Source organism: Xylanibacillus composti (genome assembly GCF_018403685.1).
Classification (GTDB): domain Bacteria; phylum Bacillota; class Bacilli; order Paenibacillales; family K13; genus Xylanibacillus; species Xylanibacillus composti.
Map to the genome: position 1 here is coordinate 115,344 of NZ_BOVK01000006.1, position 114,996 is coordinate 230,339.

The 114,996-nt window shown below is 53.6% G+C and carries 112 protein-coding genes, 1 pseudogene and 1 riboswitch (1 of these 114 cut by a window edge); of the genes and pseudogenes, 97 read left to right on the plus strand and 16 right to left on the minus strand.

Features of this window, described 5'->3' with window-relative positions:
- From XYCOK13_RS02375 to XYCOK13_RS02395, 5 genes are all read left to right on the plus strand, one after another.
- On the plus strand, positions 1–230 hold the 3' end of the coding sequence (locus XYCOK13_RS02375) for a glycoside hydrolase family 9 protein (RefSeq protein ID WP_373314311.1). Its footprint begins 2,680 nt before the window's first position; only the last 230 of its 2,910 coding nucleotides appear in the window; its start codon lies off the left edge, out of view; its stop codon occupies positions 228–230.
- A gap of 204 nt (positions 231–434) precedes the next feature.
- On the plus strand, positions 435–3,512 hold the full coding sequence (locus XYCOK13_RS02380) for a cellulose binding domain-containing protein (protein ID WP_373314302.1): 3,078 nt from the start codon (positions 435–437) through the stop codon (positions 3,510–3,512).
- Positions 3,513–3,709: 197 nt separating this feature from the next.
- Positions 3,710–5,467 carry a cellulase family glycosylhydrolase gene (locus XYCOK13_RS02385; protein WP_213410278.1) on the plus strand — a complete coding sequence of 586 codons (1,758 nt, stop codon included), beginning with the start codon at positions 3,710–3,712 and terminating at the stop codon, positions 5,465–5,467.
- A 98-nt stretch (positions 5,468–5,565) separates the two neighbouring features.
- Positions 5,566–7,599, plus strand: coding sequence for a cellulase family glycosylhydrolase (locus XYCOK13_RS21785; protein WP_244864944.1), 2,034 nt, complete (start codon positions 5,566–5,568; stop codon positions 7,597–7,599).
- A gap of 105 nt (positions 7,600–7,704) precedes the next feature.
- Positions 7,705–8,265 (plus strand): DUF309 domain-containing protein, encoded by a 561-nt coding sequence (locus XYCOK13_RS02395; protein ID WP_213410280.1) that lies wholly within the window; start codon positions 7,705–7,707, stop codon positions 8,263–8,265.
- Positions 8,266–8,385: 120 nt separating this feature from the next.
- Here the strand turns inward: XYCOK13_RS02395 and XYCOK13_RS02400 are convergent, their stop codons facing one another.
- Positions 8,386–8,952, minus strand: a complete 567-nt coding sequence (locus XYCOK13_RS02400) for a beta-class carbonic anhydrase (protein WP_213410281.1) — start codon at positions 8,950–8,952, stop codon at positions 8,386–8,388.
- A 27-nt stretch (positions 8,953–8,979) separates the two neighbouring features.
- On the minus strand, positions 8,980–9,336 hold the full coding sequence (locus XYCOK13_RS02405; RefSeq protein ID WP_213410282.1) for an iron-sulfur cluster biosynthesis family protein: 357 nt from the start codon (positions 9,334–9,336) through the stop codon (positions 8,980–8,982).
- A gap of 157 nt (positions 9,337–9,493) precedes the next feature.
- Here XYCOK13_RS02405 and XYCOK13_RS02410 point away from each other — a divergent pair, with 157 nt between their 5' ends.
- The 13 genes from XYCOK13_RS02410 (at position 9,494) to XYCOK13_RS02470 (ending at position 27,525) form a co-directional block, all read left to right on the plus strand.
- Entirely contained in the window at positions 9,494–11,014 is a 1,521-nt protein-coding gene (locus XYCOK13_RS02410; RefSeq protein ID WP_213410283.1) for a carboxypeptidase M32, read from the plus strand.
- A gap of 6 nt (positions 11,015–11,020) precedes the next feature.
- Positions 11,021–11,995 carry an aromatic acid exporter family protein gene (locus XYCOK13_RS02415; RefSeq protein WP_213410284.1) on the plus strand — a complete coding sequence of 325 codons (975 nt, stop codon included), beginning with the start codon at positions 11,021–11,023 and terminating at the stop codon, positions 11,993–11,995.
- A gap of 75 nt (positions 11,996–12,070) precedes the next feature.
- The gene (locus XYCOK13_RS02420; protein WP_213410285.1) at positions 12,071–12,649 is read left to right on the plus strand and encodes an outer spore coat protein CotE; all 579 of its coding nucleotides are present in this window, start codon (positions 12,071–12,073) and stop codon (positions 12,647–12,649) included.
- Between the two features lie 181 nt (positions 12,650–12,830).
- Positions 12,831–13,994 carry a putative amidoligase domain-containing protein gene (locus XYCOK13_RS02425; protein ID WP_213410286.1) on the plus strand — a complete coding sequence of 388 codons (1,164 nt, stop codon included), beginning with the start codon at positions 12,831–12,833 and terminating at the stop codon, positions 13,992–13,994.
- A gap of 49 nt (positions 13,995–14,043) precedes the next feature.
- On the plus strand, positions 14,044–16,752 hold the full coding sequence (gene mutS / locus XYCOK13_RS02430; protein WP_213410420.1) for a DNA mismatch repair protein MutS: 2,709 nt from the start codon (positions 14,044–14,046) through the stop codon (positions 16,750–16,752).
- 27 nt (positions 16,753–16,779) lie between these two features.
- Positions 16,780–18,231: a S41 family peptidase gene (locus tag XYCOK13_RS02435; protein ID WP_213410287.1), complete on the plus strand. Its 1,452-nt coding sequence runs from the start codon at positions 16,780–16,782 to the stop codon at positions 18,229–18,231.
- A complete protein-coding gene (mutL, locus tag XYCOK13_RS02440; RefSeq protein ID WP_213410288.1) occupies positions 18,228–20,294 on the plus strand; it encodes a DNA mismatch repair endonuclease MutL in 2,067 nt (688 codons plus the stop codon). The genes XYCOK13_RS02435 and mutL overlap by 4 nt, the downstream gene beginning before the upstream one ends.
- Positions 20,295–20,307: 13 nt before the next feature.
- A complete protein-coding gene (locus tag XYCOK13_RS02445) occupies positions 20,308–21,084 on the plus strand; it encodes a class I SAM-dependent methyltransferase (RefSeq protein WP_213410289.1) in 777 nt (258 codons plus the stop codon).
- Entirely contained in the window at positions 21,081–22,040 is a 960-nt protein-coding gene (gene miaA, locus XYCOK13_RS02450) for a tRNA (adenosine(37)-N6)-dimethylallyltransferase MiaA (RefSeq protein ID WP_213410291.1), read from the plus strand. The genes XYCOK13_RS02445 and miaA overlap by 4 nt, the downstream gene beginning before the upstream one ends.
- 14 nt (positions 22,041–22,054) lie before the next feature.
- Positions 22,055–22,297 carry an RNA chaperone Hfq gene (gene hfq, locus XYCOK13_RS02455; protein ID WP_213410292.1) on the plus strand — a complete coding sequence of 81 codons (243 nt, stop codon included), beginning with the start codon at positions 22,055–22,057 and terminating at the stop codon, positions 22,295–22,297.
- Between the two features lie 238 nt (positions 22,298–22,535).
- Positions 22,536–25,025: a transglycosylase domain-containing protein gene (locus tag XYCOK13_RS02460; RefSeq protein WP_213410293.1), complete on the plus strand. Its 2,490-nt coding sequence runs from the start codon at positions 22,536–22,538 to the stop codon at positions 25,023–25,025.
- The gene (locus tag XYCOK13_RS02465; RefSeq protein ID WP_244864945.1) at positions 25,022–25,669 is read left to right on the plus strand and encodes a peptidylprolyl isomerase; all 648 of its coding nucleotides are present in this window, start codon (positions 25,022–25,024) and stop codon (positions 25,667–25,669) included. Before XYCOK13_RS02460 ends, XYCOK13_RS02465 begins: the two co-directional genes overlap by 4 nt.
- Before the next feature lie 302 nt (positions 25,670–25,971).
- Positions 25,972–27,525: an ABC transporter substrate-binding protein gene (locus tag XYCOK13_RS02470; protein ID WP_213410294.1), complete on the plus strand. Its 1,554-nt coding sequence runs from the start codon at positions 25,972–25,974 to the stop codon at positions 27,523–27,525.
- A gap of 85 nt (positions 27,526–27,610) precedes the next feature.
- Here XYCOK13_RS02470 and XYCOK13_RS02475 read toward each other — a convergent pair whose 3' ends face one another.
- Positions 27,611–29,386 (minus strand): Rqc2 family fibronectin-binding protein, encoded by a 1,776-nt coding sequence (locus tag XYCOK13_RS02475; protein WP_213410295.1) that lies wholly within the window; start codon positions 29,384–29,386, stop codon positions 27,611–27,613.
- A gap of 225 nt (positions 29,387–29,611) precedes the next feature.
- On the opposite strand from XYCOK13_RS02475, the gene XYCOK13_RS02480 reads away from it, so the two are divergent.
- The 18 genes from XYCOK13_RS02480 (at position 29,612) to spoVM (ending at position 50,129) form a co-directional block, all read left to right on the plus strand.
- On the plus strand, positions 29,612–32,395 hold the full coding sequence (locus tag XYCOK13_RS02480) for a calcium-translocating P-type ATPase, SERCA-type (RefSeq protein ID WP_213410296.1): 2,784 nt from the start codon (positions 29,612–29,614) through the stop codon (positions 32,393–32,395).
- 189 nt (positions 32,396–32,584) lie between these two features.
- Complete coding sequence (gene dapF / locus XYCOK13_RS02485) at positions 32,585–33,424, plus strand: diaminopimelate epimerase (protein ID WP_213410297.1); 840 nt, start codon at positions 32,585–32,587, stop codon at positions 33,422–33,424.
- 131 nt (positions 33,425–33,555) lie between these two features.
- A complete protein-coding gene (locus tag XYCOK13_RS02490) occupies positions 33,556–35,523 on the plus strand; it encodes a bifunctional homocysteine S-methyltransferase/methylenetetrahydrofolate reductase (protein ID WP_213410298.1) in 1,968 nt (655 codons plus the stop codon).
- 29 nt (positions 35,524–35,552) lie between these two features.
- Positions 35,553–36,437 (plus strand): YicC/YloC family endoribonuclease, encoded by an 885-nt coding sequence (locus tag XYCOK13_RS02495; RefSeq protein ID WP_244864946.1) that lies wholly within the window; start codon positions 35,553–35,555, stop codon positions 36,435–36,437.
- 17 nt (positions 36,438–36,454) lie between these two features.
- Positions 36,455–36,715, plus strand: coding sequence for an extracellular matrix/biofilm regulator RemA (remA, locus tag XYCOK13_RS02500; RefSeq protein WP_213410301.1), 261 nt, complete (start codon positions 36,455–36,457; stop codon positions 36,713–36,715).
- Positions 36,716–36,729: 14 nt separating this feature from the next.
- Entirely contained in the window at positions 36,730–37,341 is a 612-nt protein-coding gene (gene gmk / locus XYCOK13_RS02505) for a guanylate kinase (RefSeq protein ID WP_213410303.1), read from the plus strand.
- Positions 37,342–37,557: a DNA-directed RNA polymerase subunit omega gene (gene rpoZ, locus XYCOK13_RS02510; protein ID WP_213410305.1), complete on the plus strand. Its 216-nt coding sequence runs from the start codon at positions 37,342–37,344 to the stop codon at positions 37,555–37,557. It abuts the gene before it with no gap.
- A gap of 136 nt (positions 37,558–37,693) precedes the next feature.
- Entirely contained in the window at positions 37,694–38,962 is a 1,269-nt protein-coding gene (coaBC, locus tag XYCOK13_RS02515; RefSeq protein WP_213410307.1) for a bifunctional phosphopantothenoylcysteine decarboxylase/phosphopantothenate--cysteine ligase CoaBC, read from the plus strand.
- Positions 38,959–41,487 carry a primosomal protein N' gene (gene priA, locus XYCOK13_RS02520; RefSeq protein WP_213410309.1) on the plus strand — a complete coding sequence of 843 codons (2,529 nt, stop codon included), beginning with the start codon at positions 38,959–38,961 and terminating at the stop codon, positions 41,485–41,487. Before coaBC ends, priA begins: the two co-directional genes overlap by 4 nt.
- Before the next feature lie 52 nt (positions 41,488–41,539).
- Positions 41,540–42,025, plus strand: coding sequence for a peptide deformylase (gene def, locus XYCOK13_RS02525; protein ID WP_213410310.1), 486 nt, complete (start codon positions 41,540–41,542; stop codon positions 42,023–42,025).
- Positions 42,012–42,980 carry a methionyl-tRNA formyltransferase gene (fmt, locus tag XYCOK13_RS02530; RefSeq protein WP_213410312.1) on the plus strand — a complete coding sequence of 323 codons (969 nt, stop codon included), beginning with the start codon at positions 42,012–42,014 and terminating at the stop codon, positions 42,978–42,980. The genes def and fmt overlap by 14 nt, the downstream gene beginning before the upstream one ends.
- The gene (rsmB, locus tag XYCOK13_RS02535) at positions 42,977–44,353 is read left to right on the plus strand and encodes a 16S rRNA (cytosine(967)-C(5))-methyltransferase RsmB (RefSeq protein ID WP_213410313.1); all 1,377 of its coding nucleotides are present in this window, start codon (positions 42,977–42,979) and stop codon (positions 44,351–44,353) included. The genes fmt and rsmB overlap by 4 nt, the downstream gene beginning before the upstream one ends.
- A gap of 49 nt (positions 44,354–44,402) precedes the next feature.
- Positions 44,403–45,449, plus strand: coding sequence for a dual-specificity RNA methyltransferase RlmN (gene rlmN, locus XYCOK13_RS02540; RefSeq protein WP_213410314.1), 1,047 nt, complete (start codon positions 44,403–44,405; stop codon positions 45,447–45,449).
- A gap of 6 nt (positions 45,450–45,455) precedes the next feature.
- Positions 45,456–46,211 (plus strand): Stp1/IreP family PP2C-type Ser/Thr phosphatase, encoded by a 756-nt coding sequence (locus XYCOK13_RS02545; protein WP_213410315.1) that lies wholly within the window; start codon positions 45,456–45,458, stop codon positions 46,209–46,211.
- Positions 46,208–48,343, plus strand: a complete 2,136-nt coding sequence (pknB, locus tag XYCOK13_RS02550; protein WP_213410317.1) for a Stk1 family PASTA domain-containing Ser/Thr kinase — start codon at positions 46,208–46,210, stop codon at positions 48,341–48,343. Before XYCOK13_RS02545 ends, pknB begins: the two co-directional genes overlap by 4 nt.
- Positions 48,343–49,233 carry a ribosome small subunit-dependent GTPase A gene (gene rsgA / locus XYCOK13_RS02555; protein ID WP_213410320.1) on the plus strand — a complete coding sequence of 297 codons (891 nt, stop codon included), beginning with the start codon at positions 48,343–48,345 and terminating at the stop codon, positions 49,231–49,233. Before pknB ends, rsgA begins: the two co-directional genes overlap by 1 nt.
- A gap of 3 nt (positions 49,234–49,236) precedes the next feature.
- Entirely contained in the window at positions 49,237–49,911 is a 675-nt protein-coding gene (rpe, locus tag XYCOK13_RS02560) for a ribulose-phosphate 3-epimerase (RefSeq protein ID WP_213410322.1), read from the plus strand.
- Positions 49,912–50,045: 134 nt separating this feature from the next.
- Positions 50,046–50,129 carry a stage V sporulation protein SpoVM gene (gene spoVM, locus XYCOK13_RS02565; RefSeq protein ID WP_213410422.1) on the plus strand — a complete coding sequence of 28 codons (84 nt, stop codon included), beginning with the start codon at positions 50,046–50,048 and terminating at the stop codon, positions 50,127–50,129.
- A 76-nt stretch (positions 50,130–50,205) separates the two neighbouring features.
- On the opposite strand, the gene rpmB is transcribed toward spoVM, so the two are convergent.
- Positions 50,206–50,394, minus strand: coding sequence for a 50S ribosomal protein L28 (rpmB, locus tag XYCOK13_RS02570; RefSeq protein WP_213410324.1), 189 nt, complete (start codon positions 50,392–50,394; stop codon positions 50,206–50,208).
- A gap of 304 nt (positions 50,395–50,698) precedes the next feature.
- On the opposite strand from rpmB, the gene XYCOK13_RS02575 reads away from it, so the two are divergent.
- The 13 genes from XYCOK13_RS02575 (at position 50,699) to XYCOK13_RS02635 (ending at position 62,805) form a co-directional block, all read left to right on the plus strand.
- Positions 50,699–51,058, plus strand: coding sequence for an Asp23/Gls24 family envelope stress response protein (locus XYCOK13_RS02575; RefSeq protein WP_213410326.1), 360 nt, complete (start codon positions 50,699–50,701; stop codon positions 51,056–51,058).
- Positions 51,059–51,070: 12 nt separating this feature from the next.
- A complete protein-coding gene (gene fakA, locus XYCOK13_RS02580) occupies positions 51,071–52,822 on the plus strand; it encodes a DAK2 domain-containing protein (protein WP_213410329.1) in 1,752 nt (583 codons plus the stop codon).
- Positions 52,823–52,841: 19 nt separating this feature from the next.
- A complete protein-coding gene (gene fakB, locus XYCOK13_RS02585; RefSeq protein ID WP_213410331.1) occupies positions 52,842–53,699 on the plus strand; it encodes a DegV family protein in 858 nt (285 codons plus the stop codon).
- Positions 53,696–55,771: an ATP-dependent DNA helicase RecG gene (recG, locus tag XYCOK13_RS02590; protein ID WP_213410333.1), complete on the plus strand. Its 2,076-nt coding sequence runs from the start codon at positions 53,696–53,698 to the stop codon at positions 55,769–55,771. The genes fakB and recG overlap by 4 nt, the downstream gene beginning before the upstream one ends.
- Before the next feature lie 76 nt (positions 55,772–55,847).
- On the plus strand, positions 55,848–56,135 hold the full coding sequence (locus tag XYCOK13_RS02595) for a stage VI sporulation protein F (RefSeq protein WP_213410335.1): 288 nt from the start codon (positions 55,848–55,850) through the stop codon (positions 56,133–56,135).
- 281 nt (positions 56,136–56,416) lie between these two features.
- The gene (locus XYCOK13_RS02600) at positions 56,417–57,382 is read left to right on the plus strand and encodes an AAA family ATPase (protein WP_308443005.1); all 966 of its coding nucleotides are present in this window, start codon (positions 56,417–56,419) and stop codon (positions 57,380–57,382) included.
- Positions 57,383–57,387: 5 nt separating this feature from the next.
- Complete coding sequence (locus XYCOK13_RS02605; RefSeq protein ID WP_213410337.1) at positions 57,388–58,461, plus strand: DUF58 domain-containing protein; 1,074 nt, start codon at positions 57,388–57,390, stop codon at positions 58,459–58,461.
- Positions 58,443–59,699 (plus strand): DUF4129 domain-containing protein, encoded by a 1,257-nt coding sequence (locus XYCOK13_RS02610; RefSeq protein ID WP_213410339.1) that lies wholly within the window; start codon positions 58,443–58,445, stop codon positions 59,697–59,699. The genes XYCOK13_RS02605 and XYCOK13_RS02610 overlap by 19 nt, the downstream gene beginning before the upstream one ends.
- Positions 59,700–59,850: 151 nt before the next feature.
- The gene (locus tag XYCOK13_RS02615) at positions 59,851–60,861 is read left to right on the plus strand and encodes a thymidylate synthase (protein WP_213410341.1); all 1,011 of its coding nucleotides are present in this window, start codon (positions 59,851–59,853) and stop codon (positions 60,859–60,861) included.
- A gap of 48 nt (positions 60,862–60,909) precedes the next feature.
- Positions 60,910–61,398 (plus strand): dihydrofolate reductase, encoded by a 489-nt coding sequence (locus XYCOK13_RS02620; protein WP_213410344.1) that lies wholly within the window; start codon positions 60,910–60,912, stop codon positions 61,396–61,398.
- Between the two features lie 11 nt (positions 61,399–61,409).
- Complete coding sequence (locus tag XYCOK13_RS02625) at positions 61,410–61,619, plus strand: hypothetical protein (protein ID WP_213410345.1); 210 nt, start codon at positions 61,410–61,412, stop codon at positions 61,617–61,619.
- A 42-nt stretch (positions 61,620–61,661) separates the two neighbouring features.
- Positions 61,662–62,120 (plus strand): hypothetical protein, encoded by a 459-nt coding sequence (locus XYCOK13_RS02630; protein WP_213410346.1) that lies wholly within the window; start codon positions 61,662–61,664, stop codon positions 62,118–62,120.
- Positions 62,121–62,154: 34 nt separating this feature from the next.
- Complete coding sequence (locus tag XYCOK13_RS02635) at positions 62,155–62,805, plus strand: thiamine diphosphokinase (RefSeq protein ID WP_213410347.1); 651 nt, start codon at positions 62,155–62,157, stop codon at positions 62,803–62,805.
- Here XYCOK13_RS02635 and XYCOK13_RS02640 read toward each other — a convergent pair.
- Complete coding sequence (locus tag XYCOK13_RS02640) at positions 62,802–63,536, minus strand: HAD family hydrolase (RefSeq protein WP_244864947.1); 735 nt, start codon at positions 63,534–63,536, stop codon at positions 62,802–62,804. The two genes, XYCOK13_RS02635 and XYCOK13_RS02640, sit on opposite strands and share 4 nt — an antisense overlap.
- A gap of 439 nt (positions 63,537–63,975) precedes the next feature.
- Between XYCOK13_RS02640 and XYCOK13_RS02645 the strand changes: the two genes are divergently transcribed.
- The 3 genes from XYCOK13_RS02645 to XYCOK13_RS02655 are packed head-to-tail and all read left to right on the plus strand — an operon-like array spanning position 63,976 to position 67,636.
- Positions 63,976–64,989 carry a 2-oxoacid:acceptor oxidoreductase family protein gene (locus tag XYCOK13_RS02645; protein ID WP_213410348.1) on the plus strand — a complete coding sequence of 338 codons (1,014 nt, stop codon included), beginning with the start codon at positions 63,976–63,978 and terminating at the stop codon, positions 64,987–64,989.
- A gap of 33 nt (positions 64,990–65,022) precedes the next feature.
- Positions 65,023–67,329, plus strand: coding sequence for a thiamine pyrophosphate-dependent enzyme (locus XYCOK13_RS02650; RefSeq protein WP_213410349.1), 2,307 nt, complete (start codon positions 65,023–65,025; stop codon positions 67,327–67,329).
- 13 nt (positions 67,330–67,342) lie between these two features.
- A complete protein-coding gene (locus XYCOK13_RS02655; RefSeq protein WP_213410350.1) occupies positions 67,343–67,636 on the plus strand; it encodes a hypothetical protein in 294 nt (97 codons plus the stop codon).
- A gap of 44 nt (positions 67,637–67,680) precedes the next feature.
- Here XYCOK13_RS02655 and XYCOK13_RS02660 read toward each other — a convergent pair whose 3' ends face one another.
- The gene (locus tag XYCOK13_RS02660; protein ID WP_213410351.1) at positions 67,681–68,172 is read right to left on the minus strand and encodes a hypothetical protein; all 492 of its coding nucleotides are present in this window, start codon (positions 68,170–68,172) and stop codon (positions 67,681–67,683) included.
- Between the two features lie 618 nt (positions 68,173–68,790).
- On the opposite strand from XYCOK13_RS02660, the gene XYCOK13_RS02665 reads away from it, so the two are divergent.
- From XYCOK13_RS02665 to XYCOK13_RS02675, 4 genes are all read left to right on the plus strand, one after another.
- A complete protein-coding gene (locus XYCOK13_RS02665; RefSeq protein WP_213410352.1) occupies positions 68,791–69,276 on the plus strand; it encodes a hypothetical protein in 486 nt (161 codons plus the stop codon).
- Positions 69,277–69,364: 88 nt separating this feature from the next.
- Positions 69,365–69,553 carry an aspartyl-phosphate phosphatase Spo0E family protein gene (locus XYCOK13_RS02670; protein ID WP_213410353.1) on the plus strand — a complete coding sequence of 63 codons (189 nt, stop codon included), beginning with the start codon at positions 69,365–69,367 and terminating at the stop codon, positions 69,551–69,553.
- Positions 69,554–69,615: 62 nt separating this feature from the next.
- On the plus strand, positions 69,616–69,747 hold the full coding sequence (locus XYCOK13_RS22110) for a hypothetical protein (RefSeq protein ID WP_280520866.1): 132 nt from the start codon (positions 69,616–69,618) through the stop codon (positions 69,745–69,747).
- A gap of 16 nt (positions 69,748–69,763) precedes the next feature.
- On the plus strand, positions 69,764–70,339 hold the full coding sequence (locus XYCOK13_RS02675) for a superoxide dismutase family protein (RefSeq protein WP_213410354.1): 576 nt from the start codon (positions 69,764–69,766) through the stop codon (positions 70,337–70,339).
- Positions 70,340–70,347: 8 nt separating this feature from the next.
- Here the strand turns inward: XYCOK13_RS02675 and XYCOK13_RS02680 are convergent, their stop codons facing one another.
- Positions 70,348–70,704 carry a PspC domain-containing protein gene (locus XYCOK13_RS02680; protein ID WP_213410355.1) on the minus strand — a complete coding sequence of 119 codons (357 nt, stop codon included), beginning with the start codon at positions 70,702–70,704 and terminating at the stop codon, positions 70,348–70,350.
- A gap of 230 nt (positions 70,705–70,934) precedes the next feature.
- On the opposite strand from XYCOK13_RS02680, the gene XYCOK13_RS02685 reads away from it, so the two are divergent.
- From XYCOK13_RS02685 to XYCOK13_RS02760, 16 genes are all read left to right on the plus strand, one after another.
- The gene (locus tag XYCOK13_RS02685) at positions 70,935–71,810 is read left to right on the plus strand and encodes an SDR family oxidoreductase (protein WP_213410356.1); all 876 of its coding nucleotides are present in this window, start codon (positions 70,935–70,937) and stop codon (positions 71,808–71,810) included.
- Entirely contained in the window at positions 71,803–72,087 is a 285-nt protein-coding gene (locus XYCOK13_RS02690; protein WP_213410357.1) for an alpha/beta-type small acid-soluble spore protein, read from the plus strand. The genes XYCOK13_RS02685 and XYCOK13_RS02690 overlap by 8 nt, the downstream gene beginning before the upstream one ends.
- 132 nt (positions 72,088–72,219) lie before the next feature.
- Entirely contained in the window at positions 72,220–72,636 is a 417-nt protein-coding gene (locus tag XYCOK13_RS02695; RefSeq protein ID WP_213410358.1) for a FixH family protein, read from the plus strand.
- A gap of 154 nt (positions 72,637–72,790) precedes the next feature.
- Positions 72,791–75,091: an FdhF/YdeP family oxidoreductase gene (locus tag XYCOK13_RS02700; protein ID WP_213410359.1), complete on the plus strand. Its 2,301-nt coding sequence runs from the start codon at positions 72,791–72,793 to the stop codon at positions 75,089–75,091.
- Entirely contained in the window at positions 75,084–75,935 is an 852-nt protein-coding gene (fdhD, locus tag XYCOK13_RS02705; protein WP_213410360.1) for a formate dehydrogenase accessory sulfurtransferase FdhD, read from the plus strand. Before XYCOK13_RS02700 ends, fdhD begins: the two co-directional genes overlap by 8 nt.
- A 43-nt stretch (positions 75,936–75,978) precedes the next feature.
- The gene (locus XYCOK13_RS02710; RefSeq protein ID WP_244864948.1) at positions 75,979–76,569 is read left to right on the plus strand and encodes a cob(I)yrinic acid a,c-diamide adenosyltransferase; all 591 of its coding nucleotides are present in this window, start codon (positions 75,979–75,981) and stop codon (positions 76,567–76,569) included.
- 16 nt (positions 76,570–76,585) lie between these two features.
- Positions 76,586–78,127, plus strand: a complete 1,542-nt coding sequence (locus XYCOK13_RS02715) for a cobyric acid synthase (protein WP_244864949.1) — start codon at positions 76,586–76,588, stop codon at positions 78,125–78,127.
- Between the two features lie 27 nt (positions 78,128–78,154).
- Complete coding sequence (gene cobT / locus XYCOK13_RS02720; protein WP_244864950.1) at positions 78,155–79,231, plus strand: nicotinate-nucleotide--dimethylbenzimidazole phosphoribosyltransferase; 1,077 nt, start codon at positions 78,155–78,157, stop codon at positions 79,229–79,231.
- Positions 79,232–79,284: 53 nt separating this feature from the next.
- Positions 79,285–79,478: riboswitch (cobalamin riboswitch) on the plus strand.
- A 194-nt stretch (positions 79,479–79,672) separates the two neighbouring features.
- Positions 79,673–80,689 (plus strand): ABC transporter substrate-binding protein, encoded by a 1,017-nt coding sequence (locus XYCOK13_RS02725; protein ID WP_213410361.1) that lies wholly within the window; start codon positions 79,673–79,675, stop codon positions 80,687–80,689.
- Positions 80,690–80,700: 11 nt separating this feature from the next.
- Positions 80,701–81,747, plus strand: a complete 1,047-nt coding sequence (locus XYCOK13_RS02730) for a FecCD family ABC transporter permease (RefSeq protein ID WP_244864951.1) — start codon at positions 80,701–80,703, stop codon at positions 81,745–81,747.
- A complete protein-coding gene (locus XYCOK13_RS02735; RefSeq protein ID WP_213410362.1) occupies positions 81,744–83,207 on the plus strand; it encodes an adenosylcobinamide amidohydrolase in 1,464 nt (487 codons plus the stop codon). Before XYCOK13_RS02730 ends, XYCOK13_RS02735 begins: the two co-directional genes overlap by 4 nt.
- A gap of 105 nt (positions 83,208–83,312) precedes the next feature.
- Positions 83,313–84,362 carry an adenosylcobinamide-phosphate synthase CbiB gene (gene cbiB / locus XYCOK13_RS02740; protein WP_244864952.1) on the plus strand — a complete coding sequence of 350 codons (1,050 nt, stop codon included), beginning with the start codon at positions 83,313–83,315 and terminating at the stop codon, positions 84,360–84,362.
- A 27-nt stretch (positions 84,363–84,389) separates the two neighbouring features.
- Positions 84,390–85,517: a threonine-phosphate decarboxylase CobD gene (cobD, locus tag XYCOK13_RS02745; RefSeq protein ID WP_213410364.1), complete on the plus strand. Its 1,128-nt coding sequence runs from the start codon at positions 84,390–84,392 to the stop codon at positions 85,515–85,517.
- Positions 85,514–86,062, plus strand: coding sequence for a bifunctional adenosylcobinamide kinase/adenosylcobinamide-phosphate guanylyltransferase (locus tag XYCOK13_RS02750; protein ID WP_213410365.1), 549 nt, complete (start codon positions 85,514–85,516; stop codon positions 86,060–86,062). Before cobD ends, XYCOK13_RS02750 begins: the two co-directional genes overlap by 4 nt.
- A complete protein-coding gene (locus tag XYCOK13_RS02755; protein WP_213410366.1) occupies positions 86,059–86,826 on the plus strand; it encodes an adenosylcobinamide-GDP ribazoletransferase in 768 nt (255 codons plus the stop codon). Before XYCOK13_RS02750 ends, XYCOK13_RS02755 begins: the two co-directional genes overlap by 4 nt.
- A gap of 29 nt (positions 86,827–86,855) precedes the next feature.
- Positions 86,856–87,353, plus strand: a complete 498-nt coding sequence (locus XYCOK13_RS02760) for a bifunctional adenosylcobinamide kinase/adenosylcobinamide-phosphate guanylyltransferase (protein ID WP_213410367.1) — start codon at positions 86,856–86,858, stop codon at positions 87,351–87,353.
- Here XYCOK13_RS02760 and XYCOK13_RS02765 read toward each other — a convergent pair.
- The gene (locus tag XYCOK13_RS02765; RefSeq protein ID WP_213410368.1) at positions 87,306–88,154 is read right to left on the minus strand and encodes a cobalamin-binding protein; all 849 of its coding nucleotides are present in this window, start codon (positions 88,152–88,154) and stop codon (positions 87,306–87,308) included. The genes XYCOK13_RS02760 and XYCOK13_RS02765 overlap by 48 nt on opposite strands.
- Before the next feature lie 196 nt (positions 88,155–88,350).
- Between XYCOK13_RS02765 and XYCOK13_RS02770 the strand changes: the two genes are divergently transcribed.
- The 6 genes from XYCOK13_RS02770 (at position 88,351) to XYCOK13_RS02795 (ending at position 94,372) form a co-directional block, all read left to right on the plus strand.
- On the plus strand, positions 88,351–89,085 hold the full coding sequence (locus tag XYCOK13_RS02770; protein ID WP_213410369.1) for a phosphonate ABC transporter ATP-binding protein: 735 nt from the start codon (positions 88,351–88,353) through the stop codon (positions 89,083–89,085).
- A 39-nt stretch (positions 89,086–89,124) separates the two neighbouring features.
- Positions 89,125–89,871 (plus strand): glycerophosphodiester phosphodiesterase, encoded by a 747-nt coding sequence (locus XYCOK13_RS02775; RefSeq protein WP_244864953.1) that lies wholly within the window; start codon positions 89,125–89,127, stop codon positions 89,869–89,871.
- Positions 89,872–89,890: 19 nt separating this feature from the next.
- Positions 89,891–90,880 (plus strand): ABC transporter ATP-binding protein, encoded by a 990-nt coding sequence (locus XYCOK13_RS02780; protein WP_213410370.1) that lies wholly within the window; start codon positions 89,891–89,893, stop codon positions 90,878–90,880.
- Positions 90,877–91,971 (plus strand): ABC transporter permease, encoded by a 1,095-nt coding sequence (locus tag XYCOK13_RS02785; protein ID WP_213410371.1) that lies wholly within the window; start codon positions 90,877–90,879, stop codon positions 91,969–91,971. The genes XYCOK13_RS02780 and XYCOK13_RS02785 overlap by 4 nt, the downstream gene beginning before the upstream one ends.
- Positions 91,972–92,042: 71 nt before the next feature.
- Positions 92,043–92,678, plus strand: a complete 636-nt coding sequence (locus tag XYCOK13_RS02790) for an HD domain-containing protein (RefSeq protein ID WP_213410372.1) — start codon at positions 92,043–92,045, stop codon at positions 92,676–92,678.
- A gap of 77 nt (positions 92,679–92,755) precedes the next feature.
- Positions 92,756–94,372, plus strand: coding sequence for a L,D-transpeptidase (locus XYCOK13_RS02795; protein ID WP_213410373.1), 1,617 nt, complete (start codon positions 92,756–92,758; stop codon positions 94,370–94,372).
- An 8-nt stretch (positions 94,373–94,380) separates the two neighbouring features.
- Here XYCOK13_RS02795 and XYCOK13_RS02800 read toward each other — a convergent pair whose 3' ends face one another.
- Both XYCOK13_RS02800 and XYCOK13_RS02805 read right to left on the minus strand, forming a co-directional pair.
- A complete protein-coding gene (locus XYCOK13_RS02800) occupies positions 94,381–95,139 on the minus strand; it encodes a ThiF family adenylyltransferase (RefSeq protein ID WP_244864954.1) in 759 nt (252 codons plus the stop codon).
- Entirely contained in the window at positions 95,139–95,747 is a 609-nt protein-coding gene (locus tag XYCOK13_RS02805; protein ID WP_213410375.1) for an N-acyl amino acid synthase FeeM domain-containing protein, read from the minus strand. The genes XYCOK13_RS02800 and XYCOK13_RS02805 overlap by 1 nt, the downstream gene beginning before the upstream one ends.
- A gap of 172 nt (positions 95,748–95,919) precedes the next feature.
- On the opposite strand from XYCOK13_RS02805, the gene XYCOK13_RS02810 reads away from it, so the two are divergent.
- From XYCOK13_RS02810 to XYCOK13_RS02830, 5 genes and pseudogenes are all read left to right on the plus strand, one after another.
- Complete coding sequence (locus tag XYCOK13_RS02810; RefSeq protein ID WP_213410376.1) at positions 95,920–97,125, plus strand: HD-GYP domain-containing protein; 1,206 nt, start codon at positions 95,920–95,922, stop codon at positions 97,123–97,125.
- 140 nt (positions 97,126–97,265) lie between these two features.
- Positions 97,266–97,499 (plus strand): annotated as a pseudogene (locus tag XYCOK13_RS22285) (PIG-L family deacetylase); the annotation flags it as partial.
- Entirely contained in the window at positions 97,468–97,638 is a 171-nt protein-coding gene (locus tag XYCOK13_RS02820) for a hypothetical protein (RefSeq protein ID WP_213410378.1), read from the plus strand. The pseudogene XYCOK13_RS22285 and the gene XYCOK13_RS02820, both read left to right, overlap by 32 nt.
- A 114-nt stretch (positions 97,639–97,752) precedes the next feature.
- Entirely contained in the window at positions 97,753–98,706 is a 954-nt protein-coding gene (locus XYCOK13_RS02825) for a DMT family transporter (protein WP_213410379.1), read from the plus strand.
- 44 nt (positions 98,707–98,750) lie between these two features.
- Positions 98,751–99,143 (plus strand): hypothetical protein, encoded by a 393-nt coding sequence (locus XYCOK13_RS02830; RefSeq protein WP_213410380.1) that lies wholly within the window; start codon positions 98,751–98,753, stop codon positions 99,141–99,143.
- A gap of 142 nt (positions 99,144–99,285) precedes the next feature.
- Here the strand turns inward: XYCOK13_RS02830 and XYCOK13_RS02835 are convergent, their stop codons facing one another.
- On the minus strand, positions 99,286–99,486 hold the full coding sequence (locus XYCOK13_RS02835; protein ID WP_213410381.1) for a hypothetical protein: 201 nt from the start codon (positions 99,484–99,486) through the stop codon (positions 99,286–99,288).
- Between the two features lie 167 nt (positions 99,487–99,653).
- Here XYCOK13_RS02835 and XYCOK13_RS02840 point away from each other — a divergent pair, with 167 nt between their 5' ends.
- Complete coding sequence (locus XYCOK13_RS02840) at positions 99,654–100,046, plus strand: hypothetical protein (protein WP_213410382.1); 393 nt, start codon at positions 99,654–99,656, stop codon at positions 100,044–100,046.
- 54 nt (positions 100,047–100,100) lie between these two features.
- Here the strand turns inward: XYCOK13_RS02840 and XYCOK13_RS02845 are convergent, their stop codons facing one another.
- On the minus strand, positions 100,101–100,388 hold the full coding sequence (locus XYCOK13_RS02845; protein ID WP_213410383.1) for a HesB/YadR/YfhF family protein: 288 nt from the start codon (positions 100,386–100,388) through the stop codon (positions 100,101–100,103).
- Between the two features lie 26 nt (positions 100,389–100,414).
- Positions 100,415–101,434 carry an alpha/beta hydrolase gene (locus XYCOK13_RS02850; protein WP_213410384.1) on the minus strand — a complete coding sequence of 340 codons (1,020 nt, stop codon included), beginning with the start codon at positions 101,432–101,434 and terminating at the stop codon, positions 100,415–100,417.
- A gap of 221 nt (positions 101,435–101,655) precedes the next feature.
- On the opposite strand from XYCOK13_RS02850, the gene XYCOK13_RS02855 reads away from it, so the two are divergent.
- The 7 genes from XYCOK13_RS02855 (at position 101,656) to XYCOK13_RS02885 (ending at position 107,873) form a co-directional block, all read left to right on the plus strand.
- The gene (locus tag XYCOK13_RS02855) at positions 101,656–101,973 is read left to right on the plus strand and encodes an MTH1187 family thiamine-binding protein (protein ID WP_213410385.1); all 318 of its coding nucleotides are present in this window, start codon (positions 101,656–101,658) and stop codon (positions 101,971–101,973) included.
- 122 nt (positions 101,974–102,095) lie between these two features.
- Complete coding sequence (locus XYCOK13_RS02860; RefSeq protein ID WP_213410386.1) at positions 102,096–102,605, plus strand: ADP-heptose synthase; 510 nt, start codon at positions 102,096–102,098, stop codon at positions 102,603–102,605.
- Positions 102,606–102,720: 115 nt separating this feature from the next.
- Positions 102,721–103,542, plus strand: a complete 822-nt coding sequence (locus tag XYCOK13_RS02865; protein WP_244864955.1) for an alpha/beta hydrolase family protein — start codon at positions 102,721–102,723, stop codon at positions 103,540–103,542.
- Positions 103,543–103,557: 15 nt separating this feature from the next.
- A complete protein-coding gene (locus tag XYCOK13_RS02870; protein ID WP_213410387.1) occupies positions 103,558–104,085 on the plus strand; it encodes a mismatch-specific DNA-glycosylase in 528 nt (175 codons plus the stop codon).
- A gap of 205 nt (positions 104,086–104,290) precedes the next feature.
- Positions 104,291–105,850, plus strand: coding sequence for an ABC-F family ATP-binding cassette domain-containing protein (locus XYCOK13_RS02875; RefSeq protein ID WP_213410388.1), 1,560 nt, complete (start codon positions 104,291–104,293; stop codon positions 105,848–105,850).
- The gene (locus XYCOK13_RS02880) at positions 105,847–107,469 is read left to right on the plus strand and encodes an ABC-F family ATP-binding cassette domain-containing protein (protein ID WP_213410389.1); all 1,623 of its coding nucleotides are present in this window, start codon (positions 105,847–105,849) and stop codon (positions 107,467–107,469) included. Before XYCOK13_RS02875 ends, XYCOK13_RS02880 begins: the two co-directional genes overlap by 4 nt.
- Before the next feature lie 11 nt (positions 107,470–107,480).
- A complete protein-coding gene (locus XYCOK13_RS02885) occupies positions 107,481–107,873 on the plus strand; it encodes a VOC family protein (protein ID WP_213410390.1) in 393 nt (130 codons plus the stop codon).
- A gap of 141 nt (positions 107,874–108,014) precedes the next feature.
- Here the strand turns inward: XYCOK13_RS02885 and XYCOK13_RS02890 are convergent, their stop codons facing one another.
- Entirely contained in the window at positions 108,015–108,308 is a 294-nt protein-coding gene (locus XYCOK13_RS02890) for a hypothetical protein (RefSeq protein ID WP_213410391.1), read from the minus strand.
- 164 nt (positions 108,309–108,472) lie between these two features.
- On the opposite strand from XYCOK13_RS02890, the gene XYCOK13_RS02895 reads away from it, so the two are divergent.
- Both XYCOK13_RS02895 and XYCOK13_RS02900 read left to right on the plus strand, forming a co-directional pair.
- Positions 108,473–109,753, plus strand: a complete 1,281-nt coding sequence (locus XYCOK13_RS02895; protein ID WP_213410392.1) for a M48 family metallopeptidase — start codon at positions 108,473–108,475, stop codon at positions 109,751–109,753.
- Positions 109,750–110,487: an alpha/beta hydrolase family protein gene (locus XYCOK13_RS02900; RefSeq protein WP_213410393.1), complete on the plus strand. Its 738-nt coding sequence runs from the start codon at positions 109,750–109,752 to the stop codon at positions 110,485–110,487. The genes XYCOK13_RS02895 and XYCOK13_RS02900 overlap by 4 nt, the downstream gene beginning before the upstream one ends.
- Before the next feature lie 49 nt (positions 110,488–110,536).
- Here XYCOK13_RS02900 and XYCOK13_RS02905 read toward each other — a convergent pair whose 3' ends face one another.
- Entirely contained in the window at positions 110,537–110,689 is a 153-nt protein-coding gene (locus XYCOK13_RS02905) for a hypothetical protein (protein WP_213410394.1), read from the minus strand.
- A 112-nt stretch (positions 110,690–110,801) separates the two neighbouring features.
- Here XYCOK13_RS02905 and XYCOK13_RS02910 point away from each other — a divergent pair, with 112 nt between their 5' ends.
- On the plus strand, positions 110,802–111,299 hold the full coding sequence (locus tag XYCOK13_RS02910; protein ID WP_373314310.1) for a metallophosphoesterase family protein: 498 nt from the start codon (positions 110,802–110,804) through the stop codon (positions 111,297–111,299).
- A gap of 76 nt (positions 111,300–111,375) precedes the next feature.
- Here the strand turns inward: XYCOK13_RS02910 and XYCOK13_RS02915 are convergent, their stop codons facing one another.
- On the minus strand, positions 111,376–111,504 hold the full coding sequence (locus XYCOK13_RS02915; protein ID WP_213410395.1) for a DUF4023 domain-containing protein: 129 nt from the start codon (positions 111,502–111,504) through the stop codon (positions 111,376–111,378).
- A gap of 134 nt (positions 111,505–111,638) precedes the next feature.
- On the opposite strand from XYCOK13_RS02915, the gene XYCOK13_RS02920 reads away from it, so the two are divergent.
- From XYCOK13_RS02920 to XYCOK13_RS02930, 3 genes are all read left to right on the plus strand, one after another.
- Entirely contained in the window at positions 111,639–112,559 is a 921-nt protein-coding gene (locus XYCOK13_RS02920) for a spore coat protein (RefSeq protein WP_213410396.1), read from the plus strand.
- A gap of 213 nt (positions 112,560–112,772) precedes the next feature.
- A complete protein-coding gene (locus tag XYCOK13_RS02925) occupies positions 112,773–113,279 on the plus strand; it encodes a hypothetical protein (RefSeq protein ID WP_213410397.1) in 507 nt (168 codons plus the stop codon).
- Complete coding sequence (locus tag XYCOK13_RS02930) at positions 113,233–114,948, plus strand: alpha/beta hydrolase family protein (RefSeq protein WP_213410398.1); 1,716 nt, start codon at positions 113,233–113,235, stop codon at positions 114,946–114,948. The genes XYCOK13_RS02925 and XYCOK13_RS02930 overlap by 47 nt, the downstream gene beginning before the upstream one ends.
- Positions 114,949–114,996 lie beyond the last annotated feature (48 nt).

A 114,996-nucleotide genomic window follows, 5' to 3' on the forward strand; every position in this document is an offset into this window, starting at 1 on the left:
AGACGACCTTTACCGACACCTATGTGGAACTGACCTTTACGGCAGGCGCCGGCTCTATCGCGCCAGGCGGACAGACCGGCGACATCCAGCTGCGGATGGCGAAGGCCAACTGGAGCAACTTTGACGAGACGAACGATTATTCCTACGATCCAACGAAAACTGCGTACGCAGATTGGGAGCGCGTCACGCTGTACTTGAACGACGCATTGGTTTGGGGCATAGAGCCATAAGGCTGGGGAAGAAGCGGGAAGGAACCGGGCGCATGCCGGGTTCCTCCCCATTATCATGCCAGAATGACTGGGGTTATGCGATTTCTATGGGGAATGGGGGGAAATGATACTCGTTTTGCAGCACAGTGACTCTGAATGGCAACCGGTTTTTCCTTAAGGTGAAAGGTCCGTAATCTTGTGGAAGAAGGGAGCTGACACAGGAAAATGAAAGCGATGAGAAGCAAATGGATGGCATATGTTCTAACGTTCGCCATCGCATGCAGCACGATGTGGACAGGCGGACAGCAGGAAGCGCAGGCAGCTCAGAGCGAGCCGTATGAATACAATCATGTCGTTACCGGGGCAGGCGGCGGTTTTATTCCCGGTATCATCTTCAATCCTAGTGAGAAGGACTTGATTTACGCTCGTACGGATATCGGCGGCGCTTACCGCTGGGATTCGGCAGCGAGCAGATGGATTCCACTAACCGATTTTGTAGGCTGGGATGACTGGAATAACAACGGGATCGATGCATTGGCGACAGATCCGGTTGATCCGGATCGCGTATACCTCGCTGCAGGCACTTACACGAATGAGTGGACTTCAGAGAATGGCGTCATCATGCGTTCGACGAATCGCGGGGATACGTGGGACGTGGTTCCGCTTCCTTTCAAGGTAGGGGGGAATATGCCAGGCCGTTCCATGGGAGAGCGCTTGATGGTAGATCCGAACGATAATCGGATTCTCTATTTCGGAGCCCGCAGCGGGCATGGCTTATGGCGAAGCACGGACTTTGGCGCTACATGGTCCAAGGTTGAGAGCTTTCCTAATCCAGGTACGTACGTGCAGGATCCGTCCAACAGCTATCAGGCTGATATTGTCGGGCTGGCCTGGATAACCTTCGACCCCGCGACAGGATCTCCGGGACAAGCTACCCAAACCATATATGTAGGGGTAGCCGATACGGAAGAAAGCATCTACCGAAGCACGGACGGCGGGGCCACTTGGCAAGCTGTTCCCGGACAGCCGAGCGGGTTCTTGCCGCATCACGGTGTGCTGTCATCCACCAGGCAGCTTTATATTACGTACAGTGATGGCGTCGGGCCTTATGACGGAACAAAAGGAGAAGTATGGAAGCTGGACACAGCAACAGGCATCTGGACAGATATTAGTCCGGTTCCGAGCAGCAGCGAGGACAACTACTACGGTTACGGAGGTCTGGCCGTTGACGCTCAGCAACCGGATACGCTTATGGTCGCCACGTTGAATTCCTGGTGGCCGGACGCTATCTTATTCCGAAGCACGGACGGGGGAGCAAGCTGGACGCGAATCTGGGATTGGGATGGCTATCCAGGCAGAACGATGCGGTACACGCAGGATGTCTCTGCTGCGCCCTGGCTTACCTTCGGGGTTTACCCGATCCCGCCGGAAATCACGCCTAAGCTGGGCTGGATGATTGGGGACTTGGAGATTGATCCTTTTGACTCCGATCGGATGATGTATGGTACCGGGGCAACGCTTTATGGAACCAATAACTTAACGGACTGGGATGACGGTCAGCAAATTCACATTACAGTAATGGCCGCGGGAATCGAGGAAATGTACGCCTTTGATCTTGTCAGTCCGCCGGCAGGCGCACATCTCGTCAGCGCATTCGCTGACGTATCCGGTTTCCGGCATGATGATCTGGAGGAGCCTCCTGCTACGATTCACACTTCGCCGACCTACGCATCCAGTACTAGCATTGACTTTGCTGAGCTTACGCCGAATTTTATGGTGCGAACAGGCAGTGCGAACAAGAGCGAGAATCCGAATGCCAAAGCGGTTGGTTTCAGTTACGACGGCGGAGGGAACTGGTTCGCCGGTTCATCCGAGCCTCCGGGATCGGACGGGGAGGTTGCCGTTTCTGCCGACGGAACATCGGTCGTTTGGGTAACAGGCGGCGGGGATGTTTATGTAACCAAGAACAATGGCGGCAGCTGGACACAAAGCTCGGGTATTCCGAAAGGCGCGCATGTAACCTCGGATCGGGTAAATCCGCAAGTGTTTTATGGTTATGCGGCAGGCAGTATTTATATCAGCAGAGATGGGGGAAGTTCATTTAGCGCCACAGCCGCCAGCGGACTTCCGGTGTCTGGATCCGCTGATCTTCGGGCCGTGCCCGGGCGGGAAGGAGACATCTGGTTTGCAGGCGGCGATGAAGCCGGGGGCCCGTATGGCTTGTGGCATTCTACGGATTTTGGCGAGAGCTTCGCGAAGCTGGCGAACGTAGAAGAAGCAGACGGGGTCGGCTTTGGCAAGCCAGCGCCCGGACAAGCTTATCCGGCATTGTACATCATAGCTCAAATAGATGGTGAGCGCGGATTTTTCCGTTCGGATGATGTCGGGGCATCCTGGGTGAGAATCAACGACGATCGGCATCAGTACGCACGTGTGACTACCATTTCGGGAGATCCCCGAATATATGGCAGGGTTTACGTAGGGACGAATGGCCGCGGCATCGTGTATGGCGATCCCGCACACGTAGAGGGACCGGGAGAAGGACCAGGAGAAGGGCCAGGAGAACAGGACTCCACGCTGAATATAACAGCGGCGACCTTCGATAAACGAGCCGGCAGTTCGTCTGCCATCGAGGTGAACATGCATCTCAACGGCAACTCATTGCTTGCAATTACGAAGAATGGCGCAGCGCTGATTGAAGGAGAGGCTTACGCGCTGTCCGGGAATACGGTGATTTTCGACCAAACCTATCTGGCTGGCTTGCCGAACGGGTCCCATTCGTTCGTATTTGAATTTAGCGCAGGTGCACATGCAGTATTCACCGTGAACGTTGTGGATACGACCCCTTCACAGCCTGCCGGAGATTTGGCAGTGCAATACCGGGTCGGGGACGCGAGCGCTTCGGACAATGTCATGAAGCCGTTGCTGCAGATCGAGAACAACGGTACTGCCCAGGTCCATTTAAGCGACCTGACCATCCGATACTACTTCGCAAACGACAAGCAGCAGAATGTCTTTTGCGATTGGGCGCAGCTCGGCTGCGCCAACATTCGAACAAATCTAGTGGAATTGCCCATTGCGGCTAATGACGCAACCCACTATCTGGAGATCGGCTTCAATGGCGGCAGTCTTGCACCAGGAGCAACGACCGGCGAGCTGCAGCTGCGCATCCACAATCAGGACTGGAGCAACATAGACGAATCGGATGACTATTCATACAACGCGCAGCAAACATCGTACGCTGACTGGGAACGAGCGACCCTTTATGAAGGCGGAAATTTAATTTGGGGAATAGAGCCTTAGGCTCTGCTCCCCCTCCCGTCTTATTCCAGTCACTCATCGTTGCAGGACGATGAACTGCTTGCGGGATTTTTGGAAAACGGTTTCCTTGTCCGGAAGGGAGGTGATCGCCAAGAAAAGAAGGGGAACCGGCAGGCATACAGGTAAACAGCATCAATCCATTCAGCAAACTTCTGTTATTCAGAAAGGAGACACAACTCATGAAGAAAATTTTGTCCATGTGTATCGCGTTCATTATGGCTTTGACCGTGTCGATTCAAGTATTACCCGCTTCAACGTCAGAGGCTGCACCGAAGGATCTGGTATCGCAAAACGGGCAATTGCAGGTAGTCAATGGCCAATTGCGAAATGCAGCGGGACAGCCGTTCCAGCTTGTCGGCATTAGCTCGCACGGCTTGCAATGGTTCGGACAGTACGTAAACGAAGACAGCATGAGATGGCTTCGTGACGATTGGGGAATTAATGTGTTCCGTGCTGCCATGTATACGGCAGAGGGCGGGTATATTACAAATCCTTCCGTGAAGGAAAAAGTGAAGGAAGCTGTTGAAGCAGCCATTGCCCTGGATCTTTATATCGTCATTGATTGGCACATTCTTCAGGATAACAATCCGAACCAATATAAAGAACAGGCCAAAGCATTCTTTGCGGAAATGTCTGCATTGTACGGACAATATCCGAACGTGATTTATGAAATTGCGAATGAGCCGAACGGCAACGTCACCTGGAACAATGATATTAAACCGTATGCGGAAGAAGTCATCCCTGTCATTCGGGCCAATGACCCGGACGGCATCGTAATCGTCGGGACCGGTACCTGGAGCCAGGATGTGCATCATGCCGCAGACAATCAGCTGTCCTTCAGCAATGTGATGTACGCGGCGCATTTCTATGCTGGCACGCACGGCCAATTTTTGCGTGACCGCATTGACTATGCGTTGAACAAAGGGGCCGGAATCTTCGTATCAGAATGGGGAACCAGCGATGCTACCGGCGGAGGCGGCGTCTACCTGACACAATCCCAGCAATGGATCGATTTTATGAACAGCCGCAATATTAGCTGGATTAACTGGTCGCTTGCCGACAAGAACGAATCGTCCGCGGCGCTGCGGCCCGGTGCAAGTCCGACTGGCGGTTGGACCAACGCGCAGTTGAGCACCTCCGGGCAATTCGTGCGCGAACAAATCCGCAACACGTTGGGAGTTGGCGGCGGAGGACCCGTCATTCCACCGGCTCCTACAGGGCTTACCGCTTCCGCGGGCAATGGCCAAGTGACACTTTCCTGGTCCGGCTCTGTCGGAGCCAGCGGCTACAACGTAAAACGCTCCACCTCGTCCGGGGGCGGGTATGCGACAATTGCCAGCAATGTGAACGGCACGTCCTTCACGGATCAAAACGTCACAAACGGAACGACGTATTATTATGTTGTAAGCGCTGTCAACAGCTCGGGACAGAGCGGCAATTCGGCGCAAGTGTCGGCCACGCCGCAAGCTAATAACAACGGCGGCGGTACGAGCGGCGATCTTGTTGTGCAATACCGCGTCGGCGACACAAGCGCAACCGACAACCAAATGAAGCCGCAGCTGAATATTAAAAATAATGGAAACAGCTCCGTCAACCTATCGAATCTGAAAATCCGTTATTACTTCACGAATGACAGCGGTAAAACGATCAACAGCTTCTGCGATTGGGCTGAGGTAGGATGCAGCAATATCTCGGTAAACTTTGTCCAAATCTCTGGAAATCAGTACTATGCGGAAATCGGATTCACGTCCGGGGCCGGCAGTTTGAGCGCCGGGGCCCAAAGCGGGCAAATGCAGCTTCGCTTCCATTATACGGACTGGTCGAACTTCAATGAAAGCAACGACTACTCCTATGGCGGCAACCAATCATCATGGGCCGATTGGGATCGGGTAACCCTGTATCAAAACGGCAGCCTGGTATGGGGAACAACCCCTTAATCACATAGCAGGTTGCAGCAAAGCGAGGGCATAAGGATGAGATATGCCCTCGCTATTTCCTAGCATCCGCTATCACACATAATGGGAGTGATTCATTGATGAAGCGTACATGGCACATATGCCTCGCCTTGGCTTTACTGCTGGGGATTCTGGGGGGCGCGGCACCCGCAGGTGCGGCAGTACCCGAGAAAGACTGGCTGCACGTTCAGGGCAATCAAATTGTAAATGCCAACGGCGATCCCGTATGGTTGACAGGCGCGAACTGGTTCGGCTTTAACGCTACGGAGCGCGTATTCCATGGCTTGTGGTCAGCTAACATTGAAGATATTACAAAAGCTATGGCACAAAGGGGCATCAATATTGTTCGTGTGCCGATCTCCACACAGCTGCTGCTGGAATGGCGAGATGGACAAGCGGCGCTGGCGAGCGGTGTCAACACATACGCCAATCCGGAGTTGGCGGGAAAGACAACCCTTGAAGTCTTTGACTACTGGTTGGAGCTTTGCGAGAAATACGGACTTAAGGTAATGCTAGACGTGCACAGCGCAGAGGCCGATAATTCGGGGCACCTTGAGCCAATGTGGTACAAGGGAGCCATCACGCCCGAGTTGTTTTATCAGGCTTGGGAATGGGTGGCAGAGCGATACAAGGATAATGACACCATGATCGCTTTCGACATTCAGAATGAGCCGCACGGCAATCAGTCGCAGAGCCCGAGAGCCAAGTGGGACGGAACTGCAGATGTTGACAATTGGAAGCATGCCTGCGAAACAGCCGGCAATCGTATTCTGGCGATTAATCCGAACGTGCTGATCCTGTGCGAAGGCATCGAGATATACCCGAAAGATGGCGCAAATTGGACATCGACGAATGAGAATGATTACTACTCAACCTGGTGGGGCGGCAACCTGCGGGGCGTTCGCGATTACCCGATCAATCTGGGCGCGCATCAAAACAAGCTTGTATACTCCCCGCATGATTATGGCCCGCTTGTCTTCGAGCAAGACTGGTTCAAGAAGGACTTTGACAAGCAGTCGTTGACAAACGATGTGTGGAGACCGAACTGGCTGTATATTCATGAAGAGAACATCGCGCCTCTCCTAATGGGCGAATGGGGCGGACGGTTGGGCCAAGATGCGCGGCAGGATAAATGGATGTTTGCTCTGCGCGATCTGATGATTGAGCACGGCATTCACCACACGTTCTGGTGCATAAACCCGAATTCCGGCGATACAGGAGGCTTGCTCCTTGACAACTGGACCTCCTGGGATGAGCAGAAATATGCCATGCTAAAACCGGCCTTGTGGCAAAGCGGAGGCAAATTTGTTGGTCTGGATCATCAAATTCCGTTAGGCGGCATTGGCAGCACTACAGGAATAAGCCTTGGCGAAATGTATGGGAACGGCACTCCGAACCCGCAGCCTCCGACCGCGCCTGGAGGGTTAAGCGCTGCGGCGGGCAACAGCCAAGTATCGCTTAGCTGGAGCGCTTCTGTCGGCGCAACGAGTTACACGGTGAAGCGCGCATCAACGAGCGGCGGTCCATACACCACTGTGGCAACCGTTAGCGGAACCAGCTACACAGATACAGGCCTGATAAACGGGACAACCTACTATTATGTAGTCAGCGCAGCAAATAGCGCAGGGACAAGTGCGAATTCTGCCCAAGTTAGCGCAACGCCGCAAGGAGGGGGAAATGTACAGAGCAATCTGGTTGTCCAATACCGTACCTCCGACACGAATGCCTTTGATAATCAAATCAGGCCGCAGTTCAATATTAAGAATCTGGGGACATCTGCAGTGGCCTTAAGCGACCTTAAACTTCGCTACTATTTCAGCAAGGAAGGCAATGCGCCGATGAATGCCTGGGTCGACTGGGCAGTGCTAGGCAGCAGCAATATCCAGACAGCCTTCACTGCAGACTATGTGGAAGTGAGCTTTACATCAGCTGCCGGCGCTATTGCGGCGGGCGGTCAGACGGGAGACATTCAGCTTAGAATGGCCAAAACAGACTGGTCTAACTTTGATGAGACGAATGATTATTCTTACAATGACGCCATGTCCTCCTATCAGGATTGGGATAAAGTGACCCTTTACTACAACAATACGCTTGTTTGGGGTATCGAACCGTAAAGGAGCGCTCCCTTCAAGTTTCTGCCTCCGGAGCTTCAACCCGCCGTTCATTTCCTATACAATAGAAGATATAGACAGAAGCTGTATAGCAGGAGGTACCTATCCTTGAATTATCCGAAAGCGTATGTCGACTATCTCGTTTATTTCCATGCGGCAAGAGATTACTTCGAGTGCCATGAAGTGATGGAAGAATATTGGAAGGAGCATCCGGATGATCCGTTGAAGGAAGTATGGCATGTCTGCATACAATTGGCGGTGACGGCTTATCACGAACGAAGGGGAAACTTCGCCGGAGCGCTGAAAATGCTGAAGCAGGCACGCAGTCGCATGCGTGCAACGGGGATGCCCTTGCTTTTGAACAAGGCTGGTCTTGACGCAGAGCGGTTGAATTCAATGACGGAGCATTGGCAGTGCAAGCTGGAGACTGCTTCTTCTGAAGGTTTGCAGGAGCAAAACGAAAGCAGGTTTGCCGACCCTGTCCTGCCAATCGTTGACCAATCGCTTCTTCAAGCAAGTCGAGCTGAAGCGGAACGCCGCGGTCTAATGTGGCTTGCGCCCAGCAGGATGGACGAAGCTTCTCTCATCCACAAGCACAAGCTGCGTGATCGCAGCGATGTGATGAAGGCTCGTCAGGAAGCCTGGCTGCGCAAACGCACATCTGACTGAACCATGCCGGCCGCGATTTTGTCGGCACTGATGAGCATTCACGCAGGGCATGAAGAAGGAGCTGTCCCGAAGTCATCGTATGACTTTGGAGGCAGCTCCTTCTTTCTTGTACTGCTCGCTTTAGTACTCGTAACCGTTAATGACAAGATCTAGCGCCCCGGTATGGGGATCGATGATAAGGCCGTGAACGGGTACATTCTTCGGGAGAAGCGGGTGGTTCCGGATAATCTCCACACTATTGACGACGCCATCCCGCACATTGTCGAAGCCAATAAGCCAGCGATTCAGGTGGATGCCGGCATGCTTCAGCGTAGTGACCGTATCCTCGGCTATGCCGCGGTCATACATCTTTTGCAGCATGGTTTCAGAATTCAAGCCCGTCATCCCGCAATCGTGGTGTCCGACGACGACAACCTCTTCCGCTTTTAGCGCGTACAGGGCAACCAGAATGCTGCGCATAATATTGCCGAAGGGCTGCAGGACGATTGCACCGGCATTCTTAATAATTTTCGCATCGCCGTTTTTCAAGTTCATCGCCTTCGGCAGCAGCTCGGTCAATCGCGTATCCATGCAAGTCAAGATAACCATCTTCTTCTCAGGAAACTTGGAAGTGGCGTACTTCTCATATTCTTTATTGACAACAAAATGTTCGTTGTGCGCCAGGATATTGTCCAAATTGCGGTTCATGTGCAACACCTCATTTACATTCTAATTTCATATGTTTTGCGCAGTGCCCGCAGACTGAAGCGTAAGATCGTTGCCGTAAATTTGCCCGCTGCTTTTCAAGACGAAGCCTTTCGTATCTTCCCGGAAGTCCAGCGTCATCTGTTCGTCGAAAAATACGGCATGACGCTTCAGCATAATAATAGGTTGAGGGCTCGCTGATTGAAGCAGGCTCGCTTCGATATAAGGCTCAGCCGGCAGCTGTTGACGCGGCAGCACCGTAAGCGCGGCAACACCGGAAACAGCGCAGCCGCACCCTTCCGAATCATAGTGAATCCAGAGGACATCCTCTTCACTCAGCGATTGACGCAGCGATTGGGCAGCCGCGTCTGTAAGAAACATTTCCATTTATACACCCCGCATTCTTGGAATGAAAAGTGATGAGACGAGTATGAGCGAATCTTGTGAGCGAGCGATCCTGCCTATTGTACCACAACTTTTTTCGTATTTCTCCCTGCATGTGTTAAAATTTTAATCATCCACTTTCGAAGGGAGCAGATGCTGCATGCATACAGATTGGAAGGAAGAGCTTGCATCATTTCGGCAATTGGTCCAAAAGATGAAATCGTATGAAGAGGCTTTGGGCGTCATGTACTGGGATCTGCGTACAGGAGCGCCGCGCCGGGCGGTGGAGGGCCGATCCGCTGTGATCGGCATGCTGAGCGGGGAGATGTTCAAGCTCCAGACTTCCCCGGAGATGGGCAGGGCATTGCAGCGATTGTCGGCTGAAGACGTACAGCAGCAGCTGGAGCAAGTCGATCGCAAAATGGTGGAGGAGTGCAAGAAGGAATATGAAAGAAGCACCAAAATTCCACAGGACCGCTATGAGGAATTCGTTGTGCTCACCTCACAAGCCGAATCGGTATGGGAGGATGCAAAGGAAGCATCCGATTTTGCCATGTTCCTGCCTTATCTGGAGAAAATCATTGCCTATACGAAAGAGTTTATTGAACGATGGGGGTATGAGGGCCATCCGTACAACGCCTTGCTGGATCAATATGAGCCGGGCATGACGACCGGACAGCTGGATAAGGTATTTGGCGAGCTGCGTTCACGCACCGTTCCTTTGCTGCAGAAGATCGCATCTTCTCCCCACCAACCGGACAGCTCCTTCCTCAAACGCTCTTATGATAAGGAAGAACAGCGCAAGTTTAGTCATTACATACTCGAGCAGATGGGATATGATTTCGCAGCCGGACGATTGGACGAGAGCGTTCACCCGTTCGCAACCGGGCTCAATCCGGGCGATGTGCGGATCACGACGAGCTTCCGCCCCGATGATATCAGCTTCTCCTTGTTTTCGACTATTCATGAAGGCGGACATGCTTTGTATGAACAAAACCTTTCTCAGGATTTGATGGGGACGGTATTGTGTACGGGAACTTCTATGGGAATTCATGAGTCGCAGTCGCGGTTCTGGGAAAACAAGGTAGGCCGCAGCCGGCCTTTTTGGCGACGGTACTTCAAGGAGCTGCAACAGGCATTTCCGGGCGCCTTCGACCAGGTGCAGCCGGATGATTTTTACCGGGCGATCAACGTTGTGCAGCCATCGCTCATCCGGATTGAGGCTGACGAGTTAACGTACAACCTGCATGTGATGATACGCTATGAACTGGAGAAAGCGCTGTTCGGCGGCGAGCTGCAAGCTGCGGAACTGCCAGAAGCCTGGAACGCCAAGTACGAGGAATATTTGGGCGTGAAAGCGAATCGCGATGCGGAAGGCGTGCTGCAGGACGTGCATTGGGCGGGCGGCGCTTTCGGCTATTTCCCGTCCTACTCCTTGGGCAATATGTACGCGGCTCAAATATACCATGCCATCCAGCAAAGCTTGCCAGACTTCGAGGGATTGATCGAACGGGGCGAGCTGCATCCGATCAAAGACTGGTTGAGCGAACGGATTTACCGGTTCGGCAAGCTGCTTACACCGGCGGAAGTGATCCAGCACGTGACAGGAGAACCGTTGAATCCCCAGTATCTGGCGGATTACCTTGAGGCCAAATACAAAGACATCTACCGGATTGACTGATGGCTTATGAAGTTCTTTTTTGGCATTCGTGTGTGGAAAACGGCAGTTGCTGCAGTAGCGGCTGTCTATTTGGCCGGCGGGATTGGCCTTTCCCACTCCTTATCGGCGGGATTGCTGGCCGTGCTTGGCGTGGAAGTAACGCGGAAGCGAGGGATCGTTAGCGCAACCCAGCGTTTTCTTGCCTCTATCGTCGGATTGCTGATCGGAGCATTTCTTTTTTACTTGTTTGGCTTTGAAAACTGGGTCATAGGCTTGTTCATCCTCGTCGCCTACCCGATTCTTGCGAAGGTCAAACTAAAGGATGGGATTATTACCAGCTCCGTTGTGGTGCTGCACGTTTTCACGGAAGGTCGGATTCACGTTGACATGTTGCTCAATGAAATTGCCCTGCTCGTGATCGGACTCGGGTGTGCTACGATCGTCAACATGGTGTACATGCCTGGTGCAGATGAAAAGCTCGGAGAGCTGCGAGCTCGAACAGAGAGGCAATTCTCCTCCATTTTTTTGGCGATTGCCGAGCATCTGCGCGATCCGCATATCCTGTGGGACGGCAAGGAATATTCCGATGCGGTTGACGCGGTGGAGCAGGGAATTTCGCTCGCCGCGCAGGCGGACGAGAACGCGCTGTTTCGCCATGAGCACTATTGGCAGGAATACTTCCACATGCGCCGCTCCCAGCTGGAATCCATTGGACGGATGATGGGGTTGGTCGCGCAAATCTATGATAAGCTGCCGCAGGCGGTGCTGACAGCGCAAGTCTTCGAAGAATTAAGCGAGGATGTCAAGGCGGATGCCTACACGGGAAGAGCGGAAGCGGATTTGAAGGAGCTGGAGGCCGCCTTTCAGGCGATGGACCTTCCTGCAACACGGGAGGAGTTCGAGCTTCGCTCGGCAATTTTGCAGCTTTGTGTGGAGCTTCGCACCTACCTCGAAACGGCCAAAAGGGAAAAAAAGCGGAGAGAACCTTTGAAATCGGCATGAAAGTTTTTGTCACTCTAGACCAATGTCCTGCATACATTTGTTAGTGAATGATTGCATGGAGGAGGTTTGGAAAAGATGTCGATGGTAGATAAAGACCTGCAATGCAGAGAAATCATCACAAAAGCAGTATGCGGCAAAGGTCGTAAGTTCTCCCATGTCACCCATACGGTAACGCCGCCTCATAAACCGACCAGCATACTTGGCGCATGGATCATCAATCACCAGTATGAAGCGGTTAAAGCAGAGGACGGCATTGAGGTTGTCGGTACTTACGATATAAACATTTGGTATTCCTACGACAGCAATTCCAAGACGGAGGTTGCCAAAGAAACGGTATCGTATGTAGAATTAGTGCCGCTCTCCTACGTTGATCCCAAGCATCGCGCCTCAACGGAAGAAGTAAGCGCAACGTCGACACAGGAACCGAATTGCGTGGAAGCAAGCATCACAGCAGGCGGTGACGGCGTCCTTATCCGCGTGGAACGCGAATACCAGGTGGAGCTGGTTGCGGAAACGAAAGTATGCGTCGTCGTTTGCCAGAACGGATGCAATGATTTCGGGGACAAAGAATTGGACTTCTTCGAAGCTCATGGCGACGAAGAATATGACGATCTGGACGCCGACCTGCTCGATGATGAGGACGAATTCGTTTAATTTCTCTATACTGTATGCGCGATGCAGCTGAAGGGAGGGGGCGTAAGCCCTCTTTTTTTGTAAATAATCTGTGTTGACGGGGCTTATCGATTTCTGACGCGGATGCTGTCAGGGCACAGCGTTTCCGGCAAAGGCAGGGGACGACGGTCAATTCAGACGCCAAAGGAAAGGGGATGGGCGTGTGGCGCAAAATTGGACAGAAAGCCTAATACGCAATGGGATACCTGTGGTTGCGCCGGACGGCACACAGCCCGCAAAGATTCTCCAGTACCGTCGATACGCCGTGCAGGTGCACCATTTCCGGATTGCGCAGGCGGTTTCCATTAAGCCGTCTGGTCCGGGACTTCAGCCTGTAAGCCAACGGATTGTACAGGAGGAAGATCCCGCGCTCTGGAACAAGCTGGAGCGCACAGCCTCGCGGGCGGTATATGCCGCCGGCTGGCAAGCAGGAGTTGTGAAGCTGGAGCTGAGAGGGAAGTCTGCTGTCGTGGTTGCTTGCGAGGAACTGTCGGGGAGCGGACGGTTGGCAGCGAGACCTATCCACCTGCCTCATAAGCAGCCTGTGTTGATTGGCATGGACCCTGAATTTGTCCTGCTGCGGGACAACGGGCGCATTGCGCTGGCTTCCCGGTATGTTGGCCGACGAGGATTGACGGGAAGCGACGGTATTCGCGTACGCGGCAGAGTCCTGCATCCGATCGTCGAGCTTCGTCCGCAGCCGGCATCCGATCCCGACCTGCTGTTTCGTCGTTTGAAAGGCGCGCTTGTGCGGGCTGCACGGCAAATAACGGACAAAGATTTGCGCTGGGCAGCGTCAGGTATGCCGGTGCGCGGAATAGCCTTGGGCGGCCATATTCATATAAGCGGCATTGCATTGACGGACGAGGTGGTTCGGGCGCTCGATCAATATGTAGCGCTGCCGTTCTTGATGGTGGAGGACAGCGCTTCGCTTCGTCGCAGGCCGAAATATGGATGCTTGGGCGATGTGCGCCGCCAGCCGCATGGAGGATTCGAATATCGTACTTTGCCAAGCTGGCTCGTTGCTCCGAAATACACTTATGCTGCAATCGTGCTGTGCAAGCTGGCGGCTGAGCATGCCGGGCGGCTGACAACCCGTTCCTTGTTCGATCGACGTCTGCAAGAAGCTTATTATGCGGGAAACAAGCAGGTGCTGCTGCCTGTAGTCAGACAATTGTATGAGGAATGGCAAAGCTTGCCCGCGTACGTCCCGTACAGCCGGAAGCTGAAGCCGTTCTGGGATCAAGCGTTGTCCGGCGAGTCTTGGTCCTGTGATCGCGATATGCGTCATGCATGGAAATTGTTCCGTTACCAATGCCAGACCTGAGTATGTTATAATAGAATGATAGATTTGGCAGAAGGGACCGGATATGCGTATGGCCAATTACACGCCGATGATTCAGCAATATTTGGCGATTAAGGCAGAAGTGCCTGATGCTTTTTTGTTTTTCCGTCTAGGCGATTTCTACGAATTATTCTTCGAAGATGCCATTCGCGCGTCGCGAGAATTGGAGATTACCCTAACAGGCCGGGATGGAGGCGCTGCCGAGAAAATTCCGATGTGCGGCGTACCTTACCATTCATCGGAAAGCTACATATCACGGCTTGTACAGAAGGGCTATAAGGTCGCAATCTGTGAGCAGGTAGAGGATCCTTCACAGGCCAAGGGGGTAGTGCGCAGGGAAATTGTGCGCATTGTTACGCCCGGCACGGCCATGGAAGGCAGAACCTTGTCGGAGACAGGCAACAACTTTATTTTGTCGTTATTTGCAGAAGAAGGAGGCTATGCTTTGGCAGCCTGTGATCTGACTACAGGGGAGGTGTATGTGACACATACACGAGCCGGCGCCTCGACCATTCTTGAAGAGGCGGGGGTATATGCGCCCTCGGAGGTGCTCGCGCCGCCCGGCATGGTGAAGCTTGTGGAGGATGAAGCGGCTCGCTGGCCGCGAACTGCCGTTGTCACTGCATGGGAAAGGTCTGCGGACGAGCAGGCGGTTCTGCAATTTGGCGCCGCGCGATTGGACGAGCTGCCGGATTCCTCACGGACAGCTGTTTCGCGGCTGCTTGGCTATTTGCTGGAAACGCAGAAGCGCTCGCTGTCTCATCTCACGAAGATCAAGGAATATGAAACGGAGCAGTTTATGGTCCTGGATCCGTTTACCCGACGCAATCTTGAACTGACCGAGACTGTGCGAGACCGCTCGCGAAAAGGCTCGCTGCTGTGGGTGCTCGACAAAACGGTCACGGCAATGGGCGGGCGTATGCTGCGCCGGTGGATTGACAAGCCGCTTGTGCAGAGGAGCAAAATCGAGGAGAGGCTGGAAGCTGTCGGCGTACTGAATCAGGATCTGATCCTGCGGGAGGAAATTCGCACGGCTTTGCGCGATGTCTATGATTTGGAGCGGCTGGTTGCCCGGATTTGCTTCGGTACGGCGAACGCCCGGGATTTGACGGCGCTTCGGGTTTCTCTGGAAAAGGTTCCGATTGCGCTGCAGCTGTGCCGGGAATCGCAATCGCAGACACTGCGTGCGCTTGTAGCCGATACCGATGCTTGCGAGGATATAGCTGCCTGGATCGCTTCTGCGATTCAGGACGAGCCGCCGGTTTCCGTAAGGGAGGGCGGCATGATCCGTGACGGGTACGACCCGCATTTGGACAAGCTGCGGGAGGCCAGTACGGGCGGGAAGCAGTGGCTGGCCGAGCTGGAACGGAAGGAGCGGGAGGCTACCGGGATCAAAACGCTCAAAATCGGATTCAACAAAGTGTTCGGCTACTATATCGAAGTAACTAGGGCCAATCTCTCCGCTCTGCCGGAAGGCAAATACGAGCGCAAACAGACGCTGGCGAATGCAGAACGATTTGTGACGCCCGAGCTCAAGGAGAAGGAAGCCTTGATTCTGGAAGCCGAGGAACGGATGGTCGGCCTGGAATATGAACTGTTCAGCGAATTGCGAACCCGCATTGCCGGAGAAAATCTCCGCATGCAAAAGCTGGCGGAAGTGATCGCAGCGCTTGACTGCCTCCAGTCGTTCGCGGAGGTGAGCGCGAAGCGCCAATATCGGAAGCCGCAGCTTACGGAAGGATTTGACCTGCAGATCAAGGAAGGGCGGCACCCTGTGGTGGAGGCTGTGATGCCGGGCCAATCCTTTATCCGCAACGACACACAGCTGCTTCAGGATCGCGGGACGATGCTGATTACAGGACCGAATATGGCCGGGAAGAGCACTTATATGCGGCAGGTGGCATTAATCGCCATAATGGCGCAAATTGGCTGCTTTGTTCCGGCGGAATCGGCGTCGATCCCCGTGATCGACCGGGTATTCACCCGCATCGGCGCAGCGGACGATTTGATCGGCGGCCAAAGCACCTTCATGGTCGAGATGATGGACATTCGCGTTATGACGGAACGGGCTACTCCGCGCAGCCTGGTCATTATCGATGAGCTGGGCAGAGGCACTTCGACAGGAGAAGGCATGGCAATAGCCCAGGCTGTCATTGAGTTTCTTCACAATCAAATCGGCTGCAAGACATTGGTGTCCACACATTTTCACGAGCTGGCTCATTTGGAAGAGAGCTTGTCCTCGCTGCGCAACTACAGCATGACGGTGAAGGAAAGCGGGGAACAGGTCACGTTCCTCCGCAAGCTAGCGGAAGGAGCCGCCTCTACCAGCTATGGCATCTATTGCGCTAGAGTGGCAGGGTTGCCCGGAGAAGTCATTGAGCGGGCGTATGCCTTGCTGAGCCGGTTCGAGCGCAGGGAGGCTGAGCTTGCACGGGAAACGGGGCCTGCTTTAGAGGCTGCCGACAGGCAAGAAGCAGCGGATAACAGACAGGTGAAGCAGCTGAGCCTGTTTGAACAAACGGACGATCCTTGGCCGCGGGAGGGCAAGCTGCAAGGGCCGACGGCTCGAGAACGAGCTGCCGAGAAGGGCCTGTCACCTGGTCGTACTAAGGAAGAGGATACTGTGCTGCCGAAAGAAAGAGCTGCATTGGAGCAAATTCGCAGAACGGAATTAATGAATATGACTCCGCTTGCGGCACTTAACTTTCTGCACGAATTGAAACAGAAGCTGAGCGAGTAATTACACCCACAAAAGGAGTCGATAACAATGAGCTGGAAGAAATCATTTCTGTTTATCCTGACCTTTTCCTTGCTGATGACCGCTGTTCCGGTTGCTGCCGCAGAGAATGACGACATTTATCTGGAGGTTAAGGAGCTTCTGTCGGCGCTTCACGTCAACGGCATGGATATGGACGAATTTAAATCGGATACAATCGACGGGTTGCTGGAAGAGCTTGACGACCCTTACACCGAATATTTCACCGCGGAAGAATGGAGATCGTTCCAGAGCGGGATTGAGCAGCAATATGTTGGCGTCGGCATTCGCATCGCACAGGATGACAAGGGCATCTATGTGGTAGAAGTGTTCGAGGATTCGCCTGCGAAGAAAGGCGGCATGTACCCTGGCGACTATATCATTCGGGTCAACCAGGAATCCATGATCGGCAAGAGTCTGGATGAACTGACGGCGAGAGTGATGGGATTGGAAAATACGGCAGTCATTGTGACCGTTTTGCGCGATGGCGAAGAAAAGGACCTCCGTATGATTCGCAAGCAAATCAGCGTTCCATCGGTAACAGGCGGATGGTTCGAACGGGAATCTGTCGGGTACATCAAAGTCAGCAGCTTCTCGCTGGATGCCAATCTGGAGTTTGCCAGACTGATGGAGCAATTCGAAGAACAGGGCATGCAGGCGCTTTTGCTTGATCTGCGGGACAATCCGGGCGGATATTTGAATACAGCGCAGCTGCTCGCCAAGCACTTTGTAAAAGAAGGAATCCTGATTCATACCCGCGACCGCAACCAGGAAGACATTCCTGTACGCATTGTTGGCGGCAAAAATATGGAGCTCCCTGTTTATGTCCTTGTAAATGAAGGCAGTGCAAGCGCTTCGGAAGTGCTTGCCGGCGCCTTGCAGGATTATGGCGTAGCGAAAGTTGTGGGAACACAGACTTTCGGCAAAGGAAGCGTTCAGCAATCGTTTCTGCTTTCGAATGGCGGCGTGTTGAAAATTACGGTAGAGGAATACTTTACTCCAAACAATCGCCAGGTTAATCATGTCGGCATAACTCCGGACTACGAAGTGCATGGCACTGCGAGCCAGGTGATGTTCGCCTTGCGTGCTGCAGGAGCAGAAGAACTCACTTTGAGAATCGCTCAGAGCGGTTGGTCGCTGAACGGCGTTTCCTTCCCTGAACGTTTGCGCGTAATCGAACGTGACGGAAAACTGTTTGTGCAGGTTCGTACCCTGGCCGCAATGGCAGGCGAAAGCATCTCCTGGGACGGCAAAGCCAAAGAGGTGGTATTCGGCGGAGGTGCGCGCTTTGCATCCGGCTCGGAGGCAGTAGTCATGGAGAACGGGATCAATTATGTGAATGTGGAAGCTTTCGGAAAGCAGTTTCCGGCATTTCGTTCTTGGAAGGAGCAGCAGGATTGGGTCATGCACTTCGCCGACCATGCAACCCCAAGCAATGTCGGAATAGAGGATGAGGCTGCGTGAGCAGAATTCGAGTTCTGGATGAGCATATCGCCAATCAGATCGCCGCTGGTGAAGTCATTGAGCGTCCCGCTTCGGTCATGAAAGAGCTGGTGGAGAATTCTGTGGATGCCGGCGCTACCCGCATTGACATTACGGTCAAGGAAGGCGGGCTCGAATTGATCCGCGTACAGGACAACGGCTCAGGCATTGCGGCAGAAGATTGCGAGACGGCCTTTCAGCGTCACGCCACAAGCAAGATCTCCAGCGGCCGGGATTTATTCCATATTCGCAGCTTGGGATTTCGCGGAGAGGCGTTGCCGAGCATTGCCGCAGTGGCCAAAGTCCGCTGCGTTACTTCGGCAGGCGGGGATGGCCTAGGCAGGCTGCTCGTCATGGAAGGCGGCCGGGTTCGTGAATATGCCGATATCGCAGCCGATCAGGGAACGGACATGACGGTCACGGACCTGTTCTATAATACGCCTGCCCGCTTGAAATATATGAAGACGGTGCAGACCGAGCTGGGGCATATATCCGACTATATATACCGCATGGCACTAGCTCATCCGGGCATCGCCTTTTCCTTGCGACACAATGACAACCTGATGCTGCAGACGAACGGAGACGGGGACATGCGTCAGACGGCTGCCGCCATCTACGGCGTTTCGATAGCGAAAGCGCTCGTTCCTGTGGAGGGGGAAAGTCCGGATTACCGCGTAACCGGATACACTGCCAAGCCGGAAGTTACCCGGGCCAACCGCTATGGCATGACGACTATAATCAATGGCCGGTATGTGCGGCATTTCGGTTTAAACCAAGCTGTTATGCGTGCCTATCACACGCTTTTGCCTATCAATCGCTTTCCCGTATTTATGCTGCGCATCGAGATGGATCCCTCGCTTGTGGATGTCAATGTGCATCCGGCCAAGCTTGAAGTGCGCTTCAGCAAGGAGACGGAGCTCCTTGCCTGGATCGAGCAGGAGGTCAGGCGGGCGCTGGGAGCCATGTCCCATATCCCGAAGGCGGTCAAGCGCGAAGGGAAGGGAACTGCGGCAGTGCAGGAGCAATTGGCATTCCCGGCCACAGAACGCCGGAAGTCTGGCAGCGAGCCGACTGCATGGTCTGCGGCGGCACCGTCTACAAACAGCGAACCAGCTCGATCGGATCAGGCGTCTTTGCCTGGCAGGTCCATGCTGGGAAGCTCGCGGCCCGCTAAAGAACAGCAACGTTCTGCCTATACTTCCGGGGCAAGCGGATCTAGCGGTGCAGTTCGCGAGCGGCAAACGGCGTTGCCGAACGGTCAGGGCGAGGAGATTGCACGACGCCTGTACGCGCCCCCTCAACTACCTTCTGCTCGTGGGCAGGAGGAGCGGTCTGACGCTGCATCGTTCCATACGCAGCATCCGGAGAAGGAGGCGGAAGCGCGGTCTGCCGAACAAGCACAGCCCGCGATCCAGACGGACAATGCGTCCGCATCCGAACAGGCGGCAGATTCTCTTCCCGGCCTGCCGAAGCTTTATCCGGTCGGCCAGGTATTGGGTACTTACATCGTTGCCCAAAACGAAGAGGGCATGTTTCTCATTGACCAACACGCTGCACATGAACGCATTCACTACGAGCTGTTTTATGAGAAGTTTGGCAATCCTGCCGAGGCAAGCCAAGAGCTGCTTGTCCCGATTACATTGGAGTTCACCCCATCGGAAGCGGCTGCGCTGAAGGACAGATTCTATTATCTTGAGCAGCTTGGCGTATACATGGAACCGTTTGGGGGCAATACCTTTAAGGTGACCTCTCACCCGCACTGGCTGCCGAAAGGGATGGAACAGCAAGTCATCGAAGAGCTTTGCGAGTGGCTGCTGCGCGAGAAAAAGGCGGTTGACCTGGCGAAGTTTCGGGAAGCTTCCTCCATTCTATGTGCCTGCAAAGCTTCGATCAAGGCGAACCAAGCTTTATCGATCCAGGAATGCGAGACGCTGCTTGACCGCTTGCGAGCCTGCAACATTCCCTATACTTGTCCGCACGGTCGCCCGATTGTCATTCGCTTTTCCCAGTATGAGCTCGAAAAAATGTTCAAACGCACAATGTAAGCAGGTGAAAATCATGCTGTGGTTTACGACATCCCATAAGGTTACCGAGCAGCTGGAAGCGGAGGCCATTCGACTAGCCGACTGCTACAAGGGGCAATATGCGCCACGCGGGGACTTATCTGTTGCCGGGTGGCTGGGGAAGCGCCAAACAGACGGCGCCTTTATATTGACCAACAACGGACTGCGCTATAGCAGCAAGGAAGGACAGCCCTTGTTCTTTCATCCTAATATGGCTTACGTCCGATTGCAGAGAGTTGTGCGAGGAGGGCATGATCCGCTGCTGAAAGCGGTGCAGGCTGAAAGCGGCGACCATATCGTAGATTGTACGGCCGGATTTGCCGCGGATGCGATCATGCTGGCTCATGCCGTCGGACCTCGCGGAAGCGTTACGGCACTGGAGAGTGCCCGGGAAATGTACATACTGGTTAAGGAAGGGCTGCGATCGTACACTTCGGACTGGCCCGAGCTGCAGGAAGCCATGTCCCGTATTCAACTTCAGCATGCGGACTATGCGCAATGGCTTCGGTCGCGTCCCGACGACAGCTGCGACATGATTTATTTCGATCCGATGTTTGAGCAACCGGTTGAAGCCAGTGCGTCCATCTCGCCGCTGCGCGCGCTTGCCAATCCTGCACCCCTGGACTTGTCATCGGTGCAGGAGGCTTGCCGGGTTGCGCGCAAACGCGTGGTGCTAAAGGACCGCAAAGGGAGCGGGGCATTCGATCGCTTAGGCTTTTCGCTGACAGGAACGTCCTCCAATCAAGTAGCATATGGGGTGATCACGCTATGAACAACGCCAGGCAAAAGCTGCTTGTGCTGGTCGGCCCGACAGCGGTGGGCAAAACGGCATTAAGTCTCGCCTTGGCTAAGCGGTTCCAATGCGAGATCATATCCGGCGATTCGATGCAGGTGTACCGCGGCATGGATATCGGGACAGCCAAGGCGACGCCCGAGGAGAGGAGCATGGTTCCTCATCATCTCATCGATATTTTGGACCCTGAGGAGGCATTCTCGGTTTCCGATTTTCAAGCGTTGACGCGGCAGACTATAGCCGGCGTGCAGGCCCGCGGCCGTCTCCCGTTCCTTGTGGGCGGCACAGGACTCTATGTCGAATCGGTATGCTACAACTACGAGTTCTCGGAAGCCGAATCTGATGAGGCGTTTCGCAGCGAGATGCAGCGCAAAGCAGAGCTGGAAGGGAACGAGTCGCTTCATCGGGAATTGGCAGCCATTGATCCCCAATCCGCGTCCAGACTTCATCCGAATGACGTGCGCCGGGTCATACGCGCGCTCGAGGTATACAAGCTTACCGGACGCACCATGAGCGACCAGCTTTCCAGGCAGCAGAAGGAGCCGATGTATGATTTATGTCTGATTGGGTTGACAATGGACCGTACGATCTTATATAAACGTATTGAAGAGCGTGTCGACCTGATGATGCGTGAAGGGCTGCTGGACGAAGTGGAGCGCTTGATCCGCAGAGGCTTGCCCAGAAGCTCCGTAGCGCTGCAAGCATTAGGCTACAAGGAGTTTCTCGATTATTTCGAAGGAAGCTGTACGCTGGAGGATGCGATTGCCCGGCTGAAGCAGGATACGAGAAGGTTCGCCAAGCGCCAGCTGTCCTGGTTTCGGCACATGAAGGATATTCATTGGTTTGACGTCACGGATGAGCAAAAAAAAGTACAGCAGATCGAGGAAATTAGTGGTATAATAGCGGAAAAGCTGAATTTACCAGGCAATGACTAAAGGGGGACCCTGTAGTGAATAAATCAATCAATATTCAGGATACGTTTTTGAACCAGCTGCGCAAAGAAAACATTCCGGTCACTGTCTACTTGACGAACGGCTTTCAAATTCGCGGTCAAATTCGTGCCTTTGATAATTTTACGATTGTCATTGACAGCGAAGGCAAGCAACAAATGGTCTACAAGCATGCCATCTCCACTTTTATGCCGCAGCGCAATGTTTCCTTAATGCCGCAAGAGCCCGATTCCGAATCCTAATCGGCAACCTTTGCAACGTTTCATGCGTATATAGAATAACCCGAAAAACAACCCTTTCCAACCGGGGGTTGTTTTTTTTGAGCACTGGGCCAGCAAGGGCGCTTGAACTTCTTGCAAGTTTTGAGCATTTTTTGCGGCATTGGACCCGTGAATCCAACTCATCTGTCATTTGGCGGGTTCAGTCTAGTGCGGGCTGCACATAGACATGGAGAGAAACTAAGAGAAAAGGGTGGGGGGCATGGCAAAGCCAAAACAGAAAAAGAAAAAAACACCGCTCAGCCGATGGATTGTGCGAATGGGGGTATTAAGCCTGTTAGCCGTCATTGGTGCGGTCAGCTTGTACGTAGCGATCTTGGTCAGCGGGCATCAGGCATTGAACGAGAACATGAAGATGATGGAGATGGCCGAATCGTCCATTATTCTCGATGCCCGCGATGAAGAGATCAAGCGGCTTTTTCGGGAAAATCGGGTGCTCGTTTCATTCGATGACATTCCGGATCTGGTGAAGCACGCCTTTATTGCAACGGAAGATAAGCGGTTTGAGGAGCATGCTGGCATTGACTATTGGTCGATCGGCAGAGCGATCGTCAAGGACATCATGCAGGGCAGTCTGGTGGAAGGAGGCAGCACCATTACTCAGCAGCTTGCCAAGAACATGTTCACCAATGCCGAGCGAACGTTTTTCCGCAAAGCCAAGGAAGCCTCGTTGGCGCTGGCTTTGGAGAATCGATTTACCAAGGACGAGATTCTGGAGATGTATTTAAACCGCATCTTTTTCGGGGGGAACTTGTACGGCATAGGGGTGGCTTCCGAGTATTATTTCAACAAGGAAGTATCCGAGCTGGAATTGTGGGAGATTGCGACGCTGGCCGCAATGCCGAAAGGGCCCAACACGTACAATCCGATTGCCGATCCAGTCAAGTCGAAAGAGCGCCGGGCCGTCGTACTGAAGCTCATGCTCGATCAAGGGTATATCACGCAAGCGCAGCATGATGAAGCTGTTCGCGTGGAATATGTGGAGCCGAAACGCTCAGCGGACAAAGAAGCGTATTGGTCCTATGTCGATGTTGTACTGGGGGAGCTTGAACGAAAGGCCGGTTTGACAGCGGATCAAGTGTTCTTTGGCGGCTACAGAATCTATACCAACCTGGATGTGAAGACACAGCGTGTACTGGAAAGCAAATTTAAGAATGAGGAGCTGTTCCCGAAAGGCACAAGCGATGATATCATGCAAGGCGCTATGGTCGTGCTGGATCACCATGACGGCCGCATTTTGGGCGTGATGGGGGGCCGGGACTACCAGCCGCGCGGCTGGAACCGCGCGACCGTCAAGAGACAGCCTGGATCTTCGTTTAAGCCGATTGTCAGTTTTGCCCCGGCAATTGAGGATTATGGGTATACGCCGTATTCGCTTCTTCCAGATGAGCGCATGTCCTTTGGCGACTATTCGCCGCGCAATTACAATCAGCGCTATTTGGGTGAAGTAACGATGATGAAGGCGGTTGAGGACTCGATCAATGTTCCGGCTGTCTGGCTGCTCAACGAAATTGGTGTGGCGAACGGCATGGCCTTCGCTGAGAAGCTGGGGATTGAGCTTGACAAGCAGAATGACCGCAATCTGGCGATTGCGCTGGGCGGGCTTACCTACGGAGCGACTCCGATCGAGATGGCGGAGGCATACGCTGCCTTTGCCAATCACGGGATCTGGAACGAGGCTTTCACCGTGCGTAAGGTCGAGACACGGGATGGCCACATTTTATACGAGCACAAGCCGAATACGAAGCGGGTGATGAGTGAGCAAACTGCGTATTATATGACTCGCATGCTGGAGAGGGTCGTACATCAAGGTACGGGCACTAACGCCAGAATGCAGCGGCCGTCAGCAGGGAAAACCGGTTCCACTCAACCGGGAGTAGGGGGAGTGGATTCAGGCAATGCCTACTGGGATGTCTGGTTTGTCGGCTATACGCCGGAAGTGACGGCCTCGGTATGGATGGGGTATGATGCCAGGGATAAGGAGCATATTGTAACATCAGGCAGCTTCACCCCAGCCAAGATGTTCGCCGAAGTGCTGACGGAATCTCTTGCGGACCGTCAGATCGTTCCGTTCACCAAGCCTGAGGGCGTAGAAGATCTGGCAAAAAGACCGCCGGGCGTGCAAGATTTGCAGGTATTCCCTGACGAACTGGAACCGAAAGTGTTGCTTAGCTGGTCCTCCGTACAAGGTGCCGATGGTTACCGCGTCTACCGAAAGGCTTCCGGTGAGGAGGAATTTACTTTGATCACCACGACCCCGGTCACAGAAATTCAGGATTTGACCGTGCTGCCCGGCGAAACTTACACGTACGTCGTCCGTGTATATCAGACGGGGAATCCGTTGGAGAGCAATTCTTCGTCGCAAGTAACCGTCACCGTTCCTGACCAGAGCGACACGTTGCCGGATATCGATTTGGACGATATTCTCAACCCGGGCGGAGGGGAAGAGGAGAATGAATCGGAATTGCCGGAAGACGCGAATGGTGGAATGGAGCCGGGTGTCGGGGAACCGATAGAAGGGGAATTTCCAGATGAGGATGAGCTGCACAATGGCGGCGAACAGCACGATGGAACAACAGAGCCTGACAATGGGAATCGCAACCAAGAGCGCAATCCGCAACAAGCCAATGGCAATTCAAGAGAAATGAGAGAGCTAGAAGAAATGATTCAAGAAGGAGCAGATGTTCCATGAGCAAATGGATGAAGTGCTTGGCCGTCGTGAGCATCCTGACGGTGCTCGCGGCTTGCGGCCAAAATCAAGACGGGGATGGCGGCAAACAGGCGATAGCGATGCAATGGCCGGAACCGCCGGAAATGACAATCGACCCGGAGCGTAATTATACAGCGAAGCTGCATACCTCCAAGGGGATTATCACACTGGAGCTGTTTGCCAAAGACGCGCCAATCACAGTAAATAACTTTGTGTTTCTCGCAGAACAAGGATTTTACGATGGCGTGACGTTCCATCGCATTATCCAGCATTTCATGATCCAGACGGGGGATCCGATTGGAGACGGTACAGGCGGACCTGGTTACCGCTTTGAAGACGAACTGCCATCCCCGCATGTGTATGAGCCAGGGATAGTGGCGATGGCCAATGGAGGGCCAAACACGAATGGCAGCCAATTTTTTATCTGTTCCGGTCCTTCCAGCTATTCGCTGAACGAACGTCCGAACTATACGATTTTTGGCAAGGTGACCGAGGGGATGGACGTAGTGGAGGATATTGCGAGCGCACCGGTAAAAATGAATCCCAAGGCAAATCCGAATGTAGAGCCGCCCAGTATGCCAACAGAGGATATATATATACAAAAAGTGGATATCATAGCAGGATGAAGAAGGAGCTGTTGATTCATGGGAAATCAACAGCTCCTTTTTCTATGTCCAGGCCCATTTAATCGGGCCAAAGTCATAATGGTGATAGAGAGGTAACAATAGTGCTGTACAAAGGAATGAAAGCGCTTTATTATTTATACCAACATAGCTGTGTAAGCGTTTGCATATGGACGGCAGAATAGTCTGAATATATGCACACAAGGTTTTCTCGTTAAGGATTTCCCTGATTTCAGCAGTTGCGGCTACTACCGGCCCAGGTCGGATTAGCATACACTTACAAACCTTAAGGGAGGTTTTACGAAATGAAAGCTACCAAGAAAAGCATGCTCTTGCTGCTGGCGCTCATCTTCACGATGTCTTTGGTACTGGCGGCATGTGGCGGCAACAATCAGAGCACGTCAGGCAGCACAAACAGCAATTCCGGTTCAGACAGTTCGAATGCTTCCGATAATGGAGGCGATGCAGCGGCAGACCTGGATTTTGTGGAACTGACATTCACCTACCCTGGTACGAAGCAAAAAGACCATGACCGAATCATGGAGGAGATCAACAGCTATCTGAAGGAAAAGATTAACGCAAGCATCGATATACAGCCGATTGAGTGGGGACAATGGGATCAGAAGGTCAATCTGATGATCGCATCCCGTGAGCCGATGGATATTTACTTTACAGCAGCTTGGTCCAACTATTCCGTGAACGTCTCCAAGGGCGCATTTTTGGCATTGGATGATCTGCTCGCGAATACGGAAGCCGGACAATCTATCGTAAATTCCTTGGATCCGGCATTCTTGGAAGGCTCCAAGATTAACGGCAAGAATTACGGCATCCCGACGAACAAAGAGCTGGCTTCGGGCGGGGGTGTCGTGTACCGCTCCGATATTGCCGAAGAACTCGGGCTAGATTTCTCCAATGTAAAAACTATTCATGACCTAGGCCCGATTCTGGAGCAAGTGAAGCAAGCCAAGCCGGAAATGATTCCGTTGTTCGCGCTTCCTGGCGACTTTGTCAATGCGCACTTCCTGGCCAATTGGGACTTCCTCGGCGACAACAATATTCCAGGGGTCATTCGCAAGGACAGAGACGATACGACTGTGAAGCCGCGCTTTGAATATCCGGAATATATGGAAAACCTGAGGACAGCACGCAAGTATTTCTTGGCTGGCTATATTAACGCAGACGCCACTACCACTACGCTTTCTTCGCAGGATGCGCTGAAAAACGGCAATGTGTTCATGACCGTGCAGCCATTGAAACCGGGGAAAGACGCTGAGCTTGCATCGGCAACAGGCTTGATCGGCAAGCTGCAGCAGCTGGAATTGACAGAACGTACGATTGCGACGTCAGAAACAGCAGGCTCGATGCTGGCAATTTCCTCCACTTCCGCGAACCCGGAGCGAGCGCTCATGTTCATTAACCTGCTGCATTCGGACAAATACTTGAACAATTTGCTGAACTTCGGACTTGAAAACGAACATTACACGCGGAATGGCGAAATTATTTCGCCAACCGAAAAGCAAGGCGACTATGCGCCTGGCGCCGCCTGGATGTTTGGCAGCCAATTTTTGAACTATGTATGGGATTCGGAAGATCCGCAGAAATGGGAACAGTTCCGGGAGTTCAATAACGCCGGACATCCGTCCCCGGCACTTGGCTTCACCTTCAACTCTGAACCGGTGAAGACAGAAGTGGCCGCAGTTGTCAACATCCGTCAGGAATATGATGACGCACTGGAAACAGGCTCGGTAGACCCGGAAGAAATCGTACCTCAATATATCGCCAAATTGAAAGCCGCAGGCTTGGATAAAATTATTGAAGAGAAGCAAAGGCAATTTGATGAATTTTTGGCTAACAAGTAAAGCTTAATCCCGTTTCATGCAAAAGGGCTGCCCCTCCGATCGAAGTTGTTTCGTTCGGAAAGGACAGCCCTTTTCTAACGGAGTCTTACGAATTCAACGGCTTCAGTTTATCTATTCGTTCCTTGTCTGGTGTAACATAAACGGTTTTCTGGTTGTCGTAGATGACATAGCCAGGCTTGGCGCCGTTCGGCTTGCGAACGTGGCGAATCAAGGTGTAGTCGACCGGAACTTGACTGGATTCCCTTGCTTGGCTGAAATAAGCGGCTAGCATGGCTGCCTCCTCCAGCGTGGCATCGCCGTATTCCCGGCTGCGAATGACGACATGCGAGCCGGGGATATCCTTTGTGTGCAGCCAAGTATCGGAAGAATGCGCCATTCGGTTCGTCACATACTCATTTTGCAAGTTGTTTTTCCCTACATACAGAGGAATGCCCTCGCTGGAAAGGTATCCAGACACTGCGGGCTTGTTGTTTTTCTTTTTTCGCTTCTCTTTTTTGTTGCGCTGCCTAACATACCCTTCCTCGGCCAGTTCGTCCCGGATTTCTTCAATATCCTGCAGGGAAGCATTGCGCAGCTGGACGAGCACGCTTTCCAAATATTTGATTTCCGCAGAAGCAGACTCCAATTGCTCGCGCGCCGCAATGCGGCCGTTTTTGGCCTTTGTGTACCTCTTGAAGTACCGCTGCGCGTTTTCCGACGGGGTTAACTGCGGGTCAAGCGGGATGGTAATGGGTGCTTGCTGTTCATCGTAGTAGTTGATGACGTCCATATGTTCCATGCCGCGTTCCATCTGGTACAAATTAGCCGTAATCAGCTCGCCCATAATGCGGTATCGCTCCGCTTGCTCGGCATCGGCCGCTGCTTCCTTGAGCTTATCTATTTTCTTCGCATTTTTGGCAATTTCATTTAGCAGGAAGCGTTCCAAGTCGGCCGTTTTTTGCTTCACCAGATCCCGTTCCGCTTTTTCCCCGAAATAAGTGTCCAAGCAGTCGCTAATCGATGGGAAGCGCACAGCTGTGCCGTCTACATGAGACAATGCGATGGCCGAGAAATAGCTTTTGTCTGCTTGCTCGTCTGCTGTGATGTTTGGTTCAATGTGATTTTCCGCTACTAGCCGAACTGTCTGCAGGAAGCTATGTGCCAGCTTTTGGCCGCTTGCGGGCTCTTGCACGAACGTTCGCATATCGGTGTGAATGCTGTGACCGCTTCGATGCACGACTTCCCTGGCAGCCAGCGGACTAATCCCGCTGTAAGTGTGCACAAGCCAGGCAGACGCCTTCATGGCCTGTTCCTCGTCGTTTGCTTGCAGCATGCGTTCGAGGCATTGCAGCTCCGTTTCTTGGAAGGGATCTGCTTTGTCCTGCGCTGGCGGATTTGTATACAGAGTACCGGGCATCACAACCCGGTAACTGCTGATCGCTGGTGTGACATGATGTATGCCATCGACGATCGTACCGGTTGAAGGATCGGTAATGATGATGTTGCTATGACGCCCCATTAGCTCGATGATCAGGCGCTTCGCATTGATATCTCCTAATTCGTCCGACTGGCGAACGTCCAGGTGGAGAACGCGTTCGGCTCCTTCCTGGCGGATGGATTCGATCACCGCATTTTCAAAGTGCTTGCGAAGCAGCATGCAGAACATCGGCGCTTCAAGCGGGTTAACAAATGTTCGTTCCGTTGCGTGAACGCGCGGATAGGTCGGGCTTGCGGAGATCAGGACCTTGCGGGAAACGCCGCGGGAACGAATTTGCAAGACGATATCGTGCGGGGAAGGCTGATGAATTTTATGAATGCGGCCGCCAACGCACGCTTGCAGCTCGTTGGCAATGGCGCGAACGACTAATCCGTCTAAGGCCATGAGAGACAACTCCAGTATCGAATTTGTTTGCACGAATGCATGTTTGGATTGAGTTCGGCAGCAGCCAGACTTCGTGCTGTGCAGCGAAGCCCAGTTCCTTTGTCATTGTACCTAAATTCCGGAGGAATGGAAAGATTGAGGAAGCGTGCCTCATTCGATTGGGATATTTTGCGGCTTGTTCGAATACATTTAGCGTAGACAAGACTTAGGGAGGGAATGGCCGAGATGAGTCAGAGAAGGTGGTATCAGTATAGCGCGGAAGAAACCGCAGCCATCCAGCGGGTTGACCCGCGCAAAGGGTTGACCGCAGCGGAAGTGCAAGACAGGCAAGCGGAATACGGGCCCAACGTACTCTCCGAAGGCAAGTCAATTTCCCCGCTTGCCTTATTCTTGAATCAATTCAAGGATTTTATGGTGCTCGTTCTGATGGGAGCGACTCTCGTATCCGGATTGCTTGGCGAATACTTGGATGCGATCACGATTGTAGCCATCATTATTATGAATGGGATTTTGGGATTTGTTCAAGAATTTCGCGCCGAACGCTCCCTCCGCGCCCTGAAGGAGCTCTCTGCTCCAATCGCCAAAGTAGTCAGAGACGGCAAACGCATGGAAGTGCTGGCATCTGAGCTGGTCCCTGGCGATATTGTCGTGTTTGAAGGGGGAGACCGGATTCCAGCCGATATCCGCATGTTGGAAGCGTCCGGACTGCAGATTGAGGAATCCGCATTAACGGGAGAATCTGTGCCAGTACATAAGCGGACGGATGCAATCGCGGATGAGGATGTGCCGCTCGGGGATATGAAGAACATGGCTTTCCTTGGAACCATGGTGACGAAGGGCTCCGGCAAAGGGATTGTCATTGGAACAGGCATGCAAACAGAGATGGGGAAAATAGCGGACTTGATCCAAAGTACGGAAACCATGGATACGCCGCTGCAGCACAGACTTGAGCAGCTAGGCAAAATTTTGATCGGTGTTGCCGTTGCCTTGACGGTTCTCGTTGTTGTAGCTGGCATTCTGCACGGACAGCCGTCCTATGGCATGTTCCTTGCCGGCGTCAGCCTCGCAGTCGCCGCCATACCGGAAGGATTGCCGGCCATTGTTACGATTGCGCTTGCGCTCGGCGTACAGCGCATGATCAAGCGCAAGGCAATTGTGCGCAAGCTCCCGTCCGTTGAAACCTTGGGCTGCGCTTCTGTGATCTGCTCGGATAAGACCGGTACCTTGACCCAGAACAAAATGACTGTGACGCATCTATGGCAGGGCGGACAGCTGCTTGAGGTAACAGGCCAAGGCTATGAGCCGGTCGGCCAGATCATGCATGGCAAACAGAAGGTGGACATTCGCGAAAATTCGGGGCTTAGACGGCTGCTGCAAATCGCCGTCAGCTGCAATAATGCGGTGCTCGAACAGGCTGTGGCACCAGCAGGAGGGGAAGGGAAGAAGCAGGGCAAAAAAAAGGAGCGCCAGGAATGGGTCGTAAACGGAGATCCAACAGAAGGTGCGCTTATCGTGCTGGGCGCAAAAGCGGGCATAACAGCCTCCGGCTTATCGGGCCTGTATGACCGTATTGCAGAATTTCCGTTCGATTCCGAGCGCAAGATGATGTCGGTACTGCTTCAGCACCAAGGGGGGCGGCTTCTGTATGCGAAGGGAGCGCCGGATATGCTCCTTTCCCGCTGTACGCACATCCTGTGGGAAGACAAGGTGATCCCGTTTACAGATACCCTTCGCCAGAAAGTGGCTGCTGCCAATGAAGCGATGGCGAAAAATGCCCTTAGGGTTTTGGGCAGCGCATACCGGGAGGTAAAAGCGGGAGAAGTATGCGAGCAGGAAGCCGATGCGGAAAAGGGACTGATCTTCGTTGGCCTGACTGGCATGATCGATCCGCCGCGCAAGGAAGTTCGGCAGGCAATCTCGAAGTGTAAAGCGGCCGGCATCAAAACGGTTATGATTACGGGAGACCACCAGCTGACCGCGGAAGCAATCGCCAGGCAGCTAGGCTTGCTGCCGGAGAAAGGGCTTGTGCTGAATGGCCGTCAGCTGGCCAATATGAGCGATGACGAGCTGGATGAGCAGGTAGACCAAGTATACGTGTACGCGCGCGTTTCGCCGGAGCATAAACTGCGGATAGTCAAATCGCTGCAGCGCAAAGGCCACGTAGTAGCTATGACCGGAGATGGGGTCAACGATGCTCCGGCTATCAAATCTGCGGATATCGGCATTGCGATGGGCATTACAGGGACGGACGTGACGAAGGAAGCATCTGCGCTAGTTCTTAGCGATGACAACTTCGCGACGATTGTTGCGGCCATTGAGGAAGGCCGGGGCATCTATGAGAATATCCGCAAGTTTATCCGGTACTTGCTCGCATCCAACGTTGGGGAGATCATGACGATGTTCCTGGCGATGATGATGGGCATGCCCTTGCCGCTCGTCCCGATACAAATCCTGTGGGTAAATCTAGTGACCGACGGCTTGCCTGCCCTAGCGCTTGGGGTCGATAAGGCAGAAGACGATCTGATGAAGCAGAAGCCGAGATCGCCGAAGGAGAACATCTTCGCTCGCAGGCTTGGCTGGAAAATTATCAGCCGCGGCGTCATGATCGGCATCTGCACGCTAGCCGCCTTCTGGATTGCGCTGAACGAAACGAATGATTTGGCCAAAGCGCAAACGGTTGCCTTCGCTACATTAGTTATGGCTCAGTTGATTCATGTCTTTGATTGCCGCAGCTCCCGCTCTATCTTTCACCGCAAGCTATTGGAGAACAAGGCGCTGGTGTTCGCTGTCCTGTCCTCCGTTGTGCTGATGCTGTGCGTCATGTATCTCGAGCCGCTCCAGCCGATCTTCAAGACGGTTGATTTGGCCCTGCGCGACTGGATGCTCGTCCTCGTCCTGGCTGCGGTACCGACCATATTGTTCGGCATCGGCAGCGTGCTCGGCGGCCGCAGACGCCCGAAGCGTACGCTTCGTTACGGCGGACCGGCAGGCAGCCCAGTTTCCCGCTAAGGGCAATTCAAGTTGCCCACGGCTGCAATAAAAACAGAAAAGCACCAAAGCTGTCCCTGACTCGCTAGATGAGGGACAGCTTTTTATCTTGCAGATACTCTGGTTGATATGGCTACTCAAATGTGTTGGTTTGCGCTACAATAAGAGGAATAACTTAGGTTGCACAAGTGGAGCGAGGAGAGAAGGAATATGAATTTTACGAAAATGCATGGTTTGGGCAACGACTTTATCATGCTTTATGGATATCAGGAGCTTCCGGATGAGGCAGGAGAGCTGGCGATCCGTTTATGCAACCGCCATTTCGGAATTGGAGCTGATGGTCTAGTCTTTATTTTGCCTTCGGCTGAGGCAGACTTTCAAATGCGCATTTTCAATTCGGATGGCTCGGAGCCGGAACAGTGCGGGAACGCCATTCGATGTGTGGCCAAGTATGTATATGACCATGGATTAGTCGGCGAGCAGACATCGATCCAGATCGCCACGCTTGGCGGCGGCATACAGACCGTGACTATTCGGGCAGAAGCGGGTAAAGCGGCTGCAGTTCGGGTGGATATGGGAGAGCCGGTGCTGAATGGCTTGGATATCCCGACTGTTTTGGACCAGGCGCTGGTCAAGGACGAAGCGATTGAGGTGGACGGCGAAACCTTTCGCTTTACAGCGGTATCGATGGGGAACCCCCACTGTGTCATCCTGGTGGAGGATGCGCTGCATTTTGATCTGCACACTTGGGGACCGAAGCTTGAAAATCATCCGTTGTTTCCGAAACGGACGAATGTGGAGTTTATGACGGTGCGCAATAGAAACTACATCGATATGCGGGTATGGGAACGCGGAGCCGGGCCTACCTTGGCGTGCGGCACAGGGGCTTGTGCGACCGTGGTCGCTGCCGCGTTGAACGGCATAAGCGACCGCAGCGCTACCGTATCTCTTGCGGGCGGGGAACTGTTGATCGAGTGGGACGAGGCAAGCAATCGCGTGTTTATGACAGGACCGGCTGCGGAAGTGTATTCGGGCAAGCTGTCGGAATAAAGCGATTTACCCGTTTGCTCGCTTTATCGCGGGCTGCTGAAACTGTTTGCGCTTGAGCGTGGAGGCAAACGATAGACAGATGGAGAAGTTATGGTCTATGGATTCGTACAATTGGGATAGGTGGGAGTTTAATGAGAAAACCGGATCTGCGTGAAGTGCTGGCAAGCGGCATGCTTGTCGGCGATGGAGCCATGGGAACGTATTTGTATCAGCTTGGGTTCCCTGTTGGCATTTCTTATGAAGAGTTGAACTTGACAAGGCCTGAAGTGATCGCGGACGTGCATCGCAGCTATTACGAGGCAGGCGCGAGATTGATAGAAACGAATACATTCACCGCGACAAGAGAACGGCTCGCCAAATTCGGCTTGGAAGGCGAGACGGAAGCGATTAATCGCAAAGCGGTGCAAATTGCCAGGGGAGCGGTTGGCGCTGACGCGTACGTTGCGGGCACTGTCGGCTCCATTCGCGCGGGCAAGCGGAAGAACGTAAGTCAGCAAACGATCAAGCAAGATTTTGAGCAGCAAATCGGGGTGCTGCTGAATGAGGGCGTAGATGCTCTGATATTGGAAACCTTCTTCGATTTGGAAGAAATATTGATAGCTTTGCGCATTGCAAGATCCAAGAGCGATCTGCCGATCATTTGCCAGCTTGCCGCCGAGGATGTCGGACGCACGACGGACGGGTATACGCTCGCCCACTCGTTCTCCAGACTTGCCGCGGAAGGGGCGGATGTCATCGGATTCAACTGCCGAAGCGGACCGAACGGCATGCTTCGCAATCTCGAACGCTTTCGGGCAGAGGTGGAAGCGCAGTCGGCCGTTGACGAAGTTGGCGAAGTCGGCCTTTCGGAAGCGTCATCTCTCCCGGTATCAGTCTTCCCGAATGCGGGAATTCCGGATTATGTGGACGGCAAGTATACGTATGTTTCCACACCGGATTACTTCGCTGAATGCGCACGGCAATTTGCCGATTTGGGGGCGCGGATTATAGGGGGCTGCTGCGGCACAACCCCTGAGCATGTGAAGGCGATGGCTCTGGCCCTGCAGAATTACATTCCGCAGAAGAAGGAGCTTGCGCTCGGATCGGCTGCAGTCCCTGTACAAACAGAGGAGCCGAATGACAGCAAGGAGGCGGTCGCAAGCGCAGCGATGCCTTGGTCTATCCAACCGGATGAAGCTCCGTCGATTGTCGATACCGTTATGGAGCGGCACACGGTTATCGTGGAGCTTGACCCGCCTCGGGATTTGAGCATAGACAAGTTCATGGAAGGTGCAGAGGCATTGAAGGAAGCAGGCGTCGATGCTGTGACGATGGCTGACAATTCGCTGGCGGTCACGCGAATGAGCAACTTGGCGCTCGGGTATTTGCTTCGCGACAAACTTGGCATTCGGCCTCTTGTCCACATCGCCTGCCGCGACCGGAATTTGATCGGCACCCAGTCGCATATGATGGGACTCGACGCGCTTGGCATCAACCATGTGCTTGCCGTGACGGGCGACCCGGCGAAATTTGGCGACCTGCCCGGCTCGAGCTCCGTGTATGACCTCACGTCCTTTGAGATCATCCGCATGATCAAGCAGCTGAACGAGGGTGTCGCCTTCTCCGGGAAGCCGCTGAAGCAGAAGGCGCAGTTCGTGGTCGGAGCGGCATTCAATCCGAATGTGAAGCATCTGGACAAGGCTGTGCAGCGTCTGGAGCGCAAGATTGAGGCCGGCGCCGACTATATTATGACGCAGCCGGTGTATGATGCGGCTCTTATCCATGATATCCATGACGCGACCAAGCATTTGCGCATCCCGATTTTCCTGGGCATCGCACCGCTGGCAAGCGGGGGAAATGCCGAGTACCTGCATAACGAGGTGCCTGGCATTCGTCTACCGGACCATGTGCGCAGCCGCATGGCTGGACTGCGGGGGGAAGAGGGGCGTGCGATGGGCGTGCAAATTGCGAAGGAGCTGCTGGATGAGGCGCTGCCGTACTTCAACGGGATTTATCTGATGACACCTTTTATGTCTTATCATATGACAGCGGAATTGACCCGCTATGTATGGGAAAAAACTAACCGTTCCAACTTCCACTTGTCCCCCCTTTCAAAATAAACTAAAATAGGGTAATGGATGTGATGCCGATGATAGAGAGCATGACAGGATTCGGTCAAGCGGAACGGACCATTGGCGGATTTGCGATACGGATTGAAGTCCGTTCGGTCAACCATCGTTACCTGGAAACCGTTGTGAGATTTCCCCGAGACATGACGCGGTTCGAGGATCTGATCAAACGTACGGTGCAAGGCAGGCTAAAGCGCGGCAGAATCGAAGTGTTTTTATCGATAGAGCGGGAAGCGGAAACCGCAGGCACGCCTCAAGTGGATTGGGCGAAAATCGAAGGATACTGGGCTGCGTCAGCGGAGATCGCCGAGAGGCTAGGCTTGCCTCATGCTTTGCAGCTTGGCGACCTGCTTCAAGTAGAGGGAATCTTCGTGCAAGAGCCGGCGCTGGCTGTAGACGATGAGGCGCTGGAGGAGAAGCTTCGGGCATGCTTGGAAGAGGCGCTGGACGGAGTAGCGGCAATGAGGCGTCGGGAGGGTGATCATCTTCGTGCGGATTTGCTCTCCCGTCTTCTAGCGGCACAATCGCTGCATGCCAGCATTCAGGGGAAGAGCGGGGAAGCAGTGAGGGAGAATAAGGACAAGCTGCGGGAACGGATTCGAGAGCTACTCGAAAACCCGCATGCCCTGGACGAGCAGCGCTTTCAGATGGAAGTGGCTGTCATGGCGGAGCGGATGGATGTACAGGAAGAGCTGACGCGCCTTTCCAGCCATTTCAAGCAATTTCGCTCCATGCTGGAGCAACGTGAGCCTGTGGGGCGCAAATTGGATTTCTTGGTGCAGGAAATGAATCGCGAGGCTAATACGATCGGTTCGAAGGCGAATCATGCCAGCATTACCGCATGGATCGTAGACTTGAAAGCAGAACTTGAAAAAATCCGTGAACAAGTGCAAAATATTCAATAATGCATGGGGGAAATGAGATGAATATCAAATTAATCAATATCGGCTTTGGCAATATCGTTTCGGCCAATCGAATCATTTCCATCGTCAGTCCAGAATCCGCCCCGATTAAACGGATCATTCAAGAGGCGCGAGACCGCCATATGCTGATCGACGCTACATACGGCCGCCGAACGCGCGCTGTTATCATTACGGACAGCGATCATGTGATTTTATCTGCTGTGCAGCCGGAAACGGTGGCGCACCGTTTGTCCAACAAGGAAGACGATCACGACGAATAATGAGGGAGTTGCGGATGGAAAAGGGATTGTTGATTGTTTTGTCCGGTCCTTCAGGAGTCGGCAAAGGGACGGTCTGTTCCGCGCTGCGGAAGAGGGCGACAGATTTGACTTACTCCATCTCCGTTACAACACGCAAGCCGCGTGAGGGAGAAGTGGAGGGCGTCAATTATTTTTTTCGCAGCCGGGAGCAGTTTGAAGAGATGATTCGCAAGGGAGAACTGCTGGAATATGCTGAATACGTAGGCAATTATTACGGCACTCCGGCGAACTTTGTGCAGCAGTCGCTCGAAGCGGGCAAGGACGTGCTTTTGGAAATCGAGGTGCAAGGAGCGCTGAAGGTGAAGGAGAGGTTCCCGGATGGCATCTTTGTATTTCTGACGCCGCCGTCCATTTCCGAGCTGCGCAACCGCATTGTCGGAAGAGGGACAGAATCCAAGGACACGATTGATAAGCGGATGGACACAGCGGTTGAAGAGCTGTCCTTAATCAAGCATTATGACTATGCGGTTGAGAATGATCAGATTGATGCCGCTTGCGAACGCATATTGTCCATTATCGTGGCCGAGCATTGCCGCAAGGAACGAGTACTTCCGTATTTGACCAAATGGATAGAAGAGGTGAGATAAATGTTGTATCCGTCTATTGACGAAATGCTGGAGAAGGTAGACAGCAAGTATTCCCTGGTCGTAGCGGCTGCGAAGCGCGCCAGAAAGCTTCGCGACGGCGCCAGAAGCGAGCTGGGACGACCGCATTCGAACAAATATGTAGGCATTGCGCTGGAAGAAATTTATCACGATATTGTGAAGTTTGAGAACAAGGCAAACAAATCGAAAGAAGCCTAAACCGATTCCTGGCTTGAAGGCTGAAGAATGATCAACAACCCGCAGCGGTTGTTGTTTTTTTCTAAGCAGGCATGCAACAAGAAATTGAGGGGTGTTCGGCAACGGGCCATGCAGCGGATGGAAACGGGGGATGAAGATGCTGACAGGGAAAACAATCGTTCTGGGTGTTGCGGGAGGAATTGCTTGCTATAAAGCGTTGACGCTGGCAAGCAGACTGACCCAGGCAGGAGCCAAGGTGCGTGTGATGATGACGAATGGGGCAGCACAGTTTGTGACGCCACTCAGCTTTCAGACGATCACACGCCATCCGGTAGCAACTGACACGTTCGATGAGAAGGATCCGGCTGTCGTGCAGCATATCGATTTGGCGGACAGCGCAGATTTAATCGTCATCGCGCCGGCCACGGCGAATATATTGGCGAAGCTTGCCCACGGGTTGGCGGACGAGATCGTCAGCACAACCTTGTTGGCGGCAACCTGCCCGGTGATGGTCGCTCCTGCCATGAATGTACACATGTATACCCATCCGGCTGTACAGCAAAACATGAACACGCTTATGCGCAGAGGCGTACTGTTCATTGAGCCTGGCACCGGAGCGCTGGCTTGCGGCTATACGGGCAAAGGGCGAATGGCGGAGCCTGAGCAAATCGTTGAGCGGATCGCGGAACATTTTGCGCAAGTGGATGCCCATGCGAATGATCTCCATAAACCGCTGGCCGGCAAGCGGATATTGGTGACTGGCGGGGGAACGCGCGAGCGGATCGATCCGGTTCGCTATCTGGGCAACGATTCGTCCGGCAAGATGGGAGCAGCTATAGCGGCAGCAGCACAAGAGCTTGGAGCGCAGAAGGTCACCTTTATCGCGGCAAATGCGACGGCTGCAACACCGCCCGGAGTGGAACGGATTGAGGTCGAATCAGCAGAACAGATGCTGGAAGCCGTGATGGGCCGGCTGTCTGCCAACGACATGGTCGTCAAGGCTGCAGCGGTAGCCGATTATCGGCCGAAGCATGTTTTTTCGCGCAAGATCAAAAAACAGGAAGATTCTCTCATGCTGGAATTGGAACGAACGCCTGACATTTTGCACACAATCGGTCATAGCGGCTACAGCGGATTTGTCATAGGTTTCGCCGCAGAGACGGGAGAAGCCGCCGAATATGCGATGGACAAGCTGCGGCGCAAAAACTGTGACCTGATCGCCGCGAACAACGTGCTGTTGGAAGGCGCTGGCTTCGGCACGGATACCAATGTGCTCGAAATTTATGGCCCGGAAGGGCTTGTCGCCGCACTTCCGGCGATGAGCAAGCAGGAAGCGGCCAAGCGGCTGCTGACCTTGGCGGCTGAACGAATGGCGGCTCACGCGGCAAATCAGTCAACCGCTGCGGCAGAGGTGCAGGACGAATGATTGCAAACGTGATCGTGGATGTGCCGGCCAAGCAGACGGATCGGCCGTTCGATTACCGCATTCCTCCGCTCCTGGCAGATTGGGTCGAAGTGGGAAGCCGGGTGGCGGTCCCATTCGGCAACCGCCTGCTGCAGGGATTCGTTGTTGGAATGGCCGACGTGAGTGAGATGAATCCGGCCAAGCTGAAAGAGATTGGCTCGGTACTGGACCCCGCTCCCCCGCTTACAAGCGAGTTGGTGAAGCTAGGCATATGGATGGGACGGGAGTATGTGTGTCCGTCCTTGCTTGCTTTGCAGTCTATGCTCCCGGGGGCATTGAAGGCGAAGTACAAGCGTTTGGCAGTGCTGCCGGATGAATTAGACGAGGATGCCAGGGGGCGCATGCAGCAGGAGGATTCAGGCCTGTATGCATGCATTGCCCGAAAAGGCTACTATGATCTGCTTAGCCTGATCGAGCAATTCCCCGCGTCTTCCGCTGTATTGAAACGCTGGATGAAGCTCGGCTGGTTGGAAGAGCAGCAGACTGTGTCCGATCGGCTTCGGAAGAAGAAGCAGCTCGCCGTTTATCCGACCGATGTGCCCCTGTCTCCGGAGGCGCTCGCGCAATTGGCAAGACGTGCCCCTCGTCAGCTCGAGGTGCTTGACTACTTGCGTGACAGCAGCGGTCCGGTCCTGCTTAGCGAGCTAATCGCAGCACTTGGCATTTCTGCTGGTACCGTGAAAGGGCTGGCCGATAAGGGGATGCTAGTCATCAAGCAAGCCGAGATCTGGCGGGATCCCTATGCCGGGCGGCAATTTAAGGCAAGCCACCGGCTGCAGCTGACATCGGAGCAGCAGGCTGCTTACGATACTATTAAGCATGCAGTGCAATCGGGCGATGCCCATCGGTTTTTGCTGCATGGCGTAACGGGAAGCGGCAAGACAGAGATCTATCTGCAAACGATAGAGGATTGCCTGTCTATGGGCAAGGAGGCAATTGTGCTTGTCCCCGAGATTTCTCTAACGCCCCAAATGGTAGAACGCTTCAAAAGCCGCTTCGGCGACCTGGTTGCGGTCCTGCACAGCCGCTTGTCGCAAGGAGAACGATATGATGAGTGGCGGAAAATTCGTTACGGTACGGCACAAGTCGCTGTGGGCGCAAGGTCCGCAGTATTCGCGCCGTTCACCAGACTAGGTCTGATTATTATTGACGAGGAGCATGAATCGTCTTACAAGCAGGAAGAAAGCCCCAAATACCATGCTCGCGAAGTGGCAGTGCAACGTGCGCTGCATCATGGGGCAGTCGTTGTGCTTGGTTCGGCAACCCCTTCCATCGAGACGTATGCAGCCGCGCTGCAGCATGAGCAGAGAGAAGCCGCAGCATCTGCCGCCGGCGAGCGGTCTGAACGCACCCTTCCTTCTGGAAGCACGCCGCCTCTGCGCCTGTTGACATTGAAGCGCAGAGTGATGGACAGGCCGTTGCCGCAAATCCATGTTGTTGACATGCGAGAGGAATTGAGAGAAGGCAATCGCATGATGTTCAGCCGCCGGCTGTACGAGGGGATCGCCAAACGCCTGGAGCGCAGGGAACAGATGGTGCTGCTGTTGAACAGGCGCGGCTACTCCACATTCGTCATGTGCCGTTCATGCGGGTATGTCGTGCAATGCCCGCACTGCGATATCTCGCTGACGTACCACCGCAGGGCTGGGCAAATTCGCTGCCATTATTGCGGGTATACGGAGAAGGAGCCGGGAGAATGCCCAGGCTGTCAAAGCCGCCACATTCGCTTTTTCGGCACTGGCACCCAGAAGGTAGAAGAAGAACTGTATAAGCATTTTCCCGACATTCGAGTCATACGTATGGATGTGGACACGACTGGCGAAAAGGGCAGCCACGAGAAATGGCTGAATCTGTTCCGGGAGAAGGAGGCAGACGTCCTGCTTGGCACCCAGATGGTGGCGAAGGGGCTCGACTTTCCCGATGTGACGCTGGTAGGCGTTATTGCTGCGGATACGGTTCTCAATTTGCCGGATTTCCGATCAGCCGAAAAAACCTTTCAACTGCTGACACAGGTTGCGGGCAGGGCCGGCAGACACGAGCTTCCCGGCGAAGTTGTCATTCAAACCTACCATCCTGACCATTACAGCGTGGAAATGGCAGCCAAGCACGACTACAGCGCTTTTTTCGCCAGGGAAATGAGACACAGGCAGAGCGGCCTTTATCCGCCATATTCTCGCCTTGCGCTGATTACGTTCTCCCACCCGGACATTCCCGTCCTTCTTCAGACAGGCGAACGGCTCATTCATGCCTTGGCCGAGCAAGGTGTCAGCGAGGTTCGCACCTCAGGGAGAGTGGAAGTGCTGGGGCCTGTTGCCTCGTCCATTCCGCGCATCAAAGATAGATATCGATTTCAATGCATGTTAAAATATCGGCATGAACCAAGGATTCCCGAGAAAATAAGAGCAGCGACAGACAGCCTGGACGAATGGCTGAAGAAGCATCAGGTACAGCTCTCGACGGACATGAACCCGCAGGTCATGCTATGAGCGAAAATGTGAAGTGGCAGTTTGATATTTTCAAATAAGGAAGGTGGCACCTTTGGCTATCAGAGTCATTGTGAAAGAACCGGACCCGATCTTGCGTGAAACGAGCAGACCGGTTCCCAAAATAACGCCCAACATCCACAAATTGTTGGACGACATGGCGGAAACGATGTACGAGGCTTCGGGCGTAGGCTTGGCCGCACCGCAGATTGGCATCTTGAAAAGGGTGATTGTCATTGATACAGCCGAGGAGGACAGCGAGCTGATTGAGATGATTAATCCGGAGATCCTGGCGTACTCCGGGGAGCAGGTCGGACCCGAAGGTTGTCTAAGCATCCCTGGGGTGAACGGCGATGTCAAGCGTTATGACAAAATCAAGGTCAAAGGCTTGAACCGCCATGGCGAAGAACTGGTCATCGACGCAGAGGGCTTTCTCGCCCGCGTGTTTCAGCATGAAATAGATCACTTGAACGGCGTACTGTTCACCGATATCGCCGAACGCATTTACGAAAGGGAAGAACCGAGACATGTCGGGGAATAAATGTCGTATTGTTTTTATGGGAACGCCCGATTTTGCCGTAACCGCCCTGGAGGCGCTGCTTGATGCAGGCTATGAGGTTGCGGCAGTCGTCAGCCAGCCAGACCGGCCAAAGGGGCGCAAGCGCATGCTGACGCCTCCGCCGGTGAAGGCAGCAGCGGAGAAGCATGGCATCCCCGTTCTGCAGCCGGAGAAGCTGCGGGCACCCGAATCCGTAGAGGACATCCGAAGACTTCGGCCGGACTTGATTGTGACAGCCGCATACGGGCAAATTTTGCCCAAATCCGTATTGGAGCTGCCGCAGTTCGGCTGTATTAATGTACACGCCTCTCTGCTCCCCAAGTATAGAGGAGGAGCGCCCATTCATTATGCGGTTATAAACGGCGAGTCGAAGACAGGCGTTACCATTATGTATATGGCCGAAGGCTTGGATACTGGCGATATGATCAGCAAGATAGAGGTGCCGATCACCTCGGAGGACACTACCGGTACCTTGCATGACAAGCTGAGTGCTGCAGGAGCGGAGCTGCTGATAGAGACAGTGCCGAAGCTGCTTGCCGGCACAGCGTCTAGAGAGCCTCAGGACGATGCGCTTGCCTCCTACGCGCCGAACATCACGCGCGAGGATGAGCGGATCGACTGGTCGAAGTCGGCTGCAGCGATCCACAATCAGGTTCGCGGCCTGAATCCGTGGCCGGTGGCGTTCACCACCTTGGACGGGCAGGTATGGAAAATATGGCGAACGGAAGTAGTTCGAACGGATGCCGCTCCAGATGTACATAGACCCGCAGGCGCTGTCGTATCAGCGGAAGACGGGCGCATTGTCGTTCAGACCGGAACGGGGCACCTGGCCTTGCTTGACATCCAACCCCAAGGCAAACGTCCGATGCCGACCAGCGAGTGGTTAAAGGGCGGAAAGCTGGCTGCCGGCACTGTATTGGGAGGCAGCGCCTCATGAATAAGAAATCGGCCGCTGCCCGCAATACGACAGCCAGAGCGCTGGCGCTGGATGTGCTGACTGAGGTTGAAGTGGAACTGGCTTACAGCAATCTGCTGCTTAACCAGCGGCTGTCGAACAGCCGGTTGTCCCCAGCCGATAAAGGCTTGGCGACTGAGCTGGTCTATGGGACCATCCAGCGCCTGAATACGCTGGATTACATGCTGAATCGCTTTGTCAAGAAAGGAGTCGACAGCTTGCAGCCATGGGTGCGCAATTTGCTTCGGCTCAGCTTTTATCAGCTTGCGTATCTGGACCGAATCCCCGTACACGCGGTCGTTCATGAGGCTGTCAATTTGGCCAAGCGGCGGGGACATGCCGGCATCTCCGGCATGGTCAACGGCGTGTTGCGCAACGCGCTTCGTTCACAAGATGGTCTGCTGCAGGCAGCGAGCGATGCACCGCCTGCAAGGCGGATCGCGATCAGGCACTCGCATCCGGAATGGCTGGTGGAGCGCTGGCTGCGGCAATTCGGCGAAGAGGAGACAGAAGCGATTTGCGAAGCGAACAATCGGCCTCCGAAGGTAAGCATACGGGTTAACAGGCTGCGCCGCACTCGCGAGGAACTGCTGGAGATGCTGCGCGAGGCTAAGGTGGATTGCGAGCCCTCCGCCTTGTCACCCGACGGCATCGTCGTGAAGGGTGCAGGCAACATGGCGCATACCTCTTGGTATGAGGGAGGGGAATGCTCCATCCAGGACGAGAGCTCGATGCTGGTCGCCCGGGCTGTGTGTCCGGAACCGGGGATGAAAGTGTTGGACGCCTGCGCGGCTCCCGGCGGGAAAACAACGCATCTTGCAGAGCTTATGGAAGATAAGGGCGAGCTGTGGGCGAACGATATTCACGCCCACAAGGAGCAGCTTGTACGCAGTCAGGCAGAACGACTCAGTCTTCAATGTGTCAAGCCGATGGTGGAAGACGCCTTGAAGCTGCCCGAGCATTTCGCGGCCGAAACCTTCGACCGGATTTTGCTGGACGCCCCGTGCTCGGGGCTGGGCGTCATTCGCCGCAAGCCGGATCTGAAATGGCGAAAGGACGCGCGCGAGATTGAGTCGCTGGCCTCCTTGCAGCTGGAGCTGCTGCAGGCGCTCGCACCGCTCGTCAAGCCCGGGGGGCGGCTCGTCTACAGCACATGCACAATCGAGCGCAGCGAGAACGAGCAGGTATGTGAGGCGTTCCTGAACGGGAACGCTTCCTTCGAACCGGATCACAGCTTGGGCTCCCGATTAGGCCCCGCTTTAGCGAACGATTCATCGTCAGCGGCTGTTCAGATCTTGCCGCATCACTTCGGCAGCGACGGCTTTTATATAGCCAGCTTTACCCGGAAGTGTTAAAATGGAACGGATAAGCTACACTAGTAGTAAAAAAATTGGATGTGAAACGATGAAACCTTTCGTATATGATTTGACCTTGGACGGCTGGAAAAGCTGGGCGAAGGAGCAGGGCGAGCCCGCATTTCGCGCTGGCCAGATTTTCGATTGGCTGTATGTCAAGCGCGCTTCGAGCTTTGAAGAGATGTCCAATTTGCCCAAGCCTTTGCGTACAAAGCTGGAAGAGCACTTCGGATTTGTCACGCTGGATGAAATTACCCGCATGGCGTCCAAGGACGGTACGGTGAAATTTTTGTTCGGGCTGCATGACGGTCACGCGATAGAAACCGTGCTGATGCGGCACGATTACGGCAACAGCGTATGCGTGACCACACAAGTCGGATGCCGAATCGGCTGTACGTTTTGCGCTTCCACGCTCGGCGGGCTCAAGCGGAACTTGGAGCCTGGCGAGATTGTGGCGCAGGTGCTGGAAGCCCAGCGTCTGTTGGACAGCACAGGAGAACGCGTCAGCAGCATTGTCGTGATGGGCTCCGGAGAGCCATTCGAGAATTACGAGGCCACGATGGATTTCTTCCGCATCATCAATGACGATCATGGCTTGAATATTGGCCAGCGTCACATTACGGTATCCACCAGCGGCATCGTTCCGAACATTTACCGGTTTGCCGATGAGATGACGCAAATCAATCTGGCGATTTCGATACACGCACCGAATGACAAGCTGCGCTCCAAGCTTATGCCGGTCAATAGGAGATTTCCATTCGAAGATGTCATGAAAGCGTGCAGGTATTACATCGAAAAGACAGGCAGGCGGATCACCTTTGAATATGCTCTGATTGGCGGCGTCAACGATCAGCCGGAGCATGCGGAAGAGCTGGCGGATGTGCTGCAGGGCATGCTGTGCCACGTCAATCTGATTCCGGTCAATTACGTGCCGGAGCGTGACTATGTGCGCACACCGAGAGAGGACATTTTTGAATTCAAGCGAATATTGGACCGCAAGAAGATCAATACGACCATTCGCCGGGAACAGGGACACGACATTGCAGCTGCCTGCGGACAGCTGCGGGCAAAGCATATGGAGTCGAGTAAGAGGTGAGGTTCATTGAAAGCAGTCAACAAGACGGACGTTGGAAAGGTCAGGCAGATCAACGAGGACAGCTCATGGGTGAATACGGACTGGAACGGCTTGACACTGGCGATCGTCGCAGACGGCATGGGGGGCCACAAGGCTGGCGACGTTGCCAGCCAAATGGCGATTTCCGTACTTCAGGAGCAGCTGCTGGAGATTTCCAGGGACACGTCGACCGAACAATGCGAGGATTTCCTTCGGACTGCCATCCATGCCGCCAACCACAAGCTCTACGAACTGGCATCATCTAACCCGGCATACAGCGGAATGGGAACGACCATTGCGGTCGTTCTTGCCAATTCAGAGTGGCTGCTCGCCGCACATATTGGCGACAGCCGGATATATCTGTGCACAGAGCAAGCGGTGCTTCAATTGACGGAAGACCACTCCCTGGTCAACGAGCTGGTCAAGAGCGGCCAGATTACAGCAGAAGAAGCGGCTACACATCCGCGGCGCAACATCTTGACGAAAGCAATGGGAACAGACCCGTTCGTCGATCCGGATGTCAGGCTTCATGATTGGAAAGCCGGCGACCTGCTTCTTATTTGCAGTGATGGCTTGACCAGCATGGTTGGGGAAGATCGGATTTCCGAATTCGTAAGAAATACCGATTCTCTCGAGCAGAAGGCGGATCGCTTGGTAGAAAGCGCACTGGAAGCTGGCGGCGATGACAATGTGACGGTTGTGCTGCTGGCGAATGAAGCGATGGAAGGAGGGGCAAGTGCATGATCGGAAGCGAGCTGGGAGGCCGCTACGAAGTTGTCGAACGGATCGGCGGCGGCGGCATGGCCATTGTGTACAGGGGCGTGGATTTATTATTGCATCGTCAGGTAGCCATCAAAGTGCTGCGTCAGCAGTTTGTGCATGATGAGGACTTTATCCGCCGCTTTCGCCGAGAAGCGCAAGCGGCTGCTTCCTTGTCCCATCCGAATGTCGTCAGCATCTATGATGTCGGTCAGCAGGATGAAGTTCATTATATCGTTATGGAATACATAGAAGGGCATAATTTGAACGACCGCATTAAGGAACAGGCGCCGCTGCAGGTAGAAGATGCGATTCACATCGCAAGCCAAATTTGCGATGCGCTTGCGCACGCCCATCATAATCAGATTATTCATCGGGATATCAAGCCGCACAACATTCTGATCGGCAAAAACGGCAGAGTGAAGGTGACCGATTTCGGTATAGCCAGAGCAGCCACTTCCTCCGACATTACACAGACCGGCGCTGTGCTTGGCTCGGTGCATTATTTTTCCCCTGAGCACGCCAAGGGGGTGCAGCAGGGAACCGGCTCCGACTTGTATTCGCTCGGTGTCGTGCTCTATCAGATGGTCACGGGCCGCTTGCCGTTTATCGGAGAAAGCCCGATCAGCGTTGCGTTGAAGCATTTGCAGGAGGATTTCGAAGATCCTAAGCAGATTAATCCGATGCTGCCGCAAAGTGTGGAAAATATCATCTTGAAATCATTAAGAAAAAATCCTGCGGAGCGCTATCAGACGGCAGAGGAAATGCTTGCGGATTTGGAAACCGCGCTGGACCCTAGAAGAAGCCACGAACCGAAGCTGGCTGTTTCCTCGCATGACGGAGAGGACGATGAGCAGCGGACGATCATCATGCCGGCGATACGGGGAAACTACAAGTCCGAAACAAGCCTTGAAGATACGTATGTGGGCGGGGATCGCACGCGCAGCCATGCGGAAGAACACGACGAGAAGCGCTGGAAACGACCGCTGATTCTGGCTGGCGTCTGGATCGCGATATTGGCTGTAGCGATCTTCGGAGCATGGTACGGCATTAAGCTGGTATTGAATTTGCTTGATGTGCCCGAAGTGGATGTGCCGGAGGTGATCGGCATGGAGCAGGAGGAAGCGATACGCACATTGGAGCAATTCAATCTGGTTGCCGACCCGATCATCGAGCAGTACAAGGATGACGTGGAGAAGGGCATCGTATATGATCAGGAGCCGCGCAATATGGTAGTGAACGAGAATTCCACAGTAAGGCTGTATGTCAGCCTCGGGCCGGAGCTCTTGGACGTGCCGGAGCTTGTAGGCCAAAGCTGGGAGAGGGTCGAGCGCGAGCTTGCCGCCTACGGGCTTAATCCGGAACTGGTTACAGTGGAGGAAGAGTTCAGCGAAGAGGAAGTCGGCACCATTCTGGAGCAAAGCCCGCTGCCCGGCGAGTCGTTCAATCCGAAGACCGACGAGCTTCACCTCGTCATCAGCAAAGGGCTGGATACGTTCGAGATGCCTAACGTGGTTGGATACATGCAAAATGTAGCTGAATCGATTCTGGAAAGGAACGGCCTCCAGTATGAGGTGAAAACCGGAACGGACTACTCTGTCCAGAAGGGCATCGTCTATATGCAGCATCCGTACAGAGGCGGCGAGATGGTGTCTAAAGGCGAGAAGATTACGATCTATGTCAGCGAGGGCTATCCGGAGGATGCTCTCATGCCGACCAGGGTTATCGAAATTGAGCCTGAAGTGGAAGGCGAGCCGTCGACCATTCGCATAGTCTACAGCGATGCGCGCGGTGAGGACAGGGAATGGGACACAAGAGAAATCAAGGAGAGGGTGTCCCTGCCGATTACCGTCGTTGTCTCTCCGAACAAAGACGCGATTATCCGCTACTATGTAAACGACAAGTTCGGCGACAGCTTTACCGTGACGTATGAAGACGCCTTGAATCAGCATGCGCCGGCGCCGAATATGAGTGAAGCGGGTACATCCGTTCCAGCGAATACCGGAACGGAAAGCACGCCGGATGGAGATTCTTCGTCAGACAGCGATCTGGAATCTTCACACGAGCAGGCGCACACCCATAGCGCAGACGAACCAGTGACGGAGGATACGGATTAATGCCAGAAGGGAAAATCGTCAAGGCATTAAGTGGATACTACTATGTGCTCCTCGAACAGGGAGGCGACACGGTTCAATGCAGAGCGAGAGGGGTTTTCAAGAAACGCGGCATCACCCCGCTCGTAGGAGACCGCGTTCAGATTGAGCTGAGCAGTCCGAAGGAAGGAACGGTTGTAGAGGTGAAACCGCGCAGCTCCTTCCTTGTTCGGCCTCCTGTTGCCAACGTGGATGTGGCTGTCCTTGTGTTCTCTGTGGCCGAGCCCGCTTTAAGCTGGCAGCTGCTGGACAAATTTCTGGTTCATATCGAGCATGCCGGACTTGACGCAGTCATCTGCCTGACGAAGGCAGACTTGGCCGATGAGGAAGCAGAGGCACATCTTGTGCAGACGAAACAAATGTACGAAGCAATCGGCTATGCCGTGATTGAAACGAGTGTGCGTTCCGGAATGGGATTGCGTGCATTGGAAGAGGCGATTAATGGGCGGACGGCTGTCTTAGCCGGCCAGTCGGGGGTCGGGAAATCCTCACTGATCAATGCGCTGGTACCGGGCAAGGAAATGGAAACCGGCGAGATCAGCATGAGACTGGGCAGAGGACGGCATACGACCCGCCATGTGGAGCTGATTCCCCTGCAATCGGGCGGTGTCGTTCTGGATACGCCGGGGTTTAGCCAGCTGGACTTCGCCAATGTGGAAACAGACGATTTGGGCAGCTGTTTCCGGGAATTTGTTCCGCTGGCGGAACAGTGTAAATTCAGGGGATGCTTGCACCGCAGCGAGCCATCTTGCGCAGTGCGCGGCGCTGCTGAAACAGGGCAGTTGTTCAGCAGCCGCTATGCTCATTACGAGCTGTTTTTTGACGAGTTGAAGGACAGGAAGCGGAGGTATTGAATCATGCCAACTCTAAAAATTGCACCTTCGATACTTTCAGCTGATTTTGCGAAGCTGGGAGAGGAGGTGCGCACGGTCGAGCAGGGCGGCGCCGACTGGATTCATGTCGATGTGATGGACGGCCATTTCGTGCCGAATCTGACATTCGGGGCACTCGTTGTCGACGCGATTCGTCCCCATACGAAGCTGCCGCTGGATGTTCACCTGATGATTGAGCGGCCGGATGCATATATTCCGGATTTTGCGCGTGCCGGCGCTGCAATGATCACCGTACATGCGGAAGCATGCACGCATTTGCATCGGACTATCCATTTGATTCGGGATCAGGGCGTCAAGGCGGGGGTCGTCTTGAATCCGGCCACGCCGCTGTCGATGATCGATTTCGTCCTGTCTGATGTGGATCTTGTGCTGCTGATGACGGTCAATCCCGGCTTTGGCGGCCAGCAGTTTATTCAGGAGGTCATCCCGAAAATCCGGGAATTGCGCAAACGGTTGGACGAACGGGGGCTGACCGAGATCGACGTGGAAGTGGACGGTGGGATCCATGACGCAACGGCGCCGCTTGTCGTAGAGGCAGGAGCTAACGTATTGGTGGCCGGCAACTATATTTTCGGTTCGGCAGACCGTGCGGCAGCGATCACCAAACTGAGGGAGAGCACAACAAAATCAAGGGCTTAAATCTGCATGATAGTTCCTGCAGAAGCATATACATGATGACAAGGGTCGTTTTCTTGTCATCTTTTTTTCTTTCACTCTCTGGTTACGGAGTGAATATACTGGCATTAGCTACAAAATCTCCGGGAGGGGTAGAAATGAAGTTTTATACCTTTAAGCTGCCGAAATTTTTGGGCGGGATGGTCAAAGCGATTCTGAATTCGTTCCAAAAAAACGGGTAACCGCCGACAAAAGCATACTTATCCAGACAAAGAAAAAAAGCACCGCCGGAGCAGGTGCTTTTTGTCTATACGTGCATTAGACACGTGTTACTTTGCCGGACTTCAGAGCGCGAGTGCTCACATAAACACGCTTTGGTTTGCCGTCGACGAGAATACGAACCTTTTGCACATTGACACCCCAAGTGCGTCTGGTTTTATTGTTCGCGTGGGACACGTTGTTCCCCCGTTTAGGAGCTTTTCCAGTTACGTAACATTTGCGAGACATTGTCTGTCCACCTCCCGATCATTTCTTGCACACTTGAACTATGATACCATGAGCGCAAGGAAAGTGTCAACGTGCGAACCGCAGCTTGCTTCTTTCTGCATCGCCAAAGTTTGAAACACTCCTATTTGGACAAGGCTGAATGATATAAGGAAAAAGCAAAAGAGAAGGCCGGCGCGCTTGCGGAAATTGTCGATTCATGATGAGAATGAAGGCGAAAACGTGCTATCTATGCTTTTCTTATGGGGTTGATTATAGTACAATGAATGTTAGTTTACGATTCCTCTACAGAAGGAGCTGGTGAAGGATGCCGATCGAACTAGTGAATGAAAGTGGGAAGATCCTGGTCTCCGACGAAGTGATCTCCGTGCTGGCCGGTTCAGCAGCATTGGATTGCTATGGCCTTGTTGGCATGGCGACGCGCAAGCAGCTGAAGGACGGCATCGCGGAGTTGCTCGGCAGGGAAAACCTGAGCAGAGGAGTAGAGGTGCGAAGGGATGCCGACGGCGTTCATATAGATTTATACATAATTGTCAGCTACGGCACAAAAATTTCTGAGGTAGCCCATAATATCCAAGTGAAAGTGAAATATGTCTTGAACGAAGTCGTTGGACTGCAGGTAGGGGCAGTAAATATTTTTGTCCAGGGCGTTCGTGTGGCTCGATAGGGGGAGAAACGTTTGAGTAAGCGCTTTATTGACGGATCAGATTTCGAACGGATGATCGCAGCGGCCGCCGCACGTCTCAAAGAACAGGTCCAAACGGTTAACAATTTGAATGTGTTTCCGGTACCCGACGGAGATACCGGTACAAATATGAATATGACTCTCCAATCCGGTATGGAGCAGCTCAGAGAGAAGCATTCTCCGGATTTGGGACGCTCTGCCGAAGTGCTTTCCAAGGGCTTGCTCATGGGGGCAAGAGGGAATTCCGGCGTCATACTCTCACAGTTGTTCAGAGGATTTGCCAAAGGGGTTAACGGACAGAAGGAAATCGATACCGTCCAATTTGCCCAGGCGCTTCAGCAAGGGGTCGATACAGCATATCAGGCAGTTGTGAAGCCGGTGGAGGGCACGATTTTGACGGTGTCCCGCGAAGCGGCCAAGCATGCGGTGACAATCGCGAGAAGGACCGATGATTTTCATGCCTTCCTGGAGGAAGTGACAGCGAAGGCGAAAGAAGCGCTTGCCCGTACGCCTGATCTGCTTCCGGTTTTGAAGCAGGTGGGGGTGGTCGATTCTGGCGGCCAAGGCTTGGTCTATGTCTATGAAGGCTTTCTGAATGGCTTGAAGCTTAGCTACGCCGACGAGCCTTTTGCGATCGCCTCTGACGCAGTCAGGCCGGAACCGAAGCAGGAAGAGTCAGCAGCCCCAATGGAGGCAAGGGGAGAGGCTGGCGAGGTTGCCGCTCAGAGGTACTTGGATCCGGATTCTATCCAATATCCGTATGACATGGAGTTTTTTATCCGCTTGCAGAGCGGAAATGGCTCTGTCCAGGAAACCTTCTCGGAAGAGAAGCTGCGCCGGCAGCTTTCGGCCATCGGCGACAGTGTGCTGGTTATTGCGGACGAGGAATTCGCCAAGGTGCATGTTCATACGAACGTGCCGGGCGAAGTGTTTAACACAGCTATTCGTTACGGGGAATTGACACGCTTCCATCTGGAAAATATGCGGGACCAGCACCGCCGGTTGATCGATGAGGAAGAGCCGGGTTTATCTGACGGATTGGAACATGCGGAGGAAACTGCGGATCTGGAGCAGCCAATGGAGAATCTGAAGCCATTCGGCATGGTCACGGTGGCTCTTGGCGACGGGATCGCAAGCATTTTCGAGAGTTTGGGCGTCGACGTGGTGCTGACCGGCGGACAGACGATGAATCCGAGCACAGAGGATATTGTGCAGGCAGTGGAGCAGGTTGGCGCGCAAACCGTGTTTGTGCTCCCGAACAATTCCAATATTATATTGGCTGCGCAGCAGGCGAAGCAATTGGCCAAGGCGAATATAATTGTCATCCCGACCAAAACGATTCCGCAAGGGATGGCGGCGGCTCTTGCATTCCAGGAAGACTTGACGGCTGAGGAGATAGAGCGCAGCATGCTCCCAGCCATCGAGAGGGTGCGCTCCGGGCAAATCACGAACGCTGTACGGAATACGCAGATGGAAGGCGTCGATATTCAGGAAGGCGACTTTATCGCGATCCTGGATGGAAAGATTGTTGTTGCAGAGGAAAATCTCTTCGACGCGGGCAAGCAGCTGCTGGATCGGATGCTTGAGCATGGGGACGAAGTGGTGACCTTGCTGGTTGGGGAAGATGCAGATGCCGAGATGACCGAGCGGCTGTCCCAGTATGTGCAAGAGCAGTATCCAATGGCCGAGCTCGAGGTTTTGCAGGGCGGCCAGCCACTGTATCCTTATCTGATTTCGGTTGAATAATATTGAGCGGGGTGATGGTATGAGTAAAGTGCGAATTGTAACGGACAGTACTGCGGATATTCCCGCAGAAACAAGGGAACGACTTGGCATTGAAATGGTACCGCTGAAGGTGCATTTTGGCGAGGAAGCCTATCGGGACTATCTCGATATCAAGCCGGAGGAGTTCTATGGAAAGCTCAAGCAAGCCAAGGAATTGCCGACGACCTCGCAGCCTTCGCCTGTTGATTTTCTGAATGTATATAAGCGGCTGCTTGAAGAAGATCCGGATACAGAAATTATTTCCGTACATCTTTCCTCATCGTTAAGCGGTACATATCAATCTGCAGTTCTGGCCAAATCGCTGCTGGAAGACCAGACCAACATAACGATTGTCGACTCCAAGACCGCTTCTTATGGGATTGGCATCATCGTAGAGGAGATGGCGAAAGCCGCGCTTGAAGGCAAGAGCAAGGATGAATGTCTGGCGATTTATGAACCGATGCGCCAGGATCCCCGCCTTTATTTTTTGGTGGACACATTGGAATACCTGCAAAAGGGCGGACGTATCGGCAGAGCTTCAGCGCTTGTCGGATCGCTCCTGCACATTAAGCCGATCCTCTCCCTGGACGATTCAGGTACGATCTATTCGGTGGACAAGGTGCGCGGACAACGCAAGGCGCTCGCCCGCATTGTAGAGCTGTTCGAGCAAGACTTGCAGGGCAAGGCCATTGCATTGACGATCGTTCATGCAGAAGCGCTTGAGACCGCCCAGCTGGCGGCGGAATTGATCAAGGAACGCTTCGAGGTGAAGAACGTTCGCTACGCGATGCTGGGCCCGGTTATCGGCACCCATGTCGGTCCAGGCACGATCGGCATCTTTGCAGTTCCGGCACCATGAGTGAAGCGACACAGTCTGACCTTCACCGGCTTCCGGTTCGTTTGGTGCCGGGCGTGGGACCGCAGAAAGCGGAACATCTTGCAGCGCTTGGCATCGGGACTGTCGGTGACTTGCTGGAATACTTCCCGTTTCGGTATGAGGACTATCGCCTGAAGCCGCTGGAAGAAGCCAGGGACGGAGAGAAGATAACGGTCGCGGCTTCGGTGTTTGCCGAGCCAACCCTCCAACGCTATGGCCGCAACAAAACTCGAATGACGTGCAGAATGCTGGTGGACCGCGTGTTGATCACAACCGTGTGGTTCAACCGGCATTTTCTTCGTGATCGGTTGACACCGGGGACGGATATCGTCGTAACAGGCAAATGGGATGCTAGAAGGTTGCAGCTGACTGTATCCCAGGCTGAATTTGCCGGAGCGCAGCAAAGCGCGCGTTCCGGCACGTTGCAACCGGTATATTCAGTCGGCGGAGAGGTCACGCAAGGCTGGCTCCGCAAAGTGATCCTGGCGGCCTTGGACAGATTTGGCGAACAAGTTGCGGAGGTGCTTCCGGAGGAACTGCTTGGCAAGCACAAGCTGCTTTCGCGCAAAGAGGCGATACGCATTGTGCACCGGCCTCAGGATGGCGAGGAGGGCCGCGTTCAGGAAGGGAAGCGGCGGATGGCCTACGAAGAGCTCTTCTATTTTCAGCTGAAGCTGCTGGCCTACAAGCAGCTTGTCAAACAGCGAACGGAGGGGTCTGCCAAGCAATTGGATCGGGAAAAGGTGAGAGGCTTTGTAAGGGGACTGCCCTTCCGGCTTACATCCGCACAAAAGCAAGTCATAGCGGACATATTGGACGATCTGGAGTCGCCGCATTGCATGAATCGCTTGCTCCAGGGAGATGTCGGGTCGGGCAAGACCGTCGTCGCTGCGACGGCGTTGTTTGCTGTTGTGACAGCAGGGTATCAAGGAGCGCTGATGGCGCCTACCGAGATACTGGCTGAACAGCATGCCCGGTCGCTTGCCCGGTTATTCGAGCCCTACGGACTGCAGATTGGGCTCTTGACAGGCAGCATGACCGAGAGACAGAAGCGAGAAATTCTGAGCGCGCTGCAAATGGGACTGATTGATATTGCGATTGGCACGCATGCGCTGATCCAGGACAATGTGTACTACCGCAACCTTGGATTGGTTGTGACAGATGAGCAGCACCGTTTCGGGGTGCAGCAGCGCAGCATTCTGCGCAGGAAAGGACTTGCGCCTGACGTTTTGACGATGACTGCAACTCCGATTCCGCGCACGCTCGCCATTACCGCATTCGGGGATATGGATGTGTCTTCCTTGCGGGAGATGCCGAAAGGCCGCAAGCCTATCCAAACGTTCTGGGTGAAGAAGGACAAGCTGGAACGCGTCTGGGGTTTTATACGCAAGGAAGTGGATGCAGGCCGACAGGCATATGTCATCTGTCCCCTTATCGAGGAGTCCGAGAAGCTCGATGTGCAAAATGCGATTGACCTTCATGCCCAGCTGTCTGTTTACTTTGCGGACCAAGCGGTCGGCCTGCTGCATGGACGTCTGCCATCCGATGAGAAGGATCGCGTTATGCAGCTGTTCCATCAAGGAGAATGCGCTATCCTTGTTTCTACGACCGTCATCGAGGTTGGGGTAGACGTGCCGAATGCAACCGTAATGGTCATTTACGATGCTGATCGATTCGGGTTGTCGCAGCTTCATCAGCTCCGCGGCAGAGTGGGCCGCGGCGAGCACGCCTCGACCTGTATTCTGGTTGCCGATCCGAAGTCGGAAAGCGGCCGGGAGCGCATGCAGGCGATGACCGAAACGACTGACGGGTTCGAGATTGCGCGTCGCGACTTGGAAATGCGCGGACCTGGAGATTTCTTCGGAACGAAGCAGAGCGGCCTTCCGGAATTTCGTTTCTCCGATATCGTGCAGGACTATGAGCTATTGGAGCAGGCGCGAGAGGATGCGGCATCGCTCGTGCGATCAAAGATGTTTTGGACGGATGCGGCATACGCAGGCTTGCGCGACTACTTGCGGCGAGAGCAAATTTTCCAGGGAGATTTGCTGGATTAAACGGGGAGAGCGGCACATAATCCTAGGTGCGCACATATAATAGAGACATAGTGCGAACAAAGGGGAGTGGCAGCGCATGGCCTACACGCAGTATGGCATCAGGCCGGAACTGGTGGAAATGGTAAAGACCCGGCTCAAATCGCCAGAACGCAAGGAAAAGCTCAAGTTGATGGTAAAGCCATTGACGAAGAAAGACTTGCAGGATCGGGCTACCGTCGCAAAGCTGGTCGGCAGGGCGGCCAAGGTTCTGAACATTGCGCCAAGCTCGACTGAGAGGGAGCGCATCGTCAGCTTTATCCTCGATCAGAAGATCGATCCCAAGAATACCTTGCATTTGATAAAGCTGTGGGGCATGTTTCGCTAGCTGCGGGGCAACAATTCGAGCTGATTAAGGTGCGCAAATCCGTCGATAGGCTTGCAGCCAGGCAGCAGTCCTGAGGGCTGCATTTTTTTTGTCTGATCCTGCGGCAGCCGGACTTGTACGGTCGCAAAAGCGGGAGGGCCGAGCTTGAAAAGTCAAAAGGATACAGACGGCAATTCTGGCGTGTGCTATAATTTGGTAGACTACTAGTTTTGCTGTCCGGATCTGGATGCGCGGATAGCGGCGACTGGTGCTTATACTGGGATGAGAGGTGGATACATACGATGATGCGTTTGGAAGAAATGACTCAGATTGTGCAACGGATACGAAGCAATGTCAATGCCGTTATGGTCGGCAAGGAAGCGGTTACAGATTACCTGATGATCGCTTTGGTTGCCGGCGGTCATGTGCTGCTGGATGATGTGCCGGGAACGGGCAAGACGATGACGGCCAAAACCTTCGCCGCCTCATTGGGCTGTTCCGTGAAGCGTGTGCAATTTACGGCAGATTTGCTGCCTTCCGATATCACTGGCATTAATGTGTTCAATCAGCAAAAAAGCGAGTTTGAGCTGCGAAAGGGACCGGTTTTCGCTAATATTTTGCTGGCAGACGAGATCAATCGGGCGACTCCCCGCACACAATCCAGCCTGCTTGAAGCGATGGAAGAGAGACAAGTTACGATTGACGGGGATACATACAAGCTCCCGCTTCCGTTTCTAGTGATGGCAACGCAAAACCCGCTGGATCAGCAAGGAACGTTCCCGTTGCCGGAAGCGCAGCTGGACCGCTTCCTGTTGAAAATTCCATCCGGCTATCCGAATCTGGAACAAGAGGATACGATGCTTCAGCGATTTGCCTCGGATGATCCGCTTGCAGCTGTCCGAGCGGTGACCACTCCGGACGAGCTGGAAGCTATGCAGCTGCTGCTGAAGGAAGTCCACGTTAGTGCCGCAATACGGCAATACTTATTAGCTATTATGGACAAGACCCGCCAGCATCCGGACTTGGCTTACGGCGTCAGTCCGCGGGGCAGCTTGCAGCTGTATCAGGCAGCCCGCGCTCGCGCTCTGATCGCAGGTCGCAATTATGTGGAGCCGGACGATGTGAAAGCGCTCATAGGGCCGGTTTGCGCACATCGGTTGTCCATGGGCGACGGCTTGTCCGATTTCTCTGCCGTCCAACAGGTTCTGGAGGAGATCGTAAGACAAGTGCCAGTTCCCACTGAGCTCGCACAGCATGAAAGCAGGTAGTGCCGATGGCGATCTTTTGGTTTACAGCAGTCATTCTTTTGTTGCTGATCCTGCAAAATTTCATCTTTGGCCGCATGGGCTTCAAAAAACTGGACTATGAGCGGCGTTTCGACCGTCAACGGGTGTTCGCCGGGGAAGCAATCGAAATGACCGAGGTCATTACGAATCGCCGCCGCATTCCGTATCCTTATGTGCTGGTCGAATCGATGATGCCGGCTTCGTTCCGATTCGGCGGCAAGAGCGATGTGTACCAAACGCTAGGCGAAAACCAGCAGCATCATCGCAGCCTGTTCGCCTTGAGAGGACGATATGAAATCACGAGAAAATACGTGTTTACCTGTGAGAAGCGCGGCGTATACGATTTTCAGTCCGTAACGCTCACTGCAGGCGATGCGATCGGTTTGAAGGCACATGTGCAGACCCGCCCGGCCAACTTCCAAATCACGGTCTATCCCAAACCGCTTGCGCTTCGAGAGTTGCCGCTTGGCGCGCGAAGCTGGCTGGAGAATGCGTTCAGCCGTGACAATGCCCTGCGGGAAAATCACTACCAAGTGAGCGGGGCGCGTCCGTATCGTCCGGGCGACAGCGCCAGGTGGATTTCCTGGAAGGCTTCCGCCAAGCTGGGAGAATGGATGGTGCATAAGCGTGAAAGCATATTGGATCAGGAGCTGTGGATCATTCTGAATATACAGGATGATAGTGAAGTGTGGAGCCGTTCCATGGATTCGGGCAAGCTGGAGAGAGGGATTCGCTACGCCGCGTCGGCTGCGGCATATGCGGCCAAACATGGGATTCGCGTCGGCTTTGCCTGCAACGGCTCCTTGCCCGGAATTCGCGGGTTAGCGGAAGATCTGCAAATTGCAGGAGGAAAAAAGCAATATGCGTCCATCCTGGACAGGCTTGCCCGACTCAAGGCAGATGTTGAAATGCCGATTGAGAAAATGCTGGACGAGCGCTCCGCGCGATATGCAGGACACAATATACTTCTGATCAGCCCTATTATGACCGCGTCTCTGAAACGGCGATTGCAAGTGCTGCGGCGCCAGGGGAATGCGGTCGAGTGGCTGCCGGTGAAATAGATGGAGGGGATGAGGTGAAAGAGAACGGGTTTTCCCCATGGAAGCGCTCTGTAGGGACCGGAGCAATCGAAAGCATCGGCATCCTGCCGTTTCTGCCCTTCATATACGGCAGCAGTTTCTGGTTGGGCTTGCCTGTATTTGCAGTAGCTTGCGGCATATTCTACGCGATCGGAGCGTGGGCGGCTCCGAGAATGATGCGCTTTATTCGATGGGCAGCTTTGATTCCAGTCTTATTCGGTGTATTTATGCTAACAGACTCATATGCAGCTATACTGGCGGGAGCGTATATGTTTTCGCGCGGCGGCAAGCATCAAGGAGAGTGGCGGTTTGTCTATTGGCTTGGCAGCTTCCTCTTCCACTTGGTCGCGCTGCTGTGGATTGTACGAACGCCTGAATTGGCAAGCTATGTCCCTTTGTTGTGGGGAAGCGCTTTCGTTTCCGTTGCCTTATTTTTGTTCGGTTTTCAGCGTCAGCTGGTCCGCGATGCGGCTGTCTATCACAAGCTGATTACTTCGGAAACCTTGAGAGTCGGCTTAGTCACGGTGTCCGTAATGCTCGGGGCGGCCTTGCTCGTAACGATGCTTTCCTGGACCTATGTCGGGGAAAGAATGATCGGACCGCTGACCCATTTTGCCGACAGCTTCAAGGAGACGCTGACAGACAATTTAGGCCCCATAACCGAAGGAGTGTTGCCATACCCGGTTCCGGAGAATCCGCCCGAGGAACAGTTGCAGCTGTATGAGGGGAACAAATTTATAGAGTTCGTGCTGAACGTAATTGGCGGTTTTCTTGTGCCTGCGGCAATCATCGGCTCGGTGGGCTGGCTGCTTTATCTCAATCGGCATGAAATCAGAGCGTTTTTATTTTCCTCTTCAGAGGAGAAGGAACAGGAATCGCTGCCTTATACGGAAGAACGCCGCTCCTTGCGTGAGGATGGCGAAGCTCGCCATGCACATAAGCATGCTGCGATCAGCTATGAGGAGTGGAAGCAGATGAACAATGCGCAAAAGGTGCGTTCCCTCTACCTGTTGCTTGTTCGTCGTTGGATCGAGAGGGGACACATCATACGGCCTTATGAGACCCCCCGGGAAATCGGGAAACGCATGGACGAGCCGGATACGGACAAGCTGATGGATGCTTACTCGCGGGTGAAATATGGAGGAAGCACTCAAGGAGGGTTGCCGGAAGAGGAACTGGATTCCTGGTATAACCGCTTGAACGAGCCAGAAAGACGGTAGCAGCCAGGGGCAAGAAGCTTGCTCTTTTTAGAAGCGAGCCTCCATGATAGCTTCAGGCAGACGTGTCCTGTGCATGGCAGGGATTAGGCTGACTTTCACAAAGATTGATTTCGTACAGACAAGCCAAAGATGAATTTTTGAGCTATAATGTATGAGGTCAGCATTATCGGAGGTGAGCCAAGTGAAAAATGAGTTGGAACAGACCTATTTGGATTTCTTGCAATATATATTGGATAACGGTGTGAAGAAGGAAGACCGCACCGGAACGGGAACACTGAGTGTATTCGGTTACCAGATGCGATTTGATTTGTCCAGAGGATTCCCTTTGTTTACTACAAGACGCACGTCATTTCGCTTAATTGCGAGCGAATTGCTGTGGTTCATCAAAGGGGACACCAACATTCGTTATTTATTGCAGCATAATAACCATATATGGGATGAATGGGCTTTCAAGAAATGGGTTGAATCCGATGAGTATCAGGGGCCGGATATGACGGATTTCGGGAAGCGCTGCTTGGTTGACGAAGCGTTCAACAAGGTCTATCAGACCGAATTGGATGCCTTCTGTCAACGGATTCTAGAGGATGACGCTTTTGCAGCGAAATATGGCGATCTTGGTAATGTCTACGGGAAGCAGTGGCGCAACTGGACAACTTCAACGGGCGAGTCGATCGATCAATTAACAGATGTCATCGAGCAGATCAAAACAAATCCGGATTCGCGGCGCTTAATCGTGAACGCCTGGAATCCGGAGGATGTGGTCAATGCCGGTGCAAAAGGAAGCAAAGCAGCGCTGCCGCCTTGCCATGTCATGTTCCAATTTTATGTGGCCAACGGCAAGTTAAGCTGCCATTTGCTGCAGCGCAGCGCGGATTCCTTTCTCGGGGCGAATTTCAACATTCCGTCTTACTCCTTATTGACACATTTGATCGCAAGAGAATGCGGCTTGGAGGCAGGCGAGTTTGTATACAGCATCAGCGATGCGCACATCTATTCCAATCATGTGGAACAGGTGAAGGAGCAATTGTCTCGCGAGCCGAGGCCGTTGCCAACCTTAGCGATCAATCCGGAGAAACAATCTATTTTTGATATGGAGTTAGAGGATTTGACGATTGAGGGCTATGATCCGCACCCCTCCATTAAAGCGCCGATTGCTGTGTAGCGACTCAGATTTCGCTCGGCTGGCTGGACGAAAGGATGTGACAACTGGATGATCACGATGATTTTTGCCATGGGCCGCAACCGCGTCATCGGACGCGACAACAAGCTTCCCTGGCATTTGCCTGCTGATTTGCAGTATTTCAAAAGCGTCACCAGCGGCTCCACGGTCGTCATGGGCAGACTAACACATGAGTCCATTGGCAGGCCATTGCCGAATCGAAGGAATATTGTGATCACCTCTGATCGCGCTTACCAAGCGGAAGGGTGTGAGATCATGCATGATATCGCGGACATCGTCCAATACGCGAAAGCAGAGGAAGAGTTGTTTGTGATTGGCGGAGCGGGATTATTCAGCCAGTTGCTCCCGTACGCTGCCAAGATGCATATCACGTGGATAGATGAGGAGTTTGAAGGAGATACGTTTTTGCCCGAGTGGGATCGCAGCGAGTGGAAGCTGGTATCAGAAACACCGGGTGTGCGGGACGAGAAAAATCCTTATCACTACGCATTTCGCGTATATGAACGAGCAGGGAACTAGGGGGAGATCTTATGTCCAATCGCAGGGCAAATCTCGTGCCGAGCTGTCCGATCTGCGGCTTTCAGATGAAGTGGTGGTTTGCGAAGTGGAAGTGTTTTAACTGCGGGCAATGGAATGGCTGCTGCGGGGATGAAACGAGCGATCCGGGCGGTTTGTGGCTGGAGCCCGATCCTCATGGCTGCGATCGCCGGCATAAGGGGTCGCCATCGCCCGGCAAGTAGACCGGCAAAACCGATAGATTAGAGGAAAGGATTGCAGCGCGCATGAGTGAAGCGATAGAAGCGATGCGGCGTTCGATTAAACAAAAACAGATGCAGAGGCTCTTCCAAATGGAGCCGGGACGTGAATTGGATGCGCTGATCGCCCGCTATGTGGAAGGGTATCAGGTTGTGCGCAGATCCTTGCAAGATATGGACGCGGATTATTGGATCCGGCCGCTTTCCTCGATGCGGTCGGAAGAAGGGGAGCTGGAGCGCGTGCCGACTTATTCCACAACGATTTTTTCTGCACATGCTCTGTTGAACCGCTATCGCCAATGGCGGCTGCAGAGCGAGGGAGAGGCTGGCATACAAGCAGAAATATGCGGCGATGAAGGGGCAGTGGGGTCATCCGGCGCTTGCCGGACTGTTCCGGAAGCGATCAGTAAAGCGGCTGTGGCCTTGATGATCGCAGAAAATCATTTGATTGAGGAATTGCTCGAGGAGCATGGAGACGCGATATAAAGAGCGCCTCAGGAAGGAACACGAGGGAGCGGACATGAATATGCATGCAGGAAGCAGGATGTTGATTTTCGGCGGCGGCGCGCTAGGGGAGTGGGCGATTCCGCATATCGGGGAAGGAGATGTGCTTGTAGGAGCAGATCAAGGTGCCTGGTTTCTAGTCTCGCACGGGTATCGTCCGCACTTGGCTATGGGGGACTTTGATTCCGTGACTGCGGAGCAAAAAAAGCACATCCAGCAGATGGCAGGGGAATTCCGTGATTGCGATCCGATCATGAAGGATTACACCGATTCTGAATTAGCCTATATGTGGGCACTGCAGCAGCGGCCAGCCGAAATTGTGCTGCTCGGCATGACCGGCACCCGGTTGGACCATACACTGGCGAACGTGCAGCTTCTGCGGCAAGGTCTGGCAGCAGGCGTCCGCACGGTGCTTCGGAATGAGCACAACCGGATTGAATTGACAAACGGCCGGCTGGAACTGACGGATGAAGGGTTTTCCTATATTTCTCTGCTGCCGCTCACCATTGAAGTCCAGGGCATAACGCTAGAGGGCTTTCAATATCCGCTGCGCGACGCAGTATTGACGATGGGGCAATCACTTGCTGTAAGCAACAAGCTCGTTGCCCCCGCTGCCGCGGTCACGGTGCGCTCCGGAGAGCTTCTGGTCATACAAAGCCGCGATTAGACAGAGGCGAAGGCGCGAATCAGACCAGGGACTGCCGATAGGCTGGACACTGTCTCGAATACGCCGGAGGGGGTTGCTTGTACATCTACGACGTTGTATTGCCATTCTTGCTCCGCCGGAATAAATACGGCATGGATGCCGTTTTCCAACGCGGGTACGATATCGGTGCGCAGTGAGTTGCCGACCATCCATGTACGGGAACGGAGCCATTTCTCCTGTTCAATGATCCGGTTCAGGAACTGGCTGTTCTTATGGGAGGCAACATGGATTCGATCGGCAAAGAAAGCCTCCAATCCCAACTGATGCACTTTGCGAAGTTGAACTTCCTCGACACCGCCGGTGTAGAGGACAAGCTCGTGTCCGTCTTTCTGCAAGGCTTCCAGCGTCTCAATCATGCTGGGATACGGTTCGATCGGCATATCGTAGACAGACTTGGCCAGCTGACGGTACTGCTCCTCCATGTCTGCTTCCGGATTTGTCCCGGCTTTGCGGCAAAAATAGCGGTATGTATCGACAAAGGACTCGGGGAAATGCTCGGTCGTAAAGCCGTTGATGTGCACAGAAGCCAGATCGAGCTCCAATTGCTTCTCCTTCACTTCATCGCTTGTGCAGAAATGCGGAAAGCGCTCGGCCAAATCCTCGGCCAATTGTTCGATAATTCGGAAAAAGTATTTGTTGCAGTGAACGAGTGTATCGTCCAAGTCGAACAGGATGGTTTGCTCGTTTATCATATCCTTCACTCCTTTCATTAGTTGATGGAAAGCACTATGGCAAGCAGTCTCATTGTACCCAATTTGGACTGGCGGAATCAATATTTTTGTAGCACCCGCCGGAATGTTAGAGTATAATTGATAGAAACTGGCTTATTTATGAAATGAGGGGGCCTCATTCTGGACGTACATACATTGGCGAGCTCTCAATCGAGCATTTGGAACGGCAAGCTTCCAGATGAACATCCTTTCGTCTATGACGGCTCTCACACCGCATTTGCATAGGACACGCATAAAAATGTGATCAACTTTCGACAGATGCTCTTCGCGCAATGCGGCCGGCACCGGCACACCGTTGAAGGGCAAGGAATCGAATTCTGCTCGCCTACTAGCACTTGGTTATTCTTTTTACTCACTTATATAAATATATTTAGCAGCAGTAGGAAAGGAGTTTGCGAAAATGGCACAACAGCTTCCTAAGGTGAACGAACTTGGATTTTTTGAAATTCGCCTGGAATCGATCGGCGGTTTGGGGGCCAACCTCGCCGGCAAGATGCTGGCGGAAGCCGGGGTAATGGGCGCCGGATTTAACGGTGTGAGCTTTTCATCCTACGGCTCAGAGAAAAAAGGTTCGCCGGTTAAAGCCCACATTCGTTTTTGCGACCTGCAAACGAACATTCGGGATACCTCACCAGTTGAACGGCCGCATGTTGTGGGGATATTCCACGAAAACCTCTCCAAGACGGTCAATGTAGTCAGCGGAATCTACGAAGACAGCACCGTATTGGTTAATTCCTCGAAGGACCCTGAAAGCTTGAAGGAAAAGATGAACCTGGTTGGCGGCACGATTGCCGTAATCGATGCGACGAACATTGCGTTGGAAGAAAACAACCGTGTCAATATGGCGATGCTCGGTGCGCTTTTCCGCCTCTGTGACTTTCTTGACCCCCAAATTATGAAAGACGTAATCCGCAAATCGCTCGAGAAGAAATATCCGCAAGCCGTTGCGCCGGCAATTCGCACCTTCGAACGCGGCTACGAAGAAGTGAGGTTTCAAACATTTGCGCTTCCTGAGGGAGTGGAAATGCCTGCGTTCGTGCGCCAGGATACCCCCATTCTTGGCTACGAGACACAGCCAATCGGCGGGACAATTACGAACCCGGGGAACAGCATCCTGAAGGATTTAAGCATTTCCAGAAGCGGAATGATGCCAGATTTCGACGAGGAAAAATGCATCCACTGCGCGGCGTGTGACAATGTTTGCCCCGATTTCTGCTTTGTATGGGAGGAAGGCGCGGACAAGAAGGGACGGCCGCAAATGTTTCTGCAGGGGATCGATTACCAATATTGCAAGGGCTGCTTGAAGTGCGTGCAGGCATGTCCGACGGAAGCACTTTCCGACCTTCGCGAAACCGAAGGCTATGCCGATCAGAAGCGTGTGCCTCATCGCCACAATCTGGCTGCAGGCGTGTAGGGAAAAACTTTACGAAAGGCAGGGAACTATGCTATGGCAATTGAGATTCAGAAGGACAGCCGCTTAGGCAAGGTAGAACAGCGGATCGTATACGAATCGGGCAATGAAATGGCGGCATACGCAGCCCATCAGATCAATTATCACATTATGGGTTATTTTCCGATTTCTCCGTCAACGGAAGTTGCGCAATTTCTGGATTTGATGAAAGCGAACGGCCAGCATGACATCAAGCTTATTCCGGCGGACGGCGAGCATGGCTCCGCAGGCATCTGCTACGGCGCTTCCACGGCAGGAGGCCGTGTGTTCAACGCAACAAGCGCGAACGGCTATCTGTACATGCTGGAGCAAATGCCGGTACAATCGGGAACCCGCTTCCCCATGGTCATGAATTTGGTGTGCCGCTCTGTCTCCGGTCCGCTCGATATTCATGGCGATCATTCGGACCTGTATTACGCTTTGAACACGGGATGGCCTATTCTGATGAGCCGCGACCCGCAAGCGGTCTATGACATGAATATCATGGCGCTGAAACTGGCGGAGGATCCGGAAGTCCGCTTGCCGGTGCTGGTTACCCAGGACGGCTACTTCACTTCACACCAGAAGCGTCGCGTTATGACAATTTCCAAGCGCGAAGATGTGCTGAAGTTCATTGGCGAGAAGCCGCCGCAAGGCTTCCCAGACACGCTGGACCGCAACAACCCGATTACGGTTGGTCCATACATGAATGAACCGGACTATATTAATAACTGTTATCAGCAATCGATGGCGATGTATAAGGCGGAGGAAGTTTACGATCGTATTCGCAAGGAGTATGCGGAATTGACCGGACGCGACTATCCGATCCTCGACCTGTATCGGATGGAGGATGCCGAGGTAGCGGTCTTCTTGATGAACTCCGCATCAGAGATCATTAAGGATGTCGTGGATCAGCTTCGCGAGAAGGGCATCAAGGCTGGCTCGATCGCGCCGAATATGATTCGGCCTTTCCCGGCGAAGGCGATTGCCGAAGCATTGAAACATGTCAAAGCGATCACCGTTGGGGACCGAGCCGATTCCTATGGCGGACATGGCGGCAACATGGTGAATGAAATCAAAGCCGCGTTATATACCCATAACGTAAAGTCGCCGCTTGTGATTAGCCGGGTGTATGGGCTTGGCGGCAAAGATTTCTATGCGGAAGACGGCCATGCATTGTTTGAGCTGGCAATCGATGCAATGAACAAGGGCTACGTAGAGAAGCCGTTCGACTACCACGGCCACACGCCAGGCGATCCTGCGAAGAAGCCGCAGCGCGTGCTGGAGCCAATGAAATACGAAGACTTGAAAACTGGCTTGATTACGGTAACTCCAGATGAAGAAACCGGCAAGCTGAAGGTCAAGATTCCGCCGCTCCGGGCGCTGACGAAGAAGCCGAAGCGGATTGCCCCAGGGCACGGAGCCTGCCCGGGATGCGGTATTTTCTCCGGATTGGAGCTGTTTTTCAAGGGCATTGAGGGCGACATTGTCGCATTGTTCCACACGGGCTGCGCGATGGTTGTCACCACCGGCTATCCTTACTCCGCGCATAAGGCAACTTATATTCATAACTTGTTCCAGAACGGCGCAGCGACGCTTTCCGGTGTCGTAGAGATGTTCTGGCAGCGCAAGGCGCGGGGCGAGCTGGATCATCTTGGCCTGCAGGATGATTTCACCTTTGTTATGATTACCGGCGATGGCGGCATGGACATCGGAATGGGTCCGGCTATCGGCGCAGCGCTCCGCAATCACAAAATGATTATTCTGGAATACGACAATGAAGGCTACATGAACACAGGCGCACAGCTTTCCTATTCCACGCCAATGGGACACAGGACGTCTACGTCCAATGTGGGCAAGTTCCAGGGTGGAAAGGTATTCCATCATAAGGACACTGCGCAAATTATGGCAGCGACCAACATTTCGTACGTATTTACCGGTTCGGAATCGAATCCTCAGGACTTGCTGAAGAAAGCGGCGAAAGCGCAATGGTATGCGCAAAACGTCGGTCTTGTCTATGGCAAAATCCTGATTACGTGTCCGCTTAACTGGTTGTCCGATGACAAAGAAGGGACCTCGATTGTAAATGCAGCCGTGGATTCCTGCTTCTTCCCGCTGTATGAGATTGAGCAAGGGGTAACAACAATCACCTATAATCCGGAAGAGAAGGGCAAGCGCATTCCGCTTTCCGAATGGCTGAAGATGATGGGCAAGACGAAGCATCTTGGCAAGCCGGAGTATGAAGAAACGTTGAAAGCATTCCAGGCAGAAGTGGACCGCAGATGGACACAACTGAAAGCCAAACACGAACACCCTGCCTTGTAAAGGACGAATGACGATGCCCTATGTGTTGCATAATCAGTCCAGCGGAGAATTGCACGCATGCATGCAAGTCAATCACTACGATCTGGGCTACTACGGAGTAAAGGCATGGGAAACGAAGGAACAGGCTGAGGCGGAATGTGCAGACTTGCTGCGAGAGGGGCACTTAACCGGTGACTGGCAGGTGCTGCAAGTAGAAGAACAAACGTTGAAGCTCAGCAATGTAAAGCTTAAGAACAATCCGGCCTACGTTGTATTCTGGTCAGATCAGTCTCTTCGCGTGAGCAGAAGAGAGACAAACGAATTGTGACAAGCAGCTTCAGACGTCGCTTTATTCCCGTCTAACCTCGGGGATCAAGCGGCGTTTGTTTGTTTTTTCACCCATTTCAGAAATTGAAGATTAAGCAGCAGCACAACTAAATATACAGGACTTGAATAGATCAGCTTCCATTCATTATAGGTAAACACATGAGCGGTGGAAGCGAGTTTTTCCAACCCGGTAATGGCCGCTGTAAATCCGAATATCAATAGGACGCGCATGTGCCGCGATTGGGTCAAATGTTGATGCAGAATCAAAAACAGGTAGACTGGCGGGGGATATACGGCGAAATAAAGAAAAAGATCCATAAATTCAACTTTGGGCGAATCCATGACGTCGTAGAAATCAAATGGCTTGTCCGCGATCACATGATCGACGACTACTGCCAACGTAAAGTTAAACAACCAGATCATCGTACCATGAATCCAATTTACATACCGTCTTACAGCGCGCAGCATGGCCACGTTCACGAGAGCCGCGCAAATTACAAACCAATCGTTCGTATCAATGGGCATTAGAGGAATCATAACCGCTCATGTCCTTCCATCAGGAATCGGTCGATCAGTTGGGTACAAGCATATGCAAGCAAGAGAACGACTAACCAATAGGAGTATGATGCATCTCTGGACCAAGAGCGGAACTCGACAATGTTCCAATTATGGAACCATTCGAAAAGCTGGGAGAACAGACTGATCCAGAGGAGTCCAGCTGCGGTTTGCATCCATAGGCGCCTATTGATGTTCCATATATAGAATAAGGCGATTATAGCGGCCGGAACGATCACGATAACAAATAATTTGCCGAACCACTGTATGGGATGCGTTTCCCTAAAAACAAGCCATTCCGTATTCAAGCTAATTGCATAAAATGCCATATGGCTAACGGAGATTGCAACAAACACATAAGCGGTCCACCGTAATTTCCACATAGAATTGCACGTCCATTTCCATTCGGGGATTGGCTGCTGATTCGTAACCACTATTCTGACACGAAATGGTTGGCATTATTCTGCATAGGCTCCCATCCGAGTGAATGAAGAATTCCCCAAAAAGGTGTTCAAGGATTGGAAAGTGTATTATGATTAAAGGTAGTGTAAAGGCTCTCAAGACGGTAACTGGAAACCATATTGCGGGGTGGATACAAGCGTGAATGCGGAAACTCTATGGAAACAGATGGAAGAAGCGGCTACGGAAGAAGAAAAACTGACCCTCGGAGGGATTGTAGCCAAGGAAGGCTATACGTTATTTTATGAATGGCTGGAAAGTTTTAAGGACAAGATCAAGCATTACGAGGAAGCGGAAGCAGAACATATTTCGCGGCTGTTGAAACTTGCGGAAGAGGTCATCCCCAATCCTGGATTGATCAGTCCTTCCTGGTCACATATATGGGAACAGCTGCAGCGCATGATCGCAGCGAAGAATGAAGTGTTGAAACAAGTGCCGCAGACTGAGCGGAATGGAGAGTGGCAGGTTATCCTGGACAACCCCTACAGCAATGATCCCATTGTCTGCTATCCGCATCTATCCTTCATGGAAGGCGCCTATTTATATGGGTATTTCCGTGCGGATCTCCTGAAAAATGAGTATGTGCGCCTGCAAAAGATCATGACGCTGATTCAGAGTGAAAATTGATGTTCACCACCGACGAATTGTGACAGCATTTGCAGGGCATTTGCCATATACTTAGATGGATTATGCGTTGAAGGAGTTTTTGGGGAACATGAGACCTTCCTATGCAACAAGAAACAGCAAGGCACTAAAAGAAGAAATTGAGAGCTTGCGGCAAGAGCTGGTCCGGTCCGTTCATACGAACGGCAGTTTTGTACATGAACAAGTGCTGCACATCAGCCAGCAGCTGGACAAGCTGATTTTCGAGTTGCAAAGACATAAACAGAAAAAAACTAACTAAGCGTCACGCGTGTCCAATCCGTCTAAGCTATCGAAAACGTATATTGAAGGGTGTCAACAAGCATGAAGCGCTTGACGGCAGCCTTTTTTTCATTGCTTCCTTATGCTTGGCATATCCAAGATTTTATGTATTCTCCAGCTCCCAAAGGTTTAAGTATTGCCTCTAAGGGAGAAAATAACAGCATGAAGAGATAGGAATGGAGGATGAAACATGAAGCGATGGATAGGAGCTGGAACGGTTTTGTTCATGGCTCTGGCCATTTGGACGTGGCTTGGTCAGCATGAGGAAAAAGCGACCTGGAACGAAGCAGAGGAAGCGGCGGCATCCGGCGAAGCCGTACATGTAGCCTTGCTGAATCAAAAAGGAGAACAGATTGGCAATATTCACTTGAGGCAAATGGAGGAAGGTCTGGAAATTCAATTAAAAGCAGATCGTTTGCCTGCCGGGGAGCATGCGCTGCATGTGCATGAGCGCGGGGTGTGTGAGACACCGGATTTTCAGTCAGCCGGCGAGCATTATAATCCGACCAAGAGCAAGCATGGTTTTCTGAACAAGGACGGTCCGCATGCCGGGGATTTGCCCAATATTACGGTCGATGCGGGAGGACAGGCAAATGCGAAGTTTATCACGAATCGCCTGACAATCGATCCCCGTGCAAAAACGACGCTGTTTAGCAAATCTGGCACGGCCTTTGTCATCCACGAGAAAGCGGACGATTATTTCACTGAGCCGGCAGGCGATGCAGGAGCACGCATTGCGTGCGGTGTCATTGCTGAACCGAAATAATGGCTGCTTCAACAACCGTGTCTGGATATAGGGTGATGATAGGCCCCCTTATCCGAGGCGCGGTTGTGATGTTTTTGCAGCCGTTGCTGCAGCATTTCGATGAATTGGCGGTCAGCAGCGGCTTCAGATTGATTGTTGGCCAATTTGCCGGCTTCCGGATTTTCCTTTGGAATCGTGCTCATCGAAAGACGCATCAGCACGTAGACGATCACAAACAGGCCGAAGGACAGAAGGGTGCAGAGCATAAATACAGCCCGCATCCAACTGATCGATATGTTCCACGCAGCAGCGGCTTCAGCGCAAACGCCCAACAACCATTTACGGGCAGGGCGTTTCTGATTGACAGCAGACGGAGTGTGTTGCATGCATTCACATCCTTCCCCAACATCCTCATTGAAACGGTTAGTTTTATTGTAATGGATCTTGACATGTTTCTGTACAGACTGCAGAAGGTTTCTGCTGCCCGACTATGGTCTAGGAAATTTCGGTCCAGAGGCGGATTGTCATTCGGGCAACAGATGCTGTCCATTGCATGAGGGACAAACCAGGTGCGCATGCTAGATACCAAACGAGAAGGAAGGATGATGATTTGGAGATGGCTACATCAACTCAGTCGCAGCCCCAGACCGTTATGCCTCCGCAGCATCAGAATCAGCAGCCGGGGATCGAATCCCGGATGCATCCGCGGCCCGAATTCGAGGACAAGCAGTATAAAGCGGCCGGCAAGCTGAAGGATAAAGTCGCGATCATAACCGGTGGGGACAGCGGGATTGGTCGGGCAATCGCGGTTGCATATGCAAAAGAAGGGGCAGATGTCGTGATTGCATATTTGGACGAGCATGGGGATGCGGAGGAGACGAAGCGGCAGGTGGAGCAGGAACAGCGGAAATGCCTGGCCGTACAAGGTGATATTGGGGATGAGGATGTTTGCCGTCATATCGTTGAACAAGCGCTAGGCAAATTCGGAAAATTGGATATTCTTGTGAACAACGCCGCGGAACAGCATCCGCAAAAAAGCATTGCCGATATTAGCAGGCAGCAGCTGGAGCGAACTTTTCGCACTAATGTGTTCGCGATGTTCAGCTTGACCCAAGCGGCACTGCCTCACCTTAAGCAAGGGAGCGCAATCATTAATACAGCTTCGATTACCGCCTACAAGGGAAGCGAACAGCTGGTTGATTATTCTGCTACGAAAGGGGCAATCGTCTCGTTTACTCGCTCCCTGGCCCTGCAGCTCGCGGGACAAGGAATTCGGGTCAACGGCGTAGCGCCAGGACCGATTTGGACACCGCTGATTCCATCTACATTCCCGGCGGACGCCGTTGCCAAATTTGGCGCGGATACGCCCATGAAAAGGCCCGGTCAACCGGATGAGCTTGCGCCAGCCTATGTGTATTTGGCCAGCAACGATTCCTCTTACATGACCGGCCAGATGCTGCATATTAATGGAGGGGATATCGTCAATGGCTAGACGACGGCGGGCTATTATGCCGCAGGCGGAAGAAGGGCTGCGGCAATTCAAGGGCGAGGTGATGCGCCAATACGGCTATGTCGTTCATCCGGAAAGACCGGATGCCGTCAAATTTGAGGTGGCGAGATCGCTGGGCGTTCCTATGCAAAGGGGATACAACGGCCATCTGACCTCAGAAGATGCAGGGCGTGTCGGCGGCAAAATCGGCGGGGCGATGGTCAGGGAAATGATTCGTCAGGCCCAGTCTGAATTGGCAAGAAAACACCAACCGGATTAGCTTGACAAAATTGTGACAATCTCATTGCCATGCTATGAAAGCATGCCAAAACCGGCTCCCGGGCAGGGGGTCGGTTTTGCTTTTGCCGTTGGAGCAAGGTATACTTTTAGTTTGAAATGTGAGGTGAGGCAAATGGATAAAATGCGTACATATGGGTTGGTCGGACTGCTGCTTCTTCTGGGTGCGGCGCTTGTAGGCTGCGGCAATGCAGACAATAATCACGCGGGACATGGAGGGCCTCCTACCGGAAGCATGATCGGGGTGGAGATCTCTATTGAACCGCAAGCAGCATCTGCCGGACAAGAGGTTGACTTGAAGGCGGCGGTCACGCAGGATGCGGAGCAGGTAGAAGATGCAGATGAAGTCATGTTCGAGGTGCGCCAATCAGGTTCCGATGATCGAGCTATGCTGATGGGGGAACATGCGGGCGAGGGGATGTACACGGTCACACATGTTTTTCCTGAGGCCGGCACGTACTTCGTTACGGCGCACGTGACAGCAAGAGGCATGCATAACATGCCTACGCTGGAAGTCGACATAGCCGAGTAACACAGGCCACTTGACAAGAAGGGATGGCTCTCGCGTCAAGCCAAGTTTGGCGCAAGAGACCGGTCCCTTTTTGTATGGAAAAGAAGCGCTGCCGCTAGTCATGGAAGCGGTTGCGATGTACAATAGAGCCATTAGGGAAAGGAGCAAAAGACTTATGGGGAAGACCAAGCATTCGGGGCCGGTACGTCTGCCTATGAAACCGGACCCCTCACTGTGGGCGGGAGCAGTACCGTTCGGATTAGGCGAGACCAAGCCCCGTCATCTTCGCGATACAGTCAAGGCGGCCTGGCAAAATCGGGATCGACTGGGCTATGCTTACCGCATTTTGACCGAAGGTGTTTGCGATGGTTGCGCGCTTGGCGTTGCAGGCCTGAAGGATCAGACGTTGAAAGGGCCTCATCTTTGCACGACCCGATTGAATGTGCTCCGGCTCAATACGATGCCGGAGATGAAAGAAGAATGGCTGCATGCGGATATAGACCAGCTGGAAAAGCTGAGCAGCGCCGAGCTGCGCGAGCTGGGACGCATTCCTTATCCGCTTCGGCGCAAGGCGGGAGAACGCCGATTTACGCGGATCAGCTGGGAGGAAGCAATGGAGCGAATAGCAGGAGCTATTCGGTCTTATGGTCCGAAGAGCACGGCGTTCTATTTAACGGCGCGCGGCATTACGAATGAGGTGTATTATACAGCAGCCAAAGCAGCGAGGCTGATCGGCACGAATCATATCGACAACGCCTCGCGTATTTGTCACGCCCCGTCCAAGACAGCGCTCAAGCGCTCGGTGGGCATAGCCGCTTCCAGCTGCTCCTACAAGGATTGGATCGGCACCGATGTGCTCGTATTTTGGGGCAGTGTAGCTGCGAATAATCAGCCGGTGTCCACTAAATATATGTACGCGGCCAAGAGAAAAGGCACCAGGATCATTGTGATTAATCCGTACAAGGAACCGGCCATGGAGAAGTATTGGGTGCCTTCGATTCCGGAATCTGCCTTGTTCGGCACCAAGCTTGCGGACGATTTTTATCAAGTCAATATCGGCGGAGATATTGCGCTCATGAACGGCATTATGAAACGATGGTTCGAAATGGAGCTGGAGCAAGCGGGAACCGCCATTGATTGGGCGTTCGTGGAGCAGCATACGGAAGGCATTGAGAAGCTTCGTGCTCATATTATGGAGCAGGATTGGGCGTTGCTCGAACAATCTTCCGGCTTGAGCCGGGAACGCATCAGCGAATTGGCGCACTTGCTTGCGCGCTCGCGCTCGGCTGTTTTTGTCTGGAGCATGGGATTGACCCAGCATCATTTCGGCACAGACAATATTTCGCAAGTAGCAAACCTGGCGCTGCTTCGCGGTTTTCTTGGTCGGGAGCACTGCGGGCTCATGCCGATTCGCGGACACAGCGGCGTCCAAGGAGCGGGAGAAATGGGGGCGGACCCGTATTCGCTTCCGGGCGGAGACTTTACTGAGGAGCATCGTACGCGCCTGGCTGCCCTATGGGGATTTGCTCTGCCGGAATGGCAGGGAGATCCCGTTGGGACCAGCTTGGAGCATGCCCTGCTGCCAGAAGACGACGAGCGCAAATTGCAGGTGCTGCATACCTCCGGGGGGAATTTTCTCGAAACGATGCCGAATCCGGAGTTTGCCCGCGCTTGTCTGGAGCAGGTGAGTGTGCGCGTGCATCAGGATATCGTGTTCAACCGTTCCACCTTGGTCGGGGCGAGAGAGGAAGTCATCGTGCTGCCGGCTATGACCCGTTATGAGCAGCCTGGAGGCGGAACGTCCACTTCGACAGAACGGATGGTGTATTTCTCGCCGGAAATTGAGGGCCACCGTGTACGGGAGGCTCGGGCAGAATGGAAAATTTACACAGATTTGGCTTCCCGCGTTGTACCGGAGAAGGCCCACCTGATCCACTTCGCAAACGCGCAGGAAATTCGGGATGAAATTGCGCAAGCTGTCCCTTATTATGACGGAATTCAGCATCTGCAGAGGCGCGGCGACTTCTTCCAATGGGGAGGAGCCTGGCTGTGCGAGGGCGGCATCTGCCCGACCGCTTCCGGCAAGGGGCAGCTGATTCCGATCACGCAGCCTGAGCTGCGCAAGCCTGAAGGGGAATTCTATGTGACGACACGCCGCGGCAAGCAGTTTAACTCGATGATTTATGGGGAGAAGGATCCATTCAATCAGGCGGGTCGCCACGATGTGCTGATGCATAAGCGTGACGCGCTTCAGCTGGGCCTGAAGGAGTGCGCGCCGATTACACTCTCGAACGCGCATGGAGAATTCAAAGGCTACGTCAAGCTGGCCGATGTCAAGCCGGGCAATTTGCAGGTGCACTGGCCGGAAGGCAACTGTCTGATGCCCAAAGGCGTATTCGAACGATATGCTGCCATTCCGGAGTACAATACCTTTGTCATGCTGCGTGTCCGTGAGGAGACAGATGGCTATGCATAAGCGGGAAGACTTGCCGGAGGACAGACACAAGGACCCCGGATCATCCAATGGATTGGCAAGCTGGCAAACGGTCAAATGGTCTGGACAGGCACATGCTTCCGCGGTGGAAATTATCGCCGAAGAGAAGGCGCTGACTCTGTATGTGAACGAGGAAGAATTTGCTACAGTGCTCTGCAGCCCGCTGGCTTTGGAGCCCTTGGTATACGGGTTTCTGGCTTCGGAAGGGGTTATCCGCACTGCCGGAGAAGTCAAACAGGTTCGCATCGATCCCGGGCGGGGAACGGCGCACATCTCGCTGCACGCTCCGCTTTCGCCGGACAAAAGAGCTACAAGCAAGCGCTTCGTCGGTTCTTGCTGCGGCAAAAGCCGGGAATTTTACTTCCAGCACGATGTCAGGACAGCCAAGACGTTCACCCGTCAGCTGAATCTATCCGCCGCGGCCTGCTACCGCCTGATGGAATGGCTGGAAGCGAATTCGAGCGGATTTGCGATGACAGGCGGTTTGCATAATGCCGGTCTGTGCACAGTGGAAAAGGGGTTGTTTGTGCACAGCGACATCGGCCGTCATAATGCGCTGGATAAAGTATTCGGAACTTGTCTGATGGAACAAATTCCAGCGGGAGACAAGATAATCGCGTTCAGCGGAAGATTGTCTTCCGAAGTGATTTTGAAGGCAGCCAAAATTGGCGTCGGCGCCATTATTTCGAGATCTGCGCCAACGGATCTGGCCCTGCGGCTGGCGAAAGATTTGGGCATGACTGCAGTCGGGTTCGCGCGCAGCGGACAGATGAATGCATACACGCACGGAGAACGCATTCAGGCAGATGTCGAGAGTAGGGAATAAGGGAAGCGGGCAACGAAGGCTTGCACAGGTGTACGGGTATGCCATGCAAGGTTCATTTGAAACGGAGGGAGAAGGAGAAGCCATGCTGGAGAATGAAGCGAAGCGCAAAGGTATGACATTGACGTATACCGGTAACGGGAAGGGAAAGACAACTGCTGCAGTCGGAATCGCAGTACGAGCTGCCGGCCGCGGCATGAAGGTGCGCATGATTCAATTTATCAAATCGCCGGAACGCACTTACGGAGAGAAGCTGGCACTGGCCAAGCTGGGGATCGAAGTGCTGCCGATGGGGGTTGGATTTACCTGGCTGAAAACACCGGAGGAGCATCGACAAGCTCTGCAAAGTGCTTGGGCGGAAGCGAAACAGACCGCGATGAGCGGGGAGTATGATGTGGTGATCTGGGACGAGATCCACAACGCGCTTGCCATTGACCGGTTCCCGATAGATGATGTGCTTTCTCTGGAAGAGGTGCTGCAGACGATAAGAAATCGTCCGTCGCACGTGCATCTCGTTCTGACAGGGCGCCAAGCGCATGAGGACGTGAAGGCAGCTTCTGACTTGGTTTCGGTCATTGAACCAGAGAAGCATTATTATGAGGAAGGCGTTCAGGCTATTCGGGGGTTGGAATTTTAGAGGGGATGAAACGTTCATGAAGGGGAACAGCGGAAAGCGCATGGCGCTGCCGATCATGATTCAGGGCACGCATTCTGATGCAGGGAAGAGTGTGCTGGTAGCTGGATTGTGCCGAGTCTTTGCGAGAAGAGGGGTGCGTACGGCGCCATTCAAGTCCCAGAACATGGCATTGAATTCATATATTACGGCAGACGGGAAGGAAATTGGCCGTGCGCAGGGCGTGCAGGCTGAAGCGGCAGGGATCGAGGCGACCACGGATATGAACCCGATTCTAATTAAGCCAAGCGGCAGCATGCAATCGCAGATCGTCGTCCATGGCCGACCGCTGGCCAACATGCGTGCAGGCGAATACCGCGAACAGTTTTTCGAGGAAGGGCTGCGCATCGTGACAGAAGCTTATGAGAGACTGGCCTCACAGTTCGAGCGCATCGTGATAGAGGGAGCAGGCTCGCCGGCCGAGATCAACTTGAATGACCGTGAACTTGTCAACATGCGAATCGCAAGAATGGCTCGGGCTCCTGTTCTGCTCGTCGGAGATATTGACCGCGGCGGTGTGTTTGCGAGTTTGGTCGGTACGCTTCAGCTGCTGGAGCCGGAGGACAGGGAGCGGATAGCCGGCTTTATCATCAATAAATTTCGGGGGGACCTTCGGCTGCTGGAGCCGGGTTTGGAATGGCTGGAGCACTATACCGGCAAGCCGGTGCTTGGCGTGGTTCCATATGTCGAAGGACTTCATATTGAGTCAGAGGATTCCATGGCGCTTGCGCAATACAGCCGATCGCCGAATTTCGATAAACCCATACAAATAGCGGTCATTCGCTTGCCTTCTATTTCAAACTTTACGGACTTGGACCCGCTGATGGAAGAGCCGGATTGCCATGTTCGGCTCGTTGAGACGGCGTCCCAGCTTGGCGATCCGGATGCCATTGTGTTGCCGGGTAGCAAGAATACGCTTGGCGACTTGCGGTTTTTGCAGGAGTCCGGCCTGTTTGCCGCGGTGGAACGCAGCAGGGCAATACAGGAACCGTGGATTGTCGGTATTTGCGGAGGGTTCCAAATGATGGGCCGGTCTGTGCAGGATGAGGAGCGGGTCGAATCGCCGGAGGGGAGCCGGATAGGCTTCGGCTGGTTCCCCATGGATACAGTATGGCGGCGGGAGAAAGTTACCGTACGCGTGGAGGGTGCCGCACAGTTCGCCCGAGAGAAATATGTCATCCATGGGTATGAGATTCATCACGGCTGGACGCACTATGAGCAAGGGCAGCCCTTCTCTGTCTTGACTAGAATGGGTTCATCGGAAGAGGTTCGGGACGGCATGCTGGACGAGCACCGTAAACTTATGGGCACTTATGTCCATGGCGTGTTTCATAATGATGCGTTTCGCGCGGCTTGGCTTAACGGCATCCGGGCAAGGAAAGGATTGGCGCCGCTAAAGGATCGGCCGAATTCGGAGCTTCTCCGGGAAGAAGCCTATGATCGGCTTGCCGATGTGCTGGAGCAGCAATTGGACATGGAAAGAATAGAACGAATTTTAACGGATGCGGCCTCAAATGGATAAATTGGGTGTAAGGAGAGTTGAACGTATATGGAGCATGCAAGTATGTCATTGGAGCAGATTTGTGCGAAGATCGGCGATCTCGATCAGGCCAGCGGCGAGTTGGCCAAGCAAAGGCTGGAGCGATTGACGAAGCCCCCCGGCAGTTTGGGACGATTGGAAACGCTCGTTATTCAACTGGCTGAAATAACCGGTCAGCCCTTGCCGCGAATTTTCCCGCCCGGCATTGCCGTGTTTGCGGGAGACCACGGGATTGTGGCAGAAGGCGTATCTGCATTTCCTCAAGAAGTGACGGGCCAGATGGTTCGCAATTTCGCGGCGGGCGGGGCAGCGATCAATGTGTTTGCCCGGCAAATCGGCGCCAAGCTGGACATTACGGATGTCGGCACAGCGGCGGACCTGTCGGAGGTTGAGGGGGTAAGGCAGCGCAAGGTTCGCGAAGGGACAGGCAATTTCGCGCGTGAGGATGCCATGAGCCGCCAAGAGGCGGTGGAGGCCATTGCGGCAGGAATAGAAAGTGCAGCCCGGCTAATCGAAGAGGGAGCCGAATGCATCATACCCGGGGAGATGGGGATCGGCAATACGACGAGCAGCACTGCCATAGCGGCGGTCATCACTGGTCGTTCGACGGAGGAGCTGACCGGAGCAGGAACGGGGCTAAATCCTGATGCGAGAAAGCGCAAGGCTGCGCTGATCCAGCGAGCGCTCGAGGCCCGAAAACCCGACCCCGCCGATGCGCTTGATATCATCAGCAAGATTGGCGGGCTGGAGATCGCCGCGATGACTGGCGCGATCCTGGCGGCAGCGGCCCGCCGCAAACCTGTTCTGCTGGACGGGTTTATATGCGGGGTTGCTGCGGTACTGGCTGTCAAGCTGGCAAGCGGTGTACGCGGCTATCTCATAGCCGGTCACCGGTCGCAGGAACCAGGGCATGAAGCGGTGCTGGAATGGCTTGGGCTGGAGCCGCTGCTTGATTTGCAGCTAAGGCTGGGAGAAGGAAGCGGCGCGGCGGTTGCTTATCCGCTGTTGGAATCGGCTGTGCGCATGCTGGCGGAGATGGCGACCTTCGAGAGCGCCGGTATTTCCGGTGCGAGTTCTCCCTCCTGATTCTGCTATTTACATCTAGGAAGGGATTGCCTATAATAAGGCATGCACAAAAAACGAATATTTGACAAGCATGGTTCTCTGAATGTAAAGGTTCAGAGTGAAAAGGGAAGCCGGTGCAAATCCGGCACGGTCCCGCCACTGTAAGCGTGGAGCAGCATCCGGCAATCCACTGTACGTATGTATGGGAAGGGAGATGTCCAGCGAAGAAGCGCGAAGTCAGTAGACCTGCCTGCTTGTCTTAGATAAGCGGCCTTCGAGGAGAGGCGCTTCTCAATTTCGAAATGATGTGGACAAGCTTCGAGCCTACAAGGTTCGATCAAACGGATGAAATCGGCCGTTCCTGCTCTGAGCTTGTCTGCAGTTATCGTAATTGTCGAGCGACGCCTTTCCAGCCTGGATAGGCGTTTTTTGTGTGGAAATTTCGGCAAAGGGTGGATGGACATGAAGAGGCATTGGACAAAATGGGGAGTTAGTGTGCTTCTACTCATGCTGGCCGTCGGACTGATGGCTGGCTGCGGCGCAAACGAAAGCAATGAGGGCAATGGTTCGAACGAAGCCACTGTGATTGAACCTCCGGCTGGTATAGAGAGCGCCTCTGGAAGCGAGGAGAACGAAGCCGCGTTTCCTGCGGTGCTTGTAGACGGCAGCGGTGAAGAAATTACGATCGAGGAAGAACCGCAAACGATTGTGTCCCTGCTTTCAAGCAATACCGAGATCGCGTTCGCGCTCGGCCTTGGGGACAAGATTATCGGAGTATCCAATTTCTGTAATTATCCGGCAGCGGCCCAAGAGAAGGAAAAACTAGGCGGCCAGGCCATGAATGTGGAGCGAATCATCGAGCTGCAGCCAGACATGGCGCTGGTATCGCAATATCATTTCAAGACACATGCCGACGTATTGAATACGTTCCGGCAAGCAGGCATTGATGTTGTTGTAGCCGGTGAAGCGAAATCCTTCGAGGATGCCTATGAGACTATGCGCATGTTCGGCAAGGCAACTGGCACGTTGGACAAGGCAGAAGCGATTATCGCGGACATGCAGGAGCGATTGGCAGAGGTCAAGTCGAAGGCGGAAGCCGTGGAAACACCGAAGCGCGTTTGGATTGAGGTATCGCCGGCGCCGGACATTTTTACTACTGGCAAAGAGACGTTTATGCATGAGATGATCGAGGCCATTAATGCGGCGAATGTGGCAGGCGATCAGACTGGCTGGGTGAAAATGACGGAAGAGGAGATCGTCTCCCTCATGCCGGATGTCATCATAACTACGTATGGATACTATGTAGAGAATCCGTCCGAAGGGGTATATGCCAGAGAGGGGTGGGCTGAGGTGCCGGCCGTCGCCAACCAGCAGGTGTACGATGTTGACAGCGATACTGTGACACGACCCGGTCCGCGGCTAATAGACGGTGTTGAAGAGCTGGCGAGATTCGTCTACCCGGACATCTTCATACCGTGAGGAATTCGGCAATGATGAAGAGAAAAGTATGGCTTTGGTATGCATTCGCAGGAGGGACCGCTATTGGCGCGTCCCTTCTTGGTCTGTTGGCAAGCAGCGTGACGGTTCCGGCCGAAACGGTTATGGCCATATTGGCCAAGCATGTGCTTCGCTGGACGTGGATGAGCGAGATCCCGGTTAGCCAAGAATTAATAATCTGGAATATTCGCGCACCGCGCGTTGTGCTAGGTTTGCTGATCGGCGCTTCCTTGTCCCTGGCCGGCGCTGCCTTTCAGGGACTGCTGCGCAACCCATTGGCGGATCCCTATATTATCGGCGTTTCATCGGGCGCTTCATTGGGTGCGGTATTGGTCTTGTTCTTTCAATTTACTTTATGGGGATTGGGCTCGTTCTCACTTCCCGTTATGGCGATCTTGGGCGGTTTCGTTGCCTTGGTGCTTGTTTTCGGCATGACTCATTTGTCCAGTCGCAATTTTGCAGTAGAAACCATAATTTTATCAGGCGTCATCATGACTTCCTTCATGAGTGCGATTGTGTCCTTGATTATCGCGCTGAGCCAGCGTGAGGACATGAGCCAAATTTTATATTGGCTTATGGGCAATGTAGGCATGCGAGGGTGGAGCTATGCGCAACTCCTGCTTCCCTTTTCCATAATCGGTGCGCTCTTGCTGCTTATGCATGTGCGGGAATTAAACGCCCTGGCCCTCGGCGAAGCGTCCGCGGAGCACTTGGGTGTCAGTGTCAGAAGAAAAAAAGTGATGATTCTGTTGGGCGCGTCGTTGCTGACAGGCGCTTCTGTCGCGGTATCCGGGGCAATCGGCTTTGTCGGGCTGGTAATCCCCCACCTTGTACGTCTTGTAACAGGCCCCGATCATCGCCACGTGCTGCCCTTGTCCATGCTCATTGGGGGGGCCTATCTGGTTCTGGCCGACTTGCTGGCACGAACCATAATAGCGCCGAGAGAACTGCCTATCGGCGTAATCACGGCTTTGATTGGCGCTCCGGTCTTTGCATTTTTGTTAATTAGACAGCAGGCAGGAAGGAGGGGGCGAGGATGATTCGGCTTCAGCGTCTGAGCGGCGGCTACGACAAGGACCGACCGATTGTACAGGATATATCGCTGCAAGTGGAGAAAGGCACGTTCTTCGCGCTCCTCGGGCCGAACGGCAGCGGGAAATCCACGCTGTTCAAGCTGATGACGGGCGTTTTGAAGGCGTCTGCCGGTGACATTGAGCTGAACGGCGCTCCGCTTCAGAGCTATTCCTCGGTAGAACGGGCAAGACTGATCGCTGTTCTGGCGCAGGAAGAGCAGGTTGCCTTCGATTTTACAGTAGAAGAGATCGTCATGCTGGGCCGGTATCCGCATCAAAAAGGGCTGTTGAAAACAGCAAGCCGCCAAGATATAGAAGCGGTGGAAGAAGCGATGCGCACAACGAATGTGCTGCATTACCGTTTTCGCTCTTTCCGTGAGCTGAGCGGCGGAGAGAAGCAGCGCGTGCTGCTAGCCAAGGCGTTGGCCCAGGAGCCGACCCTGCTTCTGCTGGACGAGCCGACGAATCATCTGGACGTGCGTCACACTTACGAAATGCTTGATTTGCTAAGAGAGAAGCAGCGCAGGGACAGCTTGACTGTTGTGGCTATTCTGCATGATTTGAACGTCGCGGCGCTTTACGCGGATCAGGTAGCGCTGCTGCGGGAAGGAAAAATTGTCGAGCAGGGGGATGTCAGCGTGCTGCGGGATGGCGCTTCCATCGGACGCGTGTACGGCGTTCGCGCTATTGCCCAATACCATCCGCTGATCCCCAAGCCTCAATGGTTCATGACGCCGAAGCCGGATGACAGGGAACCGAAGCGCGCTCCATTCCGAGAATCGTTCCGGCTGGAACAGAATGAACGGCTGATTCATATCGCGTTCGATCATCCGCTGCGCACGATTTCCAACGGGGTGAACGGCGAAGGACTGCAGTGGATTCGGCACTTTTGCAATTTTCATGTGGACAAGCATTACAGCTGCAAGGATCCGCTTGCAGATATTCGCCATTGGATGGAGGAGCTGGACATTCCCTTCGAGCAGGCCGTGGGCATGATGACGGCTGTGCACTTGAAGCATATGGCCGTCGTCGAAGACGAAGCGGGTCCTTACCAGGTAATGGCCGTAGTAACGGCAGGAGCCGGAAATGCGGTCGACATTTCGAGTGATCTCGCGCCTGAACCGTTCATCATTCCCGGCACCATCAATACGATGGTATTCGCAGATGCACATCTGACAGACGGCGCGCTGGTCAATGCGGCCTTGACTGTAACCGAGGCGAAAGTGAAAGCCCTGCACGATATGAATGTGCGCGATCCCCGCTCACAGTCGATGGCAACAGGGACCTCCACAGATAGTCTGCTGATAGCGGCTACACAGCTGGGCGAGCCTACTCCCTATGCAGGATCGGGAACGGTCATTGGCAAATTGCTTGGCCGCGCCGTTTACAGAGCTACGCGCATGGCGTTAGAGAAGACCAGGCGGTGAGCTTTTATACGATCACCCTGCTCGCAGCCGGGCTCGTGATCGTTACAAGCTGCTATGGCAGCTACTATACGCCATAAGCAGACAATAGAGAAAGGAGCAGACAGCTTGTACGGTTATTATATAGGTGCCTCTGTCTTTGACGAAGCAGGGCCGTTAGCCGGCGCCATTCTTACTGTTCTATCGCTGCTGGGGGGAGCGGCCGTGCTCGACTTGCTGTTAGGAGACCCCCGTCGCATGCCGCATCCCGTCGTCTATATGGGGAAGCTGATCGGTTTCTTGGAATCGCGATGGAATCGGGGATCGCAGTCGCGCAAAGTCGGGATGGGACTCGTCATGGCTGTCTTTGTGCCCGGTCTGGTCTTTCTTCTGGCATGGCTGCTTGTTACAGCTTGTTACCGGCTGTCGGGCTGGCTGGGGTTCACAGCAGAAATCCTGCTCGTCTATACGACGATTGCCATGCGCGGCTTGGCAGACGCTGCCTGGGAGGTGAACAAGCCTTTAAGGGAAGGAAGGCTGCCGGAAGCAAGACGGTCATTGGCGATGATCGTCGGCAGGGATACAGAGCAGCTTGCGGAGTCCGATATTGTGCGCGGCACGATTGAAACTGTCGCCGAAAATACATCGGATGGCATCGTCGCCCCCCTGTTCTGGGCTGTCATTGGCGGCGCGCCAGCGGCAATGGCTTATCGCGCTGTCAATACATTGGATTCTATGGTAGGTTATAAGCATGATCGCTTTTTGCATTATGGACGGGCTTCTGCCAAACTGGATGATGCGGCCAACTGGCTCCCTGCAAGGATCACGGCGCTTTGCATGTGGATTGGCGGGGGCATGACGGCATTGCTTGCTCCAGGCAGGCTTGAGCTGAGGTGGGCTGAGGCATGGAAGATCGTACGGCGAGATGCCCCTAAGCATCCAAGCCCGAACAGCGGTTGGCCCGAGGCGATGGCGGCCGCGCTGCTGGGCGTGCAGTTAGGCGGTCGAAATACATACCATGGGGTCATATCGAACCGTGCAAGAATGGGCGACCATCTGCATCCGCTCAGATCGGAACATATCCGCTGGACGGTTTGGCTCATGCACGGAGCCTGGATTGTATTTATCGGCTTTGCGGCAGTCTTGGCGGCATGGGCGGCTTGGATCACCACGACTTGACCGGATTTTCTTATGGAGTTTATCAATATGTCAGCAGGAAAGGACGGGATGCACATGGAATGGCCGCTGCATGGCGGGCAACCTGATCGCATACGCCAGCTATTTCGCATGCCCGCAGAACAGAAATTGCTCGATTTCAGCGCCAATATCAATCCGCTCGGTCCGCCCGACTCGGTCAGGCGCTTGTGGCCTGCCTTGCTGGAGCAGATGACCGTGTATCCGGACCCGGACTACAATGAAGCGGTTGCAGCTGTTGCCGCCCATAGCGGGACGAGTCCGGACCGAGTGCTGCTGACGAACGGAGGGGCGGAGGCGATTTTTCTTGCCGCTCGCTTGCTTGCGGGAGGTACTGCTCTTATCGTGCACCCGACTTTCGCCGAATACGAGCATGCCTGCGCACATTATCGCGTGCGCACACAATTGTTGATAGCGGAACCGGATCAGCCGTTCCCTGTGGAAGAGGTCATGCGGCGCTTTTCCGCTGTTGATGGCTTGTTCTTGTGCAGACCGAACAATCCGAGCGGGGAGCTGCTCCCTCGCGACTGTATCGTCCGGCTGCTGGAGCACGCTCAACGAACAGAGACCCTGTTGATTGTAGATGAGGCGTTCATCGATTTCGTAGCAGAGCCGGACGCTTCCATCGTGTCATTGTTGGACGATTTCCCGAATCTCGTATTGACCCGTTCACTGACGAAAATGTATGCGCTGCCGGGTCTTCGTATCGGGTATTCTCTTGCCGAGCCTCACCTTATCCAACAGATGGCTGCTCATCGGATGCCGTGGAGCGTGAATGGTCCGGCTGCGCTGCTGACGCCCGTCCTGCTGGAGGATGCGAAATTTGCTTCCCGGACGAGGAAATGGCTTCAGACAGAATTGGAGTGGCTGCGGAGCCGGATGAGGCAATTAAACTTTGCGATGTCTGCCAGCAAGACGAATTTCTACTTGCTGCGCGATCCGAATCCTTCATCGGATGCGGCAACCTTGTATGCGTTCTTGCTGGAAGGCGGCATACTGCCACGCCATACGCATACATTCCCCGGGCTTGAAGGGGCTGCGCTGCGTTTCGCGGTTCGCTCCCGCGAGGAGAATGAGCGCTTGCTGGAGAGGCTGGCCGAATGGCGCTTGCTCCGTCATGCCGCGGAGGGAATCCGTTGATTGCATTCGTGTCGGGAGGGGTGCGCTCGGGCAAGAGCGAGGCAGCCGAGCAGCTCGTGCTGCGATGGGGAAAACGGGATTCGCAAAAAGCATCAGCCGCCTACATTGCAACTGCGCAGCGAACAGACAGTGAAATGAAGCAGCGCATTCAAATCCATCAGGACCGAAGAGGGGATGCTTGGATTACTTATGAGCTCTCTGCGGCTTCAGATCTTGGCCGTGTTCTGCGGCGGATCGTGCCAGAGAGTCCGGTGCTCTTGGATTGTGTGACCATCTGGGCGAGTCGAATGCTGTTCGAGGAGAATAGGGAACCGGACTCCATCTGCGCATACTGGACGGATTGCTTGCGAGACTGTCGCGACCGCAGGCTGGCGGCGGTCATCGTATCCAATGATCTCAATGAAGGAATGCCGATGAGAGACGAGTGGACACAAGTGTATATGCGGTTGCTGGAAAGGCTGCACCGGCTCACGGTGGAAGAGGCGGACATAGCTGTGCAGACAATTGTCGGCATTCCGCTTGTATGGAAAGGAGAGCACAGATGAAGTCAGCGCTGGCCGGATTGTCGGTTGCCCTGCAATTTATGACACGCTTGCCGATTCCTTATCGCGGCGAATGGTCGCCGCGCGTGCTCCAGGCCGCTCTGCTCGCATTCGTGCCAGTCGGGCTGCTGATCGGTGCTCTGCTGGCCGCTTTACAGGCGGCAGGCACAGCTTATTTGCCGCGTCTTGTGATGGATATGGCCATGCTCAGTCTTTGGATTGGCTTGACGGGCGGACTGCATCTGGACGGATGGATGGATGTGGCGGATGCATCCGCCTCGCAAGGTACGCTGGAACGGCGTAGATCGATCTTGAAGGATCCGCATGCCGGAAGCTTTGCGGTGCTCGCGCTCTTCATGCTGCTTGGATGGAAGCTGGTGCTGATAGATGTACTGCTGCAAATCGGCCAGTCCCGGCCGATCAGCGAGACTATCGCGCTGTGGTTGGCCATTCCTGCAGCCGCACGGTTCGCCGCAGTTGTTCTGATGCACAAGGTCCCCCCGTTTAAGCAGGAAGGGCTCGGCTGGCTGTGGAGCCGTCAGGCCACAAGCCGCGTAATGCTGCTCTCCTCACTATGGTTCCTGCCGCTTATCATATGGCAGCCTGTTGCGCTCGTACCGCTCGCAGCAGCCGGACTGGTGCTGGCTTGCTATGCCTGGTGGTGCAAGAAGCGCTTCGGCGGCATGAACGGCGACTTGACCGGCGCATTAATTGAGGGAACGGAATTAGCAGCCTTGTCGGCTGCCGCGATCTGGGTAACAGGATAGGGAAGAAAGGAAGAGGGGAGGAACACGAAATGCTGCTTATTTCCGGAGGCGCTTATGCAGGCAAACGGCGGTACTTGCGAAGCCGCGAGTCGAATTTGCACTGGCACAGCGCTTACGAGGGCATGCGTCTGGCTGAGTGGCAGCAGGCTTGGCACAGCGCTTCTGATGCCGCAGCTGTTCTTGTTCTTGAAGGGTGGGAGCAGTGGATCGCAGACGAGTTGCAGCAGGGCAAATCGCCCGCTGTTGTGCGCAAGGAATATGGCGAACTGCTTCAAAGGTTGAAGCAGCTTGAAGCATCGGAGTTAGGGGAAGCTGCTGCTGACATGTCTTCCGGGCACCGCGTCGTGCTGCTGATGCTCGAAATAGGACGGGGGATCGTCCCTGTGCTTCCGCTCGAACGTGCGCTTCGGGATGCGGCAGGCTGGCTGCAGCAGGATGCCGCAGCCAGCTGCGGGGAGGCGGTCTATATTTGGCATGGATTAGCCAAGGTAATGAAGCCGGTTCTCGGCGAGCCCCAGCTCGACTAGCAGCGGATCTTGGCCGTCGAAATCGGGATAAATGTCCGGGTGCAGCAGCGAAGCGGCTTTGGCCAGCCCTGTGAGCAACCGCGGTGAAGGCCGGCAAAATAGCGGCTCGTCCAAAACGTGAATGCGGCCGCTGCGAATCGCCTGTACCGATTCGGCGTTCTCCCGGGCTCGGACGAGCTCAAGCTTCACTTGTTCCCGCCGGACGCCAACCCACACCACATGAATAACCTCCGGATTCCTTCTGACTACTTCCTCCCAGTTCGTTTTGACACTTGCCTCCGCATAATCGGCGAACAGATTTTCTGCTCCTGCGAGCTCGCTGATTTCCGTCAACCAATTGCCGCCCCCGGGCGAGAATACAGGCTTCGGCCACCACTCCCAATAAACTTTCGGTCGCGCGGTTACCTTGCTTGCCAGATGTGTATAGCGATCGAGGATCCGTCCGAAGGCTTCCTCTGCACGAATCGCCTGATCCAATACCCCCAAATCTCTGCCTGCTTCCAGCAAATTGTCGCGGATGTCCTGCAGCGATTTCGGATTGAACACCTTATGCGCCAGCCCTCTTTCCTGCAATCCCGCCACATTGCGTTCCATGCCCGGCACAGAGAGCGAAGCCAGAATATAGTCCGGCTTGGCCGCCTCCAGCCGGTCCAAATCGATCGAGAGGTCAGAACCTAGTCTGACGGCATCCGGGTTCACGGCAGGCCAATCGGAGTAGTCGTCCAGAGCTACGATATATGGCTGCAATCCGAGATAAGCCAACAGCTCCGTATTGCTGGGACACAAGGAAGCGATCCGCATTTGTCTGTCATCCTTTCCAGTGGTTTCTTCTATTCTAGCACAACCGGTTTTGCAGAGATATTGGCAAGCTAGAGGGAACGAAGCAGCGATTGGACGACTGGAAGCAAGTTGGCCCGAGAGAAGATGCTCTTTTGCCGAACCCTCGAACTGGTGTACAATACCAAGAGGAACTAGTTGAGCGACAGGAGTTGAAGACATGCTGGTAATCAAGCAGCTGCACAAGAGCTATGAAGACAAACCGGTTTTGAAGGGAATTGATTTCGCAGTCGCAGAAGGTGAGTTTATTTGCCTGATCGGGGCAAGCGGCAGCGGCAAAACAACGCTCTTTCGGTGTCTGGCGCTGCGGGAGCGCTGGGACCGGGGGCAGTACCTGTACAAGGGGAATGACCTGGTCAAGCTGAATCCGCTGGCCCGCTGGTGGCAGCGTAGGGATTGGGCCTACATTGAAGAGAAGGCCGTATTGAATCCAAACAAGACAGCGCTGCAAAATATTTTGGCGAGCCGGACGAAATATATCCCGTTCTGGCGCCGTTTGATCGGCAAGCCGGGTGTCGATGAGCATGTATTCGCCATGGATTATTTGGAGAAGGTAGGCTTGTTGGATCAAGCCAAGCGCAAAACGGGCAAATTAAGCGGCGGGGAGAAACAGCGTGTCGCGATTGCCAAAGCTTTGGTTCAGGGCGCGCAAATCGTATTCACAGACGAGCCTGTATCGGGTCTTGATCCGCGTTCGGCAGAAAGTGTCATGAGCGATTTGAAGCATATGAATGAAAAACAAAAAGTGACGGTGTTTTGCATCATGCACCAGGTTGATCTCGCAGAGAAATTTGCTGACCGCATATTGGGCATGGCAGACGGCAAAATCGTTCTGGATGTCCGCGGAAGAAGGCTGACCGGGGAAGAAAGAAGAAGCGTTTTAGGCATGGAATGATGCGATTTTTCGATGCTCGGAATGAGGAGGGCAGGGGCTATGCTGCGTGGAACACCGCTCGTCTTCGCCCATCGCGGCGCATCGGCTGACGCGCCGGAAAATACGATGGCGGCTTTTCGAATGGCAGTAGAGCAGGGAGCTGACGGGCTGGAGCTGGATATCCATATGAGCCGGGACGGGCATCTGGTCGTCATCCACGACGATACACTGCAGCGAACAACCCGGTTAAGAGGGCTCGTTGTCCAGAGGACGGCCGCAGAGCTTGCAAGAGCAGACGCCAGCAAGCGATTTCCGGCCTATAAGGGAGAGCCTGTTCCCATGCTGGAGGAGGTGCTCGAGCTGGCGAGGGATGCGGGGCTAAAGATCAACATCGAATTGAAAAGCGGAAAAACGCCTTACCCCTGTATGGAGGAAGAGGCGGTCAAGCAGGTGCGGCGATATGGTTTGGAGGCGCAAGCGATCTTTTCCTCCTTCGAGCATGAGCGGCTTGTCAAGCTGAAGGCGTTGGCCCCGGACATCGAGACTGCGGTGCTCTTCAATCGTCGCATGGCCGAACCATCGGCATATGCTTGCTCGCTAGGCGCCGGTTCGCTGCATCCGTATTACCGGCTGGTCACACCGGAGATGGTGGCTTCCGCACATCAGCTAGGCTTGGCTGTGCGTCCTTATACCGTAGACGGACCGAGGACGGCCCGCCGATTGGCGAGGATGGGAGTGGATGCGATCATTACGAATGTGCCGGCAATCATGCGGGGCATATTGACTTCGCCTCCAAGCAAAAGATAGGGAGAGAAGGTGGTTTCGGATGTCGCAACTAGGCGGGAAGCTGGATAAGCCAGTGATTGAAGTTCAGCAGTTGACAAAAGTCTATGGATCTTTCACCGCGGTGGATGGAGTATCTTTCACTGTGAATAAAGGTGAAATTTTCGGACTCCTTGGTCCGAATGGAGCCGGCAAAACGACGACAATGGAAATGATCCAAGGGCTGCGCAAACCGGACAGCGGCACAGCGATTGTCGCCGGCTATGATACACGCACCCAGCTGAACGAGGTAAAGGCCGTCATTGGCGTGCAGCTGCAGTCTACCTCCTTGTTCGAATTGCTAAAGGTCAAGGAAATCATGCGGATGTATGCCAGCTTCTACAAACATACGCTTCCGATTGAGCCGTTATTGGAGCGGATGATCTTGACAGAAAAGGCGAACAGCCGGATCAAGAACCTTTCGGGCGGGCAGAAGCAGCGGCTGGCCATTGCGCTTGCCTTATTGAATGACCCGCAGGTGATCTTTCTGGATGAGCCGACGACAGGCCTGGATCCGCAGGCAAGGCGGACATTGTGGGATATCGTGCTCGGTTTGAAGGAGCAGGGTAAGACCGTTGTGCTGAGTACGCATTATATGGATGAAGCCCATGTGTTGTGCGACCGCATTTGTCTGATGGACCAAGGCAAGGTGATAGCCCTGGATACGCCTGCGGCGCTAGTCCGCAGTCTGCAATCACAAAGCGCCATCGAGTTTCGGCTGGCCGGTGAGAACGGTCTCGCCCTGACTGATGCTATAGACGATGACCGGCAGCGGAGCTTGTCTGGCTGGCTGAACAATGTTAACGGCGTGAAGCAGGTGGATTTTCGCAAAGACACCATAGTTTTGTATACAGACAATCTGCAGGATGCGCTGATTGACTTTATTCGCCAGGCAGGAGAGCGCCAGCTGACTTTCTTGGATTTGCAGACGAGGACTTCCTCGCTGGAGGATGTGTTCATACATATGACGGGAAGGAGCCTGCGCGAAGCATGAAGGCATACCTGCAACTGACCTGGGCGCAATTGCTCGTCTTTTCACGCAATCGCGCTGTTATTTTTTTTAGTTTGGTGTTTCCGATTTTGTTGATGCTCGCCCTAGGATCCTTTCTAGGCACGGGCGGGACGGTGCAAGTGAAGGGCTTTCTCGTAGATCTGGACAAGACCGCGGCTTCGGCTGCACTCGCAGCCGAGCTGCACGAACATGGACTGCTGGATTTGAAGGACGCTGACCTGCTTTCAGAAGCAGAAGAACGGGTTCGTCAGGATCAGGGAGATCTTATCGCGATCATTCCGGCAGGCTATGGGGAAGAGCTGGCAAAAGGGACCGCTGCCCGCGCCGAAATACAAGTGCGCTTCGATGATACAAACAGCAATGCGCAAAGTCTTGGCGTGCAAGCCGTGCAGCAAGCGGCCGATGCTGCCAGCAAGCAAGCGGTCGATTACGAAGCGGTTATTCTGGTGGAGGCGGCCGGTATTGAAGGGCTTGATTTGCGGTATATCGACTTTTTGGTGCCTGGCATCGTGGCGATGATGATCATGAATGCCAATTTGAACGGAGTGGCTGGTCAAATCTCGGCATGGCGCGAGCGGGGCATCCTGCGCCGGATGCAGAGCACGACCTTAAAGGCTTGGCAGTTTATCGCCGGGCAAATTACGGCGCGGCTGCTGCTTAACGGCTCTCAGGCGCTGATTGTGCTGCTGGTCGGCTACCTCGTATTCGGCACACAGGTAAACGGCCGTTGGCTGGAGCTCATCTTGTTTGTCATCCTGGGAACGCTGACTTTCATGGCAATCGGCTTTATTATTGCCGGGCTGGCCAAAAATCCGGAAAGCGCCGGTCCGATTGCCGGATTTATTTCATTCCCGCTGCTGTTTCTCGGAGGCATCTTTTTTCCGATCAGCAATATGCCTGCTTGGCTTCAGCCAATTGTCCAGCTGATTCCGATCTCGCACCTAACGACAGCAATGCGTGAAATCATGAACATCGGAGCCGGGCTGGCGACACTATGGCCGGAGGCTTTGCTGCTGAGCGGATGGATGGTGGCCGCCTTTGTCATTGCCAGCCTGACCTTCAGATGGGAGTAACTGACGAACGATGATCCACACAAGCATGCTAAAGAAAGCCGGTCAATGAACTGGTTTAAGGAGAGATGATGATGGACCTGCTGTTCCCATACCCGGCGCATGAGCGTCTGGGCAAACAATTGGCGTTTATTATGGAAACTGACAAACTAAAGACGATTTTGCGGCAATCCTATATCAGCGACGGAACGCGCAGAGAGAATGATGCCGAGCATACATGGGGGCTGACCTTGATGGCCATCACGCTGGCGGAACACGCCAATATGCCGGAGCTGGATCTGCTGCGGGTTCTCAAGATGCTGATTGTGCATGATCTCGTTGAGATCGATGCAGGCGATACATTCGCCTATGATACGGCAGGCCATGCCGATAAGGTAGAACGGGAAACCGCAGCTGCAAAGCGCCTGTTCGGCATGCTCCCGGAAGACCAGAGCGAGGCTTTTTTCGCACTGTGGCGGGAGTTCGAGGATCGGCAAACTCCGGAAGCGCGATTCGCGGCGGCGGTGGATCGCCTTCATCCCATGCTGCTGAATTATCAGACGGGTGGAAAGGCATGGAAGACCCACCAGGTGCACGCCGGCATGGTCAGGGAACGAAACCGTTCAATTGCGGACGGCTCCGTTGCTTTGTTCCAATATGCGCTTGAACTGATCCGACAAGCCGTTGCGGACGGCCGCTTGCTGGATGAACCGCAGCCTGGCGGTGAATAATTGCATCCCAGTCTCTCTACATATTTCCATTCTTCACTCCGATATTATTGGTAAATAGTTGCGGAGGAGGAAGCCGCGTGGAATCGGGCAATCATGGATCAAAGCCGCATAACGGTTTGCCGGAGCCAACCGGTGAGGATGAGCTCGAATTTTGGAAGCAGTATCTGATCGAGCATCCAGACAACAAGATGGCTTGGTATTTGCTCGGCAAAGCCTATGATCGCCAACATAAGCCCGGCAAGGCGAATTATTGCTATATGCAGGCCGGGGACGTCTACCGCGCCTATGAGAAGAAGGCGATCGCTGTAGAGGCGATGCCAGAACCGTTGCAAAAGCTGGAGCTCGCCCAGCCAGATGAGTCTCCGCGCCAGTCAGACAAGCGGAAGCGGCGAAGGCTCGGAGCGCTGCTGCTTATTGTGCTGCTAACGTTCTTTGCTTCCAGTTCAGCCGAAGAGGAGCATTCCGAGGTGGCGGGGAACAGCTTGCCGGAGCTTGCTGCGGATAATGCCCCCCATGCTGAAGAGGAGCTGGCCCCTGCTCAAGATATGGAGGAGGGAGCCGAGCATGAGCAATATCTGCAGCCTGTCGGCGATTCCAAATGGGGGATTCACTTGCTTGCTTCCGATGGCACAGCTTTGGAGGATGATCGGGTGTCTGCTGCGGCTGCCATCGGCCGGGTGCTTGTTGACGCCAGCAATTCCGCCGAGCACACCTTGGTCGTGCAAGCAAATGCCGCTGCAGGGGGAAATCGCCAATGGATCCAGTGGATCAACGGTATGAACGTACTGGTGGCCATCGATAGGCCGGACCGTGCGGGAGCAAGCCGGGTTCACAGGTATGATGCGCACCTGTGCGAATGCGTGCCTGCGCCGCTACCGAACGCGCACGCAGCTGCTCTCCAGACTTGGCAGCGAGCGCAGGAAGAATTGCTTGTTGCTATGTCTGCGGCGGAGCGGCATGGGCAGGCCAGCGAGCTTGGCTTGCAGCACGGGCAGCAATTGACGGAAGATTATCCGAACAATGCGCTTCCCGGATTGACTGCTCTCATGATGGAACAGCTTGAATGGATAACTTTGGGGGAGGATGTCTTTCCTTCAGAACCTACGGGTAGAGATGTACCCTCTTCATATTTCCCCTTTCACACAAAGCTGCAATTGGTCGACACGGGAAGTGGCGCAGCTGCTGCGGCCATACAGACCGCTTCCTTTGGCTCTTCCGGGGAACAACATCAAGCGAATCCGGCTTTCGAGTGGAAAGCTCCGCTCGAAATCATTGTCGACACGTCTGTTCATAAGCTTGCAGTAGTAAGCGGATCAGTCATATTGCGCAACTACACGGTCGGTCTGGGCGGCGAGCTTACACCGTTGGGCGAATTTGAGATTACGGAGAAAGTCCGCAATCCGAACGGCCGTGATGACGGAGATTTCGGAAGCAGGGGAATGACGCTCTCCGACACGTTATACGCCATTCATGGAACGAACGAGCCGGAGAGCATCGGCAAGGATGAGTCGCTTGGCTGTGTGCGGATGGGCAAGGAGGATGTCGAAGAACTGTTCGACATGGTGCCGCTGGGTACGAAGGTGACGATTACCCGGGGAGTGCTTCCAGACCAAGAGATGGTGCCTGAAGAGCGCTTCCGGCTGCCTTCCGAAGCTCAGGAGACTAACGATGCCAAAGTGTACCGCTGGCTATAGTCAGCCATTCAAGCTTCCAGCTGCAGCTGGAACGAATCCGGAACGTATTGCGGCTCCTGTCTGCCCAACAAATGCAGCACGAGTTTAGAGACGAGAACACCGGGACCGAGTGCTTGCCCGACACTGATTGTCGGAATGTGGCGGCTCTGCAGCCAGGCTTTGATCTGCTCGGCGGTGACGTAGGAAGGCAGGTGTGTCGCATAGCGCGAGGCAGGGATGACGGCACCTTCCAGTTCATGCAAAGGTGTCGATTCATCTATGCCGACATACGCTTCCAGTGTCATGCCTTGGGGATGGAAGGCCAAGACCGATGTGCCGAAGCCAAGCGCAGCTGCCGTTATGACGGGCTTGCCGTGCCTGCGCGCCGCACGGTGCAGGGCTACAGCATGAGGGAAAGCAAAATAATCAATCGCATCAACAACATAATCTGCATCGGCGACAAAAGCATCTGCATTGGATTCCATCACGCTCTCGTTCCACATATCCAGGTTTATCTCCGGCTGGATGGCCTGCAGGTGCTTGCGCATGGCATCGACTTTGGGCATGCCGACCGTTTCATGGGTCGCTGCGCATTGCCTGTTGATGTTGGTGACATCGAATATGTCCGGGTCTGCGATCCGCAGCGCCCCGATTCCCAAGCGCGTGAGGAGCTCGGCAGAGAAACCGCCGATGCAGCCGCACCCGGCAATGGCAATCCGGCTTTCCTTGAGCTTGTTCATGTCCTCAGGGGAGAGCACCCCCAAATTTCGTTCGAATTGTGCGTTCATCAACGAACCTCCCGCAGTGATTGATTTTCAAAATCGATAAAGTAAGCATACAGCTCCGGTCTTAGACGCTGCAGCGCAGCTTGGCATTCGGCAATATGGAAGGAGCACGGGATCGACTTGGAGCCCAAATATACCCGAGGTTCGCCGATAATTTGAAACGGAAATTTGAATACTCGTTTCATATACGTATATACGCGCTCGTCAATGCAGCATATCCAATTGGAAATACCGTGTATGAGGGAATACTTGAAAATGGCCTTTATCAGTCCGAGCCCTACATCATGCTGCTGCAGCTTGGTAAAGGCGCTGATCTCCGCAACCCGATACATGTCTGGCATAGACAGGCGCGCTCTTTCCAGGTCGAAGATGGTGAAGCTCCTCATGGTCGGCAAGCGGTCCAGCGAATCCAGGATAAGGCGTGTCACTCCTACTACTTCTCCTCTTTCTTTCATTTGTGCGACGAAATACACGGACTGCTGCTCATATGGATCGTATTCATCCGGCTTAAAAAATCCAACCTCCTGGTACCGTTGGTGATGAAGGTTGACAGCTTGGCTGCGTATGTCACCTTCCGCAACAGCATAAACATACGGTGAGTCCTGATTCATTATCCATCCCTCCTATTATTTCCTAGGTACTTCCTCTTACATTATATATTTCCATGCGGGACGTGCCTATAAGCGTATAGTATTAAATGCTTAAGACCTATAGAGGAATTTTCTAAAGAATGATAATATTTTCTATGGAATGACTACTTTCGACCCGGGATGATCAATCGTGATGTCAGATAATAGAGGAAAATTGCTGAAGCGCTTCTACAATCTTCACCGCAAAAATCTCAGTCTGAAAATTATCAAAGTGTCGCTAGCATATCTCATCGTCAGTGTCATGTGGAACTTCATCTTTCAGCTGATGAACTTGCCTTATTCACGGGCAGATTTGCCTACTTTACTGTTGAGTGTGCTGGTGCTGCTTTTCATAGTTGCGGTCAATCGGTTCTACGGCATTTCGCCGATGGTGCTCAAGCATGTGGTGCTGTCCTACATTATGTTTGTCGTATGCTGTCTATATTTTGCATCAGGCTACAAAGAGGCTTGGACCTTCTTCCTGATGATTCCGCTTATTTCCGCATTGTACGGCAAGCTGCAGACGATGCTGATCTATTCAGGCATCGGCCTCCTGCTGATGATGCTCGTAAGCGCCTATTATCCGCTCTATGATCACATGATTTTCGATTCGATCGACATTTCCAATCGACTATTGATTTATTTGATCATTGCAACGATCAGCTATATTTTGCTGGAACAGCTGATCCGCCTGTACCATAATCAAGTGAATATCATATTGGAATCGACCGATTCGACGATTGAGCAAGTGGTGAAGAGCTTTATCGTATCGATCGAGGCCAAGGACGCATATACATTCGGCCACAGTGAACGGGTAAGCCGCTATGCGGTCGAACTGGCCAAGCTGCTGCCGGAATTTCAGCAGAAGGGCCGGTTAAAAAGCATGAGACTGGCCGGGCTGCTGCATGATATCGGCAAGATCAATATTCCGGAATCGGTATTGTCCAAGCCGGACAAGCTTACAGATGAGGAGTATGAGCTGGTGAAAACACACCCGGTTATTGGCGGCCGCATGGTGGAGAAGATCTCGAGCCTGGATTCCCTGAAGGATGGCGTGCTGTATCATCACGAGCGCTGGGACGGCAGAGGTTATCCGAGCGGATTGGCAGGGGAGGAGATTCCGCTGGATGCGCGCATATTGGCCATGGCTGATGCATTCGATGCGATGACATCCAGCCGGGCTTACCGGGAGGCGCTCCCGGTGAGCGAGGCGTTCAAGCGTATTCGGGAGGGCAGGGGGACCCAGTTCGATCCGAATCTGGTGGATTGTTTGGATGTTCTGCAAGTAGCCTGGCTTCGTATTCACAAGCAGAGTCAAAACGAAATGCAAGAATTTGAAACCATGACGGATTTATTTTGATCTCGGACACACGAAATGTGTGGACGACAAATGCAAGCGCGCAATAATGGATTCTGGCATTCCAATACATCTAGAAAGAAGGCAACAGATTATGGCTCATACATTGGCGTTCGTATCCGCGCATCTAAGACGATGAAACCTTCCTCGGGGTTATAGCCATGCTCGAGGCGGCCAGGCGGGGCATGCGCATCGTCTTGCTTGTTGCAACAGCAGGGGAAGCGAGCAAGAGTGTGAAGCGCCTGGGTGTCACTCCCCAAGAAATGGCATCTATGCGGAAGAAGGAAATGCAGGAATGCGCCGATCTGCTAGGCATCGGATTGGCGAGTGAAGGCGGATGCATTGTTGAAGCATCGTACCCAGCTCCCATCCATTGAAGCGGTCTTTGGCGATATTAGCAAGCGGAAGGATACTCCCTCTCCCGGCTTTGAAACAGAACGGTTCGTCTTGGGATGGCAGCAAGGCGAGTTGTATCCAGGTATGCGGGAGCAGTTTTTCACCGACGGCCTGACATAATGCAGCCATTGATTCTCAGGAATGGACTGATTCACTCCGTAACGCTCTCCTTTTGTGGTAAGCTGTAGGAAGCAAAGAGAAAAACATGCTCGGACTGCAAGGAGAGAAGCGGAAATGAAGGTACAGGATTTTTTTCGGCATCCGGCAGGCATGATCGCCACCGCGATTGTCGCTACGCTGCTGTGGGGAATCGCTTTTCCTATCATTAAGCTCAGCTATGAGGCGCTCTCCATAGCGCCTGATGAGATTTTTGAACAGATGGTATTCGCCGGGTACCGCTTTATATTGGCCGGCTTGATGATCTATCTCGTCATGATCGTTTCGGGCCAAAGTTTGAAGCTGAAGCCAGGGACGCTCCGGACGGTTATCCTGATCGGCTTTGTACTGACATTTTTGCAGTACATGGCTTTCTATATAGGCATGAGCCGAAGCTTTGGCTTTATGGGAGCCATTATCGGCGGCATGATTTCGTTCTTCCAGTTAATGCTCGCGCATGTCTGGTATCGCGACGACCGCTTGAATTGGCGCAGCGCATGCGGTCTGATGCTTGGTTTCTGCGGCTTGTTCATACTGTTCGCCGACCAGCAGAATGGCATTACATTTGGTCTGGGCGAAGCATTGTTATTGGCTTCTGCATTCTTCTGCGCAGTTGGCAATTTGCTGTCCAGGACAGCTGCGCGCCAATTAACCATATTTGCCATCAACAGCCATCAGATGGTGATGGGCGGAATCGGCTTAACAGCGATCGGGAGCATGCAAGCGGGGCTGTTTCCGTTTACATTCCAGTGGGTGACCATGTGGTATTTGCTGCTGCTCGCCTTTGTGTCGGCCGCCTCATTCATGCTGTGGAATACGCTGATGAAGTACAACCAGGTTGGACGGGTGTCGATGTTTCTCTTTTTGATACCGTTGTTCGGAAGTGGCTGGTCTGCGCTGCTGCTGCATGAAGTTCTGCACGCGTCGGCATTGGCGGCCATTATTCTCGTAAGCTGCGGGATTATTTTGGTGAATCGAAAGAGCCGTGCAGACTCGGAATCCAAGCGATCCGGCGAGCAAGTGAGCGGCTAACCGCCAGCTTGACGACCCACATTATGTTGGACGGAGTGAGAGCTATGAAATGTACAATCACTTATTACGATCCAGCCAGCCAACGGGTAGAATTTTCTTCTGTCCATGGCCATGCCGCAGCATTATGGACGGGCAAGGCGGTTGAGTCTGGAGTGGAAGTAGAGGCAGAATTAGGCTTGCTTGAATCATTGGCGTGGGGAGTGGATGCGCTGGAGCTGGACCCGGAGGAAACAGCGGACGATTCCGCCTTCCCGACCATACGAATGGAAAAAGGCAAAGTTGTGCTGACGGGTCTGTTAGCGGAGGAAGGGCCGGATGGCGAATGCTCGCTTCGTCTCGGAGAGGATGAAGTGGAATTTGAAGCGGTAGGCACGCCGCCGCGTACGGGAACGCGCATTCAACTGAGAACGAAGCAGCTTGTGCTGTATGCATGGTAGCGGCGAGCGAGCGTCCCCTTGAGGCTAAAGGGCGCAAGGAATGGGATATGCCAACAAGTCCATGGAATATCCCACGCCAATGTGCAGCCGAGCGGTATTGACCCATGCAAACCGAGAAAAACGCCGAAAGGCGTTTTTTTTGTTAGGCGGACCAGTTGTTCAGAATGACACCGAATCCGACGGAGCTTACTATCGCAACAGCGATGGAGACGATGCCCGGTGTGCGGCGTCCTTGAAACAGGCGGACGATGCTAAAACTAAATGCGGATAGAATGAGCATAATAAACAAAGCGGATGTGATGAAGAATGGCGCTGACACACCTGTGATATCCGTTAAACCCAACTTGATTTCTCCTTTCATCCTTAGTTGATTCTGCCTTATATTGTATCTGGTTGGCTTGATCAGGACAAGTCTTCAGATTTTTTGTTGACACTATTGGGGGTTGGCAGGCATAAGCAGTGAGGTATAATGAAGGGAAGTCATAGGTGAACGATTGGGGAGGGAAGGGCATGCTCCATGATTTTTTGAAGATTAAGTCTATTGCCGGGGAGCTCAAGCTGTCGCACAAAAAGCGGGAATTTGGCATCACCATTTCCACAGAGGAACTAATCGTGCAGAAGCCGCATGTGAACTATCATGTCCGTCTGGCGGACATTACACAAATCTTGCCCTATCGTCCAGTAAAGGGACTGAACCCGTTCGCGCAGATGAGAAAAGATCTGGATGGACGAGCCGTAACAGCCGTTTACGAGGGGGGCGAGCATTATACGTTTCATGTATCGCGCGCAACCATGCATAATCGCAGCGGTATATTCAATTTGGGCGCATGCCGGATAATTATTCCTGTCAAGCCGGAATATCTGAAGGCAATTGGGAAATATGCCGGCCTGCACGCCATCTAAACGAGCCTCGCGCGCACTGCTGGTTCAGAGTGGACGCGAGACCCGACGGCGACCTTACGCTTCGAGCAACTGAAATGAAATTTCCCCGTCCTGCAGGCTTACCCTCAGATCATAGCCGGCGACATACCATTGGTCCTGTGCATCCAGATAAAAGGTAATGCCTTCCACTGTAGTTGACAGGCTGCTCTCGCCGCAATCGCCCTTGGTCACGCCGATTGAAAAGTTGGGGTGAGCCGAGCTGCTTCCATAGAGCTTGACATAAAGACACAAGTGATCTCCTTCCTGCAAATCCATCTCTTCCTTATAAAACAGGGCCGCTTCCGGCGTGACATGAAGATTCATTGCTGCCAGCTCCTTTGCTCTTTTCTCTATTGTAACGGTTGCACCGTGGTTGTGAAGTGATTTTTGTCATGTTTCTCACCGGTCTTGCTGCCGTCCTGCTTCGCAGCGTTCAGGCGGCTATGGTCAGTTGCCCATTCTTGCATACTCTCCACCCCGTCCAGAAACTTCGCCACCGTTGCCTCATATGCGGCCGGATCGACCGTTATCGCTTGCGCATGCGCGGCCTCCGGAACCAGATAAAGCTGTTTCATCCCCGGCTTGATTTCGTACATCTCCAGCGACATATGCGTCGGTACATAGCGGTCCTCTTCACCATGTACGAATAGTACAGGTGTATGAATGTGCGCTATATCACGAATAGGAGACACATCGCTGAACCAGAACTTTGCTCTCAATCGCGTGAACGCATTAGCGAGATGGAGAAGGGGCAGCTTGGGCAGACGATAATCCTCCTTCAATCGATGGGCGAGCTGATCGGTCAAATCGGAATATGGACAATCTGCAATATAGAAGGCCGCACGCCCGTCGATGGCGGCATGCTGCAAAGCTGTTGCGGCGCCCATCGATTCCCCGTGGATGCCAATGAACGCGTCCGCGCCAAGCTGGTTTTGAACCCAGTCCACGCATGCTTTCAGATCATGCTTTTCCATATATCCAAATGTAGTAGTAGTGCCGCCGCTTCTTCCATGTCTGCGGTGGTCGTAAATGAATGCATGGTAGCCGCGCTTCTGGAAGATCGGCAAGTACTTGACTGAACCGATCAAGGAATGGGTTACCCCATGGACAAAAATCATGACTTTCTTGGAATCCTGGCAAGCGGAAGGAATCCAATAGGCATGCAAGGAATAACCGAATGGAGAATCTATCCATACTTTCTGTTTGGGCATACGCTCAAAATTATCCGGATCTACCCTCCCGGCCTCTGCTTCTTTTTGCAATGTCTGCTCATAAGGGATTGTCCGGATATGAATGATCAAATTTGAAAAGTAATAGCCAATTACTGCTGACGCAGCAGCAGTTGCCAGCACGATCCAGAGCCATAGCATACAAGCACTATCCTTTCTTTGGAGACGAAGGTCTTGATCCTCGTTGCATAAGTCTAGTATACCATGGGTGGCCTCGGATTATTGACTATACATGTAGCTATTTGGCAGAAATCGATTTATAATAGCAGAAAAATGGACAATGCCGGGCGGTTGCGGTTTGATCATCGATTTGGCATGTAAAGGATTTATAGGGATAAGAAGCGTGGAAGGAGCGTTGCGCTTTGGCGATTGCTGACATTACGATCATACCTGTCGGCACTGGCTCGCCCAGTGTCAGCGAATATGTGGCGGACATACATAAATTGCTGGAAGAGAAGAAGCTGGAACGGTCCATCAAGGTGCTGCTCACTCCGATGAGCACGCTGCTTGAAGGAGAGCTAAGCGATTTGCTGGCGGTCATACATGAGATTCACGAGCTCCCGTTTCAGAAGGGAGCCAGCCGCGTATGCACGAATATTCGCATTGACGACAGGCGAGACAAACCGCTTCACATGGAGGACAAAGTTCGCAAGGTGGAAGAACGGCTGCGGCCTTCTTGAACTCAACGTTTGGTCCTCTGGTACGAGTACCGAAATCGTGATATGATAATGAAAATATTTTAGTGGCACTATCGTTTGTGCGGTCGTCCGCACCGGCCTGAAAGACAGGGAGGGAGTGCAGCATGCGCCGGAGATTTGTCTTGGAAGCGGTCATGGTGACCATATATGGCCAGCTAATGGCGCCTCAGAGACCGGTGGAGTACGTGGTTCCTTATACGACAATCATGGAATTGTATGACATGGTTTCCAGTCAGGAACCGATCATGCCGGAGCCTTCCGATGATGCGTATGTCAAAGCCAAGATAGCCGAATTGATTGCATTCTTCGAAGATCCCTTTAACCGGAAGAAGATAGAGCGGGCGCTGTCCGCGCCTTGGAAGGAGAGCCCGCCTGTCCTGGTCAACGACTTTGTCACGTTCATTGTGGTGAATGCCATGGACAATGCCCAGTACGGTGAAATCTTCGATCCGGTGGAAACAGAGCTGCTTTTGTCAGCATCCCATTATCAGATACCCGTCTTGACTGACCAGGTTGAATTTCAAGACAAGCTGATTGAAGCAGGGATTCCGGTACAACTGTTTGATATTGATGATTTTGAATATGCGATGGAACAGTCAGAACCCATTGTATAGCGATCAGCCTGTTAATGCAGGGGTTGTTCCCGGCAGCAAAGACCGGGAGCAGCTCCTTTGTTGTTCTCAAGACAATAAAAAGCGGGGGCGCGGATAACAGACAGGAGTTGAGACCGTGAGCGCAGGATGGATGGAATGCAGGCCTTTGCCCGATCCATCTCCGGACGTGGAGGCTGAGGAATGGACATACGCATCTGACGGCTTGGCGGTAAAGGGCTTGCTGCTTCGTGCAAAAGGTCGTGCGGAACCGCATTCTCCCCTAATGTATTGCCGCGGCGGGATTGGACGTTTTGGCATGGTGCGTGCAGAGCGGCTGCTGCCGTTCGTCAGACTTGGCTATGCTGTATTTGCCCCCTACTATCGCGGTTATGGCAGCGGAGGAGCGGGAAGAGATGAATTCGGCGGCAATGATCGACATGATGTTTACCGAGCGTTGGCGCTTCTCCCTGAGCTGGAAGGCATCGCTTCGCCTGCGCGAGGCATTCCGATTGTCGGCTTCTCTCGCGGCGCGATCATGGCGCTGCTCGCAGCGCGGGACTGCCGGGCTGCGGGGCCGGTCGTCGTCTGGGGCGGGGTAAGCGATCTTTTGTTGACCTACGAGGAGAGGGTCGATTTGCGCCGCATGCTTAAGCGGGTAGTCGGTCATCCCGTCAAGCAGGCAGACGCCTACATGGAGCGCTCCGCCGTCTGCTGGCCGGAGCGTATTGCACGGCCTGTTTTACTTGTTCACGGGTCGCAGGACGAGCAGGTTAGCTGCAAACATGCCGAACGGCTCTATGCGGCTATGCAGCGTGCGGGCAAGCGGGTTGACTGGTTCCGGTTGGAAGAAATGGGTCATATTCTGCCGGATCCTGTACGAGACCATACGGTCATGCGCATCGTGCGATGGATTGAGGAGATGCAAGCAGACTGCCGGGCCGATGAACCTGACGGATGAATAAGGGAGGACGTCATGCACACAGCTGAAATCCCAGATCATTTGGCGGAAGACATGAAGCTTTTATTTATAGGGTTCAACCCCAGTCTTCGCTCCGGCGAGACCGGACATCATTATGCGAATCCGCATAATCGCTTTTGGCGGCTTCTTCATGCTGCCGGCTTGACAGAGCGGGTACACCGGCCAGAGGAAGATGGCAGCCTATCAGGATGGTACGGGTACGGCTTTACCAATATTGTGTCGCGTCCAACCCGCACCGCAGCAGAAATTACGAAGGAAGAGTACGGGGAAGGGCGGGAGCTGTTGAAGCAGAAGTTAATCATGTATAAACCAAGGTTCGCATGCTATGTCGGCAAGGGAGTGTACGAGCAGTTCAGCGGGCGGAAGGACGTGTCCTGGGGACTGCAGCCTGCTGGCGTTGTGGCGCAGGTTCAGGATTATGTCGTGCCATCCTCAAGCGGTCTTGTGCGCATGTCTTTTGAAGCGGTTGCGGCATGGTATAACGAGCTGAGGCAACTCCTGCAAACTTCGGACGATGCCTGACTCGAGATGAACCGCTGTGGTACAGCGGGAGAATCTACGGTTGTGCTTGAGGGTGTCAGCCATGCTATAATAGATTTGCGGGATTGGGCGAAATGCCCGCTTTTTTTTGGAATTGTCCTATTGCGAGGTTGACCGCGGGTATGCAAAGAGCCATCCAGCCATACCGTAGCCGGGATTAGATATAGATAGGAGTTAATGGATAATCATGAGTTTGCTAACTGTAGAGAAAGTAAGCCACAGCTATAGCGGCACGACATTGTTTAAGGACGTGTCCTTTCGTTTGCTGGCTGGCGAGCATGTCGGCTTGGTCGGCGCGAATGGAGTCGGCAAATCAACGCTGATGAATCTGCTAACAGGTAAGCTGCTGCTCGACGAAGGCAAGATTGAGTGGACGCCGCGCGTGCGCTACGGCTATTTGGATCAGCACGCGGTGCTGACGCCGGGCAAGACGATTCGCGAAGTGCTGAATGAAGCGTTCCTGCCCTTGTTCGAGGCTGAGAAGGAAATGCTGGCCATTACGGACAAGATGGGAGATGCTACCCCTGAGCAGCTGGAAGCGCTGTTGGAGCAGATGGGCGAGATTCAGGAGCGGCTGGAAATCGGCGGTTTTTATATGATTGACGTTAAGGTAGAGGAAACGGCTAACGGGCTGGGTCTCGGCGCGATCGGGCTTGACCGGGATGTTTCCCAATTGAGCGGCGGTCAGCGAACGAAGGTGCTGCTGGCCAAGCTGCTGCTGGAGCAGCCAACGGTTCTTTTGCTGGATGAGCCGACGAACTATTTGGATGTGGAGCACATTCAATGGTTGACGGGTTACCTCAAAAATTATCCATACGCCTTCATCCTGATTTCGCATGATACGGCATTTATGAATGAAGTTGTCAACGTCATCTACCATCTCGAGTTTGCCAAGTTGACCCGGTATTCTGCCAACTACGAGAAGTTTCTGGAGATGGCAGACATCCAGAAGAGTCAACATATCGAAGCGTATGAGAAGCAGCAGGAATTCATCAAGAAGCAGGAGGATTTCATTCAGCGCAACAAGGCGAGAGCGTCGACCTCCGGCAGAGCCAAGAGCCGCGAGAAGCAGTTGAACCGTATCGAGCGAATTGACAAGCCGCAGGAAGCGCCAAAGCCTACATTCGGCTTCAAGGAATCGCGCGCGAGCAGCCGGTGGGTGGTGGAGGCGTCAGACCTGGAAATTGGCTACAGCTATCCGCTGCTTCCCAAGATGAGCATGAAGCTGGAGCGCGGCGAGAAAATTGCTGTAATCGGCTGTAACGGTGTCGGCAAGTCCACGCTTCTGAAGACGCTGACGGGCAAGCTTCAACCGTTGTCGGGTTCCGTTGAACTGGGAGATTTTTTATACCCCGGTTACTTTGAGCAGGAAGTGAAAGGCCAGCAGCAGACGCCTATCGAGGATGTATGGAATGCGTTCCCGCATCTGAATCAGCATGAAGTGCGAGCGGCCCTTGCGCGCTGCGGCCTGACAAATGAGCATATTACACGCCCGTTGCACAGATTGAGCGGCGGCGAGCAGGCCAAGGTGCGGCTGTGCAAGATGATGATGAGCGAATCCAACTGGCTGCTCCTCGACGAGCCGACCAATCACTTGGATGTCGTCGCCAAGGCGGAGCTTAAACGGGCGATACAGGCATTCAAGGGCACTGTCCTGCTTGTATGTCATGAGCCGGAATTTTACGAAGGATGGGTTGACCGGGTATGGGATGTTGAATCTTGGTCCATGGAGGTAACGAAATCATGATTAGTACTGAACGCATTACTTTGCGCTATGGCAGCAGAGCGCTGTTTGAGGATGTAAATATCAAATTCACTCCAGAGAACTGTTATGGCTTGATCGGTGCGAATGGCGCCGGCAAATCAACGTTTCTCAAGATTTTGTCCGGCGAGATCGAGCCGAACTCCGGTTATGTGCATGTAACGCCTGGCGATCGCATTTCGGTGCTTCGCCAGGACCACTTCGCCTACGACGAATATCCGGTTTTGGAGACGGTCATCATGGGCCACGAGCGCCTGTATGCCATTATGAAGGAAAAGGACGAAATCTATGCGAAGCCGGACTTCAATGACGAGGACGGCATGCGTGCGGCCGAGCTTGAGGGTGAATTTGCCGAATTGAACGGCTGGGAAGCGGAGTCTGAAGCGGCCGAGCTGCTGATCGGGCTTGGCATTCCAAAGTCTCTGCACGACGAGTTGATGAAGGATCTGGATGCGAACATCAAAGTCAGGGTGCTCTTGGCACAGGCGCTGTTCGGCAATCCGAATATTTTGCTGCTGGACGAGCCGACGAACCATCTGGACCTGGAATCGATTCAATGGCTGGAGAATTTCCTCGCCAAGTATCAGGGAACCGTCATTGTCGTTTCTCATGACCGTCACTTTCTGAATCAGGTATGCACGCATATTGCCGATATTGATTTCGGCAAGATTCAGCTGTATGTCGGCAACTACGACTTCTGGTACGAATCCAGCCAGCTGGCGCAGCAGCTGCAGCGCGAGGCCAATAAGCGAGTGGAGGACAAGCGCAAGGAGCTGGAGGAATTCATTCGTCGATTCAGCGCCAACGCTTCCAAGTCCAAGCAAGCCACTTCGCGGAAGAAGCTGTTGGAGAAGCTGACGCTGGAGGACATCAAGCCGTCGAACCGGAAATACCCGTTCATCAACTTCAAGTCGGAACGGGAAGCGGGGAAGCAGCTGCTGGCAATTGAAGGTCTGAGCAAGTCGCTGGAAGGCGAGAAAGTGATTGACCACTTGACGCTTATGATCAACAAAGGGGACAAAATTGCATTCGTCGGACCTAACGGTCTTGCGAAATCAGCCTTGTTCGACATATTGGCCGAGGAAGTCGAGCCGGATGCGGGAAGTTTCTCCTGGGGAGTCACTACGACGCGCGCCTACTTCCCGCGCGACAACGAGAAGTATTTCAATACGGACCTGAATCTGATCGATTGGCTGCGCCAGTACTCCAAGGATCAAGACGAAACGTACATTCGGGGATTTCTTGGACGCATGCTGTTTTCCGGAGAAGAAGCCTTGAAAAAGGTAAACGTGCTTTCCGGGGGAGAACGCGTGCGCTGCATGTTGGCCAAGATGATGCTGCAATCGCCGAATGTGCTTATACTGGATGAGCCGACGAACCATCTGGACCTGGAGTCGATTACCGCATTGAATAACGGCTTGATTCAATTCGATGGCACCATACTGTTCACTTCGCATGACCATCAATTTGTGCAGACGATCGCGAACCGCATCATCGAGATTGCGCCAGGGGGCGTCATGGACAAGGTTACAACATTTGACGAGTATTTGGAAAATGAGGATGTCAAGGCATTCCGCAAATCCATGTATTCGAAACAAGAATAGGAGAGTGCAGCATGGCTAGAACGAAAATAGAGCATATAGGCATAATGGTCACGGATATGGAACGTTCCATCGCATTCTATCGGGATGTTGTAGGGATGACGCTGAAAGACAGCCTGACGTTGAACGGGGGCGCCACGAAGCTGGCTTTTATGGGATTTGGGCAAAACCCCGAGTCGGAGATCGAGCTTGTATGGTTCGCCGAATCGCATTTCCCGGCAGAAGGGCGCGTTCACCATTTGGCTATAACCGTAGACGATATTGATGAAGAATATGCTCGTATTCAGAAGCTGGGACTGGAGTTCAAAAACAAGGACATCCAGACGCTTCCAAATGGCGCCAAGTATTTCTTCTTTTATGGTCCGGACAGGGAGTCTGTGGAATTTATGCAGCCGGCTGCAAACTAGATGAAGAGGACCCATTCCAACGCCAAGCGAGCAGTGCTGTGCTCCCGGCATAGAATGGGTCTTTTTTCGTGGTCAATGTATCCGGGCCCCGCGAAAGTAATCGGAATCGGCTGCAACGCATAGCTTCACTTTCGTGGGCATCTACACTAGGTTTACGATCCGCACGACGTCTCGGGCATCCGTAACCTGAATCGTATGCTTGCTTGGATTGTAGCGGATTTGTCCGCTGCCGACCGCAATCGTCCGGCTTGTGCCCAAGCCATAAAACAAATCATCCGCCAGCGTTCGCAAATACGCCCGCTGCTCTTCAGGAGCGAGTTCGAGCCATTCCTTCTGCTCCATCTCAAAGGCGTCATAGCAATCATCAATTTGTAAAATGGCTTTCATGAAGTCTTCGACAATCTCTTTGTATTCCCGGTTGTATTTTACGCCCAAGCTATATGCACACCTTTCTCGTTGCCATAATGTTTTATTATAGCGGATTGCGGCTTGGGAAAAAAGAAAGGGGTTTCGTATTGATTTCCTTCCTGCGGAAAAGGGAGCATTCCCCAGATGTCGGGGTATACTGATGTAAGAGGATAGAAAGGAGAGGAGGAATTATGAAACTGGGGAAGAACCGGGCATTCTGGGCAGGATTGCTTTTGATTCCGTTGAGCATCGCCTTGTATTTGATGCTGACGGATTCTTATTCTGTCCCCGAGCACCTGCAGGGCAGTGCTGCCGATCCTGCCACCTTCCTTTCGCCGGAAGAAGTGCGCCAAGGTTCTCTTTACAACGATTTGCGCAATGGCCTTTTTTTGCTAAGCTTTCCGTGGGAGTGGGCCATTTACTTGCTGCTGCTTGGCAGCCGTTCTGTACAGAGATTGTCGGAGATGTGGCTTGTCAATAGGCGGTTCTATGTGTTCCGCTTTGTAGGCTATGTATGGCTTATACATACCGCATCATATTTGCTTTATTTGCCGATTCGCTTGATAAGCTACCGCTTGTCCAAACACTATGGCATTTCCGTCCAACCGGCAGCGGACTGGCTTCGGGATCAGGCAATTTCTTATTCGCTTGATTTTGTCCTTCTGGCAGCGGTGTCAGCTGTTGTGTTCGCCTTCATGCGGAAGAACGCGCGCAACTGGTGGTTCAAGGTATGGCTCCTGTCCATTCCATTTACTTTATTCATGATGATTATTCAACCAGTAGTGATTGATCCGCTTTATGATGAGTTTACCCGTCTAAGCGATCCGGTCCTCGAGGAGAAGATTCTGTCACTTGCCGAACAATCTGGCATCTCGACCGATCGGGTATATGAAGTAAAAGTATCGGACAAGACCAATGCGATGAATGCTTATGTTAACGGGCTTGGCACTTCCTTGCGCATTGTCCTTTGGGATACGACTTTGCAGCGGTTGACGGAGGAACAAATCCTGCTCATAATGGCGCATGAAATTGGGCATTATGTCATGCACCATCTGGAATGGAGTGCGGTGGGAGCAATTGCCTCGCTGTTCATTCTGCTGTGGGCAGGCAGCATCCTGCTGCGATTGGCCTTAGCCAAATGGGGGGAGCGATGGCAGCTCAAAAGCGCAGCGGATCTCCGTGCGCTGCCTTTGCTACTCCTCATCGTATCTGTCCTATCCTTCGCATCGCTTCCGTTCTCCAATGCTGTATCGCGGCAGGCGGAGCGAGCGGCAGATCGCTATGCGCTTGCCATGATTCCCGACGGCGAGGCAGGCGTCAGATTATATCAGGATATGGCCAAGGCGTCGTTGCGGGAATGGCATCCTCCGCTGCTTATTCGCCTGCTAGGATCCACACATCCGAGCTACCGGGAGCGCATCCTGTATCACTACGAACATTTGCAGTCGAATGCGGCGGGTCAGGAACCATGATGACGAGATCGTCGACTATCGTGTTGATCACAGCAGCCGGCTTTGCCACTGCTCCGGGATTTCTGGACCCGTTCCGCGCCCGCCTGCATGAAAGTTTCGTCCAGTTGGGCTATGCTGTACGCTCAAGCTCTCTGCTTCCTTACGGCGACTGGCAACGGAGCAAGCCTCAGCAGCTATGGGAAATTTACCATGATCTGCGCCTGCGCCCAGAGGCGTACACGCAGTCGATCGGCGGCAATCGCTTGCATCATTGGCTGGCGCGTGCGGCTGCGGGTGCAAGTGACGACCCGCATCATTATGTCATGGTAGGTCACAGCGGAGGCGGAGTGGCTGTAGTGCATGCAGCATACATGCTGATGCAGGCACAAAAACGCGTGTTGGGTGTGGTGCAAATTGGTACGCCGAAATGCTCGATAGCGGAGGAACTGCAAGCGCGCACCCTTTATGTTAGGGGCATGTTTCGAAGTCAGGTCAAGCGTTCCAAGCGCTGGGTTGTTGATCCAATTACGCGAATGGGGGGGTGGGGAGCATCGATAGCTAGCCCGAACCGGAGGGTGAATCCCCCCGGAACCATCATAGATATCCCTTTGATCGGCGGGCATCCGGACTACTTCCGCCAGACGGCCCCCTATGTTCGGGACGGGGTTGGATCGAACGAAACGGTGACGTATCGCACGGTTTGGTCTTGGATAACCGCAAGACTGGCAGCGGAAGCCGAACACGATAAAGCGTGAAAAGACAGACAGTCGGTTCAACAGGTTGGAAAAAAGCCGGCAGAGCCGGCTACATTCCGCCACAGTACTCCGTGTGCCCGTCGCGCTCCTTCATCCTTCTCACTTGCTCATCCATATTGTCGTCTGCTTTTGCCTCTGCCACCACTTTCGCTGGCGGAGCCTGGATCTGCACATGTCCTTTTCGCTGTTTGTGATCGTTCATGATTGCTTCACCCCCACGTATAGTATGTCCGTTTCCTTACAGGAGCGCGTCATCGTCACGTAGCAGATTGCTGGAGAATTCGAAAACTTGAGGAACAAGAGGAGGGAGATCGATGATTCGGATTGGCGTGCTGTCCGATACACACATGCCAAGGAAAGCCAAACAATTGCCGACAGCTGTTGTCGATGCTTTCCGCAATGTGCGCTTTATTCTGCATGCCGGCGACTGGAACTTTCCGGAGCTGGCGGAAGAATTGTCCGCGATTGCTCCCGTTTATGGCGTAGCGGGAAATACGGACGGCACAGCTGTGGTAGAGAAGTACGGCTGGCAGCGCATCGTGGAGATTGGCGGGAAACGAATAGGCTTGGTTCATGGTCATCAAGGGCTTGGAAAATCGACACCGGACCGCGCTTACCGCGCCTTTCAACATGAACAGGTTGATGCGATTGTATTCGGTCATTCTCATATCCCTTATCGGGAGCTCAGAGAGGGTGTCTTGCTGTTCAATCCCGGGTCGCCCACAGATAAACGCAGACAACAGCATTATTCGTGCGGCTGGCTTGAGGTGGAAGGCAATGAGATCCGTGCAGACTGGAAGTTTTTCAACTAGCAGACACAGCAAGCGGAGATCCCGGTGATGCCGGGACCAGACCTTGCTCGCAGAGCTTGACAAAAATGGATGAAAGCTAGGGATTGTTGCTGTGCTGCTTGGTCGGGAGTTTGGCTGAAGGCGTTCGTTTGCCTTGCTGCTCCCGATTTTTTTCGTCTTTGCGCTGGGTATCATGAAGTTTTTCTACGTATTCGTGCGTATCCATTGGCTTCCCCTCCTTTTCGGCATAGTGTGTCCGTCATATCCGGCGTTTATGAATTTGCCGTATAATCCGCATTTGCTTGGCAAAAAATAGTGAGGGGGTCCACTTGCCCACATTACATATACGGAGGGATTCGCATGGCCGCACATTTAGGCGCACACGAGGTTATGGAGATGCACGAGGTTATGAACAACGCGATTAACTGTCTCAATCAATTCCAACTGTACCGCTCCTTCGCAAAGGACCCGCAGCTGCAGCAGATCATGGATCGCCAGCTGCAATTTGCCATCAATGAGTACAATGCAATGGTGAACATGGCGCAGCAAAAAGGCGGCGGGCAAGCCGTCCCTTATCGCTCCCCCAAGCAAATCACACCCGTCTATGGTCTGGACAATCCCGGGACGCAGGCTCCGAATATGTCCGTTCATCAAATGGATGACCGTGACGTAGCAAGCGGCATGCTCAGCTCCCACAAATCGTCTGCTTTGTTCAAGATGATTGCGGCGCTGGAATGTGCCGACCCGCAGCTGCGTTCGATGCTTCAGCAGGGGGCCGTGAATTGTTCCGAGCAGGCGTATGAGATATGGCAGTACATGAATCAAAAAGGCTATTATCAAGTGCCGACCATGAAGGAGATGACAACGAATACGGTCATGAACAGCTATCAGCAAGCAGGGAATATGGGCCGGATGCCTGCTAGCCAACAGGACAGTATGCTCGGCTACAATCAACCGCAAGCTGACACGCTGAATCATATGGCCGGCCAGCATCAAACCGGCGCTATGGAGAGAACAAGAGGCCAGCACCAAACTGGAGCGGCTTCCTACCTTTCCCAGCAGCAAGGCGGTGCGATTATGGCGAGCCAGCACCAATCCGGCAGCATGCAGACGGCCGGCCAGCATCAAACCGGGAGCGCCAACGCGGCAAGCGGTCAGCATCAATCCGCAAGCATGACGGCATCCCTGTCGAACCAGCAAGCTGGCGGCACCCCCGATTCTGCAAGCCGTCAGCGCAGCGACGAGGAGAGCATGCCAGCGGAACCGGGTTTTCCGCAATAGCGCGAACCGAGAAGCTGTCTTCAGCCAATGGCTGGGACAGCTTCTTCTTTGTCTTAAGGGGATTCTTGTGCATATTCGGTCTTCCCTGTACCTCTTATTACGCTTGGAGATTTTATGGTAACATACTCAAGTAGGTGCGCCAATCGGTTTGGCGTGCACACAGAGAACAAGCGTAGCTAATGCAAACGTCAAAGGGAGAGGGGACATGGGGGAATGACTGGATGGAAACGAATGATTGCCAAGCTGCGTTCGGCTGACTCACCTGGCGCACTTCGTGCACTGGGCGGATTTTTGGCTGTCATGCTGCCTGTTGGAGCAGGCTTTGCTTGGGGATTTCCACTCGGTTTTGGCCCATGGGTGGAGATTCCTGTATACCTCGGACTCATGCTGCTGGCTCTATGGCTCGGTGCTCATCTGCTGGCAGGACTGTTATCTTTCATACCTATTGCTATGCCAAGACTGACGATAAGTACAATCGTCATCGGTACGAGCAGCGCCATCATCGGCTTCCATGAAGCGGATATGTCGTGGCGCTTGTCCATTATGTCAGGCCTGCTCTTGTGCGCGATCGGGCTGGGAACCGGTCTCATTGCGCATCGCTGCATCATGCATCCTAAGCGAGTCGCTTCCCGCCTTGCCATGGTTGGGGCAGTACTGGTCTGGCTAGGGGGGGGTGAGCTGGCTGCTGGAAGTTTGGCCGGGAGAAAAACCTATCTATGAGCGGTATGCGGAAATCTATCAAGATGGGCCGCACCCACCGGCCATTCAAGCGGAGCATCCGGGGATTGCCGGCCAGTACGCGTATTCTTCTTTCACATATGGCAGCGGTCAAGACAGGTTCAGAACCGAATATGGCTCGAAGGCCGAGCTTCTTACCGCCTCAGCAGATGCTACAGAAATTACTGAAGCGTGGTCCTCATTCCGCCGCTGGTTCTGGCGGACGGACATCTCCGCTCTCCCGCTGAACGCAAGAGTGTGGATGCCTGAGGGAGAAGGGCCCTTTCCGTTGGTGCTGATGGTACATGGGAATCATTTGATGGAGGAATTCTCGGACGGCGGTTACGCTTACCTTGGCGAGCATTTTGCAAGCAGAGGGTTTATAGCGGTATCGGTTGACGAGAACTTTGCGAACTATTCGGCTTGGAGTTCAGGTCAAAATCAGAACATGCCTCTGCGCGAATGGGGACTCATCGAGCATTTGCATGCCATTGAACAATTTCATATGAATGCCGGAAATCCATTCAGCGGCAAGGTGGATTTGGAGCGAATTGCTCTGATTGGCCATTCCCGCGGTGGCCAGGCCGTTGTGATGGCAGCCGATAATGGCTACAGAATCCAGGCTGTTGCGGCTCTTGCTCCCACAGATTGGCGTATCAATCAGAGTTATCTCCGTCTGCGGGACGTGCATTATTTGGTGCTGCAAGGGAACCAGGATGGTGATATCAGTACCTTTGACGGAGAACGGCAGTACCGGCGCGTCACTTTTTCTGACGATGTTAGTGAGTCCGAAGATTATCGCTTTAAGGCGGCTGTCTATATAATCGGCGCGAATCATGGCCAATTCAACACAGGGTGGGGAGATCGTGATATTACGCGACCTACTCATTTCCTGTTGAATCATCGGGATCTTCTGCCGGCATCTGAGCAAAGAGAAGCGGCGCTCATCTATTTGACGGCGTTTCTGGAAGCGACTTTGCACGGCAAACTAGAGTATTTGCCCTTATTCCAGGATTGGCGCTCGGCCGCAGAATGGCTTCCCGATACAGGGTATATTACGCAATTCTCCGACTCCACGTTTGTAGTATTGGAGGATTACGAATTGGCTTCAAAGGGGCTGCCAGGCGTCACGAGCAAGGCCGAGTCGTTGACAGCTAAAGAAAATATCCAAGTCAGAGACAGGCAGGGCAACAGCAAGCAGAACCGCGGAGCTGAGCTGGTATGGGATGAGGCAGGCGGCACATATACGCTTCTGCTTCCGCCAGAGGGGGGCCAGCTTGTTCATCCCGAGAACGAACTGGCTTTTTCATTGGCGGCGCTGCCTGTATCCGATTCGACGACGGAAGCGGTTATCCCGGATGTTACGCTCGAGATCAGAACAACAGATGGAACGGTCGGTCATCTCGATCTGGATGAGCACGCGATTATACCGCCGCCCGTTATGACACAGTTTACCCAGCATCCCAAGCTGGAAAACGAAATAAAGCCGAGACGTTATCGCAATCCGTTCGAGCCCGTGTTTCAAAGCTTCCGCATTCCGCTTCGTGCTTTCCAGGGATGGATTTCAACGGGCAATCGAGCACAGTTGCATTCGATAACTTGGACAATCGAAGCAGATGAACCGGGACGCATACTGATTGACGACATTGGCATTTATCCGGATATTCAATAGTCTTCCCGTGTGTTATTTATTGCTCGTCCCGCTTCGTGCTATAATACA

Bases quoted from the DNA above. Each gene is read 5' to 3' on its own strand.
- gmk (WP_213410303.1), top strand. From the start codon at position 36,730: ATGGAAAAGGGATTGTTGATTGTTTTGTCCGGTCCTTCAGGAGTCGGC.
- XYCOK13_RS02825 (WP_213410379.1), top strand. From the start codon at position 97,753: ATGAAGGTACAGGATTTTTTTCGGCATCCGGCAGGCATGATCGCCACC.
- XYCOK13_RS02735 (WP_213410362.1), top strand. From the start codon at position 81,744: ATGATTCGGCTTCAGCGTCTGAGCGGCGGCTACGACAAGGACCGACCG.
- XYCOK13_RS02905 (WP_213410394.1), bottom strand. From the start codon at position 110,689: ATGAACGATCACAAACAGCGAAAAGGACATGTGCAGATCCAGGCTCCG.
- XYCOK13_RS02770 (WP_213410369.1), top strand. From the start codon at position 88,351: ATGCTGGTAATCAAGCAGCTGCACAAGAGCTATGAAGACAAACCGGTT.
- XYCOK13_RS02655 (WP_213410350.1), top strand. From the start codon at position 67,343: ATGCCCTATGTGTTGCATAATCAGTCCAGCGGAGAATTGCACGCATGC.
- XYCOK13_RS02840 (WP_213410382.1), top strand. From the start codon at position 99,654: ATGCTCCATGATTTTTTGAAGATTAAGTCTATTGCCGGGGAGCTCAAG.
- XYCOK13_RS02780 (WP_213410370.1), top strand. From the start codon at position 89,891: ATGTCGCAACTAGGCGGGAAGCTGGATAAGCCAGTGATTGAAGTTCAG.
- rpe (WP_213410322.1), top strand. From the start codon at position 49,237: ATGCCAACTCTAAAAATTGCACCTTCGATACTTTCAGCTGATTTTGCG.
- XYCOK13_RS02660 (WP_213410351.1), bottom strand. From the start codon at position 68,172: ATGATTCCTCTAATGCCCATTGATACGAACGATTGGTTTGTAATTTGC.
- XYCOK13_RS02385 (WP_213410278.1), top strand. From the start codon at position 3,710: ATGAAGAAAATTTTGTCCATGTGTATCGCGTTCATTATGGCTTTGACC.
- XYCOK13_RS02625 (WP_213410345.1), top strand. From the start codon at position 61,410: ATGTCCAATCGCAGGGCAAATCTCGTGCCGAGCTGTCCGATCTGCGGC.
- dapF (WP_213410297.1), top strand. From the start codon at position 32,585: ATGAATTTTACGAAAATGCATGGTTTGGGCAACGACTTTATCATGCTT.
- XYCOK13_RS02845 (WP_213410383.1), bottom strand. From the start codon at position 100,388: ATGAATCTTCATGTCACGCCGGAAGCGGCCCTGTTTTATAAGGAAGAG.
- XYCOK13_RS02790 (WP_213410372.1), top strand. From the start codon at position 92,043: ATGGACCTGCTGTTCCCATACCCGGCGCATGAGCGTCTGGGCAAACAA.
- XYCOK13_RS02615 (WP_213410341.1), top strand. From the start codon at position 59,851: ATGAGGTCAGCATTATCGGAGGTGAGCCAAGTGAAAAATGAGTTGGAA.
- XYCOK13_RS02445 (WP_213410289.1), top strand. From the start codon at position 20,308: ATGCTGTGGTTTACGACATCCCATAAGGTTACCGAGCAGCTGGAAGCG.
- XYCOK13_RS02605 (WP_213410337.1), top strand. From the start codon at position 57,388: ATGGCGATCTTTTGGTTTACAGCAGTCATTCTTTTGTTGCTGATCCTG.
- XYCOK13_RS02715 (WP_244864949.1), top strand. From the start codon at position 76,586: ATGAAGGGGAACAGCGGAAAGCGCATGGCGCTGCCGATCATGATTCAG.
- XYCOK13_RS02925 (WP_213410397.1), top strand. From the start codon at position 112,773: ATGACTGGATGGAAACGAATGATTGCCAAGCTGCGTTCGGCTGACTCA.
- XYCOK13_RS22110 (WP_280520866.1), top strand. From the start codon at position 69,616: ATGAAGCGCTTGACGGCAGCCTTTTTTTCATTGCTTCCTTATGCTTGG.
- miaA (WP_213410291.1), top strand. From the start codon at position 21,081: ATGAACAACGCCAGGCAAAAGCTGCTTGTGCTGGTCGGCCCGACAGCG.
- rsgA (WP_213410320.1), top strand. From the start codon at position 48,343: ATGCCAGAAGGGAAAATCGTCAAGGCATTAAGTGGATACTACTATGTG.
- pknB (WP_213410317.1), top strand. From the start codon at position 46,208: ATGATCGGAAGCGAGCTGGGAGGCCGCTACGAAGTTGTCGAACGGATC.
- rpoZ (WP_213410305.1), top strand. From the start codon at position 37,342: ATGTTGTATCCGTCTATTGACGAAATGCTGGAGAAGGTAGACAGCAAG.
- XYCOK13_RS02670 (WP_213410353.1), top strand. From the start codon at position 69,365: ATGAGACCTTCCTATGCAACAAGAAACAGCAAGGCACTAAAAGAAGAA.
- XYCOK13_RS02700 (WP_213410359.1), top strand. From the start codon at position 72,791: ATGGGGAAGACCAAGCATTCGGGGCCGGTACGTCTGCCTATGAAACCG.
- XYCOK13_RS02630 (WP_213410346.1), top strand. From the start codon at position 61,662: ATGAGTGAAGCGATAGAAGCGATGCGGCGTTCGATTAAACAAAAACAG.
- XYCOK13_RS02850 (WP_213410384.1), bottom strand. From the start codon at position 101,434: ATGCTATGGCTCTGGATCGTGCTGGCAACTGCTGCTGCGTCAGCAGTA.
- XYCOK13_RS02760 (WP_213410367.1), top strand. From the start codon at position 86,856: ATGCTGCTTATTTCCGGAGGCGCTTATGCAGGCAAACGGCGGTACTTG.
- XYCOK13_RS02900 (WP_213410393.1), top strand. From the start codon at position 109,750: ATGATGACGAGATCGTCGACTATCGTGTTGATCACAGCAGCCGGCTTT.
- XYCOK13_RS02830 (WP_213410380.1), top strand. From the start codon at position 98,751: ATGAAATGTACAATCACTTATTACGATCCAGCCAGCCAACGGGTAGAA.
- XYCOK13_RS02400 (WP_213410281.1), bottom strand. From the start codon at position 8,952: ATGAACCGCAATTTGGACAATATCCTGGCGCACAACGAACATTTTGTT.
- XYCOK13_RS02650 (WP_213410349.1), top strand. From the start codon at position 65,023: ATGGCAATTGAGATTCAGAAGGACAGCCGCTTAGGCAAGGTAGAACAG.
- XYCOK13_RS02730 (WP_244864951.1), top strand. From the start codon at position 80,701: ATGATGAAGAGAAAAGTATGGCTTTGGTATGCATTCGCAGGAGGGACC.
- XYCOK13_RS02595 (WP_213410335.1), top strand. From the start codon at position 55,848: ATGGCCTACACGCAGTATGGCATCAGGCCGGAACTGGTGGAAATGGTA.
- XYCOK13_RS02410 (WP_213410283.1), top strand. From the start codon at position 9,494: ATGCATACAGATTGGAAGGAAGAGCTTGCATCATTTCGGCAATTGGTC.
- XYCOK13_RS02765 (WP_213410368.1), bottom strand. From the start codon at position 88,154: ATGCGGATCGCTTCCTTGTGTCCCAGCAATACGGAGCTGTTGGCTTAT.
- XYCOK13_RS21785 (WP_244864944.1), top strand. From the start codon at position 5,566: ATGAAGCGTACATGGCACATATGCCTCGCCTTGGCTTTACTGCTGGGG.
- XYCOK13_RS02910 (WP_373314310.1), top strand. From the start codon at position 110,802: ATGATTCGGATTGGCGTGCTGTCCGATACACACATGCCAAGGAAAGCC.
- XYCOK13_RS02810 (WP_213410376.1), top strand. From the start codon at position 95,920: ATGTCAGATAATAGAGGAAAATTGCTGAAGCGCTTCTACAATCTTCAC.
- XYCOK13_RS02915 (WP_213410395.1), bottom strand. From the start codon at position 111,504: ATGGATACGCACGAATACGTAGAAAAACTTCATGATACCCAGCGCAAA.
- fdhD (WP_213410360.1), top strand. From the start codon at position 75,084: ATGCATAAGCGGGAAGACTTGCCGGAGGACAGACACAAGGACCCCGGA.
- fakB (WP_213410331.1), top strand. From the start codon at position 52,842: ATGAGTAAAGTGCGAATTGTAACGGACAGTACTGCGGATATTCCCGCA.
- XYCOK13_RS02805 (WP_213410375.1), bottom strand. From the start codon at position 95,747: ATGAATCAGGACTCACCGTATGTTTATGCTGTTGCGGAAGGTGACATA.
- XYCOK13_RS02875 (WP_213410388.1), top strand. From the start codon at position 104,291: ATGAGTTTGCTAACTGTAGAGAAAGTAAGCCACAGCTATAGCGGCACG.
- XYCOK13_RS02920 (WP_213410396.1), top strand. From the start codon at position 111,639: ATGGCCGCACATTTAGGCGCACACGAGGTTATGGAGATGCACGAGGTT.
- XYCOK13_RS02470 (WP_213410294.1), top strand. From the start codon at position 25,972: ATGAAAGCTACCAAGAAAAGCATGCTCTTGCTGCTGGCGCTCATCTTC.
- XYCOK13_RS02675 (WP_213410354.1), top strand. From the start codon at position 69,764: ATGAAGCGATGGATAGGAGCTGGAACGGTTTTGTTCATGGCTCTGGCC.
- XYCOK13_RS02695 (WP_213410358.1), top strand. From the start codon at position 72,220: ATGGATAAAATGCGTACATATGGGTTGGTCGGACTGCTGCTTCTTCTG.
- XYCOK13_RS02755 (WP_213410366.1), top strand. From the start codon at position 86,059: ATGAAGTCAGCGCTGGCCGGATTGTCGGTTGCCCTGCAATTTATGACA.
- XYCOK13_RS02800 (WP_244864954.1), bottom strand. From the start codon at position 95,139: ATGAACGCACAATTCGAACGAAATTTGGGGGTGCTCTCCCCTGAGGAC.
- fmt (WP_213410312.1), top strand. From the start codon at position 42,012: ATGTCGGGGAATAAATGTCGTATTGTTTTTATGGGAACGCCCGATTTT.
- XYCOK13_RS02575 (WP_213410326.1), top strand. From the start codon at position 50,699: ATGCCGATCGAACTAGTGAATGAAAGTGGGAAGATCCTGGTCTCCGAC.
- cobT (WP_244864950.1), top strand. From the start codon at position 78,155: ATGGAGCATGCAAGTATGTCATTGGAGCAGATTTGTGCGAAGATCGGC.
- XYCOK13_RS02435 (WP_213410287.1), top strand. From the start codon at position 16,780: ATGAGCTGGAAGAAATCATTTCTGTTTATCCTGACCTTTTCCTTGCTG.
- XYCOK13_RS02690 (WP_213410357.1), top strand. From the start codon at position 71,803: ATGGCTAGACGACGGCGGGCTATTATGCCGCAGGCGGAAGAAGGGCTG.
- priA (WP_213410309.1), top strand. From the start codon at position 38,959: ATGATTGCAAACGTGATCGTGGATGTGCCGGCCAAGCAGACGGATCGG.
- XYCOK13_RS02880 (WP_213410389.1), top strand. From the start codon at position 105,847: ATGATTAGTACTGAACGCATTACTTTGCGCTATGGCAGCAGAGCGCTG.
- XYCOK13_RS02885 (WP_213410390.1), top strand. From the start codon at position 107,481: ATGGCTAGAACGAAAATAGAGCATATAGGCATAATGGTCACGGATATG.
- cobD (WP_213410364.1), top strand. From the start codon at position 84,390: ATGTCAGCAGGAAAGGACGGGATGCACATGGAATGGCCGCTGCATGGC.
- XYCOK13_RS02895 (WP_213410392.1), top strand. From the start codon at position 108,473: ATGAAACTGGGGAAGAACCGGGCATTCTGGGCAGGATTGCTTTTGATT.
- XYCOK13_RS02685 (WP_213410356.1), top strand. From the start codon at position 70,935: ATGGCTACATCAACTCAGTCGCAGCCCCAGACCGTTATGCCTCCGCAG.
- XYCOK13_RS02640 (WP_244864947.1), bottom strand. From the start codon at position 63,536: ATGATAAACGAGCAAACCATCCTGTTCGACTTGGACGATACACTCGTT.
- XYCOK13_RS02725 (WP_213410361.1), top strand. From the start codon at position 79,673: ATGAAGAGGCATTGGACAAAATGGGGAGTTAGTGTGCTTCTACTCATG.
- XYCOK13_RS02680 (WP_213410355.1), bottom strand. From the start codon at position 70,704: ATGCAACACACTCCGTCTGCTGTCAATCAGAAACGCCCTGCCCGTAAA.
- XYCOK13_RS02635 (WP_213410347.1), top strand. From the start codon at position 62,155: ATGAATATGCATGCAGGAAGCAGGATGTTGATTTTCGGCGGCGGCGCG.
- XYCOK13_RS02475 (WP_213410295.1), bottom strand. From the start codon at position 29,386: ATGGCCTTAGACGGATTAGTCGTTCGCGCCATTGCCAACGAGCTGCAA.
- recG (WP_213410333.1), top strand. From the start codon at position 53,696: ATGAGTGAAGCGACACAGTCTGACCTTCACCGGCTTCCGGTTCGTTTG.
- rlmN (WP_213410314.1), top strand. From the start codon at position 44,403: ATGAAACCTTTCGTATATGATTTGACCTTGGACGGCTGGAAAAGCTGG.
- XYCOK13_RS02465 (WP_244864945.1), top strand. From the start codon at position 25,022: ATGAGCAAATGGATGAAGTGCTTGGCCGTCGTGAGCATCCTGACGGTG.
- rsmB (WP_213410313.1), top strand. From the start codon at position 42,977: ATGAATAAGAAATCGGCCGCTGCCCGCAATACGACAGCCAGAGCGCTG.
- XYCOK13_RS02490 (WP_213410298.1), top strand. From the start codon at position 33,556: ATGAGAAAACCGGATCTGCGTGAAGTGCTGGCAAGCGGCATGCTTGTC.
- coaBC (WP_213410307.1), top strand. From the start codon at position 37,694: ATGCTGACAGGGAAAACAATCGTTCTGGGTGTTGCGGGAGGAATTGCT.
- XYCOK13_RS02420 (WP_213410285.1), top strand. From the start codon at position 12,071: ATGTCGATGGTAGATAAAGACCTGCAATGCAGAGAAATCATCACAAAA.
- XYCOK13_RS02460 (WP_213410293.1), top strand. From the start codon at position 22,536: ATGGCAAAGCCAAAACAGAAAAAGAAAAAAACACCGCTCAGCCGATGG.
- XYCOK13_RS02620 (WP_213410344.1), top strand. From the start codon at position 60,910: ATGATCACGATGATTTTTGCCATGGGCCGCAACCGCGTCATCGGACGC.
- remA (WP_213410301.1), top strand. From the start codon at position 36,455: ATGAATATCAAATTAATCAATATCGGCTTTGGCAATATCGTTTCGGCC.
- XYCOK13_RS02380 (WP_373314302.1), top strand. From the start codon at position 435: ATGAAAGCGATGAGAAGCAAATGGATGGCATATGTTCTAACGTTCGCC.
- XYCOK13_RS02785 (WP_213410371.1), top strand. From the start codon at position 90,877: ATGAAGGCATACCTGCAACTGACCTGGGCGCAATTGCTCGTCTTTTCA.
- XYCOK13_RS02405 (WP_213410282.1), bottom strand. From the start codon at position 9,336: ATGGAAATGTTTCTTACAGACGCGGCTGCCCAATCGCTGCGTCAATCG.
- XYCOK13_RS02600 (WP_308443005.1), top strand. From the start codon at position 56,417: ATGATGCGTTTGGAAGAAATGACTCAGATTGTGCAACGGATACGAAGC.
- rpmB (WP_213410324.1), bottom strand. From the start codon at position 50,394: ATGTCTCGCAAATGTTACGTAACTGGAAAAGCTCCTAAACGGGGGAAC.
- XYCOK13_RS02645 (WP_213410348.1), top strand. From the start codon at position 63,976: ATGGCACAACAGCTTCCTAAGGTGAACGAACTTGGATTTTTTGAAATT.
- XYCOK13_RS02710 (WP_244864948.1), top strand. From the start codon at position 75,979: ATGCAAGGTTCATTTGAAACGGAGGGAGAAGGAGAAGCCATGCTGGAG.
- XYCOK13_RS02480 (WP_213410296.1), top strand. From the start codon at position 29,612: ATGAGTCAGAGAAGGTGGTATCAGTATAGCGCGGAAGAAACCGCAGCC.
- XYCOK13_RS02870 (WP_213410387.1), top strand. From the start codon at position 103,558: ATGCACACAGCTGAAATCCCAGATCATTTGGCGGAAGACATGAAGCTT.
- XYCOK13_RS02860 (WP_213410386.1), top strand. From the start codon at position 102,096: ATGCGCCGGAGATTTGTCTTGGAAGCGGTCATGGTGACCATATATGGC.
- XYCOK13_RS02495 (WP_244864946.1), top strand. From the start codon at position 35,553: ATGATAGAGAGCATGACAGGATTCGGTCAAGCGGAACGGACCATTGGC.
- XYCOK13_RS02775 (WP_244864953.1), top strand. From the start codon at position 89,125: ATGCTGCGTGGAACACCGCTCGTCTTCGCCCATCGCGGCGCATCGGCT.
- mutS (WP_213410420.1), top strand. From the start codon at position 14,044: ATGGCCAATTACACGCCGATGATTCAGCAATATTTGGCGATTAAGGCA.
- spoVM (WP_213410422.1), top strand. From the start codon at position 50,046: ATGAAGTTTTATACCTTTAAGCTGCCGAAATTTTTGGGCGGGATGGTC.
- XYCOK13_RS02415 (WP_213410284.1), top strand. From the start codon at position 11,021: ATGAAGTTCTTTTTTGGCATTCGTGTGTGGAAAACGGCAGTTGCTGCA.